This is a genomic window from Marinomonas profundimaris (assembly GCF_000508165.1).
Taxonomy (GTDB): domain Bacteria; phylum Pseudomonadota; class Gammaproteobacteria; order Pseudomonadales; family Marinomonadaceae; genus Marinomonas; species Marinomonas profundimaris.
On sequence record NZ_AYOZ01000045.1, the window covers coordinates 1 to 115,343 of the forward strand.

96 protein-coding genes (1 of these 96 running past the window's edge) are annotated in these 115,343 nt (G+C 45.0%); 36 read left to right on the forward strand and 60 right to left on the reverse strand.

Features of this window, described 5'->3' with window-relative positions:
• The 9 genes from D104_RS37245 to dctP form a co-directional block, all read right to left on the reverse strand.
• Nucleotides 1-170 (reverse strand): transposase (locus tag D104_RS37245; protein ID WP_031215209.1); only part of this gene is annotated, 170 nt, incomplete at its 3' end.
• Nucleotides 171-319: 149 nt separating this feature from the next.
• Nucleotides 320-481: a hypothetical protein gene (locus D104_RS37490; protein ID WP_024024789.1), complete on the reverse strand. Its 162-nt coding sequence runs from the start codon at nucleotides 479-481 to the stop codon at nucleotides 320-322.
• Nucleotides 482-744: 263 nt separating this feature from the next.
• A complete protein-coding gene (locus D104_RS32240; RefSeq protein ID WP_024024790.1) occupies nucleotides 745-1,227 on the reverse strand; it encodes a hypothetical protein in 483 nt (160 codons plus the stop codon).
• Nucleotides 1,227-1,934, reverse strand: coding sequence for a DUF3800 domain-containing protein (locus tag D104_RS32245; RefSeq protein WP_024024791.1), 708 nt, complete (start codon nucleotides 1,932-1,934; stop codon nucleotides 1,227-1,229). The genes D104_RS32240 and D104_RS32245 overlap by 1 nt, the downstream gene beginning before the upstream one ends.
• 15 nt (nucleotides 1,935-1,949) lie before the next feature.
• Nucleotides 1,950-3,677, reverse strand: a complete 1,728-nt coding sequence (locus tag D104_RS32250; RefSeq protein ID WP_024024792.1) for a restriction endonuclease subunit S — start codon at nucleotides 3,675-3,677, stop codon at nucleotides 1,950-1,952.
• Nucleotides 3,677-5,182 carry an N-6 DNA methylase gene (locus D104_RS32255; RefSeq protein WP_024024793.1) on the reverse strand — a complete coding sequence of 502 codons (1,506 nt, stop codon included), beginning with the start codon at nucleotides 5,180-5,182 and terminating at the stop codon, nucleotides 3,677-3,679. The genes D104_RS32250 and D104_RS32255 overlap by 1 nt, the downstream gene beginning before the upstream one ends.
• A gap of 120 nt (nucleotides 5,183-5,302) precedes the next feature.
• Nucleotides 5,303-7,777 carry an EcoAI/FtnUII family type I restriction enzme subunit R gene (gene hsdR / locus D104_RS32260; RefSeq protein ID WP_024024794.1) on the reverse strand — a complete coding sequence of 825 codons (2,475 nt, stop codon included), beginning with the start codon at nucleotides 7,775-7,777 and terminating at the stop codon, nucleotides 5,303-5,305.
• Nucleotides 7,778-7,844: 67 nt separating this feature from the next.
• Complete coding sequence (locus D104_RS32265; RefSeq protein WP_024024795.1) at nucleotides 7,845-8,423, reverse strand: TetR/AcrR family transcriptional regulator; 579 nt, start codon at nucleotides 8,421-8,423, stop codon at nucleotides 7,845-7,847.
• A 64-nt stretch (nucleotides 8,424-8,487) separates the two neighbouring features.
• Entirely contained in the window at nucleotides 8,488-9,489 is a 1,002-nt protein-coding gene (dctP, locus tag D104_RS32270) for a TRAP transporter substrate-binding protein DctP (RefSeq protein ID WP_024024796.1), read from the reverse strand.
• A 230-nt stretch (nucleotides 9,490-9,719) separates the two neighbouring features.
• Here dctP and trpB point away from each other — a divergent pair, with 230 nt between their 5' ends.
• The 4 genes from trpB to map all read left to right on the forward strand — a co-directional run bounded on the left by trpB (nucleotide 9,720) and on the right by map (nucleotide 12,870).
• Nucleotides 9,720-10,982: a tryptophan synthase subunit beta gene (gene trpB / locus D104_RS32275; RefSeq protein WP_024024797.1), complete on the forward strand. Its 1,263-nt coding sequence runs from the start codon at nucleotides 9,720-9,722 to the stop codon at nucleotides 10,980-10,982.
• Nucleotides 10,979-11,797: a tryptophan synthase subunit alpha gene (gene trpA, locus D104_RS32280; protein ID WP_024024798.1), complete on the forward strand. Its 819-nt coding sequence runs from the start codon at nucleotides 10,979-10,981 to the stop codon at nucleotides 11,795-11,797. The genes trpB and trpA overlap by 4 nt, the downstream gene beginning before the upstream one ends.
• 91 nt (nucleotides 11,798-11,888) lie before the next feature.
• Nucleotides 11,889-12,095: a ParD-like family protein gene (locus D104_RS32285; protein WP_024024799.1), complete on the forward strand. Its 207-nt coding sequence runs from the start codon at nucleotides 11,889-11,891 to the stop codon at nucleotides 12,093-12,095.
• Between the two features lies 1 nt (nucleotide 12,096).
• Complete coding sequence (gene map, locus D104_RS32290) at nucleotides 12,097-12,870, forward strand: type I methionyl aminopeptidase (RefSeq protein ID WP_024024800.1); 774 nt, start codon at nucleotides 12,097-12,099, stop codon at nucleotides 12,868-12,870.
• Nucleotides 12,871-12,873: 3 nt separating this feature from the next.
• Here map and D104_RS32295 read toward each other — a convergent pair whose 3' ends face one another.
• Nucleotides 12,874-13,791: a LysR family transcriptional regulator gene (locus tag D104_RS32295; RefSeq protein WP_024024801.1), complete on the reverse strand. Its 918-nt coding sequence runs from the start codon at nucleotides 13,789-13,791 to the stop codon at nucleotides 12,874-12,876.
• A 94-nt stretch (nucleotides 13,792-13,885) separates the two neighbouring features.
• Between D104_RS32295 and D104_RS32300 the strand changes: the two genes are divergently transcribed.
• On the forward strand, nucleotides 13,886-14,791 hold the full coding sequence (locus D104_RS32300; RefSeq protein ID WP_024024802.1) for a DMT family transporter: 906 nt from the start codon (nucleotides 13,886-13,888) through the stop codon (nucleotides 14,789-14,791).
• Between the two features lie 66 nt (nucleotides 14,792-14,857).
• On the opposite strand, the gene D104_RS32305 is transcribed toward D104_RS32300, so the two are convergent.
• Entirely contained in the window at nucleotides 14,858-15,067 is a 210-nt protein-coding gene (locus D104_RS32305) for a cold-shock protein (protein ID WP_024024803.1), read from the reverse strand.
• 302 nt (nucleotides 15,068-15,369) lie between these two features.
• On the opposite strand from D104_RS32305, the gene D104_RS32310 reads away from it, so the two are divergent.
• A complete protein-coding gene (locus D104_RS32310) occupies nucleotides 15,370-15,906 on the forward strand; it encodes a hypothetical protein (protein WP_152531168.1) in 537 nt (178 codons plus the stop codon).
• A 36-nt stretch (nucleotides 15,907-15,942) separates the two neighbouring features.
• Here D104_RS32310 and D104_RS32315 read toward each other — a convergent pair whose 3' ends face one another.
• Nucleotides 15,943-16,470 carry a lipocalin family protein gene (locus D104_RS32315; protein ID WP_024024805.1) on the reverse strand — a complete coding sequence of 176 codons (528 nt, stop codon included), beginning with the start codon at nucleotides 16,468-16,470 and terminating at the stop codon, nucleotides 15,943-15,945.
• Between the two features lie 96 nt (nucleotides 16,471-16,566).
• Between D104_RS32315 and D104_RS32320 the strand changes: the two genes are divergently transcribed.
• The 5 genes from D104_RS32320 (at nucleotide 16,567) to D104_RS32340 (ending at nucleotide 22,021) form a co-directional block, all read left to right on the forward strand.
• Complete coding sequence (locus tag D104_RS32320; protein WP_024024806.1) at nucleotides 16,567-18,048, forward strand: glycosyl hydrolase family 79 N-terminal domain-containing protein; 1,482 nt, start codon at nucleotides 16,567-16,569, stop codon at nucleotides 18,046-18,048.
• 107 nt (nucleotides 18,049-18,155) lie between these two features.
• Nucleotides 18,156-19,193 carry a Fe2+-enterobactin ABC transporter substrate-binding protein gene (gene fepB, locus D104_RS32325; protein WP_024024807.1) on the forward strand — a complete coding sequence of 346 codons (1,038 nt, stop codon included), beginning with the start codon at nucleotides 18,156-18,158 and terminating at the stop codon, nucleotides 19,191-19,193.
• Complete coding sequence (gene fepD / locus D104_RS32330) at nucleotides 19,183-20,178, forward strand: Fe(3+)-siderophore ABC transporter permease (RefSeq protein WP_024024808.1); 996 nt, start codon at nucleotides 19,183-19,185, stop codon at nucleotides 20,176-20,178. Before fepB ends, fepD begins: the two co-directional genes overlap by 11 nt.
• Nucleotides 20,175-21,188: a FecCD family ABC transporter permease gene (locus D104_RS32335; RefSeq protein ID WP_024024809.1), complete on the forward strand. Its 1,014-nt coding sequence runs from the start codon at nucleotides 20,175-20,177 to the stop codon at nucleotides 21,186-21,188. Before fepD ends, D104_RS32335 begins: the two co-directional genes overlap by 4 nt.
• The gene (locus tag D104_RS32340; RefSeq protein WP_024024810.1) at nucleotides 21,185-22,021 is read left to right on the forward strand and encodes an ABC transporter ATP-binding protein; all 837 of its coding nucleotides are present in this window, start codon (nucleotides 21,185-21,187) and stop codon (nucleotides 22,019-22,021) included. The genes D104_RS32335 and D104_RS32340 overlap by 4 nt, the downstream gene beginning before the upstream one ends.
• 97 nt (nucleotides 22,022-22,118) lie before the next feature.
• Here D104_RS32340 and entS read toward each other — a convergent pair whose 3' ends face one another.
• From entS to fes, 4 genes are all read right to left on the reverse strand, one after another.
• Nucleotides 22,119-23,414, reverse strand: coding sequence for an enterobactin transporter EntS (gene entS / locus D104_RS32345; protein ID WP_024024811.1), 1,296 nt, complete (start codon nucleotides 23,412-23,414; stop codon nucleotides 22,119-22,121).
• Nucleotides 23,415-23,470: 56 nt separating this feature from the next.
• The gene (locus D104_RS32350; protein ID WP_024024812.1) at nucleotides 23,471-32,050 is read right to left on the reverse strand and encodes a non-ribosomal peptide synthetase; all 8,580 of its coding nucleotides are present in this window, start codon (nucleotides 32,048-32,050) and stop codon (nucleotides 23,471-23,473) included.
• 11 nt (nucleotides 32,051-32,061) lie between these two features.
• Nucleotides 32,062-32,286: an MbtH family protein gene (locus D104_RS32355; protein ID WP_024024813.1), complete on the reverse strand. Its 225-nt coding sequence runs from the start codon at nucleotides 32,284-32,286 to the stop codon at nucleotides 32,062-32,064.
• An 88-nt stretch (nucleotides 32,287-32,374) separates the two neighbouring features.
• A complete protein-coding gene (gene fes / locus D104_RS32360) occupies nucleotides 32,375-33,694 on the reverse strand; it encodes an enterochelin esterase (protein ID WP_024024814.1) in 1,320 nt (439 codons plus the stop codon).
• 123 nt (nucleotides 33,695-33,817) lie between these two features.
• On the opposite strand from fes, the gene D104_RS32365 reads away from it, so the two are divergent.
• Nucleotides 33,818-35,869 (forward strand): TonB-dependent receptor, encoded by a 2,052-nt coding sequence (locus D104_RS32365; protein ID WP_024024815.1) that lies wholly within the window; start codon nucleotides 33,818-33,820, stop codon nucleotides 35,867-35,869.
• Nucleotides 35,870-35,960: 91 nt separating this feature from the next.
• Here the strand turns inward: D104_RS32365 and D104_RS32370 are convergent, their stop codons facing one another.
• From D104_RS32370 to D104_RS32390, 5 genes are all read right to left on the reverse strand, one after another.
• On the reverse strand, nucleotides 35,961-36,647 hold the full coding sequence (locus tag D104_RS32370; protein WP_024024816.1) for a 4'-phosphopantetheinyl transferase family protein: 687 nt from the start codon (nucleotides 36,645-36,647) through the stop codon (nucleotides 35,961-35,963).
• 92 nt (nucleotides 36,648-36,739) lie between these two features.
• Complete coding sequence (dhbA, locus tag D104_RS32375; protein ID WP_024024817.1) at nucleotides 36,740-37,498, reverse strand: 2,3-dihydro-2,3-dihydroxybenzoate dehydrogenase; 759 nt, start codon at nucleotides 37,496-37,498, stop codon at nucleotides 36,740-36,742.
• A complete protein-coding gene (locus D104_RS32380) occupies nucleotides 37,495-38,379 on the reverse strand; it encodes an isochorismatase (protein ID WP_024024818.1) in 885 nt (294 codons plus the stop codon). The genes dhbA and D104_RS32380 overlap by 4 nt, the downstream gene beginning before the upstream one ends.
• A 9-nt stretch (nucleotides 38,380-38,388) precedes the next feature.
• On the reverse strand, nucleotides 38,389-40,017 hold the full coding sequence (locus D104_RS32385) for a (2,3-dihydroxybenzoyl)adenylate synthase (RefSeq protein ID WP_024024819.1): 1,629 nt from the start codon (nucleotides 40,015-40,017) through the stop codon (nucleotides 38,389-38,391).
• The gene (locus D104_RS32390; protein ID WP_024024820.1) at nucleotides 40,014-41,189 is read right to left on the reverse strand and encodes an isochorismate synthase; all 1,176 of its coding nucleotides are present in this window, start codon (nucleotides 41,187-41,189) and stop codon (nucleotides 40,014-40,016) included. Before D104_RS32390 ends, D104_RS32385 begins: the two co-directional genes overlap by 4 nt.
• 190 nt (nucleotides 41,190-41,379) lie before the next feature.
• Here D104_RS32390 and D104_RS32395 point away from each other — a divergent pair, with 190 nt between their 5' ends.
• The 4 genes from D104_RS32395 to D104_RS32410 are packed head-to-tail and all read left to right on the forward strand — an operon-like array spanning nucleotide 41,380 to nucleotide 45,625.
• Nucleotides 41,380-42,477 (forward strand): ABC transporter substrate-binding protein, encoded by a 1,098-nt coding sequence (locus tag D104_RS32395; RefSeq protein WP_024024821.1) that lies wholly within the window; start codon nucleotides 41,380-41,382, stop codon nucleotides 42,475-42,477.
• Nucleotides 42,478-42,511: 34 nt separating this feature from the next.
• On the forward strand, nucleotides 42,512-43,564 hold the full coding sequence (locus tag D104_RS32400) for a FecCD family ABC transporter permease (RefSeq protein WP_024024822.1): 1,053 nt from the start codon (nucleotides 42,512-42,514) through the stop codon (nucleotides 43,562-43,564).
• A gap of 3 nt (nucleotides 43,565-43,567) precedes the next feature.
• On the forward strand, nucleotides 43,568-44,371 hold the full coding sequence (locus D104_RS32405) for an ABC transporter ATP-binding protein (protein WP_024024823.1): 804 nt from the start codon (nucleotides 43,568-43,570) through the stop codon (nucleotides 44,369-44,371).
• Nucleotides 44,372-44,407: 36 nt separating this feature from the next.
• Nucleotides 44,408-45,625 carry an MFS transporter gene (locus tag D104_RS32410; RefSeq protein ID WP_024024824.1) on the forward strand — a complete coding sequence of 406 codons (1,218 nt, stop codon included), beginning with the start codon at nucleotides 44,408-44,410 and terminating at the stop codon, nucleotides 45,623-45,625.
• A 42-nt stretch (nucleotides 45,626-45,667) separates the two neighbouring features.
• On the opposite strand, the gene D104_RS32415 is transcribed toward D104_RS32410, so the two are convergent.
• From D104_RS32415 to D104_RS32430, 4 genes are all read right to left on the reverse strand, one after another.
• Nucleotides 45,668-47,938, reverse strand: coding sequence for a zinc/cadmium/mercury/lead-transporting ATPase (locus D104_RS32415; protein ID WP_024024825.1), 2,271 nt, complete (start codon nucleotides 47,936-47,938; stop codon nucleotides 45,668-45,670).
• A 95-nt stretch (nucleotides 47,939-48,033) separates the two neighbouring features.
• Complete coding sequence (locus D104_RS32420; RefSeq protein WP_024024826.1) at nucleotides 48,034-48,318, reverse strand: hypothetical protein; 285 nt, start codon at nucleotides 48,316-48,318, stop codon at nucleotides 48,034-48,036.
• A 96-nt stretch (nucleotides 48,319-48,414) separates the two neighbouring features.
• Nucleotides 48,415-48,954 carry a hydrolase gene (locus tag D104_RS32425; RefSeq protein WP_024024827.1) on the reverse strand — a complete coding sequence of 180 codons (540 nt, stop codon included), beginning with the start codon at nucleotides 48,952-48,954 and terminating at the stop codon, nucleotides 48,415-48,417.
• Between the two features lie 37 nt (nucleotides 48,955-48,991).
• Nucleotides 48,992-49,591 carry a pentapeptide repeat-containing protein gene (locus D104_RS32430; RefSeq protein WP_024024828.1) on the reverse strand — a complete coding sequence of 200 codons (600 nt, stop codon included), beginning with the start codon at nucleotides 49,589-49,591 and terminating at the stop codon, nucleotides 48,992-48,994.
• A 198-nt stretch (nucleotides 49,592-49,789) separates the two neighbouring features.
• On the opposite strand from D104_RS32430, the gene D104_RS32435 reads away from it, so the two are divergent.
• Nucleotides 49,790-50,209: an acyl-CoA thioesterase gene (locus D104_RS32435; protein WP_024024829.1), complete on the forward strand. Its 420-nt coding sequence runs from the start codon at nucleotides 49,790-49,792 to the stop codon at nucleotides 50,207-50,209.
• Nucleotides 50,210-50,293: 84 nt separating this feature from the next.
• Here D104_RS32435 and iolG read toward each other — a convergent pair whose 3' ends face one another.
• From iolG to D104_RS32480, 9 genes are all read right to left on the reverse strand, one after another.
• Nucleotides 50,294-51,292 (reverse strand): inositol 2-dehydrogenase, encoded by a 999-nt coding sequence (gene iolG, locus D104_RS32440; RefSeq protein ID WP_024024830.1) that lies wholly within the window; start codon nucleotides 51,290-51,292, stop codon nucleotides 50,294-50,296.
• Nucleotides 51,293-51,470: 178 nt separating this feature from the next.
• Complete coding sequence (gene iolB / locus D104_RS32445; RefSeq protein WP_024024831.1) at nucleotides 51,471-52,295, reverse strand: 5-deoxy-glucuronate isomerase; 825 nt, start codon at nucleotides 52,293-52,295, stop codon at nucleotides 51,471-51,473.
• A 21-nt stretch (nucleotides 52,296-52,316) separates the two neighbouring features.
• Nucleotides 52,317-53,843, reverse strand: a complete 1,527-nt coding sequence (locus tag D104_RS32450; protein WP_024024832.1) for a CoA-acylating methylmalonate-semialdehyde dehydrogenase — start codon at nucleotides 53,841-53,843, stop codon at nucleotides 52,317-52,319.
• Nucleotides 53,844-53,900: 57 nt separating this feature from the next.
• The gene (gene iolE, locus D104_RS32455) at nucleotides 53,901-54,833 is read right to left on the reverse strand and encodes a myo-inosose-2 dehydratase (RefSeq protein ID WP_024024833.1); all 933 of its coding nucleotides are present in this window, start codon (nucleotides 54,831-54,833) and stop codon (nucleotides 53,901-53,903) included.
• Between the two features lie 31 nt (nucleotides 54,834-54,864).
• The gene (iolD, locus tag D104_RS32460; RefSeq protein WP_024024834.1) at nucleotides 54,865-56,730 is read right to left on the reverse strand and encodes a 3D-(3,5/4)-trihydroxycyclohexane-1,2-dione acylhydrolase (decyclizing); all 1,866 of its coding nucleotides are present in this window, start codon (nucleotides 56,728-56,730) and stop codon (nucleotides 54,865-54,867) included.
• A 4-nt stretch (nucleotides 56,731-56,734) separates the two neighbouring features.
• Nucleotides 56,735-58,705 (reverse strand): bifunctional 5-dehydro-2-deoxygluconokinase/5-dehydro-2-deoxyphosphogluconate aldolase, encoded by a 1,971-nt coding sequence (locus D104_RS32465; RefSeq protein WP_024024835.1) that lies wholly within the window; start codon nucleotides 58,703-58,705, stop codon nucleotides 56,735-56,737.
• Nucleotides 58,702-59,856: a Gfo/Idh/MocA family protein gene (locus D104_RS32470; RefSeq protein WP_024024836.1), complete on the reverse strand. Its 1,155-nt coding sequence runs from the start codon at nucleotides 59,854-59,856 to the stop codon at nucleotides 58,702-58,704. The genes D104_RS32465 and D104_RS32470 overlap by 4 nt, the downstream gene beginning before the upstream one ends.
• 11 nt (nucleotides 59,857-59,867) lie before the next feature.
• Nucleotides 59,868-60,665 (reverse strand): ATP-binding cassette domain-containing protein, encoded by a 798-nt coding sequence (locus D104_RS32475; RefSeq protein WP_024024837.1) that lies wholly within the window; start codon nucleotides 60,663-60,665, stop codon nucleotides 59,868-59,870.
• A 54-nt stretch (nucleotides 60,666-60,719) separates the two neighbouring features.
• Nucleotides 60,720-61,877 carry an ABC transporter permease gene (locus D104_RS32480; RefSeq protein WP_024024838.1) on the reverse strand — a complete coding sequence of 386 codons (1,158 nt, stop codon included), beginning with the start codon at nucleotides 61,875-61,877 and terminating at the stop codon, nucleotides 60,720-60,722.
• Nucleotides 61,878-62,296: 419 nt separating this feature from the next.
• Here D104_RS32480 and D104_RS32485 point away from each other — a divergent pair, with 419 nt between their 5' ends.
• Nucleotides 62,297-63,256, forward strand: a complete 960-nt coding sequence (locus D104_RS32485) for a sugar ABC transporter substrate-binding protein (RefSeq protein ID WP_024024839.1) — start codon at nucleotides 62,297-62,299, stop codon at nucleotides 63,254-63,256.
• Nucleotides 63,257-63,437: 181 nt separating this feature from the next.
• Nucleotides 63,438-64,298, forward strand: coding sequence for a MurR/RpiR family transcriptional regulator (locus tag D104_RS32490; RefSeq protein ID WP_024024840.1), 861 nt, complete (start codon nucleotides 63,438-63,440; stop codon nucleotides 64,296-64,298).
• Here D104_RS32490 and D104_RS32495 read toward each other — a convergent pair.
• The 3 genes from D104_RS32495 to katG all read right to left on the reverse strand — a co-directional run bounded on the left by D104_RS32495 (nucleotide 64,295) and on the right by katG (nucleotide 69,399).
• Entirely contained in the window at nucleotides 64,295-64,756 is a 462-nt protein-coding gene (locus tag D104_RS32495; protein WP_024024841.1) for a DUF2127 domain-containing protein, read from the reverse strand. The genes D104_RS32490 and D104_RS32495 overlap by 4 nt on opposite strands.
• Nucleotides 64,757-64,929: 173 nt before the next feature.
• The gene (locus tag D104_RS32500) at nucleotides 64,930-66,810 is read right to left on the reverse strand and encodes a methyl-accepting chemotaxis protein (protein ID WP_024024842.1); all 1,881 of its coding nucleotides are present in this window, start codon (nucleotides 66,808-66,810) and stop codon (nucleotides 64,930-64,932) included.
• A gap of 393 nt (nucleotides 66,811-67,203) precedes the next feature.
• Nucleotides 67,204-69,399, reverse strand: coding sequence for a catalase/peroxidase HPI (gene katG / locus D104_RS32505; RefSeq protein WP_024024843.1), 2,196 nt, complete (start codon nucleotides 69,397-69,399; stop codon nucleotides 67,204-67,206).
• Between the two features lie 369 nt (nucleotides 69,400-69,768).
• On the opposite strand from katG, the gene codB reads away from it, so the two are divergent.
• From codB to D104_RS32520, 3 genes are all read left to right on the forward strand, one after another.
• Nucleotides 69,769-71,025 carry a cytosine permease gene (gene codB / locus D104_RS32510; protein WP_024024844.1) on the forward strand — a complete coding sequence of 419 codons (1,257 nt, stop codon included), beginning with the start codon at nucleotides 69,769-69,771 and terminating at the stop codon, nucleotides 71,023-71,025.
• Between the two features lie 194 nt (nucleotides 71,026-71,219).
• The gene (gene codA / locus D104_RS32515) at nucleotides 71,220-72,473 is read left to right on the forward strand and encodes a cytosine deaminase (RefSeq protein WP_024024845.1); all 1,254 of its coding nucleotides are present in this window, start codon (nucleotides 71,220-71,222) and stop codon (nucleotides 72,471-72,473) included.
• Between the two features lie 198 nt (nucleotides 72,474-72,671).
• Entirely contained in the window at nucleotides 72,672-74,708 is a 2,037-nt protein-coding gene (locus D104_RS32520) for a methyl-accepting chemotaxis protein (RefSeq protein ID WP_024024846.1), read from the forward strand.
• A gap of 105 nt (nucleotides 74,709-74,813) precedes the next feature.
• On the opposite strand, the gene D104_RS32525 is transcribed toward D104_RS32520, so the two are convergent.
• The 13 genes from D104_RS32525 to D104_RS32585 form a co-directional block, all read right to left on the reverse strand.
• Nucleotides 74,814-75,779, reverse strand: a complete 966-nt coding sequence (locus D104_RS32525) for a D-2-hydroxyacid dehydrogenase family protein (RefSeq protein ID WP_024024847.1) — start codon at nucleotides 75,777-75,779, stop codon at nucleotides 74,814-74,816.
• 188 nt (nucleotides 75,780-75,967) lie between these two features.
• Nucleotides 75,968-77,143, reverse strand: a complete 1,176-nt coding sequence (gene fadA, locus D104_RS32530; RefSeq protein ID WP_024024848.1) for an acetyl-CoA C-acyltransferase FadA — start codon at nucleotides 77,141-77,143, stop codon at nucleotides 75,968-75,970.
• Nucleotides 77,144-77,170: 27 nt separating this feature from the next.
• Complete coding sequence (gene fadB, locus D104_RS32535; RefSeq protein WP_024024849.1) at nucleotides 77,171-79,321, reverse strand: fatty acid oxidation complex subunit alpha FadB; 2,151 nt, start codon at nucleotides 79,319-79,321, stop codon at nucleotides 77,171-77,173.
• A gap of 90 nt (nucleotides 79,322-79,411) precedes the next feature.
• On the reverse strand, nucleotides 79,412-80,341 hold the full coding sequence (locus D104_RS32540) for an electron transfer flavoprotein subunit alpha/FixB family protein (RefSeq protein ID WP_024024850.1): 930 nt from the start codon (nucleotides 80,339-80,341) through the stop codon (nucleotides 79,412-79,414).
• Nucleotides 80,338-81,090 carry an electron transfer flavoprotein subunit beta/FixA family protein gene (locus D104_RS32545; protein ID WP_024024851.1) on the reverse strand — a complete coding sequence of 251 codons (753 nt, stop codon included), beginning with the start codon at nucleotides 81,088-81,090 and terminating at the stop codon, nucleotides 80,338-80,340. The genes D104_RS32540 and D104_RS32545 overlap by 4 nt, the downstream gene beginning before the upstream one ends.
• Nucleotides 81,091-81,384: 294 nt before the next feature.
• The gene (locus D104_RS32550; protein WP_024024852.1) at nucleotides 81,385-82,137 is read right to left on the reverse strand and encodes an enoyl-CoA hydratase-related protein; all 753 of its coding nucleotides are present in this window, start codon (nucleotides 82,135-82,137) and stop codon (nucleotides 81,385-81,387) included.
• Nucleotides 82,137-82,697, reverse strand: coding sequence for a DUF2889 domain-containing protein (locus D104_RS32555; protein ID WP_024024853.1), 561 nt, complete (start codon nucleotides 82,695-82,697; stop codon nucleotides 82,137-82,139). The genes D104_RS32550 and D104_RS32555 overlap by 1 nt, the downstream gene beginning before the upstream one ends.
• A gap of 45 nt (nucleotides 82,698-82,742) precedes the next feature.
• Complete coding sequence (locus D104_RS32560) at nucleotides 82,743-84,437, reverse strand: AMP-binding protein (RefSeq protein ID WP_024024854.1); 1,695 nt, start codon at nucleotides 84,435-84,437, stop codon at nucleotides 82,743-82,745.
• Between the two features lie 109 nt (nucleotides 84,438-84,546).
• Complete coding sequence (locus D104_RS32565; RefSeq protein WP_024024855.1) at nucleotides 84,547-84,861, reverse strand: SCP2 sterol-binding domain-containing protein; 315 nt, start codon at nucleotides 84,859-84,861, stop codon at nucleotides 84,547-84,549.
• A gap of 79 nt (nucleotides 84,862-84,940) precedes the next feature.
• Entirely contained in the window at nucleotides 84,941-86,746 is a 1,806-nt protein-coding gene (locus D104_RS32570) for an acyl-CoA dehydrogenase C-terminal domain-containing protein (protein ID WP_024024856.1), read from the reverse strand.
• A 230-nt stretch (nucleotides 86,747-86,976) separates the two neighbouring features.
• On the reverse strand, nucleotides 86,977-87,990 hold the full coding sequence (locus D104_RS37065; RefSeq protein WP_024024857.1) for a CobW family GTP-binding protein: 1,014 nt from the start codon (nucleotides 87,988-87,990) through the stop codon (nucleotides 86,977-86,979).
• Nucleotides 87,991-88,006: 16 nt separating this feature from the next.
• Complete coding sequence (locus D104_RS32580; RefSeq protein ID WP_024024858.1) at nucleotides 88,007-88,762, reverse strand: DUF481 domain-containing protein; 756 nt, start codon at nucleotides 88,760-88,762, stop codon at nucleotides 88,007-88,009.
• A gap of 217 nt (nucleotides 88,763-88,979) precedes the next feature.
• On the reverse strand, nucleotides 88,980-89,504 hold the full coding sequence (locus D104_RS32585) for an RNA methyltransferase (RefSeq protein WP_024024859.1): 525 nt from the start codon (nucleotides 89,502-89,504) through the stop codon (nucleotides 88,980-88,982).
• Nucleotides 89,505-89,789: 285 nt separating this feature from the next.
• Here D104_RS32585 and D104_RS32590 point away from each other — a divergent pair, with 285 nt between their 5' ends.
• The 3 genes from D104_RS32590 to D104_RS32600 all read left to right on the forward strand — a co-directional run bounded on the left by D104_RS32590 (nucleotide 89,790) and on the right by D104_RS32600 (nucleotide 93,158).
• Nucleotides 89,790-90,650, forward strand: coding sequence for a TraB/GumN family protein (locus D104_RS32590; protein WP_024024861.1), 861 nt, complete (start codon nucleotides 89,790-89,792; stop codon nucleotides 90,648-90,650).
• Between the two features lie 274 nt (nucleotides 90,651-90,924).
• Complete coding sequence (locus D104_RS32595) at nucleotides 90,925-92,217, forward strand: NCS2 family permease (protein WP_024024862.1); 1,293 nt, start codon at nucleotides 90,925-90,927, stop codon at nucleotides 92,215-92,217.
• A 197-nt stretch (nucleotides 92,218-92,414) separates the two neighbouring features.
• Nucleotides 92,415-93,158 (forward strand): class I SAM-dependent DNA methyltransferase, encoded by a 744-nt coding sequence (locus D104_RS32600; RefSeq protein ID WP_031215159.1) that lies wholly within the window; start codon nucleotides 92,415-92,417, stop codon nucleotides 93,156-93,158.
• 545 nt (nucleotides 93,159-93,703) lie between these two features.
• Here the strand turns inward: D104_RS32600 and cpxA are convergent.
• A complete protein-coding gene (cpxA, locus tag D104_RS32610) occupies nucleotides 93,704-95,095 on the reverse strand; it encodes an envelope stress sensor histidine kinase CpxA (protein WP_024024865.1) in 1,392 nt (463 codons plus the stop codon).
• Nucleotides 95,092-95,778: a response regulator gene (locus D104_RS32615; protein ID WP_024024866.1), complete on the reverse strand. Its 687-nt coding sequence runs from the start codon at nucleotides 95,776-95,778 to the stop codon at nucleotides 95,092-95,094. The genes cpxA and D104_RS32615 overlap by 4 nt, the downstream gene beginning before the upstream one ends.
• A 197-nt stretch (nucleotides 95,779-95,975) precedes the next feature.
• Between D104_RS32615 and D104_RS32620 the strand changes: the two genes are divergently transcribed.
• Nucleotides 95,976-96,488 carry a CpxP family protein gene (locus tag D104_RS32620; RefSeq protein WP_024024867.1) on the forward strand — a complete coding sequence of 171 codons (513 nt, stop codon included), beginning with the start codon at nucleotides 95,976-95,978 and terminating at the stop codon, nucleotides 96,486-96,488.
• Nucleotides 96,489-96,557: 69 nt separating this feature from the next.
• Here D104_RS32620 and D104_RS32625 read toward each other — a convergent pair whose 3' ends face one another.
• The 7 genes from D104_RS32625 to D104_RS32655 form a co-directional block, all read right to left on the reverse strand.
• Nucleotides 96,558-96,836 carry a hypothetical protein gene (locus D104_RS32625; RefSeq protein WP_024024868.1) on the reverse strand — a complete coding sequence of 93 codons (279 nt, stop codon included), beginning with the start codon at nucleotides 96,834-96,836 and terminating at the stop codon, nucleotides 96,558-96,560.
• Nucleotides 96,837-97,128: 292 nt separating this feature from the next.
• Nucleotides 97,129-98,127: a branched-chain amino acid aminotransferase gene (locus D104_RS32630; protein WP_024024869.1), complete on the reverse strand. Its 999-nt coding sequence runs from the start codon at nucleotides 98,125-98,127 to the stop codon at nucleotides 97,129-97,131.
• Nucleotides 98,128-98,403: 276 nt separating this feature from the next.
• Entirely contained in the window at nucleotides 98,404-99,282 is an 879-nt protein-coding gene (locus D104_RS32635) for a sensor domain-containing diguanylate cyclase (protein WP_024024870.1), read from the reverse strand.
• 97 nt (nucleotides 99,283-99,379) lie between these two features.
• Nucleotides 99,380-99,655 (reverse strand): DUF1294 domain-containing protein, encoded by a 276-nt coding sequence (locus D104_RS32640; protein ID WP_024024871.1) that lies wholly within the window; start codon nucleotides 99,653-99,655, stop codon nucleotides 99,380-99,382.
• A 91-nt stretch (nucleotides 99,656-99,746) separates the two neighbouring features.
• Nucleotides 99,747-100,250 carry a GNAT family N-acetyltransferase gene (locus D104_RS32645; protein WP_024024872.1) on the reverse strand — a complete coding sequence of 168 codons (504 nt, stop codon included), beginning with the start codon at nucleotides 100,248-100,250 and terminating at the stop codon, nucleotides 99,747-99,749.
• A gap of 8 nt (nucleotides 100,251-100,258) precedes the next feature.
• Nucleotides 100,259-101,275, reverse strand: coding sequence for a DUF2333 family protein (locus tag D104_RS32650; protein ID WP_024024873.1), 1,017 nt, complete (start codon nucleotides 101,273-101,275; stop codon nucleotides 100,259-100,261).
• Nucleotides 101,276-101,287: 12 nt separating this feature from the next.
• Nucleotides 101,288-102,046: a hypothetical protein gene (locus tag D104_RS32655; RefSeq protein ID WP_235075940.1), complete on the reverse strand. Its 759-nt coding sequence runs from the start codon at nucleotides 102,044-102,046 to the stop codon at nucleotides 101,288-101,290.
• A 183-nt stretch (nucleotides 102,047-102,229) separates the two neighbouring features.
• Here D104_RS32655 and dsbD point away from each other — a divergent pair, with 183 nt between their 5' ends.
• The 9 genes from dsbD to purD all read left to right on the forward strand — a co-directional run bounded on the left by dsbD (nucleotide 102,230) and on the right by purD (nucleotide 112,944).
• A complete protein-coding gene (gene dsbD, locus D104_RS32660; RefSeq protein ID WP_024024875.1) occupies nucleotides 102,230-104,056 on the forward strand; it encodes a protein-disulfide reductase DsbD in 1,827 nt (608 codons plus the stop codon).
• Between the two features lie 232 nt (nucleotides 104,057-104,288).
• The gene (gene accB, locus D104_RS32665) at nucleotides 104,289-104,726 is read left to right on the forward strand and encodes an acetyl-CoA carboxylase biotin carboxyl carrier protein (RefSeq protein WP_024024876.1); all 438 of its coding nucleotides are present in this window, start codon (nucleotides 104,289-104,291) and stop codon (nucleotides 104,724-104,726) included.
• A 20-nt stretch (nucleotides 104,727-104,746) separates the two neighbouring features.
• The gene (gene accC / locus D104_RS32670; protein ID WP_024024877.1) at nucleotides 104,747-106,087 is read left to right on the forward strand and encodes an acetyl-CoA carboxylase biotin carboxylase subunit; all 1,341 of its coding nucleotides are present in this window, start codon (nucleotides 104,747-104,749) and stop codon (nucleotides 106,085-106,087) included.
• A gap of 118 nt (nucleotides 106,088-106,205) precedes the next feature.
• Entirely contained in the window at nucleotides 106,206-107,096 is an 891-nt protein-coding gene (gene prmA, locus D104_RS32675) for a 50S ribosomal protein L11 methyltransferase (protein ID WP_024024878.1), read from the forward strand.
• A gap of 45 nt (nucleotides 107,097-107,141) precedes the next feature.
• On the forward strand, nucleotides 107,142-108,422 hold the full coding sequence (locus D104_RS32680) for a zinc-ribbon and DUF3426 domain-containing protein (RefSeq protein WP_024024879.1): 1,281 nt from the start codon (nucleotides 107,142-107,144) through the stop codon (nucleotides 108,420-108,422).
• Nucleotides 108,423-108,578: 156 nt separating this feature from the next.
• Nucleotides 108,579-109,547 (forward strand): tRNA dihydrouridine synthase DusB, encoded by a 969-nt coding sequence (dusB, locus tag D104_RS32685; protein WP_024024881.1) that lies wholly within the window; start codon nucleotides 108,579-108,581, stop codon nucleotides 109,545-109,547.
• 118 nt (nucleotides 109,548-109,665) lie between these two features.
• Nucleotides 109,666-109,944 carry a DNA-binding transcriptional regulator Fis gene (gene fis / locus D104_RS32690; RefSeq protein WP_012070668.1) on the forward strand — a complete coding sequence of 93 codons (279 nt, stop codon included), beginning with the start codon at nucleotides 109,666-109,668 and terminating at the stop codon, nucleotides 109,942-109,944.
• 86 nt (nucleotides 109,945-110,030) lie between these two features.
• Nucleotides 110,031-111,608 (forward strand): bifunctional phosphoribosylaminoimidazolecarboxamide formyltransferase/IMP cyclohydrolase, encoded by a 1,578-nt coding sequence (purH, locus tag D104_RS32695; RefSeq protein WP_031215164.1) that lies wholly within the window; start codon nucleotides 110,031-110,033, stop codon nucleotides 111,606-111,608.
• A gap of 49 nt (nucleotides 111,609-111,657) precedes the next feature.
• The gene (purD, locus tag D104_RS32700) at nucleotides 111,658-112,944 is read left to right on the forward strand and encodes a phosphoribosylamine--glycine ligase (protein ID WP_024024884.1); all 1,287 of its coding nucleotides are present in this window, start codon (nucleotides 111,658-111,660) and stop codon (nucleotides 112,942-112,944) included.
• Nucleotides 112,945-113,037: 93 nt separating this feature from the next.
• Here the strand turns inward: purD and D104_RS32705 are convergent, their stop codons facing one another.
• Complete coding sequence (locus D104_RS32705; protein ID WP_024024885.1) at nucleotides 113,038-113,289, reverse strand: hypothetical protein; 252 nt, start codon at nucleotides 113,287-113,289, stop codon at nucleotides 113,038-113,040.
• A 58-nt stretch (nucleotides 113,290-113,347) separates the two neighbouring features.
• On the opposite strand from D104_RS32705, the gene D104_RS32710 reads away from it, so the two are divergent.
• Nucleotides 113,348-115,343, forward strand: partial view of a 7TMR-DISM family protein gene (locus D104_RS32710; RefSeq protein ID WP_024024886.1) — the 5' portion only. Its footprint extends 302 nt past the window's final position; 1,996 of the gene's 2,298 nt are visible here — the first part of the coding sequence; it begins with the start codon at nucleotides 113,348-113,350; its stop codon lies off the right edge, out of view.

Below are 115,343 nucleotides of genomic sequence, written 5' to 3' on the forward strand. Positions count from 1 at the left end.
TCTTCCGCTTTTCGACTTGCTTCAGGTTTGCAGTATCGAGCAATCCAATCATGAATACTTTTGTAACTAACGCCAAGTCGCTCAGCCACTTCAGCAATCTTATAACCACGCTCTGTTACTTGTTTAACGGCTTCAATTTTGAACTCTTCGGTATAACGTTTCCCACTCATAATTCACCTCATTTTTACCTATTATTATATAGCTATGAGATGTCTACGAAAGTGGGTCCACACCAGTGAAACCAAATAGACTTAGCGTAACCGATTTTACAGACTAAAAAGCCGCTATGAAGCGGCTCTGGTATAAACAATACAGTGTTTTATTGTGGCATGCTCTTCGCTTTTTCAAGCATTTTTTGCTGCTCTTTAATCGCTTCTCTTGCGATTCTATCAAAAAACTGGCGTTTTTCAGCAGACTTAGCATGTCGAAAAAAGACAGAAAAAGGCGTCGGTTTCACTTTTTCTTTTTTAGGAATTAGCATTTCGTATCTCCTTAACTACCGTAAACCTACAATAGCTTTTAATTGCTCACGATTGTACTTTTTGTGCAAAATATCGCTAGTAATGCATAAAGTTAGTCATGAAGAAATACAGCACTCCTCTGCTTAGAACGAGCAACTTAAAACGAATTACTTGCAAATATTGACTCATGTAGCTAAGATTCGCGCATCTCATCTACCATGTGTAGAAGGAGTTACGACACCGTCCTCGCAAGAGGGCGAGGTCAGCTTTTCTTAGTTATTTCCTATACATTATCTTTATTTCGTTCCCAACGTTTATTGTATTTTCTTCTTTCATGTTCACGCTCAACGTAAAATGCAGTCCAAGGCAAGATATAGTCACCTCTATCATCTAGCACAACTAAATACCCTTCTTGCTCATACCAAATATGAATGCGCTTATTTCTACCTTTAGGTTCAGCCCACATTTTTAAAGATAAATGTTGATCGTTTTCAATAATTGGCTTTGGCCAACGAATACGCTCACAACGACGAAAATCAGGCGTACGCTCGTTTTCATCATCCCCTGTACTGGTCATATGCCAAAAAGTAGCAGACTTTCCATCGTATTCAGGATATCGCTTTAACCCTAGTCTAACGCCACGAAAGGTCGGCTTTGATAAGACAAAATCTGCTTCAAAATAAGCATAGATAGCATTTAAATAACGATTCCAATCTCCGTCGTAATCATTAAATAACACCAAACTTGGCAGCCATGCCGATGTCATTAGGAATCTCCCTGTCCATTCCAAATTAAAAGATTAAACTTACTTTCTCTAATCAAAGTATTGCGCGTTAATTGATAACCACTGCGCTCTTTAATTCTTGATATTAAATCAAGCTTCGCTTGATTCGTGGTGAGACCTCGATGCAAATACGCTAATGCACCTATCAACAGATCGGCCACTTGAAGCTGTTCCGCTTCATGTGAATGAATGCGCTGCATTTTTTCTATCATATGTTGCGAAAAATCATAATGACTATTGCAAACGACATCGTGCAACTTGGTGATTTTTTCATGACCCAATGTGTCTTTAATATCAATGTAGACACGATATTTTGATTCTGGGTCAAAGATACTTTTCAACATAACAAAGTACATTTTGTAGTACCAATCATCATGAGTTTGACCAAAGTCATGATGATTAAGCACTGTTTTATCAGGTACGACCAAACCTCTAAAATGACAATCATCGTCATCAAAAAAGTAATCAATGACATCGAGATAAAAGTCCAGCCGCCCTTTGCTTACCTTCGTCCATTTGATTTCAAAATCTGCTGACAGTCCATGTTTTACCTTGATTTCTCGAAGCCGTTTGGAAATTTCAGCCCGCTTGGCCACAGGACACCAAAGCGCCCCCAACGTCATCACGTTAATGCCATCGTTTTCTAAGTGGCAAGATTCATCACAATACACATTATAAAGTTCGCTCATAGAAACCCTCCTTGGTTACAAAGCTTGCTCGACTAGGGCATCCGCAAGGTTCAGTTGCGTAGTTTGCGCTTCGCTGAGTTGGGCTTTCAGCTGGTCGCAGATAGCCATTAACTCATCGACTTTGGCAACGATGCGGTGTTGTTCTTTTAGCGGAGGCATGGGAAGTATGATGCTTCTACTTTTAGTTATTGATATATTGTCCTGCCCTGCAGTTCCAATTAGTTCAATATCATCTAAAAACCGAGCCGACTTCAAATATGTGTATATATAGTTATTCAGAATCTTTTCTATAGGTCTAAAAAAAACTATTGCTTGGTTACAGTTCCACTCTGGAAAACTGTCTGGAATAATCGCAATTTTACCTAATGGCGGCCCAACTATATTCATAACCACATCGCCTGGGTATAAAATTGATCTAGTAAGTTTTTTCCTATGGTGTTCTATATCAATAAATTGAGGACGGTAATCGAATGCAATTTTCTGTTCTTTAATATTATAAACTTTAAGGTATGGCACACCTTTCTTGTCATCAAACTTATCTTTAGGAGGGGTTGAACCTGACGTTACGCCAAAACAAATATCATCTAATCTAGTGACATCCCACCCTTCCGGCAGGTCGAACGGTTTTTCTTCACCGGTGATGTCTGGCAGTGGCTTTTGTTTTTTGATTTTGCCTTGTTTGATCAGGTCGGCTTTTTCGGCGGCGATACGTTCGAGTAGAACACACGCAGGTTCGTCGTTGGGGTTTTGCTCGACAAGCTTGCCCATGACGGCCAATTGTAAAATGGTTTGTTTTAGCTGGTCGATGCTGTGTTCTGTGGTAAATAAGGTGTCGAAGTGGCCGCTGATGCGCGTCCAGTTTTCTGCCAATTCTTCGACATTCTGGCTATTCACTAAAGTGTCTAGTAAGACAGTCACTAAGGTTTGGTTAGCATCAAGGCTGGATTCAGTTTGCGCTTCGAGTTGATCACACAACGCCATCAACTCATCGACTTTAGCGACGATGCGATGTTGTTCATCTATTGGTGGTAGAGCTACAATTATTGGATAAATTTTTCGACCAGAAATAACAGGTTGCGCAGTTGCGCTATCATTTTCATTTAAGTTAGCTGATTTTAAAAGCCATGATAAAAAGTCAATATAAATGCATCCACTATTAAAATTAGTAATAAAAGCATTATCTGTCACCCATGCTAACCTAGGTGTAATATGGATAGATCCGCAATAAAAACCAACTCGACCAATAACGAGAGTTCGTTTTGAAACATTACTCTTATCATGGTAACCAGTAATTCCATTACCTCCAAAAACAGGAACAGAACCATTTTGATTCATTACCTTTGAGGTAAGGTTTTTTCCTGATGATATATGAATAATGTCTTGTAATCTGACATAGCTCCATCCTTCAGGCAGTTCAAACGGTTTTTCGTCTTCGCTAATATCAGGCAGCGGTTTTTGCTTTTTGATTTTGCCTTCTTTGACTAGCTGGGCTTTTTCATGGGCGATGCGTTCTAGCAAAGCAGACGCAGGTTCGTCACTAGCGTCCTGCGCCACCAGCTTGCCACGCACGGCAAGCTCCAGAATCAGCTCACGCAGTTTCTTGATGCCGTAGAGTTCTATTTTTTTGCTTGAGCCACGACCAGAGCTGGATTTGCGTTTAATGGCGCTGCTCCAGATGTCGATGTGCTCGGTGATCAGATTTTCTATAGGGCTAGAGTTTGTTGTTTGAGATTCCACCGACATTACTTCTCTCCACCCGCACTAGAGCCAGACGAGCTTAACGCCGCGCCGAGTATGCCTTTTAGCTGATTACGTAACGCAGCGATGTCGTCTTGTTGCGCTTGATAAGTGACCAGTAATTCTTCTGGATCGTGGCTTTCTAGCGCTTCTTGATAAGGGTTTTTAATATCTAAATTGAAATTACGCGTGATGATCTCGTCGATAGAGACTTTCCAAGCGTTGTTGGTTTCGACTCGGCTGGCAAAGCCGTCCGCTTCGTCGCCCCACCAGTCGATTTCGGTTTGAAATTCTTCAAACTTCATTGGCTTGGTTTTGTTGTAGTTTTTCACACCATCTGGATACGGATGCTCATAAAACCACACGTCTTTCGTCGGCTGCCCTTTGGTGAAAAACAGGATATTGGTTTTAATGCCAGTGTAAGGGTTAAACACGCCATTCGGTAAACGCACGATAGTGTGCAGGTTACATTCTTCGGTGAGCATTTTTTTGATTTTGGTTTTTACGCCTTCGCCAAATAAAGTACCATCGGGCAAGACCACGCCCGCTCTACCGCCGTTCTTGCTATCGGTTGGCTTTGAAAGCACCTCGATAATCAATTGTAGAAATAAATCCGCTGTCTCGCGGGTTTGCATGTCCGCCGGAAAGTTCTTTTCGATGCCGTCTTCTTCTGTGCCACCGAACGGAGGGTTGGTAGCAATCACATCGATGTTGCTGTCCCAGTTCGATAGTGGTTTATTCAAGGTATTGCCATGGCGAATTTGCACGGGGACTTCGATGCCATGCAACATCATATTGGTGATACACAACAAATGCGGCAGCTGTTTTTTCTCAACACCGTGAATTTGCTTTTGCAGGGTTTGATGATCATCTGTGGTGTGCACGTAACGTTCTTTCACATGATCGAAAGAACAGGCCAAAAAGCCACCCGTTCCCGTAGCTGGGTCCATGATGGTTTCGCCCAGCTTTGGATCAAGACGATCAACAATAAAGCGCGTAACAGCACGAGGCGTATAGAATTCCCCTGCGTTACCGGCACTTTGTAAATCGCGCAGAATTTGCTCGTAAATATCGCCAAATAGATGACGTTCTTTGGAATCGGTAAAATCGATTTCGTTTAGCTTGTTTATCACTTGGCGCAGCAGCGTGCCGTTCTTCATGTAGTTGAAAGCATCGCTAAAGGCTTCTTTCACCACAAAACCACGTGGGTTTAGATCGATTGGCGCGGTGAGGTTTTTCAAATCGTAGAATAAATCGTCGTTAACAAAATCGAGTAACTCGTCGCCCGTTATGCCTTCGGGGTCCGCCGCCCAGTTGTGCCATAAATACTCTTCAGGAATCGGTGCTTTGTAAGCGCCTTCCAGTTCAAACGCGAGCTCTTCCTCTTGAGCATCGAATACTTTAAGAAACAGCAACCAAGACATTTGACCAAGGCGCTGAGCATCGCCATCGACACCGGCGTCTTTGCGCATGATGTCTTGAATGGATTTTATTGCAGAACTGATAGACATGGGTTTTCTCTTAATAAAACTTTTCGTAAAAAGTACGGGCGCTGAACGGTTAGCGCGCGAGGAATAGGATGTTGTTAATTATGTAATGCAAATCGAGCCACGTTAGATAGGAATGAACGTCTAAGCCGATTTTGGTTCGTCTGATTGGTAAATCTCACTTTCAAGCTCTCTGATCGCTTCGTCATATTGTGGTTTGCCACCAAAGCCTTTTTTCACAATTTCATTCGGGCGACCAATTTGGTCAAATGGCGTCACTTTGAGCACTTGAATGTTTTCGATTTCTTGTACGCCAATGTCGGCGTATTTGTCTAACAACTGACTCAGCACTTGCTGAGCCGTTTCGCCGTATTTAACAAAGTAATTGCGCTTTTTCACATTGTCGGCACGTTCGCGTCGCGTCAGCGGCGGCATATCATAAACCACATGACAGATCAGATCGAATGGATCTAGTCCTTTTCCGACTTCCTCTTCTAACGCTTCCCAAATAATGCCCTGCTCTGCCAATTCATCGATGATGACTTGCTTACGTTCTGAGTCTTGCCATTTTTTGGTAAACTCATCGAGGGAGGCAAATTGTTTCGCCATGGTTTTGCGGGTGTAATCTTTGAACGACTCAGTCACCAGCTTGCCGTCTGTATCGTAATATTGAATACGCTCAGCGATGGCTTTCACCTTGACGCCATTCACATAGAACTTGCGGACTTTGTCTTCGTCGTTCCAATCTGTGCTGTCGTCACTGTTATCAAAGGAACCAAAGTCATCACTCATGGTTGAGTTAGACGTCTCGTATGGCGCTTCTGGCTCTTGGATGGAATCAGGATCTATATCTTCTTCGCCAAAAGGATTTTCAATGTCATCCAAGCCATCGACGATATCGTCTAGCGCTTCTTCTGTCTCATAATCACTGGTATGTGTTTGCTTGATTTGCACGGGCTCGCCATCGAATCGCTCGTCGGCAAACAATTCGGTAGCCTTTTTAAAGTCCATAATAGTAAACCAGAGTTTGCCATATTTTTCATCGATACGAGTGCCACGGCCAATGATTTGCTTGAACTTGGTCATGGACTGAATGGATTGATCCAATACCACCAGCTTACAAGTTTTGGCATCCACACCTGTGGTCATTAACTCCGAGGTAACCGCTATGACTGGGTAGGCTTTTTTCGAGTTAATAAAATTATCCAGCTGGCCTTTGCCCAAATCCTCATCGCCCGTAATTCGCATTACGTACTTATCATTTTTCGCCATCTGCTCTGGGTTAAGATTCGCCAAAGCTCGACGCATACGCTCGGCGTGATCAATATCGTTACAAAATATGATGGTCTTCGACATTGAACCAATGCGCGTTAGGTAATTGGTCACGGTTTGCGCCACCAATTGGGTGCGCTCATCGATGACTAACGTTCGATCCATGTCTTTTTGGTTATAGATTCGATCCTCTATCACATTGCCTTTTTTATCTATTTGCTCTTTGTAAGGTCGCCAACCTTGTACATCGATATCAATGTCGACACGAACTACTTTGTAAGGCGCTAAGAAACCATCCTCAATACCTTGCTTTAACGAATAGGTGTAAATAGGGTCGCCAAAATATTCGATGTTAGAGACTTCATCGGTTTCTTTTGGCGTGGCGGTCAAACCCACTTGAGTCGCAGAGTTAAAGTATTCAAGGATTTCTCGCCAAGCGCTCTCTTCCGATGCGCTGCCACGATGACACTCGTCGATAATAATCAGATCGAAGAAATCAGGATCGACTTGTTTGTAGGCTTTTTGATCTTCTTCTGGTCCAGTTAAGGCTTGATATAAGGCAAGGTGAATTTCATATGCAGGATCGACTTTGCGGCCAGTGATTTTCGTCATGGCTGTGCCAAAAGGCTGAAAATCATTAATTCGGGTTTGGTCTACCAATATATTGCGGTCGGCTAAAAAGAGAATGCGCTTCTTGGCTCTTGCTTTCCACAAGCGCCAGATAATTTGAAATGCCGTATAGGTTTTGCCTGTTCCGGTTGCCATCACTAACAATAATCGATTTTGCCCTTCGGCAATGGCTTCGACCGTTTTATTAATGGCTTGCAGCTGATAATAACGCGGCGCTTTGCCTGTGCCATCATCATGATAATCTTGTGCGATAACAGGAAGGTTTTCGGTTTTGTAACCTTTCCATTGGCAGTATTTTTCCCAGAGTTGCTGTGGCGTAGGGAAATCTTCAAGGCGAATTTCGGTTTCTAATTGAGCAAGGTTGGTTTTATCATGAAAAATAAAACCATCGCCATTGGAAGCAAACACAAAAGGTACTTCAAGCAGACTAGCGTAACCTAAGGCTTGCTGCATGCCTTTGCCGACTTCGTGCTTGTTGGCTTTCGCTTCAATGACCGCGAGCGGCATACTTGGCTTATGATACAGAACGATGTCTGCCGACTTCACTCTCTTACGCGCCGCCATCTGGCCGCGAACAATGACCATACCCTCTTTGAGTTTTACCTCTTGACGTATCTGCGTCATATCATCCCAACCAACGTTTTTTACAGCGGGCAGAATAAACTTAGTGATGATGTCGGTTTCTGTTAATTTTGCTTTGTTAATGCCTGAGGCCATATCGCACATCCACTGCAAATCCGTTTAAGTGTTTAATATATCGAAGTTTTCTTCTAAAGCCGAGTATTTAGCAGTTTGAGGGCGAGACACTGGCCATCAAATTAGTAAGCTGATGTCCTAACTCACCTTTTTCCATCATGGTTTGATTCAACAAGGCAGGCATTAACAACGCTTCTTTACTTATGGCTTTTAACGCAAAGAAAGTCATTGGCGATACAGGAAATTCAGTAATCCACTCGCTCAATGCCGATTCAAGAACGGCTTCAAACTCGACAAACAAAGCAAACGTAGACGGCGCCATTTTATGCTGCTCGCCCATCAAAATACGATAACTCGCCAGCCGTTCTGTTTTTCCAACCCAAGCAGACCAAAGCGCAATCCATCCGGGGATAAAATTCGATTCTTTCGCCAAGTTCAGTTGCGACGACACGCTGTTCATTTCCTCTTGCGCCCTTTCGGTTAAAGAAGACAACGCCGTTTCCCACAACACCAACTTAGTTGGAAAATTGCTGTACACCGTCGGTTTAGACACCGCTGCGGCCGACACAACCTGATCAATACTGGTACTTTGATAACCCTGTTTGGTAAAAAGCTCACACGCCACTTCGACAATATGCGCCTTCTTACTCGGTCTTCCTCTTGCCATAAACTTCTCAATAACTTACTTGTCGTATTTCATTAATCCGCGCGCTTGCACGCAACTACAACGCTCATTTGATGCCTTTGGATCGGCGTTGAGCTTCTCGGTACGCACGGTAAATACCACCATTTTGCTTTGGATCTTGCTTAATCCATTCTTGCGTCATTCGTTGATTAATCTGCTCCAGCTCTCGCAATAACGCTTTGGATGGTGTGCTATAAATAATACCGCCGTCTTTTAATGACGCTAGATCTGTTTCAACACGCTCTTTGGTTTGTATCCAGCCATTTCGCTCTGCTTTTAGGGCCGCCTTTTCAATGGCGACTTTGGTTTTAGCATCTAATTTGTCGAAAACGCTTTTGTTCATCACCACGATTTCTTTGGGAATCCACACTCGTAAATCATTCATATACGGGGCGTATGTCCATATTTGAGTGTCCTCACCTACTGACAAAGAAGCAAAGCGTCCGTCTAACTTACCTTGTTCAAACGCCGATTTTACTTCCTTCAGTGGCACTTGAACGGGATTTGCTCCAAGACTCTGGATCAAAGTTGTCACCGTTTGGTTAAACGCACGAATGGATAACCCGTTAAAGTCTTCTATTGTTTCAATTTTCCGTGTCGAAAACGCACTGTAAGGCGTCCATGGCACAACATATAAATAGTGCAGACCCAGCTTGTGCAATTGTTTTTGTGTGTCCGCCTTAGAGGCCTGCCATAACAATTGAGCATCATCATAATTATTCGCAAGGAACGGAATCATATCGTGCTGAAAGATAGAATTTTTCTTATCCAACAACCCCAATAGAAACTCGCCAATCACCACTTTTCCAGACATTACCGCCCCCGGAATCGCGAGATGAGGCAAAGCCTTTCCATTTGGTTTCACTACGATATTGATGTCACCATTAGTTCGTAACTGCACGTCTTCTGCAAAGTCATAGGCAATTTGAGTTGGCTGATTTCGATCACTAAAAGGCGTCGGCATCACCCAATCTTGGGAAAGTGCAACAGATGAAAAAAATGTCATGCAAACCAAAGAAACAGAAGTCGATAAAAGATTGTTAACCATAAAATGCCTAATTCATTCCACTGTAAGTGGTAGCCAAAATACCATTAACTTGAATTAAATGCATGGAAATCAGCACGCTGACAATACCAGTGCCGGCTTGGCGATTCGCAGATATTCCATCCGAACTGACCACTAAAAAAATCAAACACTTGACGAGATACAAAAACACGATTAAATTAACTATACCGTTTAGTTAATAAATTAAATATTTATCCAAGAGGTACAACATCATGCAAAGCGAGAACGGTTTCTACGGGCAATACGGTGGCAGTTACATTCCTGAAATTCTTTATTCGAGCCAACAGCAAATTTTACATGCGTTCGAAGAAGCCAAAAATGACCCAACCTTTCTCGCTGAGCTACACAAACAATGGCAGCAATTTTCTGGCCGCCCTACGCCGCTAACCTATTGTGCAAACCTAACGGAACACTTTGGTGGCGCACAGATTTACCTAAAACGTGAAGACTTAAACCACAGTGGCGCGCACAAGATGAACAACGTGATTGGCCAAGGCTTATTGGTCAAACGCATGGGTAAAAAACGTGTGATTGCAGAAACAGGTGCCGGACAACACGGCATCGCTACAGCACTTGTTGCCGCGCGTTTAGGCCTAGAATGTACCATTTACATGGGCGCGAAAGACATAGAACGCCAATACCCCAATGTATTTTGGATGAAGCAGTTAGGCGCAACGGTTGTCCCAGTCACGACTGGTGCACAAACCCTACGCGATGCATTAGACGAAGCCTTGCGCGACTGGTCTTCCAGCCACGAAGACAGCCATTATTTGATTGGTACATCTTGTGGCTGCGCACCGTTTCCTGAAATGGTGGCGTTTTTCCAGTCTGTTATTGGTGACGAAGTACGCGAGCAAAGTGTGGCGCAATTTGGTCAGTTTCCAGATCGTTTATACGCTTGTGTTGGCGGTGGCTCGAACGCTTGCGGCTTGTTCCTACCTTTCCTAGATGACAAAGAAGTGGAAATGGTGGGCGTAGAAGCCGGCGGCAAAGGTTTAGAGCTTGGCGAGCACTCTATCCGCCTATCTCATAACCTCGGCCAACCAGGCATTGCACAAGGTTTTGCGACCATGTTCTTGCAAGACCAAGCCGGTCAATTGCAAGAAACACACTCTATCGCTGCTGGTTTGGACTACGTTGGCGTTTCGCCCATCATTGCGCACCTTGCCGAAACCGGTCGCATTAAAATGACCTATGCGATGGACGATGAGGTGATTGCTGCGTGTACGTTATTGCTGAAAAAAGAAGGCATTATTCCCGCGTTAGAATCGTCTCATGCGTTGGCAGGCGCGTTTAAAGACGCTCCGAATTTACCCAAAGATTCGAAGATTGTGATCAACCTTTCTGGCCGTGGCGACAAAGACATCTTCAACGTCGCGAAAGCCGTGCAAGACGAAACCTTTCCTCAGTTCTTAACCGATTACCTTGCGGCTTACTCAACCAGCCACGCAGATCATCAGGAGCAAAACGCATGAGCCAGTTAGCCGCTTTTATTGAAGAAAAAAAGAGTGTTAAAGTGAAGCGTCAACAAAAGCCAATTTTGTCTATGACGCACGTGGTTTATGGCTACCCAACGGTTCAAGACAGTCTGGATTGGATGAAACGCTTAATGCAAGAAGGCGTGGATTTCATCGAAGTGCAATTTCCTTTTTCTGACCCTGTGGCCGATGGCCCAAGTATTGTCGCGGCGTGTCATAAAGCATTAGAGCAAAAGCTGGACGTGGAAACCTGCTTATCTCAATTAGGCAAACTAGCGAAAGGCTTTCCTGAAAGCCGCATCGTATTGATGAGTTATCTCAATCCTATGTATCGTTTTGGATTAGACAAACTGGCCAAACGCGCGGCCGAAGAAAATATTCTAGGCTTGATCCTACCGGATCTACCCATTGAACAAGCGGCAACCTACCAAGCGGCGTGTAAAGCCCATAACATTGATCCAGTATGGTTGGTCACTCCCGTCACACCGCCAGAACGATTGGCCATGTTAGCAAGCCAAGCCAGCGGCTTCCTGTATTGTGTGGCTCGCTCTGGCGTAACGGGGCATTCTGTCCATGAAAACAAAAGCCATGAAAGCAAAGCCAAACAGACGTCACTGGATGATTATTTGGCACAAATAAAGCAACACGCCAGCGCACCAATGGGCGTCGGGTTCGGTTTACGAGAACGAGCGCAAATCGAACAATTAATTGGCAAAGCCGACATCGCCATTCTTGGTTCTGCACTATTGGATGCGTACAACAAAGGCGGACAAGAAGAAGGCATTAAACTGATCAAAGACTTATTTCACTAAGTTCATTATCAAAATCCACAGTAAATATGGCTTGAAACACCGCAGTACTGAATATATGATTCGTATATATTTCATATACGGATCATATATCATGGGTATTATCAAAATTTCCGACGACCTTCACGACGACATTCGCAAAAGCTGTCACGTTATGTCTCGCTCTATCAACGCTCAAGCCGAATTCTGGATGAAGATGGGACGCTTGGCGGAACTCCATCCTAACCTCACCTTTCCCGAACTAATCGCACAAGAACTGGCCAATGCGAACCACGAAGAACCATTAAAGGTCGTGAAATAGCATGCAAGTACAGATTAAAAGCGCAGATGAAATAGAATTAATGCGCACATCAGGGAAGCTGCTAGCCGAGGTCTTTCACATGTTAGACGGCTTCGTAAAAGAAGGCGTATCGACTTTAGAAATCAACGACAAAGTTGAAGACTTCATTCGCCATGAACTGAACGCAAGACCTGCAAGCCTAGGGCAATACGATTATGGATTTTCCCTAAACTCATCTATAAACGAAGTCGTCTGCCACGGCGTTCCAAGTGACAACCAAAGACTCAAAGCAAAAGACATTATTAACCTGGACATCACGCTTGAGAAAAATGGCTTTATTGCCGATTCAAGCAAAATGTATGTTATGAGCGCCGCCAACCCCATCGCCAAACGCTTAGTGAAAACCACTTATGAAGCCATGTGGGCAGGCATAAAGAAAGTAAAACCAGGCGCAACATTAGGCGACATTGGCGCCGCCATTCAAACGCTCGCCGAGGGCAAAGGCTATTCCGTCGTAAAAGAATATTGTGGCCACGGCATAGGTCGAGAAATGCACGAAGAGCCTCAAGTGTTGCATTATGGCAAAGCAGGAACGGGACTTGTTTTGAAAGAAGGTATGACGTTTACCATTGAGCCAATGATCAACCAAGGCAAAGCCAAGACCAAAACAAAGAAAGACGGCTGGACCGTTGTCACCGCTGACAAAAAACTCTCGGCTCAATGGGAACACACGATTTTGGTCACAAAAACAGGTTACGAAGTACTAACACTCAGGGAGGAAGAAACAACAAACTAATGCTTACACCACCGCAGCCCAGCGACTTTCCATAAAATCAATAAATACGCGCATTTTATTGGGCATAAAGCGCATTGCCAGAAACTGCATGTGAATACCGCCCTGAAAATCGCTGTTAAGCTGCCAATCATTTAATACTTGAACCACGTCCCCTTTCTCTAACGATTCTCGTACCACGAAGTCGGGAAAAGGGGCGATACCAAACCCTTGCCTCACCCCTCTTAAGCGCATTTCAGCATCGTTATTAATATAACGACCATCAACTGTGATCACCGACTTACGCTCACCTTGCGTAAAGGACCAAATGTTGTCGCCATCAAAAAAACCGAGCGGCAAACAAAGATGATCCAACAAGTCTTCTGGCGAATTCGGTGTGCCATGTTCCGCCACATATTCGGGGCTGGCGCAGAGTATGGAGCGAACCTTTCCCAGAGTTTTACAGACTAAATGTTCATGCGGCTTATCCGCCACATAAAACACCACATCGACATTCTGATAAGCCGGATCGACTCGCAAGTCGGTTACTTGGACTTGCAACGACACAGCAGGATACAAGGCCATAAATTCCAGTAACAAAGGCTCTAAAACCTGTTTAGCAAATGCGTCTGGTGCCGCAATCCGCAAGCGCCCTTTTGCTTCTGTTGCCTCACTTTCAGACGCGACGACAGCTTCTTTCGCGCTGTCTAGCATTTGGCGACATTGCTCGTAAACCGCGACTCCGACCAAGGTTGTGGTTTGGCGTCGTGTCGTGCGCTCGATTAACACCGCCGATAACGCGCTCTCAATTCTCGACACCTGTCGACTGACACCAGATGGTGTTACACCGAGCCTTTTGGCGGCTTTTGTAAAACTTCCTGTTTCCACCACAGCGACAAAGGCCGCCATGTCGGGCAATAAAGCGATCAATTCATTTGTGTTCATGGGTCATAAGTATTTTGATTTATGAAGCAATTATCATACATCAACGCATCAGTTAACCTAGCTTTTTATTCCACCCAAACACCTGCGAGAACACATGAAAGCACAAACATTTAACAACCCAACTCTTTTCAACCGACTTCCTGTCGCCGAAATATCGTTGCTTTTAACCGCCTTTTTTTGGGGAACCAGTTATGGCATCACAAAAGAAGCGTTGGTATATACCTCCGTCCTCGCCTTTATTGTGATTCGGTTCGGCTTAACATCACTTTTATTAATGCCTTTATATTGGCGAGAAACACGCAAAGGACAGACTAAAGACTGGAAGTACGCCCTGCCAACTGGCGCTATTTTACTCTGCATTTTTCTCGCTGAGACCTATGGCGTTTTCCACACAACCGCATCTAAAGCGGCATTCCTGATCAGCCTTTGTGTCTTAATGACACCTTTTGTAGAAGCGATCACAGCAAAACGATGGCCGAGCAAAAACATATTAGGGTGCGCATTATTGTCAGTGGTCGGCGTGCTGTTACTGACACAGAAAAACATTGGCTGGATGGTCTTTAATATTGGCGATTATTTCATTTTGTTGGCCGCATTTTTACGCGCTTGCATGGTCGTCACGACGAAGGTGTTATTGGATGGCAAGCGTCTGTCGCCGTTGAGCACGACCAGCCTGCAAGCTAATGTGGTCACGCTGGGTGCCTTGGTTATTTTCTTCGCGGGTGACATTCAGGTAACCGAATTGTTTCCAACGGAATCGTCTTTCTGGCTGGCGGCGTTTTATCTTGCTCTTTTTTGTACTGTCTTTGCACTCTTCGCGCAAAACTATGGCGTTAAACACACAACGCCATCGCGCGTTGCTTTACTTACTGGGTCAGAACCCGCCTTCGGCGCGCTATTTGCTTTTTATTGGTTGGGCGAGTCATTGAGCGAAGTGCAATTGATGGGTGGGGGTTGTATTTTGGTGGCGACGTTAATAGCTTCTATGTCGAGAAGATAAGAAACACAAAAAAAGGGTAAGTTCCAAAGAACTTACCCTTTTTTAAAATTCTTAGTATCTAACGAATTAGATAGCTTTGATGTTTTCTGCTTGTGGGCCTTTTTGGCCTGCAGTAACAACGAACTCAACTTGTTGGCCTTCAGCCAAAGTTTTGAATCCATCGCTTACGATCGCGCTGAAATGTGCGAAAACGTCTGGACCATTCTCTTGTTCGATGAAACCGAAACCTTTAGTTTCGTTGAACCACTTAACTGTACCTTTAACTGTATTAGACATAAATAATCACCTAGATTTTAACTAGCCTTTAATAGGCTGGAATTGCAAAAAAAATAGACTGGCACTTAGAAACTTCAGAACGACGATTTATGAATAAAGCAACGTATAGCAGAGTTTTTAATTAGAGACTTCTTTCTGGCTTGAAGCTCGCATATTATAGACATATCAACTGGATAGATAGTTTTATTTGAGTTAGTGATTAAAAGACGCCTTATCCGTTCACTTTCCCTTACTGAAATCGCCCTTTCCAGTCTCACGAGTATCCAAACACGACTAGGTGAAAATGTACTATGGTTACATTGATGATTCGATATGTTTTTTTACTATTTGTCAGCAGCACCATCAGCTTGGCGTATGCCAATGATCTAATCACCTACGGGAAAGCGTGTTTAGTAAAAGAAAATAGGCTCAACCAAGCCAAGATCAAACTAGAGAATTTATCGCGACGCACTAACGACGCTCAAATCGAATCCAATCAGGCATGGCAGACCATAAAACACTACAAAACCGCCAAAGCACAATTAGAGACATCGATGACAGAATGCACTCAAACCACACCAAACAGCGCCTATTGCCATCAAGTTCGCCTGCGCTATAACGAACTAACCTATCGTATTGAGAATGCAAAAGCGGACGCGCCAGAAGGACTTTATCATCCTGACGGTTCAAGCAACGATGTTGAAATAACAAAAGCAAACTTCAAACAACGACATGACACCTTTATCGCGTTATGCCGAGACTCCGACACGCATTACGCCTTGCTGCAAGACCCCAATGCGTATGCTGCCGTCTGTTCAAGTGACGCGGCAAGACAATCTGTCACCTGTTCTCTTTTCTAATCGGCGGTTTTGATCGACCAGTATTTAGATGAACGGCTATTTCGCTGCCATGCCGTCTTGCACAACAATGACCAGTTTGTCCATTTCAAACCCTAACCGCTCCGCTTCCGCTAACAAGCGTTTTTTCACATTACTTGGCATGGTCGGTGTTCGTGAAAGCAGCCAGAAGAAGTCTCGATTCGGCCCTGAAACCATGGCGTATTGATAGTTCTCTTTGTCCAATTCAAAAATGACATACGCGCCATAAAATGGGCCAAAAAACGACACTTTCAAATGCCCAACATCCGATGAGTTTACAAAATAAGCGCGCCCTTTGGCCTCGCGCCATTCTTTATCGTCCGCTGAATACCCACTGTTGATTACCGCGACACCGCCATCGTCACGCATCGAATAGGTTGCTGTCACATTCGACAAACCTTCTTCAAACGCATGATCTTGCCGCGCGATTTCATACCATGTGCCTAAATAGCGTTCTAATTGAAATTGTGTGACGGGATTAATGTTTTTAGGGGCGCTGGTACAACCCACTAAGAGTATCGACATAATCCAAACGAGGTATTTCATACCGTTCTCCTCAATGTTCGATTCGTTTTACCACTTAACACAACTGTCACACTCCTATTGCAGTCTATTAAGATCGTTTATCTGGGAACGCAAACTTTGTTTAGTAATAGATTAGTACACCCATGGCGTCATGAAAGAAACCTAAGAAAGCAGAACAAAACGGTGTCCGTCACACTAAACAGTATGACGCCAATAACAAAAGTTGACCCTAGATTTCTTTCTTTTTCCATCGACATCTCTGTATTGGCTGGCGGTTATTGGTGGGAAGGCAGTAAAGGCACACAACGAGGTCTAGGAACCGAGCGTGTTGAACCATTGGATTTGAATCAACCCAAACTGGATTTGCTAATCAGAGCACTGGGCCCAGCTTACGTGCGAGTTGGTGGGTCTGAAGCCGACAAAATCCATTATTTCACCAGCCTTAATCCTCCTTCAACCACGCCTTCAGACGTCCTGACGCTGACACAAGGCATGTGGAATAACCTGCACAATTTTTGCCAGCGTCTCGATTTGTCGCTTATGTTTACGATGAAGTACGGCTTATTTGAGCGAGGACAACACGGCATTTGGCAAGCTCACGAGGTGGAAGCGCTACTCAAATACTGCGATGCACATGGCCAGCGCATCGACATTATCGAACTTGGCAATGAACTCAACGCTTATTGGGCGTTTCACGGCTTCACTTCGCAACCCAGCGCAAAAAATCTCGCCAAAGACTATGACACCTTTATCCGCTGCATCCGACAACACAGCCCGACCAGTAGAATCGCCGGTCCGGGCAGTGCTTTTTGGCCACGAATTGGCGAAGCCATCAAACCACTTAGCAATATTTCATCCATTTTTTTGGCCAACTTAGAAGAGAAAATCGACATTGTGGATTGGCATTATTATCCCTTTCAAAGCAGTCGCTCACCGGTCAGAACCCGTGCGGCCACGATTGAAAACATCCTCTCTCCGAACTCGTTCAAAGATTTTGAAAAGTACTCAATGCAACTCGAAAAATGGCGCAACGACTACCAGCCAAATGCGCAACTCTGGACAGGCGAAACAGGCTCAGCCCAATGTGGCGGGCAAGCCAAATTATCCGACCGTTTTGTATCCTGCTTTTGGTGGGCAGATCAACTCGGACGAGGCGCCAAAATTGGCCAAAAAGTCATGGTGAGACAAAGCTTGATTGGTGGCGACTACGCGCTTATTCATCGACAAAGTTTGAAACCCAATCCAGATTATTGGGTCAGCTGGTTATGGGGGAAACTCATGGGAGAGTGTGTTTTTTCTGTACAAAGCAACGACCCGTTCGTTCAGGTCTACTGCCATAGCGCCAAAAAAGAAGGCAAATGCACCCTGCTCATTATTAACATGTCGCCCAAGCCAAAAATCATGCATTGTCATGGCTTTGGCTCTAAGAAAAAACGTTTTGAAATCACCGCCGATTCGCTCACCTCTAAGAAAATCCGCATTAATGGCATTAAGCCAAAATTCAAGAAAGGCGACGTCAGGCTAAAAGACTTTCCCAAACTGTCCAAGCTCAACCTCGTCAGCCCCTACAGTATAAATTTCTGGTGCTTCACGGTGTGAATGTAAACAACCTAGACAAAAGACAATGAAAATGATTATCAATAGTATGAAATTACCGTTCTCATCGATATAATAGCGCGTTCATATTGGTCTACAGGATTTCAGACATGGTTCGCCGCATTACGCATTTCAGACGAGTTTTCACATTGCTTTTGTTCAGCCTCATTCTTGCTAGTTGTGATCAATCCCCTTCTGCGTCGCCCGTTCAAAATACCTTAACCATCGACCAAGTCGAAAAAAATGATTCCGGCTGGCCAAGAAGCATTATGACGCGCGAAGGCCTATTAACACTGGAACATGAGCCAACTAGAATTGTTTCAACCAGTGTCACCTTGTCGGGCACATTGTTAGCGATCAACGCACCGCTTGTTGCATCTGGCGCCACCATGGCCAATACCAGTGTCGCGTCAGAACAAGGCTTTATGCGCCAATGGTCAGACATCGCAGAAGAACGCGGCGTGGTGTCTCTGTATCAAACCGAGCCAAATGCTGAAGCCATTATCAAAGCCAACCCAGATCTCATTATTATTTCCGCCACTGGCGGGGATTCTGTCATGAAACTGTATGACCAACTAAAAGACATCGCGCCCACGCTTGTCATCGGCTATGACGACAAAAGCTGGATGCAATTAGCACAGATTTTTGGTGATCTACTTGGCCTAGAAACGCAAGCCAATCACATTGTTCAAGACTTTGAAAAACAGCTCAGCCTCACCAAAGATACCATCACGTTGCCACCTCAGCCCACTACCGCCATGGTCTATTACCAAGACGATACGGGGGCGAACATTTGGACATCCGAATCCGCCCAAGGTCGACTACTCGAAGAACTTGGTTTCACCCTAGCGATTATTCCAGAAGACATTAAAGGCAATATTAGTATGGGATTGCGCAATGACATTGTGATTGCCACTGGAGAACGTTTTCCCGATGCGGTCACTGGCCATTCTGTCTTGCTCTTTGCCGCGTCACGAGACAGAGAAAATGCACTAAAAGACAATCATTATTTACAAACAACCAGTGCGATAAAAAACAATCAGGTTTACGCTGTTGGCGATGACACCTTTCGCTTGGATTATTACAGCGCCAGTCATTTACTCACACGCTTAAACACGTTATTTGGAAACAAAAAACATGTCGAATAGCGTCCGCTATGGCTGGTTATTAGGTTCAATCACGCTGTTACTGATCATCATGGTGGCGAGCTTAAGCATTGGCGCAAAACCACTGTCCATCGACGTGCTTTGGAGTGTGCTGCTTGGCAAGGAACACGGCCTTGCTGAAACCATCATTCTAGAAGGCCGATTACCAAGAACACTAAATGGATTGTTTGTCGGTATGGCGCTAGGAACGTCTGGCGCACTGATTCAAGCCATTACTCGAAACCCGCTGGCGGATCCTGGCATACTTGGCGTGAACCTAGGCGCGAGTTTGGCCATTGCCATTGCGATTGTGTTTTTAGGCGCAACCCAGTTAACCGAGTTCTTTTTCTATTCCGCCATTGGCGCGTTGTTGGCCAGCGTTTTAGTGTATTTTGTTGGCAGCATGGGCGCCGGAAAAGCCGACCCTTTAAAGTTAACCTTGGCTGGTGTCGCCATCGGCGCGGCGTTTGCTGGGTTCAGTTCCAGTCTGACTTTATTCAATCCTAATGCATTTGATCAAATTCGATTTTGGGCCGTTGGCAGTTTGGATGTACGAACCTTATCCGTGCCATTGTTTATTGCACCCGTCGTTATATTGGGTTGTTTTTTAGCGGTCATCATTTCTCCTGCGCTCAATGCGTTTAGTTTGGGCGACTCTCTCGCGGCCGCACTGGGAAGCAATCCCGCTCGTGTTCAATTAATAGGTTTGATCTCAATTACCCTTCTTTGTGGTGCCGCCACCGCTGCGGCCGGCCCCATTGGTTTTGTGAGTTTAATGATGCCGCACATTGCCCGTTGGATGGTTGGGCCAGATCAGCGCTGGATCATCCCTTTTAGTTTTATTTTGACGCCGACCTTGTTACTGATCGCCGACATTATTGGCCGCGTATTAATTGCGGGGGAACTGAGAGTGTCAATTGTGACCGCCTTTATTGGCGCGCCTATTTTGATCTATTTGGTGCGCAGAAAAGGAGCCAACGGACTATGAAACACTCTCAAAGTAACCTAGCCCGCTCATTTTTTGGCTTCAAGCCATCACGACTCATTGTTTTTTTTCTGACGATACTACTGATATTTGCCACGCTTTTTCTTGGCGAACACATTGCCAACAATCTGAACGATGTCTGGCAATTAATCATCGGAAAAGCCAGTCATTATCAGTCCATTGTAGTTTGGCAATGGCGAGCCTCGCGATTGTTTTCTGCCTTGGTGATTGGTGCCGCGTTAGGCGTCAGCGGCGCGGTGTTTCAGTCCCTCGTTCGCAATCCGCTTGGTAGCCCAGACATTACTGGCTTTAACGTCGGTGCTTTTACGGGTGTTTTGATCTCCATCGCTTTTTTTGGAAACCTGTATTGGATGAGTGTGTTAGGTGCCATTCTTGGAGGGCTCTTTTCGGCGCTGCTCGTGTATTTGTTTGCTTATCGAGACGGTCATTCTGGCTTTCGCTTGATCATCGTGGGCATTGCCATTAGTGCAACGCTAACCGCGTTTAACCAATGGTTATCACTCACCGTATCACTGGAAACCGCCATGACCGCCGCACTCTGGAGCGCGGGGTCATTAAACGGTATGACATGGGCTCGTGTGCTACCCGCTGCCGCGCTTATTTCGGCCTTCATGGTGTGCGCATTTTTACTCAATACGCGAATGAAACTGCTTGAAATGGGCGACGATACCGCCGCTGCGTTGGGTGTTTCGGTCAATAAAACACGCCTTATTCTCATGTTTGTTGGTGTCTCACTCACCGCCATCGCCACTGCAATAACCGGCCCAATCGCCTTTATTTCATTGGCCGCACCACAAATTGCCCGTCGATTGGAAAACCGTGCCAGCGTGTCGCTGGGTTCGTCTGCGTATGTGGGCGCGTTGTTGTTATTGTGTGCCGATTTTATTGCGCAACACGGTTGGGAAGGCTCCACCCTGCCTGTCGGTCTGGTCACGATCAGTTTGGGCGGTATTTACTTGGTCTACTTGATTACTCGTGAAGGAAAGTTATGACAGCGCCATCAGCAAAACCGCTTGCAACGGGGTTATCCCTTACAGAAATATCACTCGCAACAGAATCGATTACGTTATGCTACGACCAGAATGTCATCACGCAAGACTTGTCTGTTCATATTCCTGAGGGAAAATTTAGCGTCATTGTCGGCCCGAATGGCTGTGGCAAATCCACATTATTGCGCGCCATGAGTCGATTGCTTGAACCAAAATCGGGCCAAGTGCTACTGAACGGCCAAGACATTCATTCACTGGCAACACGAGACGTCGCCAAAATATTAGGCTTATTGCCGCAAAGTGCCATTGCGCCCGATGGCATAAAAGTCGTCGATTTAATTGCTCGTGGTCGCTTCCCTCACCAAAAGTGGTTTCAACCTTGGCGTGAAGAAGATCAAAACGCCGTTGACGCCGCCATGAAAGCCACCAGCATCACGGAGTTTGCGCAGCATAATGTTGACCAATTGTCCGGCGGACAACGCCAGCGTGTATGGGTCGCCATGGCATTGGCGCAAGAAACCCCATTACTCTTGCTCGATGAACCGACCACGTATTTGGACATTGCTCATCAGATTGAGCTCATGGATTTGTTTCAGGATTTAAATCGACTTCAAGGCCACACGTTAGTCGCCGTTCTGCACGACCTTAATCACGCTTGCCGTTACGCGGACAACCTTATTGCGATGAAAGCCGGCCAAATCATTGCCACTGGAGCACCAAAAGACATTGTGACGGAAACGCTCATAGAAGAAGTGTTTGGCTTACCTTGTATTATTTTGGACGACCCTATTTCTGGCACGCCATTGATCATTCCAAAAGGTCGACACGTTCCATAATCAAACTCAATAAAACAAACTCAACGAATCAGGCCAACGAAAAATGGCGATGTCACACGACATCGCCATTTATTTGATCTCGTCAATGAAAGTGTGATTACACCGTCGCTTCTTTTGTTTGGACGGTTTCTTCAGCCGCTTCTTCGGCAGGGAAAAGCGTCGTATCAATCAAGCTGACATCCCTTAATGAACGAACACCTGCACTTAAGAACACGGTCGCCGCCGCGCAGCCTAAGCCAAGCGCGACCAACCCCATAACAGGCGATAACACTTTCACAATAACACCAATACCGAGCGCACCCGCAGAATCACCAACCACATCTTGCGCTGTCCAGAAGCTGCCAATTCGACCCAACATATGATCTGGTGTGTGACCTTGAACAATCGTATATTGCAGCAAACCGCCAATAGAACCAAGATAGCCAAATACCGCCAGCGCAAACAACATCACCACCAAATGCCCCATAAACCCTAACGCAGCAACGCATAAAAATGATAAGAACGCCGTCACCAGCATCACCACACCCGGTCGTTTTGCATGACGAACCCAACCACTGGTTAGCGCACCTAACGTCGATCCAACCGGTACCGCGGCGTACATAAGGCCAACTTCAAACGCGCCACCACCAAATGCCGTTGCCGCCAGAGCAGGAAATAAAATACGAATGGATTTGGTTATCGCTTCCAATGTTCCCAACGCCACGACCGCTCGAATAATTTTATGGGTGAACACAAAACTAAAACCATCCAGTAACGATCTGATCGGATGCTCTTCAGGCCCACTTTTTTGCGGCTTCATATTCGGCAAAGTGACCAAGGTAATCAAGGTACAGAAGGTGCCAATCGCCGCTAAAGTGTAGTTCCATGTTACCCCAAACGACACGATCACAACCCCCGCCACGGCGGGCGAAATAACCGAACCAATCCGAACAATCAACATGCTCAATGCCCCCGCCGTCGGGAGGTTTTCACGCCCCACCAAATGCGGAATCGATGCCATCAATGCCGTCATACCAATCGCACTAAAAAAGCCATCCCAAAGTGAAATAGCATACACAGCCCAAAGGCTTGGTTCAGACAAATACGCATTCGCCGCAAGCAAGACAAAACCAACCCCACAAATTGAACGGGAGAATAAAATCAGCCACTTACGATCCATTCGGTCCGCTAGAACACCGCCCAACATAAGACCGATAAACATGCCTATTCCATCTAACGCCACCGCAAAACCGACTTGTAAACTGGACCCCGTTAACTCATAAATTTGTACAGGCACCGCAACATTGAGCATGCCAATGCCCAACACAGACATCAAACGAGCAATGAAAATAGCGCGGAAATTGGCATTGGTTTTTAGCAAACTAAAATCCAACATAATATTTGATTTTGACATAACGACTCTTTAAGTATGGCGCGGCAAAATGCCGCGCTCTGACTATTTCAAAACAACTATTCTGAAATCAATTGATTAAATAAAGGACCCAACACAACCAAGGCCTCTGGCGATAAAATATCTTCATGAGCAAAGTCAAAGTGGTGTTCTTCAAGAGCATCCAAATAAGGTGCCCACGTTGCTTGAATATCCATGCCTTCAGGCACTGTTTTATCCGCTACAAACAAGACCGCTTTGCCGTGATAACGCTGTGATTTCGCCTTAGAAAGCAACGACACCGAGTCGGCATAGTTCTTTACAATATCCGCAAACATCGCATCTCGCTCCACTTCCATTTGCTCGTCTAAGGTATCTTCTGAGGTTTCCATGAATTGCGCTTTTTCACGCTCCACCTCACCTTGCGCTTCAGTTTCCGTTGCTCCCGACCAGTCTTGTTCATCAGGTGGGTAAGTATCCAAAAGACCCAAGAAGCTGACTTCATCGCCCATTTCCTGCAATCGAATCGCAAGCCCATGTGCGATAGCTCCGCCAAGAGAGTAACCAATGAGTCGATATGGCCCTGTCGGTTGACGTTCTTTCAACAATTTCAAATGCTGATCAATCACCCCTGTCATGTCTTTTTGGGCCGCAATTGGGCCATCTGGCCGTGGTGACTGCAAACCAATCATAGGGCACGACTCAGAAAGGTAACGAGCAAATCCTGTGTATTGCCAAGCAAACCCTGACGCTGGATGAATACAGAAAATAGGTGTACCAACACCTTGTTTAATAGGAAGTACCGAACCAAAACCTGACAGCTCTCGACTGTTGGCAAGGTCCTGATTACCCAGAACATACGCCAATTTTTCAATGCTTGGGGACACCATGATTTGTCCTACAGTAACGTTAAGCTTCAATGCTCTACGCAGCTCAGAAACAAGACGGACAGCCAAAATAGAATGACCACCCAAGCTGAAAAAATCATCACTCGCGGTTAATCCCGTCACGCCTAACACTTTAGAAAAGGCATTGGCGATGTCAGTTTCAACCCCTAACTTGATCGCTCGGCCTTGTGTTGAATTAACGATATCAGACGGCAAGGGCAACGCTTTCCGATCCAATTTACCGTTAGCACTCAAAGGCATCGAGTCCAATTGCATGACAACCACTGGCACCATATGTGCGGGAAGTCGTTCACTCATCGATGTACGTATTTGAGCTGTGTCCAACGCACCTACGTGACTTGTGATATAAGCAACTAATTGACGAGCATCGGCGCCCATTGCACTGCTGTCTTGCCCCCACGCTTTTGCCACCACGACCGATTGATCAATACCGGGTTGTGATGCCAAGACCTGCTCGATCTCGCCCAACTCAATACGCTGACCTCGAATCTTTAGCTGGTCGTCACTGCGTCCAAGATACTCAACCGCACCACTTTCCAACCAACGAACCACGTCTCCTGTACGGTACATCCGCTCACCATCACCTAGTGGATCGGCGACAAATCGCGTGGCACACAATTCAGGTCGACGCCAATAACCATCCGCTAGCTGAACACCACATAAGTACAATTCTCCTGCCACACCGATTGGAACCGGTCGTAAGAAGTCGTCTAGTATTCTTAGTTGCGTATTCCAAACTGGGTAGCCAATCGGAACACCCGCACCGGTTACCTGAGCCAACTCATCGCCAAAGGCTGGGTAATACGTCACATCCACCGCTGCTTCGGTTGGCCCATATAAATTATGCAATTCACAACCAACCACCTTTTCGAACTGCCTAGACAATTCCACTGGCAACGCCTCTCCGCTGCAAAATACACGCTTTAATGCAAGACAAGCACTAGCGTCGCCATCACTTAAGGAGGAAACAAAGGCCGCTAACATAGAGGGGACAAAATGCAATGTCGTGACATTGTAATCTGCAATCAATTGCTGGAGCTGAACAGGGTCTCTATGCGCATCTGGCGGCGCCATGTGTAACTTCGCCCCCACCATCGCACTCCAGAAAAACTCCCAAACCGATACATCAAAGCTGCAAGGTGTTTTTTGTAAAATCACGTCACTACTCGTCAATGGGTATTGATTCTGCATCCACAAAATACGGTTAACAATCGCTTGATGCGACACCAATACGCCTTTTGGTCGGCCAGTTGAACCCGATGTATAGAGCAAGTACGCCGCACTATGAATGTTTAACGCAGGCGCCTGCCAGTCAGCTATCGCCTGCTTAGCCTGAGAGACATCCACTGGCGTAATATCAGTATCATAAAGATAGTGTTTTGTATGGTGGTCAAATCGTGACACTTCCCCTGCTAATGTAATCAAAGCTCTTGGTTTTGCATCTTCCAACATGTAATTGAGTCGATCATCAGGGTATCCCGTATCAAGCGGGAGATACGCCGCCCCCACTTCAATGATCGCCCACAACGCCAAACTCAACTTCACTGAACGAGGCAGCGCCACAGCGACAATATCGCCTGGCTGCACTCCTAATGATTGAAGCTGTTTCGCCAAAGTGATGACTTCATAACGCGCTTGTAAGTAGCTTAATTGACACGTTTCATCAGACAAACATACGCTTTCTGGCGATTTGGCAGCTTGCACTGTCAACGCTTCTCGAAGTGTCATTTCAGGCAAGACGTATGACGTCTCATTTAAACGTGCTATAACCGTTTTTTCTGAATCCAAACGAAGGTCTAACGCGTGCTGAGTTACCACATTGTCCTGTAATAAAGACTTCAATAGCGCATCAAATCGCGCCATTAACACTTCTATTTCTACACCACCTCGATATTCAAATAGCAAATTGAGCTGCTCACTTGGCAAAGCGAGCACCGTCAGTGGATAATGCGTAAACCCTCGATTATAGACTTCGCCTAGTGTCAATCCGTGATAGTTTGTATTGAATAAATCAGCCTGTTCTGGAAAGTTCTCAACCACGAACAAGGTATCAAATAGATTGTTGTGTCCACCTAATCGTTGAATCTCAGCCAAACCTAACCCGTCGTATTCCAACAAAGAAACTTGTTCATTTTGTACTTGTTGCATCTGTTGCCACAACGTCAGCTCTGGTTGTAATTGCACACGCACTGGCACAGTATTACTGAATAAACCAATGTGCTCTTCGATTCCTGCAACATCGCCAAAGCGGCCAGATATTGGCGTACCAAACACCACATCAGAACGCCCCGTCATACCAAACAATAGGTTTGCCCAGAGCGTCTGCAACACACTGTTCAATGTTAGCCCTTTACTCTGAAATGCATTTTTCAGCTGACTAAAGTCAGCAGTATTTAGTGTTAACGTGTGTGTTGTTACCAATTCCGAAGGGGGGGTATCCGCAAATAATAACGTAGGCACGGCACCGTCTATGGCGTCTTTCCACGCATCTCGCATCGCTTGTTTATCTCGAGCCATTAATTGCTCGACTACCCACGTATATGGCACCGGTGGCGACGCAAGCACTATGTCATCACTGCCGTACGCGGTGACCAAATCACGCAACATAATCGGTGTTGACCAACCATCCACAACCAAGTGATGGGCATTCAAAAACAAGTAATGCAGCTGATCTGACATCGTCACCAACACCGCATTTAACAGAGGAATACCAGCAGATTGAAACGCCATAAAGTCTCGGCTTAACTCACCTTTCTCTATTGTTTTCAAATGCGCCTGTTGAGACTCAACATCTTGATCACGCAAATCCACCACTTGCATTGGCCACCAGTTTTTTCGCTCACTACTGCGTCGCCAAGGTAAAATTTGCAACGCGGTATCACCGTGAGAAAAATCAAACAAAGCACCAAGCTGCGGGTGTTTTTCAATCACCGCACCCAACGACTCTTTTAAGCGCTCTACCGCCATATCTCCAGAAAGACACAGTCGCGCTAGCGAACTGTAGCCTGCATCGGCAGCCTGCGATTCCTGTTCAAGTTGAGCATGGAACAGAAGCCCTTCCTGCAAAGGCAGTGCAGGTAAAACCGCTTTCAAAGCGCCATATTGGCTTCGTAAACTATCGAGGTTTTGCTCTGTCAGCTCAAGGCCCTTCAAGTCTTCCGCCACCATGCTATCCGCTGCAATCGCTTGATGCGTCTCGGCAAAACAGGTCATCGACTTTGTCGTATTAGATAAAGAACTTAATAGTGTTTCTATGTCTTTTGATCCTATCCGATTTGCATCATGCCCAATGTGAAGTGCCAATATCGGCATATCTTGACTGTCATCAATAAAGACATTCAATTCCAATGCATACGTTGACGTTAAACAATCTGATTGATGCACTTCAAACGTGTCTTTAAAGTAGGTATCTCCTTGCAATAACGAAAGATCATTTTGCTGAAAGCGACCAAGATAATTGAACAAAATTTGCGGGCATGTATCGCTTTCCTGTTGAGCGAAAGTTTGACGAAAATGATCGTCTAAATAACGCAATACACCATATCCAACCCCATCATCAGGCACATTAATCAAAGCACGACGCACTAACTGAATAACCGCTTCGAAAGGCACATCGTCATCATTGGAAGCGTTCAATTTGGTCAGCAGCGCTTTTTTACCGGTCATACGCACTGGGTATTCAGCGGTAAACCAACCTAATGTACGGGTTAGATCGAGGTCACTCACCTCCGCCCGACCATGAGATTCCATCATAATTGGGATATCAGTGGTTTGATATTGACGAGCAAGCGCAAGATACAAAACGCCTAACAAAGCTTCTTGAGGCTGACACTGATATTGCTTAGGCAAGGTTTCTAACAACAAGGTAGACGTGCTTTCATCAAGCAGGACCCGCTGATGCTCACGAACATGAGACATATCACGAGAAAATAATGGCTTTCCTTGTAGCTGCGTCAACCAATATTGGCTTTGAGACTGCCATCGTGATGCTTGCGCCTGAAGAACCGCTTGCCAATCCAATAAACTATTGGGAGACGGCGGAATTTCAACGTCTGGGTTGTTTAATAAATGAGACAAATCAGAAAAAACAATTCGCCACGAGACACCATCAACAACAGCATGATGCAGCGCAATCACCGCCGCTTTTTTATCGTCAGCTTGTAAGTACGCCACTCGCATGGCTGAAAAAGGTAGGTCCAACACGGTCGAGGAAGAACTCTGAACCAGTTGCTCAAAAGCACGATCGACTAACTGAGGTAATGACCCATCATCAGAAAAAGACTGAATGGATAGACCATCTTCTACTACACCTACCTCAAGATAAGACGACTGAATCTGAGACGTCAAAACACGATGGGCGGCCACCAGTTTGGCCATAACGCGTTCAAATATTGGCTGTGTCATTGAAACGGGCAAAGCAACGCAAACCGCTTGGAAATACGCTAAATCTAACCCACCTGCATTTTTCATCCAGTGGTAAATCGGCAAGTCGGCCAGTTGCCCTGTTTGAATGCTAGGAGATCGCGTTACGTTACCTAATGGTAAAAGTCGTGTTGCCATCACACTGATCATTCGACTTTCGAACACATCCTTCGCCCTTAACGCATAGCCATTCTTGCGGGCAAGGCTACCCAAAGACATTGCGACAATACTGTCGCCACCTAAGGCAAAAAAATCGTCGTCAGCAAACACAGCGTCTAAGTTTAAAACCTGCTGAACCAACTGACATAACAAGACTTCTCTTTCACCCTTCGGCGCTAAACCATCATTACGTCCAATGGCGACTGGATCAGGCAATGCCTTACGATCCACTTTACCATTGGTATTTAACGGCAATCGATCTAGCAAAGTCAGCGTTGACGGGACCATATACGCTGGAAGCTGACTAGATAAAGACAACACTAATGCGTGCACCAAGGCTTTTTCAGATGGATCAGCCAGCTGAAAACGCTGAGCATCCACCACAGCATAGGCGTCTAAACGATGCGTACTGCCTTGTTTTTTTGCTATAACAATACTGTTTTTGACGCCATCCACTGCATTCAGGGCCGCTTCTACTTCACCCGGCTCAACACGATGACCTCGAATTTGCACCTGATGGTCTGTACGCCCAATGTACTCAACCAAACCACCTTCCAGCCATTTTGCCAAATCCCCCGTTCGATACATTCTTTCGCCAGCAATAAATGGATTGGCAATAAATCGAGTCGACGTCAATGACAGTTGATTCAAATAACCATGAGCCAAGCCTGGCCCCGCAACATACAGCTCACCAGGAACCCCAATCGCGACAGGCGATAAACCAGAATCCAGAATATACGCTTGCGTATTCGCAATGGGACGCCCAATGATAACTTTTTCTGAATCGTTAACTGACGCGCCCAAGCTGTCTACGGTATTTTCTGTTGGTCCATAATAATTTCTCACCTTCAATTCTGGGTGATTTCGCGCCTGCTCCCAAACAGTCGAAGACGCCGCTTCACCCCCTACATACACCAAATCAGGAAAATGTTTTCCTGATTCCGTTGCACCAATATCAAACAGTTGAGCCAAAACAGAAGGAGGAAGATCGGTGGCGTGTATTTTATGCAGATCACAATACTGCTGAATCAATTCAGGGTCTTTACATACGTCTTCTTCTACAATATGTAACGTGTGACCAAAGCAAAGCCAATACAATATGTCCCAACTCGTATCGAATGAAAAAGACGCGGTGAGCATCACATTTACTTGAGTTAACTGCTCAGCCAAGGCTTTCCCATCACGCAACCAATGCGCAAGCGCTAAGTTAACCAAACCTTTGTGGGAAATCACGACACCCTTGGCTCTGCCTGTCGAGCCAGAAGTGTACATAATATAGGCCAGATCATCCGACGCAGGAAGGTCAAACACCGCCAATGAAGGGTCTTTTTGGCTTACCGATTCAATAAAACACTCATCGTCAACCGACACAATAAATGTGGTATCAGGCACATTAAAATCATGGCCGTCACTGGTGATCAATAATTGCGGCGCCGAATCTTCTAGCATCCAATTAATCCGTTCTTGCGGATACGTAGGATCGATCGGCAAATAATGGGCACCAAGTCCCATTGCGGCAAACATGGCATAAACCATGCGCTCATCTCTAGGCAATGCCAGCCCAACACAGGATCCTTTGACAACACCGTAGTCAGCCAGTATTTGCATCCATTTCGCAATATTACGATGCAACTCATCAAAGCGGATTTCTCGCCCTTGCACAACCAGTGCAAGTGAAGACGCCAATGACGTCGTTCTATTATCATAAAAGCGCGCAATCAAACTGGCATAATCGTGTCCCAATGCTTTCTCTGCAGAAACAACAGCGCCACGCTGCCATGTTTGAATATTGGCTTGTTCCAGAGCAAGCAATGCAGGAACATCCGCGAGCCGCCCGTTCGGCGTTGACAGTAAGGTGGTAGCAAATTGCTCAAACCTATTCACATGCTCTTGCAGTGATGCAACATCGTACTTTTGATCGTTTCCAACCCATTCGATATACAGGTCACCTTTTTCAAAGTGCATACCAAAGTCCAGATCTTCTACTGGACCCGCCGCAAGGTGCTCAATCTTGGCAACGGTATCACCAAACGACAAATCATAGTCAAACAAACGGAGATTCAAAGTAGGCCCATACAAGGCTTCCCCTACTCGGCTTAAGTCACGAGCAATTTGTTCACCGTTGTATTTTTGGTGCTTTCGTATTTTTTTCAAATCTTGTTTGATACGCAGTGTGAGGTCAAAAATCGTATCGTCCAAACGTCCATCAACGATCATAGGGAGGACATTAACAACCGGACCAAGCGAATTCAAAGACACACTGCCAACACGGCCCATAAACGGAAAGCCAACCGGTATCCGCCATTGTCCGCTGATGCGAATCAAGTAAGCAGAGATCAAACCCACCGCCAAATCGGCGGAGGTTAACTTCGAAGAAGGAAACATGCTTAAACAAGATTGCAATGCATCGGCGCGTACACACGCATTTAGTCTAATTAAACGCTGTGACGCTAAACCACCACCCTCAACACGGATGGACGCGGCCTTGTTCGATAAACTCATCACATGAGGTAAATCTGAGCAATAGGTCTGCCAAAACGCATTATCTCGAGTGTATTTTTCCGAAGTTTTATACTGTTGCTCTTCGCTCACAACATCATAAAAAGAACGATAAGGCGTACTGGGTACACCGCGCTGTTCGACAAGCGACTGATAAATACTCGCGACTCTTGCTGTAAACATATTGAAGCTAAAACCATCCAGCATGATATGGTGAAAGCGCTGATACCAAACAAACCGCTGACCAGAGAGTTTTATGAGTATTTGTCGCACCAGTGGCACTGTAGAACTTAGCGTTAACTCAGCGTCTAAATCCTGCTGAATAAGCAGATCCATTGCTTCTTTTCCATTCCCATCATTCGATAAATCCATCCATTCTGGCGCAATCTGGACATGACACTCGTTCAGTTTTTGTGTTGGGACACCCTCTTTTTCACGATAAACAGCATTGATTGTGTCCGCTTCTTGCAACCCCATTTCAATGGCATTCAGCAAAGAGTGCTCGTCAAGGTTCCCATTTATATGAACCTTATGAGCGATGGTAAACGTGTTGCGTTGCGATGAAATATGATCAGCAAGCCAAATGCCCATTTGCACATCAGTAAGAGGAACGGTATTGCGCCCCTCCAATACAGTGGGGATTGGAAAAGATGTTGCAGTATTATTTTCCATAGAAGACTTCTTTAAGCACCGAGAGAAAGGGAAGTACGTGTTTGAGGGCGAATATCTGTCCAATGTGTTTCGACATATTCAAGGCAGTGGAAACGAGAAGCGGGCCCAAATATCAACTTCCATCCTTGAGGAACTGTCTTGAAAACTGGCCATAAACTGTGTTGTTGCAGTGCATTCACTAAGACAACAAACTCTAATGAATCATTGTCAAATGGGTTAATTGTTTCATTACTCATTTTATATCCCTTGTTCAATTCAATGGCCTATGGCCTAACTAGATAAATTAATTAAATGGTCAAATTCGGTTATTCATCCAAAGAAAGTTTAAGAGTTGGCCGGCAACAAATACGACAACCCATTGACCAAATTTGAACGCCATGACAGCCAATCATGGCCTCCATATACCTTGTCGTAGTAAACAGTCCCTCCCTTATTTTTAATAACTTCATGGGTGACGTCGTTAAAACAATGCATGTCTTCTTCTCCTGTTCCGACGGTCATATAGACATCTAAATGCGCAACGCTGACGCGATCATGTAAAATCTGATCCGCTAAACTATTGCTTGGTATATTATCCAGAGTGGTATCGTCATCGGACTCAAGTAACTTAGGAGAACGCATTCTATTTTCCTCTGGCCACCAAAAAGACCCAGAAAGACTAATGATTTTTGAAAAATACTCGGGGAAAACCAGACCCGCATACAAAGCGGAAAGCCCACCTAAACTTTGACCTGCAACCACGTAGTCAGAAATAGACCGTTGGGAATGTGACAGTTGAATTTGAACGATAGGCAATAGGTTGCTGATCAACGACTGCCAAAAGGGAAAGTAGCAACCAAGCTCTTTCCAGCGAGTTTTTCCATCAATAGAAGGGATTAACAGATAATGTGCTGGCGCTATTTTCTTTGTGTCTGTCAAATACTGGAGCACAGATAACGTACCACTAGAAGCATTCCATTTTTGCCCATCTAGCAATACAACCAGCGGAGCCTCACCAGCAGCGGTCGAGAAAAGCCAGCAATGACGCTGATTGCCAAGCACGGCATCATCCCAATGAATGGTTTGAATCTGATCTACTGGAATTGCACTTAGCAATTCTTGCTCCCATTCTCTCCAACCGGCCTCTTTTACGGCATCCGGAAGGTGCAACGGCGAGCTCATCCCCCAACCTGACACAAGTACAGGTAATGCATTCAAATCATCAGATATTTGATTTTCAGCAACACTCATCCACCAAGCACGTTGAGATTCACGAGAACCTGAATAAGACTTCCGTGCAAGCTCCGGTAACTGATGCTGCTCAATGGGAATAAAGGAATAACTTCCTCGCCATCGAGAATCTACTTCCAGTTGACCTAGCCAAACATCGGTTTCAGGCACTCGATGAAGACATTTTGGCTGCCAGCTGTGGTGATCCGTTAAGGAGTTAACGTCTAGCAACACACTGGCTGTCGTGGAATTTTTCTCATTACCTTGAGGATCTTGCCAGATAAACAGCACAAGACTGGTCGAATTATTTATTGGTTTAACAAAAGGGCCACCCGAATGGCGAATCGCTTCCCACCACGCCTGACTACCCACTTGATGATGTGCGACGCCAAAGCCTTCCAGCAATGCGCGCAACTCTAATTGTTCGAACAACACACCCTTCCTATCTTCGTAAAGCAAAGAAATATTAAATATATTTCACAATAGTATTGCGAAGCATTCTCATTATCAATAACATTAACAAGATCTTTACTTAATTGATTCAAAATAAGGAAAACCATGTCTCTCTCTAAGAATTCATCCACCCGCTTACCAAGCCGGTTATCTACTGTTGCTGTCGCCGTCATCAGTATTAACGCCGCTTTCATCTCTGCCAACACGTTCGCTGAAGACACAACACACCTAACGACTCTAGTGGTTACGGGTGAAAAAATTGATAAAGACATCAAGGACACAACAACTGCTGTTACAGTTATTACAGAAGATGAGTTAGCCAACAATAAAGTAAATGATGTCAATGACATTGTTGTACAGGCCCCCAATGTGACAACGGGTGGATATGGAACTATAAATATTCGAGGCGTAAACGGATCTGGACCTGCTATAGGTTCCAATTCATTTATGACAGGTGGTAGTCCTCGAGTATCAACAAGTGTTGATGGGGTAACAGAGGCTTGGGGTGGATATAACTTCAACCCAGCGGATATATGGGATGCACAACAAGTAGAAGTACTTCGCGGCCCCCAATCAACAGTACAAGGTGATAACGCCATAGGCGGCGCGGTTGTTATTAAAACTAATGACCCTAGTTTCGAATGGGAAAGTGCCGTTCGTGCCGGGATAGAAACTTATGACAACAACAACCTTAAGAAAAATATTTCTGCGATGGTATCCGGACCACTTATAGAAGACGAGTTAGCATTTCGCCTTGCAATTGACGATAGCCAAGGTGAAGGCTGGATTGACTATAAAGGCACAGACTCCAATTCACCTGACGTTGATGACTCAGAGTCTCTAAATGTTCGTGGTAAATTGCTATGGGAACCAAAAAATATTGATGGCCTTAGCTCTAAATTAACAGTCAACCACCGGAAGAATGATGGAGAATATTTGAACTGGATAGACAACTCAAGTAGCTCAATATCAGATCATCGCCTCACTCTATCTGACAATAATACCCGCGTACAAGATTCTGAAGTAAATAACATTGCTTTAGATATCAACTACGACATTGATCAAAGTGTCAGCAACAGCCTACAAATAAGCTATAACGACTACACCGCTTCATTTGATGAATATCCGGGCAACACACTACTCGATATCACTGAAGAGCGCTTTAGTTTAGAAGATCGCGTTACTTTCAACTCTACTGATTCAAAGCTATCAGGCTTTGTAGGTATTTATACAGCGACTTCAGACTCAACCTTAGATGTAAACTTTGGCACATCTGACGGCTATGATTCTGCAGGAACAAAAACCAACCTTGCAGCCTTTGGTGAAGCTACCTACGTACTAACGGAGAAAATCAGAGTTAGTACTGGCGCTAGACTTGAAAAAGAAGAGCAAGATAGAGACCTAGTCGCATGGGGCAACGTACTTGATCAGGACACATCTGATACTATTTTCTTACCAAAAGTTAGTGCATCTTACGATATAACATCTAGCACTACTCTTGGAGCATCTCTAAGTAAAGGATATAATTCTGGCGGTGCAGCTTTAGCGTGGGGAACATGGGAATACTATACTTTTGACCCAGAAGAAGTAATGACATTTGAACTAAGCAGCAAAACACGGTTCAACAATGGCACTATGGTAAATGCTAGCATTTTTTATAACGAGTATTCAGATTATCAAGCCTATACCAGTACGAAATTAGAAAATCTTTCTTCTGCCCACACTTATGGAGCTGAAGTAGAAGTAACAGCATTTGCAACAGATAATCTAGAGTTACGCGGATCAATCGGAACATTAAGTACTGCCGTTGATACCACTGATGCAGATACATCTAGCTGGCAAGATAAAGAATTGACCTTTGCTCCCGATCTAAATGTAGGAGTTGGCTTTACTCAATATATTGGTAACCAATGGTCAATTAGCGCTGATGCTACTTATGTAAGTGAATACTACTCTAGTATGGATAATACTGCAGCGTCGAAAGCTGGTGACTACATAACAGCGGATACTCGCATTCAATACACTCATGGCGATTTCACTGTAGAAGGTTATATTAAAAATATCACTAATGAAGATGTAATATTTCAAACTACAGACGACACTGTTGCAATGGGAGCGTCTCGCACTATCGGTCTAAGCGCTACTTACCGCATGTAATTACGGTAAACGCTATAAACAAAAAAGGCGAATCACTCACGATTCGCCTTTTTTTGTTTTGCTGATGTTAACTTCTAAAAAGTCACTTCAATTAGCAGTATGCCCATGTCATAACATGGCCACCGAGCATCTTATAGCGCCCTTTTACAAGATAACCCGATTCAATACGCCTGCTTAATGTACGCCTTACTTGAAAAACAAAAACGTCAGTTTGCTCAATAGAAACCAACGCCACATCCAAAAAATCAAAGTATTCACCGACTGCTGGATACAGCGCTTTATAAACACTCTCTTTGAGTGAGAATAATAACAACGCCCTTTGCGCTTTTTCTATTCCTGCTGATTTTAATTTCACAAATTCGTCTTCACACCCAATCAAATCCGCCGCATCAAGTTTATCGGCATTATCAAGTCGCTCTAAATCTATGCCTATGTATTGAATATCCCTTTCTGATCGTGGCAATAACACCGCAACCGCTTGATTGTCTGTATGGGAAATACTGCCCGCGTATTCGTTTGGCCATACTGGCGAACCGTCTTCAGACTTAGGGATGTCTTTCGCTGCCTCATTCAAACACGCTTGCGCATGACGAACGGCAAGTCGCCCAGCTAAGAAAGTCTCTTTGCGTTTGCTTCGCCATTTCTCATAATCCAAAGGTTTCGTTATGTCAGATCCACAATCAGCGCCAATTAAAGAACTCTCTTTAAAGCAAAAATGACTGACGTTTAAACAGTCGGACTCAAAAAGACGTATTTGTGTTTGATAGAATCGGTTCACTCTCTTTCATCCCTATAAAAAAGCTCGGTATGATGACCATACCGAGCAATTTGATTTGCCTATAAAGGACTATTATTTCAGTGAAAATTTCACTAAGCGTTTAGTGTCGCACCACCGTCTGCCACCACGTCTTGCATAGTAATGTGATTCGACATTGATGACGCAAAAAACAACACGGTTTGAGCGATATCACTTGGCTGAGCAATTTTACCAAGTGGAATACCAAGCTTATATTGCTCTGGAAAACCTTTTATTGTGTTTGCTTCCGCGTCGTCAGTACTCCACAACATTCTCTGCATTGGAGTATCGGTCGAACCAGGACACACCACATTACAACGTACGCCATAAGGCGCTAACTCCAATCCCGCAGTATGACTGAGCGCAGATAACGCCGCTTTTGAGGCACAATAGGCGGCCATATTTTGGCGTGGCACTTTGGCCGCATTCGAGCTAATTGTTACGATCGCACCCTGTCTCTGACGTTTGAATGTCGCCATAGTATGTTTGATCATCAAAAAAGGCCCGCCTGCATTCACATTGAAACAATGCTGAAAATCCTCCAGCGTCGTGGTTTCTAGGCTACCTAAACGAAGAATGCCAGCACCATTCACCAACACATCCAATACTGGATCCTTAGTAATGACACGCTCTACCACTTGCTTGACCGCACGATCATCACTGATGTCTAGCACGATACAATCAAAACCATAATGTCCGCCATCAAAAGCCAAATCAAAGCCAATCACTTTTGCGCCCTGCTCTGCAAATTGATTAGCAACCTCTAAACCTATACCTCTTCCAGCTCCCGTCACCCAAACCGTTTTATTCGAAAAATCAAGTGGGTTCATCATGCTGCTAGCTCTTTTTTACTCTGTATTAAATCCCACCAGCCGTTCAGTGTCGCTGCGCTTGCCAATTCTTGAAAAGACACATTAATGCCTTGTTCTTTCCATTTTGATACCAGTGACATGATTTGAATAGAGTCTAGACCATAGTCAATCAGCTCTTCATTGGCATCAAATTCCTGAATGTCTTCATCGTCCAGAAAGGCTAACACTTGCGCTTTCAACTGATCGTAATGAAACCCGACCGCTGGAATATCCGTAGCAAGTAACACGTCGTTCGTTGAAATCACTCGCCCTGTTCTTCCACCGGTATACACCAACGCTTGTCGATGCTCTTCCTCACTAAAATCGGCTAAGGCATCGCCAATCATAAAGGGCTGTATATCACGCATAAAAGCATCGGCAGCGGTTATCATGCAGCCAATATGAGCGTATACACCACCAATAAGCAATTGATCACGACCCCATGTTTTCATCAATTCCTCAAGTTCAGATCGATGAAAGGCGCTGTAACGCCACTTAACCAATACTGTGTCCTGCTCATCCGGCGTTAACTCTTCAACCACCTTTTGTAACTCAGGGAAATCGTTAAGACCACTGCCCCACATGTCATTAAGCAAGGCTCTGTCTTCTGGTTTCTGGTCTTTTGGCTGCGCGGTATACACCACAGGAATACCGTTGGCATGACAATAAGCCTTGATCGCAGCAAGGTGTTGCTTAAGGCTTTTTATCAGATCCGATTCAGCATCGTAGAACCGTAAAAAATACGCCTGCATATCGTGAATCAAAAACACTGCACGCTTAGGTTCCAACACCCAATTCACTTTCTGATCGGGGAAAGTGTCTGATGTTGGCATAGAATAAGAAGGGATAGTCGGAATACTCATGATCGTCCTTTATAGTTTTTTGTCTTGCAGCAAACGCTGGCGAATTACTTCACGCAACGCAACTTTGTTTGGCTTGCCTACGGGCGTTAAAGGTAAAGAGTCGATAAATTCGAAACGGTCTGGCACCTTGTAATCCGCCACACCAAACCCACGTAAATACTTACGAAGCGTGATACTTTTCATGCCATGCGACGCCATTTTTGGAACCACAAAAGCACAACTCTTCTCCCCCATCATGTCATCAGGCATAGACACAAGCGCACTGTGCATAACCAACTCATGTTTCAATAGAAGATTTTCGATTTCTTCTGCAGCAATTTTTTCGCCACCCCGGTTGATTTGGTCTTTGTCTCGACCGACAACCGTTAAGTAGCCGTTTTCGTCACGACGAACAAGGTCACCAGAGTGATAAAAACCCTCATGGTCGAACACCTTTGCGTTGTGTTCTGGCGCCTTGAAATAACCACGAACCGTATAAGGACCTCGGGTTACGAGCTCGCCTTCCACATTCGCCCCAACCTCGTTACCCGCTTCATCAATGACTTTTACCTCATCAAGCGAACACATTGGTCGACCCTGCGTGGTTACTATGGTGTCAATATCGTCATCTAGTCTGGTGTAATTCACCAAACCTTCCGCCATGCCGAGTATTTGCTGTAATTGACAGCCCAGTACATCAGGCACTTGTCGAGCAAGACTTTCACTTAATTTTGCACCACCAACCTGCATCAAAACTAACGACGTCAACGCGTCTTTATACGTCGGCGCGGCTTGCAGCCATAACGCCAACGCCGGCGGCACCAATGCCGCCACGGTGACTTGATGGCGCTTAATTAGTTCAAAACACGTCGTTGCATCCGGACTCGACGCCATCACCACACAACCACCCACATGAAAAGCACCAAAAGCCCCAGGCGAACTCATGGGGAAGTTATGCGCACAAGGCAGCGCACATAAATAATGGGTTGACGAAGTAAATTGGCAAATCTCAGCACTTCGACGCACGCTGAAAAAGTAATCGTTATGTGTTCTTGGAATTAGTTTTGGCGTTCCCGTGCTACCACCAGACAGCTGAAAGAAAGCCACGTCATCCGCTCGACTCGGTTGCGCACTTAACGACACATCTGTAGACAATCTAAGCACACTATCAAGAGAATCCGCCCAACCCGCACTGCCCACAATAAGCGCATGCTTTAATCCCTCAGAGGATTCACTTAGCGTCTTGAAAAAAGCATCGTTTCGAAATAAAGCGTGACCATCGCTGGCAATAAGCAACGTCGGTTCTATTTGTTTAACGTACGCCTTAAGCTCGCTTTCATTATGACTAAATAAGGCATTTACAGGCGCAACACCAATGCGCATCAGAGCAAAAAATACGACATAAAATTCAGCAATATTAGGGAGTTGAACAACGGCCGTATCACCTGATTTCAAACCAAGCCGTTGAAGGTAAGCCGCCAATTTTTTTGATTGAGAACACAAGTCACGATACGTCAATGAGCGCTCCCCACACAAAACAGCCACATTGTCTTGTGGTGCATGATCTATCAGGTCAACCAATGGACGATCGGTCCAATACCCCTTTTCACGGTACGTTTTCGCAAACGACTCAGGCCATGGTGTAAAAGCAATACTCATATCACGTCTTCCTTTATTCCAAATGCATTGATCATTGTGCGCATCTTGGCACTGGTCTCTAACCATTCACTTTCTGGACTTGAACCAGACACAACACCCGCACCAGCAAACAAGGCCACTTTATTACCTGTCACTTCTGCGCAGCGTATAGCAATCGCCCACTCACCATTTCCTTGCGCGTCACACCAGCCGACTAAACCACTAAAAAATCCACGTGGATGAGGCTCTAAGATGTCAATATGACGCTTGGCAAGTTGAGTTGGTGTTCCACACATAGCCGGTGTTGGGTGCATACTTTTGATGATGTCAAAGATCGAGGTAGTGCTTTCGCCTCGTAAAGTGGCTTCAATCTCCGTAGAAAGGTGCCACATGGTTGGTGTTGAAATGACACTTGGCTCATCTGGGACATTTAGATTGTCAACCAAACCCACCAATGATGAGCGGATCGATTCCACCACCAAACGATGTTCATATTGATCTTTAATCGACTTAGATAAAGTTTCTGCGGCACGCTGATCCGCTTCCGCATTTTGCAAACGCTTTGCAGAGCCCGCTAAGGGATTAGAAAACATCTTCGTGCCCTGCTTTCTAATCAGAAGCTCTGGGCTGGCGCCAATCAATATACTGTTCTCGAGAGGCACACTAAAATGATAGGCGTTGGGGTTTTGTCCCATTATATTGGCCAACAATCGGGGAATATCCACCACTTTATCGAGTTCAATATTGAGTATTTTCGACAGCACCACTTTCTTCAGCTGGCCTTGTTCAAAAGTAGACAATGCCTGATCAATCATCGTTAAAAAGTCAGCATGATTAGGAGAAAAAGCATGATCCGACACATGATGAGAAAAGTCCTTATCCAAAAAAGGAGACAAGCCACTGGTCAATGACGTTACTCGCTCTGACCACGTTGGGGCCACCAGCTGTGTTGGCTGAGACATATCAAAAGGAATTGCGCCAACCAGCATAGGGTTTACAACACCCTTCGCTATCTCACGCTCAAATAACGCATTCACTTCTTGATTAAAACTCGGAGAAATAATGGGGGTTGAAAGACGCTGACTAACACCACTTGCTCGGACCAAATTAATGCGTGAATTAAATAGGAATAAATCATCTTGTGATTGATCTAATGCCAAAGCGCCAGCATAGTCAGGGAAAGTAACGTCCATAACAACTCCTGTAATGATAACCATTATCAACAATATTTTCGGCTAATGATAATCAGTTGCAATAGTCATGGCCAGTCATTTATTTGTAAATTAAGCGAAATGACACAAAAGCAATAAAACCTTGATAAATATATTTCACACAGTAATATGCGGAACGAAAATCATTACTAATTAAAAATGGACCTTTCTAATGAAGTTATCAGTACTTTTTGCCCTATTTGGATTCTTATTTTTTGCAGGAGCAACACAGGCAAAAGTAGAAGTCATCAACGATGTATTAGGACGGCAAGTTGAGGTAGATGTGCCCGCAAAACGTGTCATTTTAGGTTTCTATGCCGAAGACTATATGGCCATTGGCACAGAACAAGCGTTTGACAATGTGGTTGGCTTATCGGTGGATACTTGGAAAGGTTGGCGCCCGTCAAGTTGGGATCTTTACACCAACTACCGCCCGTCATTAAAAGACATTCCAGACGTTGGCGAAGTAGAGGCTCAAACCTTTTCTATCGAAAAAGTACTGAGCCTTAAGCCAAGCGTTATTCTATTAGCGGATTGGCAGTATAAAGGTCTTGGGGGAGATATTGATCGAATTGAAGAGGCAGGCATCCCAATTGTTGTAGTCGACTACAACGCACAAACATTAGAGCGCCACCTCAAAAGTACGCTTATTATTGGCGAGCTGACAGGTCAACAAAAGCGCGCCCAAAAAATTGCGAAAGAATACAAACACACAATTGAATCCACCTTAACGCGAATTAAAGCCGCTCATTTACCAAAACCACGGACCTACGTTGAATTTGGTAACAAAGGCCCGAGCCAGTACAGTTTTACTTACGGGAAAAACATGTGGGGCGCGATGATCACCATGTTAGAAGGCGATAACATTGCCACGCCGTTTGTTGAATGGTGGGGCCCCATGAATCCAGAACAAGTATTAGCGTCTAAACCAGAAGTGGTTTTTCTTGCGGGTACGGAATCTGGCATCAAAGGCGATGCCATTGCGATGGGCCAAGGCGTTGACCGTAAGCTCGCCGTTTCTCGTTTGCTAGCATACAAAAAGCGCGCTGGTTGGGAACAAATGCCAGCCGGTCAAAACAATCGTATCTATGGTTTATATCAAGGCGCCTCTCGTACTATTTTGGACGCGTCTATGGCTCAATTTATGGCAAAAGCCATGTATCCGAATTTATTTAAAGATGTTAATCCAGAACAAGAATACATTAATTTCTATAAAACCTATTTGCCAGTAACGCCAACCGGCACTTTCACCGCGACCATTACTGAGTAATGGTCGTCCGTTGAATCTTAATGATCCCACACTTATGCATTCAGACTTAATTTCTGATGCGATTTCGACACAGCGGCGCAGTGAAAAGCGCCGCTGGTCTGTTATCTGCATCTTATTGACCGTTCTGATACTTTCTTTTGTATTAGATGTCGCTACTGGCCCTTCTCTTTTAAACATAAAAGAGGTGGCAAATGCGCTACTCAGTTTACTGGGGGCGCCGGTTCAAGTGGACCCGACCACCCAAGTCATCGTTTCCAGCCTGCGTTTGCCCATTGCCATTATGGCGGTTGTGGTTGGCGGGGTGTTAGGCGTTGGTGGCGCAGAAATGCAAACCTTACTCAATAACCCAATGGCCAGTCCTTATACGCTTGGCATGGCCGCGGCGGCAGGTTTTGGCGCGGCGTTGGTACTCTATTTTGGTTCGTTGGGCATAGACACAAACCTAGCGGTGCCATTAGGCGCATTTGTTTGTTGCATGCTGGCAGCAACATTTCTGTTCGCCCTTGCGACCATGCGCCATATTAGTTCTGGTCAACTCATTCTGGCGGGTATTGCGTTACTGTTCCTTTTTCAATCTTTATTGTCTTTGGTGCAATTCGTGTCTTCGCCTGAGTTAAGCCAACAGATTCTATTTTGGTTGTTTGGCAGCCTATCCAAAGCATCATGGTCTAATCTCGCTATTATTGTGAGCGTCACGGTTGTTTGTATGGTCTTCCTTGTGCGCGACGCGTGGAAGCTAACCGCATTAAGACTCGGCGAAGAAAGAGCCAAGAGCTTAGGCGTCAATATTACTCAGCTTCGATTGCGGACGTTATTGATTGTCGCGGTCATGACCGCCACGGTAACAAGCTTCGTCGGTATTATCGGCTTTGTCGGTATTGTCGCGCCTAATATCGCAAAGATTTTAGTCGGTGAAGATCAGCGTTTTTTCTTACCCTTGTCTTTTATTATTGGCGCCTTTTTGCTGTCCAGTGCATCCGTGCTGTCAAAAGTCATTGTACCCGGCGCACTTTTCCCTATTGGTATTGTCACCGCCATTATTGGCGTGCCGTTCTTTTTCTGGCTAATTCTAGGCAAGAGGCGCTAATTCATGTTGGAAGTAAACAATCTTAACGTGTCTTTAGACGACCTTATCCTTGCCAAGGACATGTCGTTTACCCTAGAACCGGGCAAGGTCAATGTCATCATAGGACCAAACGGCACAGGAAAAAGCACCTTACTCAAAACCTTGTTTGGCGACATCAAAGCCAATTCAGGGGAAATTAAATTTTCCGATGAGGTGCTAGCACGTAAACAACTGGCTCAATGGCGTAAGCAGTTTGGTTACATGCCACAAGACATTCGACTTGATGTAGAACTGAGTGTGCTAGAAGTCGTGTTACTGGGGCAATTAAATACCTTAGGATTTCGTTTAGAAGACCACGTTATTAAAGAAGCCTTAACCGCGCTCGACAAAATCGGCCTGCTGCATCTTGCCAATCGAGAGGTGAATAAATTGAGTGGTGGCCAATGCCAAATGATCTTGTTCGCTCAAGCGCTCATGCGTAAACCAAAAATACTCATGCTCGATGAACCCGTCAGCGCACTCGATTTGCATTTCCAACATGTTTTACTAGACCATTTAGACACTCAAACCAAAGAGCAAAGCTGGGTTACCTTAATGGTTCTGCATGATTTGAACCTTGCTGCTCAATACGCTGATAACTTATTGGTTCTTAAGGACGGAAAACTGGTGGCCAGCGGACACCCAAGTAATGTGCTAACCCCTCAACTCGTCAAAGACGTTTATAACGTCGATGCGCATGTCACAAAAGACATGTCGGGGACACCGTTTATTCGCACTGTCAGAAGTAAAACCGAGCTTTTAACCGACAACCACCAGCAATCGGCTTAACATAATGATTCTGCAAAGGCGTTAACCTTCCTCATCATGTTTTCAAAACACGCTATTCAAGATTGGAAAATACTCTCCCCTGCTGGCCGAGTCTTAGTCATTAATGGTTTTACCTTTAATCTCGGCTTTTATATGTTGTTGCCGTATTTGGCGGATCATTTACAGCATAATCTAGGGATTAGCGGTTGGTATGTGGGCTTAATCATTGGGCTTCGTGTATTAAGCCAACAAGGTTTATTTTTAGTCGGTGGCACGCTGGGCGATCACCTAGGGTACAAGCGTTTAATATTGTTAGGGTGCGCGGTTCGAATCGCTGGGTTTATTTTATTGGGTGTGGGGTACAACATTCCAGTCTTGATGGTCGGGGCATTTTTATCGGGCTTTGCTGGGGCGTTATTTACGCCCAGTAGCCAAGCTTATTTAGCATCGGAATACCCAGAAGCAAAAGCCAGAAACACCGTCTTTGCGTTACAAAATCTTATGTCAGAAGCAGGCATGCTGCTAGGTCCACTGTTGGGGTTATCGCTCCTTTACGTCGATTTTGCCTTGGTAGGTTTAGTCTCTGCCGGACTTTTTACCTTACTTCTTATTATTCAATGGCGGTATTTGCCTGAACTTGCTTCGCAACAAACGCTTCCTGCAATTCAGAAAACACCCTTTTGGTGTCAATGGGTGCAGATGCTGACGCACAAAGTCTTTATGCAATTTGTCCTTTGTTCGTCGGTCTATCATTTGTTATTCCACCAACTGTACATAGCCGTACCTTATGAGGTTCGTGTCGTCACACAAGATGTCAGTGTCATCACGTGGGTCTTTGCAACGTCCTCGATTACTGGCGTATTAATGCAAATGCCCGTCAGTCGATGGGTTGAAAAACACTTAGGCATTGCACGTGGAATGGGCATCGGCATGAGTGTGATGGGCTCGAGCTATTTGTGGCTGAATTTGGCTTTCCCGAGTTTTCCTGCGCTGCCTTTTCTCCTTTGCGCCCTCTTTTTCAGTATTGGCTCCATGTTGGTTTTTCCATTACTTGGCGCTTACGTCCCTAGATTCTGCTCTCCTAAAGAACTAGGAAGCCATTATGGTTTGTATTCCTGCATTGGCGGGCTTTATGCTTTTATTGGGAACATCTCAACGGGCTGGTTGTTATCTTCAAGCGGCATCAGCCACGCTTGGATTTGGGCAGGGTTGGCAAGCATTGCGCTTCTTTCTGGCATCTTGTTGTTTAAGCTAACCAACACAACCTCGCATTGAGCGAGTCGTGTTGGCTTAGCATTAGCGCCAAATAATTATGTTTTAACGCTTTCTGAGCAACCGCAATGCGTTCGCGGTAACCAATGCCGTAGCCCCAGAATCCGCCAAGACTGCCAACCATAATCCGGTCAAGCCTAATAACGTCGTCACTAAAAATACCGCCTTTAGCCCTAAAGCAATGGTGATGTTTTGACGTATATTGGCATTGGTCGCACGGGACAAGCGAATCATATCCGCCAAACCTTGCAACCGGTTATGCGTCAACGCCGCATCGGCGGTTTCTAGGGCGACGTCTGTTCCGCTGCCCATCGCAATCCCAATTGTTGCCGATTTCATCGCTGGCGCATCGTTGATTCCGTCACCCACCATGGCCGTGGCGTACTGCTGATTCAATGCCATAATGGCCGCCACTTTGTCTTCCGGTAATAAATTGGCTTGAAAGTCCATGTTCAACTCAGCCGCAATTAATGCCGCCGCGCGAGTATTATCACCCGTTAACATCACGCCATTAATGCCCAATGATTTCAGATCCGCCAGCGCCGCTTTCGCGTCTGCTCGTAACGTATCTTGCAAGGCAATAACCCCAAGTAATTGGTCATTTTCCAACACGACAACCGCGGTTTTTCCTTCATGCTCTAACGCGGTTATTTGCGCTTGGACACGCGCTGTCAAAACGGATGCCACCTTGCTGGGCGCACTAACACTGATCCGCTTACCCAACAATTCGCCTTCCACACCGATACCCGCCAACGTTCGGCGATTATCGGCGTGGATCACTTCGATACCTAGCCGCTCTGCGTATTGGACGATGGCTTTGGCCAATGGGTGATGTGAGCCAACTTCTATGGACGCGGCGGCCACGATCAAATCATGGTCCGCCCCATTTACGCTTAACACCTCTGTCACCCTTGGCTTACCTTCGGTGAGCGTTCCGGTTTTATCAAAGGCGATGGTTTGTATTCGACCAAGCTGCTCTAACGCCAAGCCGCCTTTTATTAACGCACCTCGACGCGTTGCGGCGGCCAAACCAGAAGTGATGGCCGCTGGCGTAGAAATCACCAGCGCACAAGGACAGCCAATCAACAACAACGCCAAGCCCCGATAAATCCATGTTTCCCACAATTGATCAAACGCCAATGGCGGAATCACAATCACCAGTACCGCAACCAACATAATCGCAGGCGTGTAAATACGACTGAATTTATCCAAAAAACGCTCAAGTGGCGCTCGACGCTCTTCGGCTTCTTCGATCAAATGCAATATTCGGTCAATGGCATTTTTACCAGGTTGAGACACGACCTTTAGCCGCACAACACGATCCACTAACAAACTACCCGCAGGCATTTTTTCCGCTTTCAATCGTTCAACCGGAACCGACTCACCCGTCAAAGCACTTTCATCGAAGCTAGCCATGTCCGACAGCAGTTCAGCGTCTGCGGGTAAACGTTGGCCCGGCGACACTTCGATTTCATCCCCTGGGCGTAAACTAGAAATCGCCACTTTTTGACGAACGCCATTTTTAATGATTAACGCGTCTTCTGGCAATAAGGCCATCAAAGCACTGACGCCTTTACGCGCTCTATTGGCCGCGAACGATTCCAAACACTCACCAAGCATAAAAAGCAGCAATACCATCGCGGCTTCTGCGGTCGCACCTATAAACAGCGCTCCGATTGCCGCAATGCTCATTAGCGTTTCAATCGCAAAAGGAGAACCTGCACGAATCAGCCGCCATGATTTTTTCATAATGGGCACTAAGCCCACTAAGGTCGTCACGATAAACGCCATTTCACCCAATACGGGATTAAATTGTGTTATTCCCCAGCTCATCAGCATCAGTACTGCCAACGCGACAATTGGACCGTATTCCCGCAAAACATGCGATGAGAACAGCGGGCTACTGCTTTGAGGCGTACTGCTTTGAGGCCTGCTTTTTTGAGGCATACCGTTTTGATGCATTTTGGCGCTATCGCCAAACGGCGTTAAATCAAAGCCAATGCTTTTTACGGCTTTTTGTATGTCATCAGAAAGGTCTGAATTCGATTCAACCACCAGCTTTTCCGTCGAAAAAACCACATTCGCGCTAACAACGCCATCGAGAGATGAAACCGCTCGCTCAATCGAGCGAGCGCAACTGCCACAATCCATACCACTCACACGCCAGCTATATGGTGACTGAGTGGAGAATTCATTCAAATGGTGGTCATTAGTTTTTTCCGGATGCTTGTCATTGTGTGAGCAACAGGATGACATGTCGCTTGATGTAGAACAGCGATCTTGAGGTAAATCTTGATGTGAGTTGGGGTTATTCATAGAACCTCCTGTATAAATGTATATCAGGAGTGTAGACCTTGGAGCACAGTCCAAGGTCAAGCAGAAAAAGGTATTAACGTTATTTACAGCAGGAATTACTTAAGAAGAGTAACGCCTTCTATTTCTTGAACGGTTTTTGCGTCAGTGCGTTCCATGATTTTCACCAAGGCAGATTGAATAATCTCGTCTTCACGAACATCACTTTGACCGGCAAAACGTTGCTCTTGTGGCTCAGCGCCCTCTTCTGCCGTGAAAGTCACAATCACTTCCGTTGCAATTTCTTCGGTCTCACCAAAATAGGAAAAAGAGACTTGTGGATAGCCTTTAAAGCCCATTTTTACTTTCTTTGCGATACGTTTTTTAGATTTATCTAAGTTCATGCGGCCTGCCTAAAGGAAAGAATGTCATTACAAAATACAGTGTGAATGAATTAAACCACAAAGCAGACTAATCAAGATAAATTAAATCTACGTAAATCACTTAATTAAACTCAACGCACTTCTAAACTCATCCGCTCGACAGTCACCAATCAATTCAAATAAGCACATTTCAAGACAGGTTATTTCTGCGCCCTTGCGAGCAAGTTTTTCAAGCGCTAAGACTTTATTGCTTAAAGCACGAGACGAAACGCAATCACTGACAAGCTCAACCTCATAACCTAAATCCAACAAACCTAACGTGGTTTGGTACACACAAATATGCGTTTCAATACCACTGAGCAACCAGGTTTTTACCTTGGTTTTTTTAACCGCTTCCACAAAAGCAGGCTCGCCGCAGGCACTAAAGGAAAATTTTGAAATGGGCGTAACCGAACCCAAAACCTCTTGTAATTCCGGTACGGTTTTCCCCAATTTTTCAGGGTTTTGTTCTAACCAAAAAATCGGCATATCCAGTAATTTTGCGGCCTTGATCAATGTGACAAGATTCGCAACAAACCGCTCACTGTCGTGAACCACGGTTGACAGTTTCCCTTGCACATCAATAACGACCAAGCCCGTTTTGCCTTTTGTTAACATGACATTCTCCGATTCTTTTTATTTGTGTAGGATCAAATTAAACCAGTTTTATTCCCAATGACGTCAACAAACTCACCGCCTCATAGCGACAGAATATCGCATTTTTAATGGTGTTTTTCTTCACATCAATATCGTAATGGGTCGCGCCATTAAAATCCGCGCCTGTCAAATTGGTATTCACAAACAAACTGTTGGTTAAATCCGTTCCTGAAAATTTGGCGCGAGATAAAGTGGCTTCTCGAAAATCCACATCGTGAGCACGACAATCTTCAAACGTAATTCCAGGTTGTTTTAAACCATAAAAGGAAGACGCATTGACCAAGCACGCTTTGAAATAAAGCGATGACCCTAAATCCAAACCGCGCCAATAGGCTTTTGTCCAATCGACGCCCAACACTTTAGAGTCATAAAATTGAACATCCGAAAACTTACTGTTTCGCACATTAATGGCCGTCAATTTGCATTTAACAAACCGGCAATCCTTGAAAGTACAGGCGTCAAAAAACGCTTCTGTGAAATCACACGACTCAAACACACAAGACTCAAATACTTTGCGAGAAATAGTGTCCTGTATATTAGACAAATCTGTAAAGGTTATCCCGTCGAATGACTCGCCATTCAATATCGTGTTGCTCATCTAACATCCCCATTTATAGTCAAACTAAAGTAACAAGAGAAGCATTGCGTCTCAATCAAAAACGCCCAGAACAGCCAATCAATTCCATTTATTTAGAGTCCAAAGTTACTGTCATGAAAGTCGAGCGATTTTGTCATTTTTTTCTCCCCTCAAGACTCGTACCCTTTTTACTTCACGTTTTTTCGATAGGGAAACCACATGCTCAATACCGTTCAAATTAAAGTCCGCGGGTACCATCTAGATATTTTCCAACACGTTAACAACGCCCGTTACTTAGAATTTCTAGAAGAAGGTCGCTGGGCATTTTTTGACGACTTTGGAATGGGTTCGGATACGGCATTAATGGACGAAGGCATTGCGTGGGCCGTGGTAAATATCAACATCAACTTTAGAGCCGAAGCCAGTTTCGGTGACGTTCTCGAGGTACAAACCCGATACGCAAAGCTGGGCAATCGCAGCATTACGATGAAGCAAACCATCATCAATGCTGAAACCAAAGACACCGTGGTTGAGGCCGATGTTACCTATGTCTGCTTCTCTAAAGCGCTAAAAGCCGCCATTGCATTACCAGACGATTTAAGGCAAAAAATTGAACTCGCCATTGGTGTATCGGAATAAAATTCAGATAAAACACATTCACGCCATCCAATAATAAAAAAGGGCTTTCGCCCTTTTTCATTTCATCCAATCAATCAAAATACATTACCAACTCAATGTCACTTTCTGCCCTGTTTCTAACGATTGTTGCGCGGCATCGGCCAACATTTGCGCGCGACGGCCATCTTCAAAACTCGGTGTGACTGGCTTTTTCGCCAAGACATTTTCAATGAAGGACGTCAGTTGCAAATTATAAGCGTCCACATATCGATCGATGAAGAAGTTATAAAGCGGATCCTGTACCTGAGTCGTTTCTTTGGTGAATCGCGTCACGGACGTCGGTGTTTGGTTGTTAGAAATTACCATGCCTTCAGAACCAAACGCTTCGACGCGCTGATCGTATCCGTAAATTGCACGACGAGAGCCGTTAATGTGAATTAAGCGACCAGATTGGCTTTTCATGATCAGCATCACGCTGTCTACGTCACCGATTTCGGTGATCTTTTCATCCACCATAGCACCACCGAAGGCTTGTAGTTCAACAATTTCTTCATTAAGGACAAAACGCGCCATGTCGAAGTCATGAATGATCATGTCACGAAAAATACCGCCAGACGATTTAAGGTATTCCACTGGCGCCATGCCAGGGTCACGACTGGTAATGATCACTTGTTCAAGTTTGCCAATGCTGCCGTCTTGCGCCGCTTTGGCGATGGCGGCATGGCTTGGATCATAACGGCGATTAAAACCGATCTGAATGGGCACGGGGCAGTCTTTAATTTGTTCTAAGCACGCATTGACGGTCGCAGTATTCAAATCGATTGGTTTTTCGCATAAAATGGCTTTGCCCGCTTTGGCGGCTTTCACAATCAGATCAACGTGCGTGTCAGTGCTGGTCGCAATTAAAACTGCGTGCACGTCTGGATCGGCCAAGGCTTCGTCCACGCTAGAAACGACTTTCGCGCCTGTACTTTTCGCCACAGCTTCTGCCGCTGGTGCATAAACATCAAAAACATATTTCAAGTTCGATTGAGCAAACGCCTGAATATTTTGGGCGTGCATTTTTCCGATTCGACCGGCACCAAATAACGCAAAATTAAGCATTCTATTATTCCTTCAATGTTATTTTCACTGTTCTTTAAAACAGTATTGGCATCATCAAACACCCCCTCCCAACCTCCCCCTTAGCAGGGGGAGGAGCTTAGTGCTTTTGTCACCTCCCCTTATATTCAAGGGGAGGGTTAGGGTGGGGTTATTTTTATTAATAAAAACATCTGATTTTTTAAGCTTTTTTATCTCGTTCAATAATCCAAGCGTGATCCGGATCATTATGAAAAATCCAATTCCGACTTGGTCCCGCCATGACGTTTAAATAATAAGACTGATACCCGTGCGGGACACCAACCGGATGATAGCCTTCTGGCACCATGACTAAATCACCGTCTTCCACGGCCATGGTTTCGTCAATACGGCGATCGTCCGTATAAACACGTTGGAAAACAAACCCTTGAGGCGGATCAATTTTGTGGTAGTAGGTTTCTTCCAATTGCGTTTCAGCAGGTGCCGCATCTGTATCGTGCTTATGTGGCGGATAACTCGACCAACCACCACTCGGCGTAATCACTTCACACACTAATAAACTGTCAGCGGGCTCATTTCCAAACAAGATATTGCATACGTGCCGAGTGTTACTCGCCACACCGCGAGTTTCGTATTGGCATTGCTCCGGTGTAATCAGTTTTGCAGCAAAACCGCCTTTTCCTGGCGCCTTGCAGAAGGCCACTTCTACATCCGTAATGGCTTCAATACGAATTTCATCTTGCGCAGGAGAATACACAGAGTACGGCGCTTTTTGATCAAACACACTCATGCGATCACCAATGTTTTGCCACGCGTCAAGCTTGGTACTGGCATTGGCTTTGCCAGACAAAATCACCGCACACACTTCATCGGTTGCGGTTTCTACCGTGATCGATTCACCGGCTTTTAGCTGATGCGCTTCAAAACCGACATAACGCCAATTGGCACTTTTAGGTGTCACAAGCTGAGTTTGCCCTGCTTGCTGGCTGCTTTTGTTTAGTCTATTTTTTCTTAGTAAATGTGACATACTTTAAAACCCCGAAACAAATTACTTCATGGTCGGCATAGAGAACTCAGGGCCCGCACGTAATCCGGTAGGCCATCGCGCCGTGATGGTTTTCATGCGAGTGTAGAAACGCACGCCATCTGGCCCATGCATGTGCAAAGGTCCAAATAAAGAACGCTTCCAACCACCAAAACTGTGAAACGCCATTGGCACAGGAATTGGCACGTTTACGCCCACCATGCCCACTTGCACTTTTTCAGTGAATTGACGTGCCGTATCACCGTCACGCGTAAAGATAGCGGTGCCATTGCCATATTCGTGCTGGTTAATGAGCGCCAACCCTTCTTCGTAAGAGTCCACTCGAACCACACACAATACCGGGCCAAAAATTTCTTCGTCGTAGATGCGCATTCCCACTTTCACGTGGTCGAAAAGCGTTGGACCAACAAAGTAACCTTGTTCATGATTTTTACGCACAAAATCACGCCCATCGACCACTAATGCTGCGCCTTGCTCCACGCCAGAGGTAATGTAATCACGTACTTTTTGCGCGTGTTCTTTGCTCACTAATGGCCCCATGTGCGGTTCATTTTCAATGTCATATTGTTTGTACAAACCTGGTCCAACTGTCATGGTTGAAATTTCAGTTTGCAGCTTGGCAATCAAATTATCAGCCACTTCATCACCCACACATACGGCAACCGAAATCGCCATACAACGCTCCCCCGCCGAACCATACGCTGCGCCCATCAAGGAGTTCACTACTTGATTTGGGTCTGCGTCTGGCATCACCAACATGTGATTTTTCGCGCCACCCAATGCCTGTACTCGTTTGCCATGTGCACTGGCGGTGGCATAAATGTATTCTGCAATTGGTGTTGAGCCGACAAAACTCACTGCTTGAATGCGCTCGTCTGTCAGCAAAACATCCACCGATGTTTTATCGCCGTTAACAACGTTAAACACACCCTCTGGCAAACCGGCTTCTTTCAATAATTCTGCAAGGCGCATGATGGTGCTAGGGTCTTTTTCCGACGGTTTCATTACGAACGTATTCCCGCAAGCAATGGACACAGGGAACATCCACATTGGCACCATGGCAGGGAAATTGAACGGGCTAATGCCGGCACAAACGCCAAGCGGTTGCATCAAGCTATAGCTGTCTACACCGCGGCCAACGTTTAAACTGTGTTCGCCTTTTTGAAGGTGCGGAATACCACAAGCAAATTCCACCACTTCCAAGCCGCGCGTCAATTCCCCCATCGCGTCGGAATACACCTTGCCGTGTTCACTGGCAATCAGCTCAGCCAATTCATGACTGTGAGCCTCGACCAAGGCTTTAAATTTAAACAAGACCCGCGCTCGGTTTAATGGCGTGATTTGCGACCAGCTTTCAAACGCGGTTTGCGCTGACGCTATGGCCGCTTGTGTTTCTTCGATCGTACTCAAGCTAACCGACAGGGAAACTTCACCAGTCGCGGGGTTAAAGACGTTTGCTTGACGAGACGAGGCACTGACGACACATTGGTTGTCGATGAAGTTACCCATTACTTTGTTCAAATTAGACATTTATTTCTCTCTTTAATGGCATGAAGACCAAAATACATGAAGACCAAGGAAGCTTGCTCAGAACGCAAACCCAGCTTTTTCTAAATTCGAGGACAAGTAGTCGTAGCCTTTTGTCGCGTACGTCAATGGGTGTGCAATCGCTGGATCCTGTTCCGCTTCCACGACAATCCAACCTTGGTAGCCCGCCGACTTGAGCACTTCAAAGATAGGAAAATAATCAATACTGCCATCACCTGGAACGGTATAAACCCCCTCTAACACGGCGTTTAAAAACGCACTATCGCGGTTAAGGTTGTCTTTTAATACGCTAGGACGAATGTCTTTGCAGTGCACATGCACAATGCGTTTCGCGTGTTTTTTTGCCATTGTTAGCGCATCGCCACCTGCAAATGTGATATGACCAGTATCGAGTAACAAACCGACATTGTTCCCCGTCATTTCCATAAGCTTGTCGACTTCTTCTGCGGTTTCAATCACGGTGCCCATATGATGGTGATAAGCCATTTTTACGCCTTGTTCCGCCATATAATCGGCCACGGCTGTCATGCGTTTTGCATATTCTTCCCATTGGCTGGCCGTCATTCGCGGACGTTGTGACAAAGGCGCAGCTTGATCACCATGAATACAGCCACTGACTTCGGCAAAGACCATGACATTCGAACCTAACGCCTTGAGCAAATTCAGATGATCCTGCATCGCGGTAATTTCGTCTGCAACGCTTCGTTCTAATAAGCGTGCGCTATACCAACCGGAAACAAGAGACAAGTCATGCGCTTTTAGTATTGGCCCCAAGACAGACGCATCACGAGGAAATTTATTGCCTAATTCAACCCCGCTGTAACCCGCTTGACGCGCTTCGCTTAAGCACACTTCAAGCGGTGTATCCGCTCCTAAAGAAGGCAAATCGTCATTGGTCCACGTTAATGGGTTAATGCCAATTCGGATATTAGATTGGGTTGTTGCGCTGTTATTTTTATTGTTGCTGTTCATAGGATTGCTCCAAGCTCTGATCTAAAAATGGTTAATAAGGCTGCATTTGTTTGGCTATTTTGTATTGACGTTCGGCGTTTTTGACTTCGTCACGGCTCGACACTTCTGGCACCGCCACATCCCACCACGCACCACCTTCTTGGGTGCTCGGCATCGGATCGGTATCAATCGCAATCACATAGGTTTTATCGCTGGCTTTCGCCCGCACTAACGCGGCTTCTAAATCGGCTAGACAAGCCACCTGCTCTGATGCCGCACCTAAGGCTTTGGCGTGTGCCGCAAAGTCGGTCTTTGGTGCGCCTGAGTCGACGGTATGGCAGTTCTGTAATAAGTTATTAAATGGTTCGCCACCACACGCTTGCTGCAAACGATTAATGCAAGCGTAACCTCGGTTGTCTAACACCACGATGGTGAGTTTTAAGCCCAACATCACGGACGTGGCGATTTCTGAGTTCAGCATCAAATAGCTGCCGTCCCCGACCATCACAATCACATCGCGCTCTGGCGTTGCCATCTTCACGCCAAGACCGCCAGCCAATTCGTAACCCATACACGAAAAGCCGTATTCCACGTGATAACCAAGGTCCGACGAAGTACGCCAAAGTTTATGTAATTCACCCGGTAAGCCACCCGCAGCTTGCACGATTGTGCTGTTGGTTGATGCAAATCGATTGATCACACCAATGACATTGGCGTCCGTAGGTAAATAATGCTTATTGCTCGCTTGCGCAGGTAACGCAGTAACTTCATCAACAGTCGATAACCATGCTTGATTCAAAGCCTGAACCTGATTACTCCATGACGTTGGTGCTTTCCAACCCGAAGTAAGCTGAGCCCGTAATTCTTCGAGCGTCGACTTTGCATCACCGACCAATGGCAAAGCGTTGTGCTTCTCGGCATCGAACGGCGTAATATTTATGCTCAATAACGTGTGATTCGGGTTGGCAAATAAAGTACGAGACGCTGACGTAAAATCTTGCAAACGCGTGCCAATGGCGATGATCAAATCCGCTTCTTGTGCCGCTTTGTTGGCGGCACTGGAACCTGTCACGCCAACCGACCCTAGATTTAATGGGTGATCCCACGCTAATGCACCTTTGCCCGCTTGCGTTTCACAAGCAGGAATCTGATATTGCTCAACAAAGGCTTTCGCTTCTTCCACCGCCAAACTGTAATGCACGCCACCGCCCAGTAGAATCAACGGTTTTCTCGCCGCCTTGATGGCGTCAACCGCCGCCGTAAGTTGATCCAGATCCGTTCGGTTACGTCGCAGTGTATGGACTTTCTTAGTAAAAAATCTGGTTGGAAAATCAAACGCCATGGTTTGCACATCTTGCGGCAACGCCAAGGTGGCAGGACCACAAGTAACGGGATCCAGCATGGTATTAATGGCCGCCGGTAAGCTGGTAATCAGCTGTTCTGGGCGATTTATACGATCAAAATAACGCGACACAGGACGAAAACAATCATTCACCGACAAAGTCGGATCATTAAAATGCTCCACTTGTTGTAACACAGGGTCTGGCGTTCGAGTCGCGAAGACATCACCCGGCAAAAACAACACGGGCAAACGGTTCGCCATCGCCAATCCTGCGGCCGTAATCATGTTGGTCGCACCAGGGCCGATCGACGATGTACAAGCCATAATGCGCTGACGTCGATGCTGTTTGGCGTAAGCACACGCGGCCAACGCCATGCCTTGTTCGTTGTGCGCTCGAAAAGTCGTAAATTGATCTTTCACTTGCGCCAACGCTTCCCCCATTCCCGCCACATTTCCGTGTCCGAAAATCGCCCAAGCACCTCCGAATAACGGCACTTCGACGCCATTCATCACGATAAACTGGGCTTGAAGATGCTTCACCAAAGCCTGCGCCATGGTTAACCGTAAAGTCTCCATTTTTCTACCCCTCCATCCGCTTAGCGATGTTCTCACTAAGGCTCGCATTATTACGTTGTTGCCACAAATCACTCATTTCTAAATAGTTCTTTTTCACACTGGCAATGAATTCGGCATCGTTGATGTTTTTTCTTAGCCACGCTTTGGTTGGCTCAGAAAATATCGTTCGACCAATGGCAAAGCCTTTGCAAATATCTTGTCCTGCCGCCGCACTAAAGCCAGCTTTTAGCGCTTCAACTGGCGCATCCAAGCCCAGTAATACCACACCTCGACAATAAGGCGCTCGCGCTTTAATCAGGTCACCGATCTTTTGCCAAGCCGCTTTGCTCGGCGATGGCAACTTCCACCAATCTGGGAAAACCCCTAAGTTGTAAAAGCGCTCAATTGAACGAGACAAGGTATCGTCTTGCACGTCTGAGTCCGCAGGCGGAATGATTTCCACCAGTAATTCATGCCCTGTCGTACAGCAAGCACGATAAAGGTCCATGATTTTTTGCTCTTGCTCATTGCGCAAACGGCTTTCATCGTCTGGATGATAAAACACCAAACATTTCACGATGTGGTTTGCCGGCCAAGTCGCAATGGCTTGCCCAACGTTATTGCCTAACTCAAAACGCAGCGGTCGACTACTTGGTAATTCCACTGGGCGAGCAATCCAATGGTCTTTGCCCGTAATGTCATTCAAAACGTCCTGAGCAAAGGTGCCATCGGCTAAAATACCTGTGCCTCCGACTTTTTCATCTAATGACGCTGCACCTTGGTAAGCGGCTTCTAAAATCAATTTTTTGGCTTTCGGAATTTGTGATAACGGCGCGCCTGCTTCTCGGCACATATCGACAAATTGACGTCTGTGATCGAAGGCCAAAATACACATGTCTTGCCATTGTTTGGCATGATCGTCACGAACCGTGCGCTGTGTTGTCACGCGATGAAGATAATTTAAGACCGGATCAAGATCCGGTCTTGGGATGTTATTTCTATGTATCAGATAATAATCCAACTCTTCTCGGCTTGGCATGGCGGGCGAACAACCGTGACGAGACACCACAATCGCGCCACATGCATTTGCGTAATCGCAAGATTTTTCAGTGGCTTCACCTTGAATCCAGCCGCGCAAATAACCACTTAAAAACGCATCGCCTGCGCCCAATACATTAAGAACATCAACGGTTACGCCATAACGAGTAATGCCTTCATCTAGAGTAGAAGGAATCGCGCCTTTAAACACAGAGCACCCCAATGCACCGCGCTTTACGACGAATTCGGCTGATGAGACCTTTCGAATCCGTTTTAGGCATTCGATGGTGTCTTCGCAACCCCCCGCAATATGAAACTCTTCTTCGGTGCCAACCACCAAATCGCATAACGGCATAATGGATAAAAGGTGCTGAGTAACGGATTCATTGGAGACAAATCGATTTTCGCCTTCACCACGGCCTGTTAAGCCCCACAAAACTGGACGGTAATCGATATCGACCACAACGTTGGTGTTGTTGGCTTTCGCGTATTCAATGGCTTTTCGGGCCGCTTTGTCCGTGCCTTTGGTCGAAAAATGCGTGCCGGTAATTAACAAGGCTTTTGCTGAAGCAATGTACGCTTCGTCAAAGTCGTTTTCACTGATCGCCATATCGGCACAATTCTCACGATAGAAAATCAACGGAAAAGTGTCTTTGTCCTTGATACCTAATAGCACCAAACCGGTTAAGCGCTCTTCATCAGTAACAACGTGAGAAACATCCACACCCGCGCGCGCTAACTCTTTGCGAACAAATCGCCCCATGTGCTCGTCACCCACTCGCGTTAACATCGCGGATTTCAACCCCATACGAGATGTACCAAACGCGATATTACAAGACGAGCCACCCAGGTATTTTTTAAAGCTGCTCACGTCTTCTAATGGCGCACCAATCTGTTCCGAATACAGGTCAACCGCGGCACGACCTAAGCAAATAACATCCAATTTTTTATTATTCATTTTCGTTCCCCATCGTACTGTTCAACCTCGACCCACGCTCTTTTATCAACCGATTCCACCACGTGATCGAGAATGATATTGACCTGCGTAGCGGCTCGGAAATCCGGCCATAAAGGTGTGTTGTTGACTATGCCTTGGAATAAGTCTCGGATTTCAACGGCCTTCATGTCATTGAACCCCAAACCATGACCCGCGGAGACACAAAATGCCCGATAATCAGGGTGCTCAGGGCCGACTAAAATACGCTTAAAGCCTTGGGTTTGCGGATTACCTTCATTGATATACAAAGCCAATTCTGACAAGGTTTCCTGATCAAAAACCAAGCTCCCTTTCGTGCCCGTAATTTCAAATGACAAACCATTTTTTCGCCCCCAAGCAATGCGAGACGCTTCCAATGTGCCTTGCGCACCATTGGTAAACCGCACCATCATATGCGCCTGATCGTCGTTTTCGACCTCGCCTACACCATCTTCGGCCTGTGCACATGGACGCTGCTTATGAACCACTTTCAAATCCGCGCATAACGAGCAAATAGGCGCTACCAAATGCGTGGCTAACTGAACAAGATGAGACGCTAAATCGTTGAGCGCACCAGTGCCCGCAAACTGCTTTTGCAAACGCCAACTAAAAGGCAAATTGGCGTCGGCCAAATAATCTTCATTAAATACGCCACGAAAATGCACCACGTCACCAATATCGCCACGTTCAATCAATTGCTTGGCAAATTGCACGGTGGGATTTTTGATGTAATTGAAACCCACTAGAGTTTTTACGCCCGCTGATTCTGCCGCTTCCGTCATTTCTTTGGCATCGTCGGCGTTAAGCGCTAAGGGTTTTTCGCTGTAAACATGCTTGCCTGCCGCAATGGCTGCCAGAGCAATCTCTTTATGAAGAAAGTTCGGTGCGCAAATGTCCACGACATCAATGTGAGGATCACTAACAAGTTGCTTCCAATCCCCCGTTGAACGGTTGAAACCCAATTCTTGAGCCTTTATTTCCGCCAGTTCTGGCGTCGCATCGGCCAACATCTCACACTGCAGTTGTTCTTGTGAAATGGCAAAAGCAGCCATCGCATTGCGATAAGCAATGGCGTGTGCTTTTCCCATATAACCTGAACCGACCAAACCAACGCGCATTTTGTTAGTCGTCATAATGGCTTTCCTTATGCGGTAGCATCCAATCGGCTAAACTCTTCTAATTCGGCCGTCAATTCGTCCAACTCTTGACCACCCGCCATCATTTCCAAAACGTCTTCGCGGCTCACTTCTGACTTCAAAAAAGAACCCAAGCTCTGACCACGATTTAATAAGGTAAATCGATCGGCAATTGGATAAGCATGATGAACGTTATGAGTAATCAGGATCACCGCCAAACCACGCGCTTTGGCTTTCGCGACCACTTTTAGAACATTGGCGGACTGTTTAACGCCCAACGCCGCCGTTGGCTCATCGAGAATCAATACTTTGGCGCCAAAATGAATCGCTCGGGCGATGGCCAAACATTGCTTTTCACCACCAGACATGGTGCCAATTGCCTGAGAAGGGTCGCGTACATTGATGCCCATTTCAGCCATACCAGCTTGAGCAATTCTATTGGCTTTTTCCAAATCGAAACGTTTGAAAATGCCTCGTCCTGTTGTTAGCTCACGTCCCATGAAAAAGTTACGCGTTACACTCATTAAAGGCACCAGAGCAAGATCCTGATACACGGTGGCAATGCCAGCGTCGAGGGCTTCAACGGGGGATTTAAAAACAACCGGTTTGCCGTCTAAATAGTATTCTCCTTCACTCGGTGCATGCACTCCCGCCAGTGTTTTGATTAGGGTCGACTTTCCTGCGCCGTTGTCGCCTAACAAACAATGAACCTCACCCAATTTCACCTGCATGTTAATGTCTTTCAGGGCTATTACGGATCCGAAAAAGCGGCTCACGTTCTTCAATTCAATTATAAATTCGCTCATTTTTGTTCTCCTAAATTCTTCATCCAAAAAGTAAACTCAAAAGCAAAAACATGACTAATGTCGGGCTTCTGTCACTTTTTTACGAATGTAGTTGTTGAACAAAACAGCAATTAACAGCATGCCACCTAAGAAAACTCGGAACCAATCAGAATCAATACCGGTAAAGAAAATCCCCATTTGCACTACACCAAAGATCAATGCGCCAAAGCAGGCACCAATCACAGAACCATAACCACCAGTGAGTAACGCTCCACCAATAACAACGGCAATAATCGCTTCGAATTCTTTTAATACACCTCGGTCCGCGGCGGCAGAACCAAATTCGAACACCTGGCAAGCGGCATAAACCGTGGCTGTGAATGCGGTAAACATGAACAAAGAGATTTTTACTTTATCAACGGGAACCCCTACATTACGAGCGGCTTTATCGTCACCGCCTGTGGCAAAAATCCAGTTACCAAAAGAAGTGCGAAGCAATACCCAGCTCGCCACAATGGCCAATCCGATACACCAAATGATCACCATAGGAATACCATCAACGATTGGGTAGCCATCTTTATACGTGCTGATCAGCCCCATATCAGCCAACCAGATGAAGAATCCATGCCCTATCGTGCCGCCAAATACCACGGCTAACCAATCACCTTCGGCGTATTTATCGATGCCACCGATGATAGTGCGATTAGTAAATAGAATAGACAACGCGATGGTTAAGCCGCGCAGAATGAAAAGAAACGCTAAGCTCACAATAAAGGAAGGTAAGCCCGTTTTAACGACAATATAGCCATTAATAAAGCCAATCATCATGGCGCCGACAAACGCAAAAAGAATCGCACCCCAAATTGGCCAACCCCAATACACGGCGGGAATAGTCATCATCATGCCGGCAAAACCGATCATCGAACCGATGGATAAATCAAACTCACCCGCAATCATTAACAAGCACGCGCTGATGGCGATGAGCCCTAATTGAGCGGACACCGTTGCCCAGTTCATAATGCCGTCTGAAGCAAACATGCCAGAGTCACCCGCGGTAATAAAAAAGAACACAAACACCAAAACCGCACCTGAAATCGCACCGAATTCTGGGCGATGTAACAGACGCTTCCATGCAGGCACCTTTCGGACTCGCTCATCTACTGCCGTATCGCTTTCGGCTGACTTATCTCGTCCCATTTCAGATACATCCACCGAGTGAATTTGATCAGTCATAACATCTCACCTATTTTTTATATTTAATTTTTTATATTTATTTTTTTGTGATTTCTAATCGCGTTCTAGCGATCTACTCTAGTACGCGATAGAGCTCATGTCTTTTGTTTCAACAATGGCATCATAATAGAATATTTGTTTCATTTTTTTCAATAGGCAAAATAAATATTTTTATTAAATTTGCAAAATACGCCCATAAATGACTCTAAAAGCCGTCTTTTTAAAATAATTAATACTTATAAAACAATAATATAAACAAATTAAAATCAAATAAAATCAAAAATTCTATATTATTGCAATTATGAAATATTCATTCTACTATCAGCTCGACTCTGATCAAAAACGAATCAGTATCGGTATTTACTAAATCCAAAAATGCGTAATAACAACAATAAATAAACAAAACGGAGATAGTTGGAATGAAGAATTTTCTCAAGAAAAGTACAGCCATATTGGTAGCCAGTGCGGCAACGCTGGGCGTGATGTCCATGTCGTCAGCCGTCCACGCAGAAGGTGAACGTTATGTGTTCATTTCTCATGCACCCGATTCTGATTCTTGGTGGAACGTCATTAAGAATGCGGTGAAACACGCGGCGTCGGATATGGATGTCACGGTAGAGTATCGTAACCCGCCAACAGGTGATCTCGCGGATATGGCACGCATTGTTGAACAAGCTGTCGCGACTAACCCAGACGGCATTGTGCTTTCCATTGCGGACTTCGATACATTGGAAGGCCCTTTAGCAAAAGCCACCCGTAAAGGCATTCCTTTTATTACCATGAACTCTGGCACTCAGGCCCAATCCAAAGCGCTAGGCGCGCTATTACACGTTGGTCAACCTGAATTTGCGGCGGGTTTAGGCGCGGGCGAGCGCGCGAAGAAACAAGGCGTGAAATCCTTCTTATGTGTGAACCATTATATTACCAACCCGGCCTCTGTTGAACGCTGCATGGGCTTCGCGAAAGGGCTCGGTATAGAATTAGGCAGCCAGATGATTGACTCTGGGTCCGATCCGACCAACGTAGAAACCAAAGTGTCAGCGTATTTGCGCAAGCACCCTGATACTCAAGCCATTCTCACATTAGGGCCAACCTCGGCGCACCCAACATTGCGTGCATTGTCTAAAAACAGAAATCTTAAAGACATTTATTTTGGGACATTCGATTTAAGTGGCGAAATTTCTGACGCGATTAAAGATGGTCGAATCGACTTTGCGATTGACCAACAACCGTATTTACAAGGTTATCTACCAATCAGCTTCCTAACACTTTACTCACGCTACGGCTTGATCCCTAGTAACGATGTAAATTCAGGGCCTGGATTTATCACCAAAGACAACATTGCCTTGGTAGAGAAATACGCAGGAGAATTCCGTTAATTCGAGCTAAAAATACGAACGGAGGTTACGGATAACCTCGCTATGATTGATACTTCCAGCGGCAGAGCTTCGCCCAGTCTGCTGCTTTAATCACAGAAAAACCAACAAGTATTTCAGCTAAAACACCGCTATAATACTTGCCATAATATGGGCATTACATCACTACATTTAGGAGTCATTTTTGGCTGCACCAACGTCTTTGGAACAACTACAACAAGCCATTAGTCGAAACTACGACGACTTAAGTAAACGACTACAACAAGTGGCGCGCTTTTTATTAGAACACCCCAACACTGTCGCGCTTGAAACCGTCGCCAGTCTGGCCGTTCAATGTGATGTACCACCTTCTACCTTGGTTCGTTTTGCCGCCGCTTTTGAATACAATGGCTTTAGCGAAATGCAAAATTTATTTCGCCAATCGTTAGTCGAGCAAACATCCAGCTACAGTGAACGTGTCAAGCTGAGTAAAAGCACGTCTAGTACTAAAACTGATGCCTCTCATATTTTAGAAGAGTTCAGCAGCAGTAATGCCTTTTCAATGAATCACATGAACCATCATTTCTCTCAAGAAATGTTAAGTAAAGCGGTGGATTTACTAGAAAACGCTCAGAATATTTATTTAATTGGTTTACGCCGCGCCTTCCCTATTTCCAGCTATTTTGCCTACAGTTTAAGACACTTAAACAAAACCACCCATCTTATTGATGGCGGCGGCGGAATGCTCATTGAACAAGCCAGTAACATCCGTGAAAACGATGTTATTATTGCCACAACATTCAGCCCGTACGCCAAAGAAACCGTCAATGTGAGTGAGTTTGCCTTCAAAGCCGGCGCAAAAGTGATTGCGATTACCGACAGTAAAATCAGCCCATTGGCCGCATTGTCTGATGTGTGCTTCGATATAAAAGAAGCCGAAGTCATGGGGTTTCGCTCTCTCACGTCTTCTATGACATTGGCACAAACGTTACTGGTTGCGTTAGCGTATCGACTCGACAGCGATAGGAAAATTGGCGATTCGAAACAAATAGAATGGGAACATTAGCCATCAAGAGTATGATCACTGTCTCGTTTCAGCACCCAATACAAATAGCCAATAATAAGCAGGTTAAACAGCAATATGGACACGCTAACAACACTTATATTTTGATAGATAGCGTGAAGTTCAAATGGAATATAGAGTGAACCGCTGATAAAGGCGAACCATTCTGTCCAGCGTAATTTTCGCCACAGTCCGTACGCCATGATAAAACGGAAGCTCGCGTACAAAATCGCAATCAGTGTGATTAAAGTAACGCTTTGATGTGTGATGGTGTCAATGAACCGAAGCAATAAACCAAGATAATGATTGTCTGTAGAAAGTGACCAGGTTTGCATCAAACGTTCTGTCAATTGATAAAGGTCTTGCCCCGCCACGACATTAATCCCAACCGCCACCAGCAACGCCAACAGGCCTTTCACCCCTTCAAATAAAGCGATGGCATTTAACGCCTCAAACTTCATACACCCCGTTACTCCTTTTAAAAAAACAGCTTAACCATACAAGATGACAATTAAATGATGGTTTATTGTTATTTTGACGACTACGGTATTGTACGACGAACAGAAAAACAGCCATAAAAAAAGCAAGCCAGATACGATTATCTGACTTGCTTTTTATGACCCTAAAGCGTGAATTACACTTTAAATTTATCCAAGGATGTCGCTTGCTGTGTCGTAATCTCGACCATGGTTTTACACAGTGAAGATTGCTCATTCGCCGCATCAGAAACCGACTGACTAATATCACGTATGTTCGTCGTATTACGATTGATCTCGTTCGACGTAGCGCTTTGTTCTTCTGCTGCTGCCGCAATTTGCACGGTCATATCATTGATTTCATTGATGCTGGAACGAATAACATGCAATGAATCTTTTGCTTGGTTTGCAATAAGCTGCGTTGAATTCGCATTTTCTCGGCTTTCAAGAATGACTTTTTCAGCGCTTCTCACACCAGTTTGAAGCTGCTGGATCATTTTCTGAATTTGTTCCGTGGATTCCTGAGTTTTCGACGCAAGCGTTCGAACTTCATCGGCTACTACCGCAAAACCTCGGCCTTGCTCACCTGCACGAGCCGCTTCGATCGCCGCGTTCAATGCCAACAAGTTCGTCTGATCGGCGATATCTGTAATAACCGTCAAGATAGATTCTATGTTGTCGCTGTAAACCACAAGATCATTAATGGTTTTAACAACGTCACCCATCTGATCGGTTAATTGCGCAATCGATTTAGTTGTCCGTTCAACAACCGCTTCACCTTCTTTCGCAGCCACATCGGCCTGATTCGCTCGGCTCGCCGCGCTTTGTGCGTTATCGGCAACATTGTGTGCCGTTGAAGACATTTCTTGCATTGCCGTCGCAAGTTGATCCAATTCGTTTAGCTGAGTATGCAACTCAGCAGAAGAGCGGGCAGACGATGCCGCGGTTTTGTCTGTATTGCTACGAACATTCAATGAACGCCCTTTCACTTCGCTGATCAAGTGCTGCAAGTAATCAACGAACTGGTTAAACTCCTCGGACACGGCGCCAAATTCATCATTGGTAGTCACTTCAAGGCGCTTGGTTAAGTCGCCACCACCGCCATTAATCTCTTGCAATGACTCATGCAATGCGCGCAATGGTTGCAGTAAACGCGTGATCACGAAGAATAAGATCACGGATACGATGAGTGTCGCGATCAAGGTACCTAAGAATGCGATCCAACCAAATTCACGTACGTTGGCAAACAACTTACCTTCATCCAATACCACACCGACATACCAGTCTGCACCATATAAGTTTGGCAATGGGCTAAAAGTCACATAAACAGACGTGCCATCTACGAGTGTGTTTTCAACCAATTCGGTTTTTAAAACAGAAATTCTGTCTTTGAGTAAATTCGATACCTCTTTGCCATTTAACTCGGCATTTGGATGGCTGATAATTTTGCCCGTTTTATTCAATAAAAAAGCATAGCCAGTGTTATTGAAGTTCAGAGAATTAACGGCATCGGAAACAGTTTTAAGACTTAAATCACCACCAAAAGAGCCTTTAAATTGGCCTTTGTCCGAAATGTCAGCGATCACAGAAATAAGCACATCACCATCCGTAGAAAGGTAAGGTTCAGTCAAAACCGCTTGTTTATGGTTTTTCCCCATGTCGTACCAAGGACGCTTACGCGCATCCCAGCCTGTTGGGTTCCAAGATCGATCGTTAGTAATAAGTGTACCATTGGTGTCTAAGCCACCAAACAACAGTATAAATTCGTCTTGATAAAGTGGCACATCGAACGCTTTTTGAATGGTCTCCGCACTGTAATCAACATCAATGGTTTGAGAAATAACCTCAATCAAATCCATTTTGCCTTTCAGCCAGTTATTCACTTGTAGTGCGAGTGCTTTACTACTTTCTTGAGTACTGATCGTTGTTTTTTCAAACAGTTCGGCTCTTAGGTTACTGTATTGCAACCATGAATACGCTGTAAATGCTAAAGCAACCACAATGGAAGCACAGACGACTACTTTATGAGATACCTTCATTCTTTCACTATCCTATTTATAAATCTTGAGAATATGACATCGCTCATTAATGTTAGTTCGATTTCTCAGGACTACCACTTTTTTTGATATGACGATTTTTTTCAAAATTTATAACACGACGTTGTTAAGATCTATCTTTAAAAAGTTTTTTTTTGTAGGTGATTGAAATAACTAAGAATAAGTCCGTGTGACAAAGCCGCTCTAGGTCAGCGTGAGCAGTTTTCGACGTGCCATTGAGTTGGAAAGAAAAGGCGTATTTTCATGAAGTTATCCTGATTATACATGATGGCTAATACAGCGATTTCACAAGAGCAAACACACGGTTTTACGTAGACATAAAAAAACCCGCGAACCTTTCGGGTCGCGGGTTTACGTGTTGGTAACACTAGGAGATTAAGCGAGATCGAAACGATCCAGCTCCATTACTTTCGTCCACGCTGCCACAAAATCCGTCACAAAACGGTCTTGTGAATCGGAGCAAGCATAGACTTCAGCAATTGCGCGAAGTTGCGAGTTCGAGCCAAAGACCAAATCAGAACGCGTTGCGGTCCATTTGATCTTACCGGTTTTACGATCTCGCCCTTCAAACTCATCGTCATCATTTGAAACTGAATTCCACTTCGTACTCATGTCCAACAAGTTGACGAAAAAATCATTCGTTAATGTTTCAGGCTGCGTCGTTAGTACGCCTTGTTTTGACTGACCAAAGTTCGTACCCAAGACACGCATTCCGCCTAAGAGCACGGTCATTTCAGGCGCTGACAAGGTCAATAGTTGAGCTCGATCCAGCAAAATTTCTTCTGCACTGATCGTGTATTTGCCTTTCTGATAATTTCGAAAACCATCAGCGATAGGCTCAAGCACATCAAACGATTCCACATCGGTTTGTTCCTGAGACGCATCCGTACGACCTGGCGTGAATGGTACGGTTAGCTCTCTGCCTGCGGCTTTGGCCGCTTTTTCAATACCAACGGAACCCGCTAATACAATCAGATCCGCGATAGACACCTGCTTATCAGAACCGCGGTTAAACTCGGCCTGAATCGCGTCTAACGAACTCAACACACTCGCCAACTGTTTCGGTTGGTTCACTTCCCAATCTTTTTGTGGCGCAAGACGAAGACGAGCACCATTTGCACCGCCGCGCATATCAGAACCACGGTACGTCGACGCGGATGCCCACGCGGTGGTTACAAGCTGTGACACGGACAAACCAGAAGCCGATATGCTCGCTTTCAACGCAGCTACATCTTGATCATCAATCATCGCATACGATGCAGCGGGAATAGGATCCTGCCAAATTAGAGATTCTTGAGGAATCAATGGCCCTAAGTAACGCGCCACTGGCCCCATGTCTCGGTGCGTCAACTTGAACCAAGCTCGAGCAAACGCATCCGCTAATTGGTCTGGGTTTTCATGAAAACGCTTAGAAATAGGCCCGTAAATAGGGTCATCCCGCAATGCCAAATCCGATGTAAACATGATTGGAGCATGGCGTTTCGCGTCATCATGCGCATCAGGCACACTGTTAGAACCAGCCGTGCCTTTTGGTGTCCATTGCCAAGCACCCGCTGGGCTTTTAGTCAGTTCCCATTCGTAGTCAAATAGGTTATCAAAAAAACCGTTGTCCCATTTGATTGGGTTTTTCGTCCAAGCGCCTTCCAAGCCACTAGAAATCGTGTCTACACCATTTCCTGTTCCTTGAGTATTGCTCCAACCAAACCCTTGTTCTGCCAAACCTGCAGCTTCAGGATCGGCTCCCACTTGTGCCGCATCACCAGCACCGTGCGCTTTACCGAAGGTATGACCGCCTGCAATCAACGCCACAGTTTCTTCATCGTTCATGGCCATTCGGCCAAAGGTGTCACGAATATCTCGCGCGGATGCCAAAGTATCCGGCTTACCATCTGGACCTTCTGGGTTAACGTAGATCAAACCCATTTGTACTGCTGCTAGTGGATTTTCAAGATTTCGATCCCCTTGGTAGCGATTGTCATCCAACCACGTTTTTTCAGCGCCCCAGTAAACATCATTTTCTGGTTCCCACACATCCACACGGCCACCAGCAAAACCAAAGGTTTTGAATCCCATGGATTCAAGCGCGCAGTTACCGGCAAGAATCATCAAATCGGCCCAAGAAATTTTACGCCCGTACTTTTGCTTAATAGGCCAAAGCAAACGACGCGCCTTGTCTAAATTCACGTTATCTGGCCAGCTGTTTAACGGCGCAAAGCGCTGCGTTCCTGATGTCGCACCACCACGACCATCAGCAGTACGGTAAGTCCCTGCACTGTGCCAAGCCATACGAATCATAAAAGGGCCGTAATGACCGTAGTCGGCTGGCCACCAGTCTTGAGAATCGGTCATCAATGCATAAAGATCGCTTTGCAATGCGGCTAGATCCAAGCTTTTAAATTCTTCTGCATAATCAAACGCCTCGCCCATTGGGTTCGATTTAGCGGAATGCTGATGAAGCACACTCAAATCCAATTGGTTTGGCCACCAATCTTTATTTGTTGTACCACGACCTGCGGACTGACTTGATCCTGCGGCGCCGTGGTTAAAAGGACACTTGCTTTCATTTGACATAACTTTCTCTCCTGCTTAGTACGTAGATCATCTTATTCTTAAGTAACTATAGTTATAGACTTATAATTTAAGACAAACCAATAAATAAAAACTAACAAGATGATAGCGATACTCCACTCCTCTTAAATCGCCACCAAATGGTGCGTTTCAACAATGAAACACGCATTCCAACCAATAAAAACCAGCGTTGCATTAGAAAACACAAACAGACCTATCAATACTTTTCACTATTTCACCCTAGAACACGTCGTACATTAGACGAATACAAACGCATCCCATGAGACCAAACGTACACTTTTCTCACTTTTGGTTCATTAGTTGCTTATAAAATAAACAAGCTATGTTGGCTTATTCATCATGGAGACGATTATGACGCACTCAGATTATCCATTAATGGAAGTTCCTCAGAACAAACGCCGTGGTTTATTACCCATGGCATTTATTCTGCTTGGGTTTACCTTCTTCACGGCGACCATGTGGGCTGGCGGGACATTAGGCACCGCTTTTTCTTTTTCCGAATTACTCTTAGTTATCTTAGTCGGCAATTTTCTACTTGGCTCGTACGCGTCGTGTTTGGCGTTAATCGCTTATAAAAGCGGTTTAAACAGCGCATTAATGGGTCGGTTTTGCTTTGGGGAGGTGGGTAGCAAACTGTCTGACGTCATTCTCGGCTTCACTCAGATTGGCTGGTATGCGTGGGGAACCGCAACATTGGCCATTGTTTTGGTCAAGGTCACGGGTATTCCAGATGCGTGGCAAACACCGTTAATGGTTCTGTTCGGCATGGCGTTTTGCATTACCGCCATGGTTGGCTTTCGTGGCATGGATCTTTTATCTCGTGTGGCCGTCCCTGTGATGTTGATCTTTATTTTAATCAGCCTTTATACAGGCTTTGTGGATGTGGGTGGTGTGTCTGTTTTATTTGGCATCGAACCGACCCAAAGCCTAAGTTTTACCGCCGCCATTACTATTGTTATTGGTACCTTTGTAAGTGGGGCAACACAAGCCACCAATTGGAGCCGCTTTGCCAACAGTGGAAAAGTTGCCATCTGGGCCACCATGGCGGCGTTTTTTGTAGGCAATGGCTTGATGGTTTTAACCGGTGCGCTTGGCACCTTAATCTACCAACAGGCCGACATTGTGGATGTGATGCTGGCGCAAGGTTTTTTGGTATTGGCGGTACTCATGCTGTTTCTTAATATTTGGACGACGCAAGACAATACAATTTATAACTTTGCCGTTGCCGGTTGTAATTTACTTCGTACAGACAAACGTCGAACGGTGACTGTCATTGGCGCAGCCATCGGCACTGTGATGGCGGTTTTTGGTATGTACAACTTTTTGATTCCCTTTCTGGTTCTATTAGGAACGTTTATTCCGCCCATTGGCGGTGTGATCATGGCCGACTTTTGGTTGCGTCATAAAGGCCAATACCCCTTATTGGAAAATACACAGCTGCCCGCTTTCAACTGGATTGGACTTGGCTCGTACGCCGTCGCGTCTGCGGCCGCTTTTATTTCCCCCATTGCGCCGCCGATTGTCGGGGTATTGGTCGCCTTTGTGATGTATGGCATTTTATTGTCGCAGTTAAAAACGAAACCGAGTCGGACACTCCACCAAAGCTAATCCACTCACACGCTGTTATTTGGTCTTTTAGCCATCAACCAAATAACAGCGTCATTGCATATTTTGAGTATTACATCTCATAAACTAAAATACGTTATTTAAGATATTGGACAAACGATCAACGAATCAGACAAACTCTCTTTAATGCAACACGATGCAACAACACCATACTTTCCATAACGACCGAGAATTTTATGCGACTAATTAACGCCCGTTTACGTCAGCGACCTGAGTTATTCACCTTAACCATTGAAAACGGTCGCTTTGCTCAAATAGAAGCACAAGACGGCACGTTAGCCCTGACAAAAGGAGCACTGGATACTGCAGGTAACCTTGTGTGCGCACCATTCATCGAGCCCCATATTCACCTAGATGCCGCGTTAACGGCAGGCGAGCCAGAATGGAACCAGAGCGGCACTCTCTTCGAAGGCATAGAGCGCTGGAGCCAGCGAAAGCCCATGTTGAACGAAGCCGACATTCGCAAGCGCGCACTCTCAACTATTGAATTGTTGGTACAAAACGGTGTGCAAGCTATTCGGACTCATGCAGACACAACAGACCCCACATTAATCGGCGTTCGCACTTTGTGTGCATTGCGAGACGAGCTAAAAGACAAAATAGACCTTCAAGTGGTCGCCTTCCCTCAAGACGGCATGCTGTCCTACCCAAACGGCTTAGCCCTGATGGAAGAAGCGCTGGAAATTGGCGCCGACGTGGTCGGAGGTATTCCTCATTTTGAATACACCCGAGAATTGGGTGAAAAATCGATCAAACTCATTATAGAATTGGCAAAAAAGTACGATCGATTGGTCGACGTACATTGTGACGAAATAGACGATCCAAACTCTCGCTTTCTTGAATTTCTTGCTTGCGAGGCACTGTTCCAAGACATGGGCTCCAACGTCACCGCCAGCCACACCACCGCCATGCATTCCTACGACAACGCCTATTGTTCAAAACTGTTTCGCTTACTGAAGAATTCTGGCATTAATTTTATCTCTTGCCCCACCGAAAGCATTCATCTACAAGGTCGATTCGACACTTACCCAAAACGCCGTGGAGTGACTCGGGTTAAAGAACTGCGCGAAGCCAATATCAACGTCTGCTTAGGGCAAGATTCTATCTTCGACCCTTGGTATTCGCTTGGAAACGGCAAACTGTTACGCACCTTAGATTTTGCTTTGCACATTTGCCAAATGATGGGCTATCAAGACTACGCCAGCGCACTGGACATGATCACCGATAACAGTGCAAAAACAATGCGCCTAGAAAATTATGGCATCGAAGTCGGCAACCCTGCCAATTTCATACTGCTAGATGGTCACGATGATTACAGCGTGTTGCGAAAACAGGGTGACGTGTTGATGTCCGTTCGTCATGGCAACATCATCATGCAAAGAGAACCCGCTCGCATTATTTGGGAAGATCCGTCATTTCAACTGGGATGAACAATGCATCGCACCCGACTCATATAAATCAAAATTCGCTGCCAATTCTGGCAGCGAATTTCAAAAACACATCAAAATAACGCCTTACCTCTTCTTCTGAATACATTTTATTACCTTAATGTGTACGATATTTTTTGCGGTTACAAACATCCTTTCCTAGACTTTCATTAATCTGACTTAGGTAAAAAAGGACTGTGTATGCGTATCCATTCAATTCGAATCAAGATGATGTTGCCGATTGTATTCCTTTCCATCATTCTCGTTGGCCTATTTACCTTTATGATGTTCATGAGCAGCGTGCAAAAAAGCGCCATGAAAGTACAAGCCGAACACTACTTCGAAGCCATTTCGGAAGTCCTGAATGCTGACAGAGACATTTATCAAGCGCGACTAGCACAAGAAAAAATCCTCACAGGCGAAGGCACGCTAGAAGGCAATGAAGCCGATTTCAGGGACAATGCCCAACAAGTGTTTGATCGCTTCCAGCTCTACAGAAAATTTCTTAAAGACGAGCCAGAAGAGCTGTTAAGCCCATTCGAAAACTTTGACTCGCTTTACAGTGAATGGGTGGCCGTCAGTGAAAAACTGCTGGATTCATCTAAAAAAGGCATTCAGTTTTCTCAAAACGTGAACAACATGGATGAGGAGTTTCAAGTCATCCGAAATATGCTGGATGAAGCGGGAGAAAACCTACGGACACACACCAAGAATATTAAAGCAGATCTAAGCTCCTCGTCAGAATTCAACAATTACATTGAAGCCATATCAGAAGTCCTAAATGCCGATAGAGACATTTACCAGGCACGTTTAGCGCAGCAGAAAATTATTAATGGCGTCGGAGACTTTGAAGAAAATAAAGAAAGCTTCAAGCTCAATTCTGCGCAAGCATTAAACAGATTCCAAACCTATCGAGCTCTGCTTCTTAATAACCCAGAACTCACCGAAAATTACGCCAATTTTGACGTACTATTCAACAAGTGGCTGCAAGAAAGCCTAAAACAACTGGACTCGCCAGATGCTAAAAACCATGCAAAATTACCGCAAGAGTTTATTATTGCGGATCTTAAATTTTCAGAAATAAGAGACATACTTGATGTCGCTGGTGAAACCGTACGTGACCACTCTCGTTTAATGGAAGCGAAAACAGAAAGCGACCTATTATTAAACCAAGAGATTGCCATGGTTATTATTGCCATCGCATTTGTGGTTGCGTTATTACTTGGCTACTTCATTCCACTGACCATCACGAAAAATGTAGAAAGTATGGCGCTACGAATTCGTGAAATAGCCGATGGCGATGGTGATTTAACGCAACGAATTAATTCAAAAACAAAAGATGAGTTAGGGGATCTTGCTCATGAATTTGACCACTTTGTAGAGCAACTGCGTAAAATCATTGGCAATATTCACACTCAATCTACCGCATTAGGCGGCATGACGGCGGGATTGAAAAGCGCATCAGAAAACACCAATAATATTTCTCATGCGTTAGGAGAGGCATCGGCCTCTATGATCAGCGCGGGCCATGAAATGAATTCCTCGAATCAAAAAATGGCAATAGTCGCCACAGACACCGCCACGGAAGCGGAAACGTCCAGCGAATTAACAGCGCAAGGCATCCAAGCGGTAAACTCATCCCATAAAGCCATATCTAGCTTAATCAAAGACATTGAAGAATCACTAAGTCGAGCGGCCGATTTGGAAAAAAGTTCAGAAGCCATCAGCTCTGTATTAGAAGTCATTCGTAATATCGCAGAACAAACCAATTTGTTGGCGCTAAACGCCGCGATTGAAGCCGCCAGAGCGGGTGAACAAGGCCGAGGATTTGCCGTCGTTGCGGACGAAGTCAGAACACTCGCTACGCGAACGCAGAGCAGTACGGATGAAATTGAAACCATCATCGAACAGCTGAAAATCAATGTTCGTGAATCTTCGACATCCACACAAAACAGCCGTGAAAACGCGGACAATACCGCATCAAATTTCAACAGTGTTATTAGTATCTTTGACTCGCTGAATACCTCCTTTGGCAAGGTTCAATCCATGGCTTCTCAAACAGCAGAAGCCACACATGAACAAGCCACATTGGCCAATGACATCAACCAAAATCTAAGCTCGCTAAAAGCGCAAACAGACGGCGTTAAAGACGTTTCCAGCGTGATTAACAAACAATCAACGCAGATCACCGAGCTGTATAACACGCTCAATAAAGAAGTGGGTCGATTTAAAGTTTAACCAAATATCTACTACGTGCTAAACAAACCAAAACGCCGAAAGAAAAGCGCATTTTCTTTCGGCGTTTTGATAATTACCGCCTGCATTAGTCCGCCAATTATCGATTTAAAACGCGATCACGTTTTGCGGTGTACCATCTAAGAATGCGGCGACATTTTCAAACGCTATTTTAAAATAAAGCTCGTAGCTGTTTTTCTCAACATACCCTATGTGAGGTGAGCAAAGTACATTCGGCAACGACAATAAAGGCTCGCTCTCCAGATTAGCAGGCTCAGATTCAAACACATCAACCGCCGCACATTTTGTAGGATTCGATGACATTTGACGAAACAAAGCGCCCGTTTCCACCAACTCCGCACGGCTGATATTCACAAACAATGAATCTGGTTTCATTAATGCTAAATCGTTTTCCGTCACACACGCGGTTGTCGCCGGGTGCAGCCTTAAATGCAAAGAAATAATATCGGCGGTTTGGAAAAATTCAGCCTTAGTTGCCGCTACTGAGAAACCATGCTCTTGAGCAAGCGCTCGTGATGATTCACTTCCCCAAACAAGCACCTTCATTCCAAAGGTTTTCGCGTATTGTGCAATGCGCTGACCAATTTTCCCGTACCCCCAAATCCCGAGAACAGAGCCATTCAATACGCGCCCCAGTCCTAACGCACCCGATTGCTGCCATCGCCCATTGGAAAAATGAGACGCGTACGCTGGAATATGGCGTCTCGCGGCCATAATCAGCCCCCAACACAACTCGGAAGGTGCAACAGGAGACCCCACACCTTCCGCCACAGCAACCCCATACTGGTGACACAATTTAGCGTCAATATGATTGCTGATTTTTCCAGTTTGGCTGATCAATTTTAAATTTGGCAATCGAGACAGAAGTGCTTCCGTTATCACTGTACGTTCACGAATTAATACGCAGACGTCAAAATCAATTAAATTGGCGACTAAATCATCCACCGTTGTAAACGTCTCGTTAAAAACATGAATGTCATGACCTTCTAGAATACGAAAACAGTCAAGATCTTTTACGCAGTTTTGATAGTCATCTAATACGGCAATTTTCAAAGGGAGATCTCCTGAAGGGACGCTTGTTATGATCAAAAATTCATTTCATCATCCAATAAGATGAGAAACATTACCAGCACCATAGACACCCCCTTATCAAAATCAAAAAAAAGCCCCACTCAAGGCGGGGCAAAGACAGAAGTTAAAACGTTCAGCTTACCGAGATAAGGCTCGGTAAGTGATCAGTATCACACTCGCTCGAACACGGTTGCGATACCCTGCCCCATGCCGATGCACATGGTAGCAAGCCCGAGTGTTGCGTCTTTTTCACGCATCACATTAAGCAATGTGGTGGAAATACGCGTGCCAGAACAACCTAACGGGTGCCCAAGCGCGATCGCGCCACCATTTAAATTTACTTTCTGATCAACCAAATCAATCAATTTCAAGTCTTTCAGAACTGGAATAGATTGCGCTGCGAAGGCTTCGTTCAACTCAACAATGTCGATGTCACTGATGGTTAAACCTGCACGTTTAAGCGCTTTCTTCGTTGCTGGAACAGGGCCGTAACCCATGATCGCTGGATCACAACCTGCCACAGCCATGCTACGTACTTTTGCAATTGGCGTTAAACCAAGCTCTTCCGCTTTCTTCGCGGACATCATTAGCATGGCAGACGCACCATCAGACAAAGCGGAAGAAGTACCCGCTGTGACCGTGCCGACTTTTGGCATAAAAACAGGTTTTAGAGCCGCCAAGGATTCCATAGATGTTTCTGGACGAATCACTTCATCCACTTCCACTAGGATTTTATTTCCTTCAGAATCATGGCCTTCAATAGACACAATCTCATTGGCAAAACGACCTTGAAGTGTCGCTTCATACGCTAGACGATGCGAACGTACGGCAAACTCGTCTTGAGCTTCACGGCTGACACCGTGCATCTTCCCTAGCATTTCCGCGGTAACACCCATCATCATGGAGGCTTTCGCCATGTGTTTTGACAACGCTGGGTTTACATCAACGCCGTGCATCATGCCAACATGGCCCATGTGCTCAACGCCACCCACAACAAACATATCGCCTTGGCCTGTCATAATCGCTTGCGCTGCTGTATGAATCGCTGACATAGACGAACCACACAAACGGTTCACGGTTTGTGCTGCCGTTGTGATTGGCAAGCCAGCTAATAAGGACACGGCACGCGCCATGTTAAAACCTTGCTCTAGGGTTTGGTTAACACAACCCCAGATCAAGTCTTCAACGTCTTTTGGGTCCACGTCTGGGTTACGTTTGAACAAAGCTTTAACCAGCCCTGCTGATAAGTTCTCCGCTCGAACATTGCGAAAAACACCGTTTTTCGTTTTACCCATTGGTGAACGAACTGCGTCGATAATCACGACATCATTTGGATTCAGTTTCATGGAAATTCTCCTCTAGCCTCTGGGAAATTAAACGCCGTAATAGGTTTCATTGTTTTTCGCCATTTCACGCATTTTCGCGGTCGGCTCATACAATTTTCCTAAGTGGCTGTATTTGTCTGCAAGGTCACAAAATGCCTGCAGTCCCATTTGGTCTAGGTAATGCAACGCACCACCAAGGTATGGAGGGAAACCAATACCGTAGATCAATCCCATGTCCGCTTCTGCCGCCGACGCAACAATGTTTTCTTCAACACATCGAACGGTTTCAACACAAAGCGGAATCATCATACGGGCAATGATGTCTTCTTCAGTCAATTCAGACTGAGAGGTGACAACCGGAGCCAGCAAAGTATTAATTTCTTCATTAAATATTTTCTTCGGCTTGCCCTTACGATCTGGTTCGTAAGTATAAAACCCCTTGCCATTTTTCTGACCAAAACGCTCAAGTTCAAATAAGCGATCGACAGCGTTTGTTCCTTCGTGTTTCATGCGATCAGGGAAGCCTTCAGCCATCACTTGGTCAGCATGAAATGCCGTATCGACACCGACGACGTCCAACAAGTAAGCTGGGCCCATTGGCCAGCCGAATTTTTCCATGGTTTTATCCACGACTTGGAAATCTGCGCCTTCTTGCATCATCAAGGAAAAGCCTGCGAAGTAAGGGAATAGCACGCGGTTCACAAGGAAACCGGGGCAATCATTAACAACAACAGGCGTTTTACCCATGGCTTGTGCATAAGCAACCGTTTTTGCAATGGCCGCGTCGCTCGTTTTCTCACCACGAATGACTTCGACCAACGGCATACGATGCACTGGGTTGAAGAAATGCATACCACAGAAATTTTCTGGGCGTTTTAGATCTTTTGCCAACTCAGTAATGGAGATCGTTGACGTGTTAGACGTCAGAATTGCATCATCGGCAATCTTCGTTTCGACTTCAGCCAAAACAGACTTCTTGATTTTGACGTTTTCAACAACGGCTTCAACCACCAAATCAACATGCTCAAATTCGCCGTATGTTAGCGCAGGAATAATCGCACTCATGGCTTTAAGGGCTTTTTCTGTGGTTAAACGTCCGCGTTCTACTTGGCCATTAAACAGCTTATTCGCTTCATTCAACCCAAGCTCTAACGCTTCGGTTCGAATGTCTTTCATGATGATTGGCGTGCCTTTAGAAGAGGACTGGTAAGCAACACCACCACCCATAATACCCGCACCCAATACGGCGGCCTGTTTCACTGGTGTCGCGTTTTTCGCGTATTTACTGGCTGTTTTCTTAATCTGCTGATCATTCAGGAACAGATTTACCAAGGATTTCGCAACAGGACCTTTGGCAAGTTTAATAAAGCCTTGAATTTCTGTTTCAAGCGCTTTGCTCATTTCTTGGCTAATGCCTTTTTCTACTGTCTTGATTGCAGCCATTGGTGCAGGGTAATGTTTGCCTGCTTTTGCGCCCACCACACCACGAACAGATTCAAAGATCATCATTTTTTCGATAGGAGAAAAGACCATTGGTGCACGTAGTTCATCGCGGCGCGCATGGTAATCCAACTTACCGTCAAGCACTTGCTGAATTAAGTGACGAGCAGAATCGTTGACTTTCGCAACAGGAACAACCGCATCCACCGCGCCATCTTTCAATGCGTCAGCGCTGCGTTTTTGTGCGCCACCGCAAATCCATTCACAGGCATTATCAGGTCCGATAAGACGAGGTAAACGAACGCTGCCGCCCCAACCTGGATAAATGCCCAATTGCGTTTCAGGAAGACCAATTTTTGCTGAATCCGCCATCACACGATAATCACACGCTAGGCACAACTCCATACCACCGCCCAAGGCGATGCCATTAATCGCTGCCACGGTTGGACAAGGTAAGTTAGAAATATCATTAAAAATATTATGGGCGTCACGTAACTTATCCGCCAAATCTTCGTCATCCATTTTGAACCATGACGTAAATTCTGTGATATCTGCCCCAACGACAAAAACGTCTTTCGCACTAACGAACACAACACCTTTTAAATCGTCTAAGTGTTTTAATGCATCCACGGCTTTCGCTAAGTCATTCAAAGTAAGGCTATTGAACTTATTAACCGATTCACCGACCAAATCCAGAGTGACCGTTGCCACGCCTGCATTATCGACTGCAACTTTGACTGCTTGTCCTTCGAATATCATGCTGGTCTCCAATTATTTTTATTATGATGACGGTGGTTATTAGGCACCGTCACCCGGTATTTGAATGTTTTACTTTTTATCACTGTGTGATTAAAGGCTCTTTTCTAACTCTGGTACGGCATCGAATAAATCCGCCACCAAGCCATAGTCCGCCACCTGGAAAATAGGCGCTTCTTCGTCTTTGTTGATAGCAACAATGATTTTAGAGTCTTTCATGCCCGCCAAATGCTGAATTGCACCTGAAATACCCACGGCAATATACAAATCTGGCGCAACCGTTTTACCCGTTTGTCCGACTTGCAAATCGTTTGGTACAAAACCCGCATCTACAGCAGCACGAGAAGCACCAATCGCAGCGCCTAACTTATCAGCAACCCCTTCGAGTAGTTTGAAGTTCTCACCGTTGCCCATTCCTCGCCCACCAGAAATAATCACACTGGCAGCGGTTAATTCTGGACGATCTGATTCCGCTAGTTGTTCTTTCACAAAACGACTACGATCAGATGCAATGGCTTGTGAAAGCACTTCACGCTCTGCATTGCCACCGTCACTTGCCACAGGATCAAACCCTGTAGAGCGAATCGTTAAGACTTTGACCGTGTCTGTCGTTTTAAACGTCGCAATCGCATTGCCTGCATAGATTGGACGTACAAAAGTATCTGGAGATACCACTTTAATCACATCCGACAATTGCGCCACATCTAATAACGCAGCGACTCGCGGCAAGGTATTTTTACCCGTTGTCGTTGCTGGCGCTAAAATATGGCTGTAACCGCTCGCAATTTCGACAATCAGTTTTGAAACATTTTCGGCCAGTTGATGCTCGTAAACCGCATTGTCAGCCACCAACACTTTGGTGACGCCGGCTACTTGACTTGCTTGTTCAACAACGGTCTGACATTCAGAGCCGACGACCAACAAATGAACGTCCGCATCGATTTGAGTCGCGGCTGCCACTGTGTTCAAGGTTGCTGGCTTTAAAGACTTATTATCATGTTCTGCAATAATTAATACGCTCATGACACCACCTTCGCTTCATTCTTAAGTTTGTCTACCAACTCAGCAACAGAGCCTACTTTAATACCACCCGCACGTTGCGGCGGCGGCGTAACAGAAACAATGCTGACATTAGAGCCAATTTCAACACCAAGATCCGCCGGTGTTTTCACATCCAATGGCTTTCTTTTGGCTTTCATAATATTCGGCAAAGACGCAAAACGGGGTTCATTCAAACGCAAATCCGTTGTTACAACGGCTGGCAATGTAATCGCCAATGTTTGCAAACCACCATCAATTTCACGCGTTACTTGTGCTTCGCCGTTTTCAATAACGACTTCCGATGCAAAGGTTGCTTGTGGGTAGTCTAATAGCGCGGCCACCATTTGACCGGTCTGATTGTTATCAGAATCGATCGCTTGCTTGCCCATGATCACCAAATCAGCCGCTTCTTCTTTCGCCACTTTTGCTAATAACTTAGCAACCGAAAGAGAATCTAAACCGTCTTCAGTTTCCACTTGGATAGCACGATCTGCACCAAGCGCCAGAGCAGTTCGCAAGGTTTCTTGACAGCTTTTAGACCCAACCGAAACCACAACCACTTCCGACGCGACGCCTTTTTCTTTTAGACGAATAGCTTCTTCCACTGCGATTTCACAGAAAGGGTTCATGGACATTTTGACGTTGGTTAGATCAACCGCAGTGTGATCTGTTTTGACACGAACTTTGACGTTGTAGTCAATCACTCGTTTTACGGATACTAGGATTTTCATAAGTCCCTCATTTATTATTTTCTTGCTATCTATAGTAGTTTGAGAAGGATTTTCATCAATAACAAAAAAGCGCCAGTTAACTGACAAAAATATTCACTCATTCGTTAAAAAACGCTCAATACCTTGATAATTAAAGAACCTCAAGGAAAAACATCCCCCTGATTCTAGTACGAATCCATTAAAATAAGTAACGCATTCGTGCATAAAAAAAAGATGTATTGTCTCGACTTTGATAAGACGCACAAACAAAAAAGCCTCACACGAGGGCGAGGCTTTTTAAAGAAAGGTGTAACATTATTTATTGCGTGACAAAAAGGTCGTAAACGCTTTATGAGCTTCTTTAGATTTAAGACGATCTTTAAATATTCTACCTTCTCGCATCAATGCCATTTGTACGTCATCCTGACCTCGATGTTTCAGCAAATCTTTGCTCAACGCCACCGCCTCTACAGGCAAGGCCGCCACTTTATCCGCATAAAAAAGCGCCACTTTAAACGCTTCGCCTTCTTCGCATAAATGATTGACTAAACCTATTTCGTACGCCATTTCAGCGTCTACAAACTCTCCAAGCACCAATATTTCAAAGGCCTTTTGATGACCCACCAATTGAGGCAATAAATGACTTGATGCCGCTTCAGGCACTAATCCAAGCTGCACAAAGGGAAATTGCAATCGAGCATTCCGAGACGCCAACACCAGATCACAATGCAGCAACATGGTCGCACCTACACCCACGGCTCGCCCTTCCACACCAGCAATAAGCGGCTTCTTATAAGCGGTTAATGCTTGTAAAAACGCCATAATAGCTTCCATTTTCTCTGGTGTTTGAGCGATTTGTACAAACTCATTTATGTCATTTCCGGAAGAAAAGTCCCCGCCGAGTCCATACACTAATGTCACCTTAACCTCTGCATTTTTCTCTGCATTATGCAGTGCATTCGTTAAAGCTTGGTACATATCTAACGTAATGGCGTTTTTCTTATCCACCCTGTCTAGATATATGATTTGCACACCAGATTCGATTTTTTCAGTAACAAATTCACTCATTACTGACTCTCCTTTACGGGTATATGAAGTATTTTTTCATCGACCAATTTACGAACCATTGGGCCTTCATCAGACCACCCGTGACAACTATTAATCAATTTCATCAGTGCCCCAGGAACCTGCTTAGGGTATTTTTCACCCAACGGCTGCCACATGGTTTGAAAGGCCGTTGTTGCGACCACGGGAAAAAGCTCCAAAACATGAGTACAACCAACTTTGCCACTAAAGGTTTCTTTCAACCAGCGATTCCAACCCGCGCCAATTCTAGTCCCCTTCAATACGTCAAAGCTGGGAACGGCGCCACCACAACTCGGAAAAGGAAACGCGTCCATAGAGACAGAAACGTCCTTAATCAAGAAGGTGTCATCCAACGTTAACGTGACGGAAATGTCATGAAAAGGACTGCCTTCCGGCACGATGCTGTGATCAAATTCGCGATTCACATCATAGGCTTTAAGGTCTTGCATGTTGGCTTCGATATCCCACAAGCCATCGTCCCGCAAGAACCCAAAGGACTCTATGCGGCGCCGATGCATTAGCTTACGTTTAACCTGCGTCATAGTAACGCTCCTGCTATTAGCGACAAGGCGCTATAAACACGAAAATTAAGCTTGCTCTTCTTCTCGCAAAGCTCGACGCAGTACTTTACCAACGTTTGTTTTTGGTAATTCCATTCGAATTTCGAAGTACTTAGGCACTTTGTAAGCCGCTAAATTTTCTTTGCAGTACGCTCTTAATGCTTTAACGTCTGGCTTCTCAGCATTCGCTTTTAGTACGACAAAGGCTTTGACTGCTTCACCCGCTTTGTCATCAGGAACACCAATCGCCGCCGACTCTAAAATGGCAGGATGAGAAGACAAGCAGTCTTCCACTTCTGTTGGATACACATTAAATCCAGACACGATGATCATGTCTTTTGCACGATCCACAATTTGCAAATAGCCATCTGGGTGCTGCATGGCAATATCACCCGTGATTAAGAAACCATCGTCTGTCATGACTTCTCGAGTGGCTTCTTCACGGTTCCAGTAACCTTTCATTACTTGAGGTCCTCGCACGCATAACATACCAGATTCGCCTTGCGGCAACGTAGAACCATCTCTCCCTTGAATCTTAATGTCTGTTTCTGCGACAGGAAGACCAATCGTACCAATACGTTCTTTACCAATCGGATTAAATGAGACAACCGGCGATGTTTCTGTCAGTCCGTAACCTTCTACCACTTGGCAGCCAGTGACTTTTTTCCATTCTTCAGCCGCAGCATGCGTCAATGGCATACCACCAGAACACGTCAATTTAAGCGTCGAAAAATCTAAGGCTCTGAAATCGGCGTTATTACACAAGCCAACAAACAGCGTATTGAGACCAACAAAGCCTGTAAAAGGCCATTTTTTCAATTCTTTCACAAAACCTGGCAAATCCCTTGGGTTAGGAATCAGCACACTGTGCGCGCCGCGCTCTAACAAGGTTAAACCATGAATCAAAAAGGCGTAGATGTGGTAAAGAGGCAAAGGGGCAATATACACCTCTTCTCTATCCGCAATAATAGAGCTCAATCGTGAACTCAATTGGTACATGTTTGAAATTAAGTTCGCATGCGTCAACATCGCGCCTTTTGCGACACCCGTTGTACCACCTGTGTATTGCAATACCGCAATCTGTTCTGGTGAACCAGTAACCTTTTGCACCTTCTTATCTTGCCCTTTCGCCAGCGCTTCATTAAGCGTTAGTGCGCTAGGAATGTGATAAGCAGGCACCATTTTCTTCACGTACTTCACCACAGAGTTCACCAATAGGCGCTTAATCGGCGGATGGAAGTCTGCAATTTCTGTGATAATAAGGTGCTTGATAGAGGTTTTTGCAAGAATTTTTTCTACGTTATGCGCCATATTGGCAAACACAACCAAGGCCTTAACACCCGCATCATTAAACTGATGCTCAAGTTCTTTTGGGGTATATAAAGGGTTGGTATTAACGACAACTAAGCCGGCTTTCATGGCGCCAAAAAGCACAACGGGATACTGAATAATATTGGGCAATTGGACCGCGATTCGGTCGCCCGGCGTTAAATCAGTTTCGTTCTGAAGATAGGCCGCAAATTGATCTGATTTTTCATTCAATTCACGGTATGTCAGTGTACGACCAACACTGGTAAAAGCAGGAAGATCCGCATGTGTTTCAACTGCTACCGCCAAAATATCCGTGACGGATTGATAACCATGAGGATTAAGTGACTCTGGTAAAAAAGTACCAGGGGCTTTTCCCGCATGTAAATTATTAGGAGTAGTATCCATTGACATAAAAAGCTCCATTTGTTTTTTTTATTTAGGAGAATTGGTTAACGCAAAAGCTCAACTACGAAATTGGCAGTTGAGCTTTAGAGCGATACAAGTTGTATAATATCAAACCTTATAAAGGAAAGATTTGAGTCAACTTAGTGGCCAGCATAATGTCTCCATCCGCTCGGATTTTACCCTGCATGAAAGCCGCCATGCCATCTAATTCACCACTCATTACTTCTTTCAGTGTATCCAAGTCCATACTAAGCGTGACGGTAGGATCATCATGCTGACCTTCTCCCATGTCACATTTCCCATCGGAGATACTTAAGTGATAGTTGTCTGCATCATCTAAGTCAAATTGAAACACGGCTTCCATATCATCGGCTTCATCCGCGTCGAAACGACCTAACATAGATTCAAATACCGCTTTTGCTTCGCTCATAATTCTGACCTCTTTAATCTGTTTAAAATACCATGTCTATTTCACATGCTTAATTTTGTTATCGCTTGTTTCTTAATAACTAAGCGTTAAGAAACAAAAAGTTATCTTCGTCCATTGACAATAAGTTGTCTGCGCCAGACAGCATGGCTTCGGCATGTGCTTTAGTACGAGGCAATAAGCGCTCATAATAGAAAGTCGCCGTTTGCAATTTAGCCGTATAAAAACCGACTTCGTCTGTGCCTTCATCCAGTTTCTTTTGAGCTGTTACGGCCATACGCGCCCAGAAATACGCCAATACAACGTAGCCAGAGAACATCAAATAATCAACCGAAGCCGCGCCCACTTCGTCTTTGTTACGCATGGCTTTCATGCCAATTTTCATCGTAACATCGCCCCATTCGCTGTTCACTTTATCCAACGCTGAGATGTAAGACTTAAGACGTTTTTCGCCTTTGTGCTCTTTACAGAACTTATGAATAATCTTAGTAAAACGACGTAGTGTCGCGCCTTGCGTCATCAATACTTTACGACCCAATAGATCCAACGCCTGAATACCCGTCGTGCCTTCATACAGCATCGAAATACGACAATCGCGTACGTTTTGCTCCATGCCCCACTCAGCAATGTAACCGTGACCGCCAAACACCTGCAAACCTTGGTTTGCTGATTCAAAACCCGTTTCTGTTAAGAAGGCTTTCGCAATTGGCGTTAATAAAGACATCAACTCATCCGCTTCGGCTTTTTCGTCAGCAGAACCTTTCTTCATCGTATCCACAAGCATAGAGCAATAATGGATCAGAGCACGACCGCCTTCTGAAAACGCTTTTTGCGTTAGCAACATACGACGAACATCTGGGTGAACAATGATAGGATCCGCGGCTTTCTCTGGGGCTTTTGGACCAGACAAAGAACGCATCTGTAAACGATCTTTTGCGTAAGCAACCGAGTTTTGCAATGCCCACTCAGAATGAGCCAAACCCTGTAATGCTGTGCCAAGGCGCGCGGTATTCATAAAGGTAAACATGCAGTTTAAACCGCGGTTTGGTTCACCAATTAGGTAGCCTTTCGCGCCATCAAAGTTCATCACGCACGTGGCATTACCATGTATGCCCATTTTGTGTTCAATCGAACCACAAGACACTTGATTACGATCAGCGATTTCGCCATTCGCGTCAGCGTTGTGTTTTGGGACGATAAACAACGATATACCTTTTGTACCGGCAGGCGCATCTGGGAGACGAGCCAACACGATATGGACAATATTGTCAGCCATATCATGCTCACCAGCCGAAATGAAAATCTTCGTACCGGTGATCGCGTAACTGCCATCAGCTTGTGGCTCAGCCTTGGTTTTCAACATACCAAGGTCAGTACCACAATGAGGCTCAGTCAAACACATGGTGCCTGTCCATTCGCCTGAAACCAATTTTGTTAGATAGGTTTGTTTTTGCTCGTCAGTGCCATGCAATTCGATGGTGTTCATGGCACCGTGGCTGAGCCCTGGGTACATGCCCCACGACCAGTTTGACGTGGCGATCATTTCCGTCACCATCATACCAAGTGAATCAGGTAAACCTTGTCCGCCTACGTTTTCGGGATGAGAAAGAGATGGCCAGCCGCCCTCCACGTATTGTTGGTAGGCTTCTTTAAACCCGTCAGGGGTTGTAACAACACCGTCTTTAAACTGGCAACCCTGCTGGTCGCCAACGCGGTTTAGAGGAGAAAGAACACGCTCTGCAAATTTTGCACCTTCTTCAAGGATGGCAGACACCATATCTGGCGTTGCTTCTTCCGCGCCTGGCAATTTAGCGTAGTGGCCATGAAAATCGAGAACTTCTTCAGTGACAAATTTGATGTCGCGCAAGGGCGCTTTATATTCAGGCATGACTTATGACCTCTTATTGTTTTTATTCAATCTGTTCCAATAGGAACCTCTTATGCTAGAAAGGTTCCTCTATAAGCGCTTTTCTCTCAATAACAAAAGATGCCAAAGTTAATGACAAAATACACCAAGGGAATCGTTTTAAACACTCAACCACTCTAATTCACAGGAAGTAAAAGGACACAAAAATGGAAAACAGCCCGCTCATTGGTGACGAAAAACGCATAAATACATTAGGTGAAATCGTTTTCGCATCGCTGTCTAATAACTGTAGGCCAATTGCCTTCCATTCCTCCAATCACCTCCACACGGCTACCACCTTGCCATGAAGCCACATTTAAACAGACCTCACCACGCGCCATATTAACCAAAAGCGCCTCGCTAGCGTTCATCGCAAACACGCCTTTAATGCGATAAATGCCTTCCAGTTCAGCCATCCAATGAACCATTGAGGTGATGTTTTCTTTATCAAAATACATATGAGGCCAACGCCAACCCAATACCTGCATCGCATCTTGCTGCTTTTGATAAAATTGAGGCTCGTTAACAAGCGCTCGATTTTCATGGCTATGTTGGTGTCTATGAATCTCATGTGAATGACGCCCTTTCACTGGCTCCATTAACACAGACGTAATCGCCTTCAACCCTATATCTAATTCGCTAATCGGCAACATCATAGGGTCTGTTCTAAATACCGTCTGAGTCGATATCGAGGAAGACAAAGTACTGAAACGCGCGTCAACTAAATCCATATCGCTTTGCTGATAACGATCGACATGACTCAACACAATGCCACCCGCCACGTCTATTTGATCATTAAATGTAGCGTGATTTGTGTAGCGCTCATCACCCAAATGACGCGCGTCGAGAACACAAAAAACGCCACTTAGAAGCAACACATCTTGATAAGCATCGCTGCGTAGTTTTTGAATGATTTGCTTAGGATGACCAAGGCCTGACGGCTCAATAAAAATTCGATCTGGATTGTATTGCCGTATCAGTTGATTCAAACCTTGTTGAAACGCAGCAGACGTCGTGCAGCAGACACAACCACCCGGAACTTCCCGAATGGCGACGCCCAAATCTGCGTAGAAAACGCTGTCCAAGCCAATGTCACCAAACTCATTAACCAAAACAGCCCAGCGCTCATTCGACGGCGCTTGAGCCAATATCTGACGAATCAATGTGGTTTTTCCTGCCCCTAAAAACCCCGTCACTACGGTGACTTTGATGCCCTGATAACGCATAAGAAAATCCAATTATTTAAAAAGAATATGCCAACGTCATGCTGGTTGTGGAGTCCGTCTTTTCTCTGTTGTCTAGCACTACACTATTGTGAGTAATACTGTAAGCCGCCTTCATGCTCAAATTATCCCTCAGTCTGGCAGAAATCGCCGTTTCCGATTTGGACAACGTGTTTTTATGACCTTCCAACGCAAGATCACTTCCTAACGTCTGGGTGAATTTCACCTCAGAACTAAAGCGGTATTCGTATTCTGCTTCCAGGTGCACAATGATGGAATCTTCTTTATTGCCTTCATCCGTCCGATTAAAAGAATAACCGGGGCCAATGTTGTAATCCAAAAATGCGTTAGAATGGGAAAATAATCGTCGAGAATAGCCAATAGCGATGGTATTTTGGTAATCGTAGCCACTAAAGCGATCGTCGGTATAAGAACCAAAAACGAAAATCGACGTATTCTCAGCGCTTAATTTATAATCACTTTGCGCCGACAAAAACACTTTTTGCGCCGTTGTCTCACTTATACCTTCGTATCGATCTCGTTTGTATAGCGTATCCATTTCATATTTATTCTTCCATGCTCGAAAGTCTTGCTTGATTGTCGCCTTTCCTTTCAATGCCGAGCTGTCTGTATTCCCTGTCGTTGCGATAACCCCAAACTCAACTTCCATGCTTAACGGCGCTAAAGGCATTCTCATAGGAAAACGTTCTGACGCATGAATTGAAGGTATCGCAAAAAACAAACCCACCAATACGGCTCGCCTTAACGGTCTCATCGCAATGCATTCCTTTTATTTCATCAATAAATACCCGTTAGCTATTAAAGAGGTACCGCGCCCAAACACCATAAAAAGTGGTCTAAGCCTGACGCATTTCCCTTCTTAAATTACCTTAAAGGCTGGAATACATTCTTTCATTGATACTGCAATATCACAGTCAAATTACTGTTAGCTATATGAAAAATAATCGATAAGAAACCAAGAGAACCTTACATTAAGCTCGGACTTTTACGTTGTTATTCCCATCCTTACTTTGACGAATTAACGCATCGCCAGCGACCGCTCTAGCAGACTTCGCCAATCGATCGTAAAGCAAAACATTGACTGACGCCGCTAAATTCATACAACCAACCGTTGGCACAAACACCACAAAATCCGCTCGATCTACAACTTTTTGGTCAATCGTTCCGTCCTCTGGACCAAAAATATACAAGGCTTTTTCAGGGTGATTAAAAGCAGGAAGTGGTGTTGCGCCCTGAATCAAATCCACGCAAACTATTTTGGTTTCAGAATCCACTGAATCAACTAAACTTTCCACACCCAGAGTGTCTATATTGATCAGGGGAATAGACGCGCTGGCTTTTTGTGTGTCGGTCGACATTTTGATTGCTCGGTCGTAACGTGTTCCTGAATACAACACCTGATTAGCTTCATAGCATCCTGCCGCTCGCATTACAGAGCCTACATTTGACGTATCTTTAGGATTGGTTAAACCAATAGAGACAAATTCTTTTTTCATTGATAATTCACTACACAGACATTTAAAAACGACGCTCATAATATCACTATTACATCGTATTTATCGCCATACGGATGTCGCTTAACCGATCAAAGACGCGCCTATGATTTGCTTAAATAATAAGAAAAAAACAAACACAACCCTCGATGACACTTTCGCTATTACTTTAAATGCGTACACTGACGTCAAACAATCGACGGTTCGTTTTTCATATTTGGCCGTCGCAAAAAATAATAACGTCACTACTGACATCCTATTTAATGAACAAAATCATTCAGGAAAATCATGAATATTTTAAAAAAATTTGGCCTTACCTTATTAGCGGCCGCCACTTTTCAAACCCAAGCCGCATCTGTTTGGAAAGTCACCTCAGGGTCAAACACACTTTACATCGGCGGTACGATCCATTTATTGACACCACACGATTACCCGCTCCCAAGTGCTTACGAAACAGCCTACCAAGCGGCGGATAAAGTCATCTTTGAAACCAACATGGAAACCCTGACCGATCCTGATTTTCAACAACACATGCAAGCAGAACTGTCCTTTACTGATAACACCACCATCGACCAAGTGGTCACGCCAGAAACCTATCAATCACTAAAAATATATTTAGCCGCTCGACAAATTCCTATCACCGCCGTTCACAACTTAAAACCCAGTGCTTTGGCCATTTCACTTAGCATGATTGAACTGAAACATTTAGGATTTACCAGCGCAGGAGTGGATCAGTACTATGCGCAAAGAGCCAAAAATGACAATAAGCCAAAAGGCTGGTTAGAAGAGCCCGAAGCACAAATAGCCACCCTAGGTGAAATGAACCACCAAGACAGCGACGCCATCATCAATTACACACTAGAAGACATTAAAGACATGCCAAAAAGCATGAAAGACCTTCGGAACAGTTGGCGCAAAGGCGACGTTGAAGCAATGGCAGACCTAGAACTAAAAGATTTTAAAAACGATTACCCAGATATTTATCAATCTCTTTTAGTGAAACGAAATAACCTGTGGATGCCACAAATTGAGCGAATGCTAAACGACTCAGAAGTTGAATTTATAATGGTTGGCGCGATGCACCTTGCCGGTACTGACAGCATTTTAAAAAAGCTCAAAGCCCTCGGTTATCACGTTAAAAACTTATAACAAGGTCACCAATCGAGCAAAATTCACGCAGGCTATTCAAAGGTAAAGCGCACCAAAAGGTGAGTTTTACCACTTTTACCTGTTAAGTTGATTATTTGTTTCAATTTTCCTCCCCAAACCCCCCAGAATTTTTTATACTTGCCGCCGAAATTATTTACTGACCAACTGATCAGTTATCAAACTTATCTCGGCGTATTTTTTGTGAGTTTTTTCCCCGAACGCTTGGACTCACAATGCAATAGATACCGTCGCCCTACTAGCAAAAGGTTTCCCTATGCTCGAACGTTATTTCCAACTTAAAGCCCACAACACTTCGATTCGTAACGAAGTCGTCGGAGGTATCACTACCTTCTTGACGATGGCTTACATCATCTTTGTTAACCCATCTATTCTTGCCCAAGCCGGTATGGACCAAGGTGCAGTTTTTGTCGCAACCTGTCTTGCCGCAGCCATTGGTTGTTTGATTATGGGTCTGTATGCAAACTACCCAATCGCATTAGCGCCAGGCATGGGACTGAACGCTTTCTTCACGTACGGCGTCGTTCTTGGCATGGGTTACTCTTGGGAACAAGCGTTAGGTGCTGTGTTCTTATCAGGTATTCTTTTCATCTTTATCAGTATCTTTCGAATTCGCGAATGGGTTATCAATGCCATTCCTTCTTCATTAAAACTTGGTATTGCCGCTGGTATTGGCCTTTTCCTAGCCATGATTGCTCTGCAAAACTCTGGCATCATCGTGAAAAATCCAGCGACCATGGTGTCATTGGGTGATTTGTCTTCGCCATCGGCTATTTACGGTTTACTTGGCTTTTTTGTTATTTGTGCATTGGCTTACTTGAACATTACTGGCGCTGTCATGATCGGCATTCTTTTCGTCACGGTTTTGTCGATTCTATTTGGTCAAAATGAGTTTGGCGGACTGGTTTCCATGCCGCCATCGGTTGTTCCAACGTTTCTCGCAATGGACATAGAAGGCGCATTTCAAATCAGCATGTTAAGTGTGATTTTTGCCTTTTTCTTTGTGGATTTATTTGACACATCTGGCACGCTAATCGGTGTAGGTCAACGTGGCGGATTGCTAGATAAAGAAGGCAAACTGCCTCGTCTTAAAAAAGCCCTTCTCGCCGATTCAAGCGCGACGGTTGTTGGTGCTGCTTTAGGTACGTCATCGACGACAAGTTATATTGAAAGTGCTTCTGGTGTCGCTGCTGGCGGACGCACTGGCTTAACAGCGGTTGTTGTTGCTCTGTTATTTTTGCTTAGCCTTTTCTTTGCGCCACTTGCCGGCTCTATTCCTGCGTACGCAACGGCAGGCGCGCTTATGTACGTGGCGGTATTAATGACAAGCAGCTTGGCTCATGTAGATTGGGATGACATTTCAGAAGCCGCTCCCGTTCTGATTGCCGCCTTCACCATGCCGCTAACATATTCCATCGCAGATGGTATTGCTCTGTCTTTTATCAGCTACGCGGTTATCAAACTGCTATCTGGTCAAGGTAAGCAAGTCAGTCCTGCTGTGTATATTCTAGCGGCCCTATTCATCGCTAAATTCTTTATTTTTGTGTGATTTTTCAAGGGGCTTTTTACAGCACCCAATCAAAAAACACGTAACAAATAGTAGCGATAGATAGACACAAAAAACAGGCCCAGAGAGTATTCTCTGGGCCTGTTTTTTTATAATTTATCGTATTTTTCAGCTTCGCAAAAAGTCCATATTACTATATGATTCGCCATCGATTTTCACCCTTCCAAGCGATCAAAAACATGTCTTACAATGCGCTCTATACGGACTTATCAGGTTATTACGACTTGATGTGTGCCGACATCAATTACCAAGCCCAAAGCAACAGCGCACATCGACTTCAACAGATTTTCGGCAATGGTGGACAACGGCATTTGGATTTAGCTTGTGGCACTGGGCCACACATTCACCATCTTCTGCAATATGGTTATCAGTGTAAGGGCCTCGATATTAACCAGCCCATGCTCGATATCGCTCAGCAACGCTGTCCAAGTGCGCAATTTGAACTGGGTAATATGTGCGATTTTGTCACGGACGAAGCTTACGATTTCATCACCTGCTTTTTGTATTCTATTCACTACAGTGGTGACACCCAAAATTTAAACAACTGCATTAAAAGTGTCCATAGCGCACTCAATAAAGGCGGTGTATTTTGCTTCAACTCCGTCGATAAGAACCAGATAGACAATGGCTTGTTTGCAAAACACAGCGTGATACACGAAAACAGTAAATTTTCCTTTGGATCATCTTGGTACTACAGCGGTGAAGGCGACAAGCAAACGCTGAAACTGAGTATTGAAAAAAGTACGATGGAAGAAACACAGTGCTGGACAGATGAACACCCAATGGTGGCATTGAGCTTTTATGCGCTAAGCGCATTATTAGCGCCGTATTTTGATGTTCATATTTTTGAACACGATCACGACAAACTTCTTCCTTGGGATAAGAAATCTGGTAACGCTATTTTTCTGTGTATAAAACGATAAAAAAGACTTAAGCCCGTATAACAACTAAGCCATAGAACGATATTTCAAAATCAAAGCAACAATTTCATGGTCGCTCACGGTAGAAGAAAGAGACTCATTCATAGAACGTCTTTGCGGTAAGCGTATGTTAAATTTACTTTTCAATACACCAACAACTTGTGAATCAGAATTAGGGTCAAACGCCTGGCTTGCAAACGTACAAATCCTTTGTAATACGAACTCTTTAGCGGTATTTATCATATATTTCCTGTGATTTTAGAGAAAAACGGCAAAGCGCTTCCCTTTCTTGTTTTTAAAATGCGCCTAAAAAATAGGCAATAAAACGTATTAGCAAACATGTTATTCAAATAAAACGTGGAAAAGACAAGATGAACCGAAGATTGGCGCCTCGGCATAACTCTGTGCTTTTGGGATGGATCGATAAACTGAATGCATAATAAGAACGATGAAGCTCTAATATGAGCCGAATCATTCTCGTTGTCTACTAATCCTTTTCTAAAAACACAGAGTTGAACCTCTTTTTCTAAATATAAACAGCGAATCGGTTAGACGTTACCCAATAAGGGCAATGTTACCTCCACCAGCAACCCACCCAAATCACTGCGAGCAGCTCGAAGCGATCCATTGTGCTGTCGTACTGCATTTTCCGCGATGGCCAACCCTAATCCAGCGCCGCCACTGTGTCGATCTCGTGCCGTAGACACTCGATAAAATGGTCGGAAAATGGACTCTAATTCGTCTTCCGGCACCCCTTCGCCATTATCTTCTACACGAATACGCACGGTATCGTATTGCTCTTCTAACGTAACCCGTATGTGATCTTTGCCATAATGAATCGCATTTCGAATAATGTTCTCTAACGCACTCATTAATAGCTGCGGATGACAATGAATAGATCGATTGGGTATCTCAGAGACAAATAAGGTTTTCCCCACTTGCTCTGCTTCAAATTGACTGTCCGTCAGTAAGGCTTCACAGATACTCGATAATGGCTGAACTTCTCGATTTAAATGACTGTCTACTTGCACTCTAGACAACTCTAGAAGCTTACCAATCATCTGTTCAAGTCGTTGAGCTTCAATATCTATGCGCGTGAGCTCTGAGCTTTCACCCTGCTTCCTCATCGCTAAGGCTTGCGCCATTTTTAAGCGAGTCAAGGGCGAACGAAGTTCATGAGAAATATCCGATAAAAGCCGCTGCTGTCGCGTAATCATCAGGTTGACGGCTTCCACCATTTGATTAAAACTTTTTCCCGCTTGACGAAATTCCGTTGTGCCTTTTTCCAATTCTGGGTCTATTTCAAACACGCCTTGCGCCACACGTTGAGCGGCCATTTCTAAACGACGAGCCGGTTGACTTAATGCCCACGCTAACCAGAGCAGTAACGGGGTGCTCACCATCATGACAACCAAAAGCAAACGAAACGGATGATCAAATAATTGCAGTAAAAAATTAGGGGGTTGATTCCATTTTGTACCGACGTATAAATAATAATCCTTCTTTGCAAGATGAATGGGCAACGGCCCAGATAACATAAACTTGCCATACAATTTTTGCTGCGGACGAGAAGCGTCATCGATGCTGGTTACAAAATTACGCAGCGATTTCATAATAAAGTCAGGACGGCGGCTGACTGACTGAATATTGCCATCAAGGTCGGTGATAAATAATCTAAAATTATTATCTTCTGGTCCTCGACGTGATCTTGACTCTAAACTGTCTAATACTGGAGCAAGATCTCTAGCAGAAGCAAAAATTTGCTCAACTCGATCTCTGACCTCTAACATACGTTCGTAGTGAGGTGGGGAAATGTCTCTTGTCTTACGTGGGTCAAAATGAGGTAACGCCAATACCGCCATGATGACCAAAAACATGGTAAACCAAAAAATCGCAAATATTCGCCCATACAAACTGGCGATGCTTGGCAAACGTATCATTCTCCCTCCACCAACAAATAACCACGGCCTCGCAACGTCTTGATCCGGGGTTTTCCATTCGGCCAATCGGGTAGTTTTTTCCGTAAGTTCGACACGTGCATATCCACCGCTCGATCAAACGCCGCCAAGCGCTTACCCAATACATCTAGGCTCAACACTTCTTTTGTTAAGACAACACCAGGATGAAGTAAAAAATAGTGTAACAAAGCGAACTCGGTGCTGGTCACATCCAACAATTCGCCATTGCAGTAAACTTCTAGCCGACCAGGATAAAGTTTAATATCTCGATAAATCACAAAATCGTTTTGCGTGCTACCTTTGGTGCTTTGTGTTCGTCTAAGAATTGCGCGGATTCTGGCCAACAATTCACGCTCACTGAACGGCTTTGGCAAATAATCGTCCGCGCCGAGCTCCAGTCCAACCACTCGGTCAATCTCTTCACCTTTGGCCGTTAACATTAAAACAGGCACGTCCCACTTTTCACGTAACTGCTTTAATGTCTCAAAACCATTCAGCTTTGGCATCATGACATCCAGCAAGACCAGATCCACACTGTCGTCCATTGCCTCTAAACCTGCCAAACCGTCGTATGCAGCTGAGACGACACAATTTTCAAAAGACAACACCTCTTTAAGTAGATCACTCAATTCAATATCGTCATCGATTATTAATATATGTGGCATCAACAACTCCTAGAACAATTAGATTAAACAAAACGATGAATCGTATTTTACGTTGAAATCTGATCGTCAGCGCCTCCTTTACGATACTTTACCTTGGCAATACGCCACTTTACTTAACAAACTCTATTCTACTCATATGCGCTGATAGTGCAGCTTTTACAAACATGATCCCCTAAATAGTAAAGAAGGAAAGCATTATGAAAATGACTAAAAAACTGATTATAGCATCCGTTGTTTTACCTCTAACGTTAAGCGCTGCAGGTGCTTTTGCTTTTGGTGGAAAGCATCATGAAGACCGTCACGATGAATGCCGCCCAGGTTCAGGTCTTGACCGCGGCATGATTAGAGAACTGAACTTAACAGACAGCCAAAAAGAACAATTTAAAACGCTCCGTCAAGCAAACCGAGACGAAATGAGAGAACGCTTCCAAGGCGAGCCTGAACAACGCGGCGAGATCAGAGAAGCACGCGCCGAGAAGTTAAACGACCTATTGCTGGCAGACAAATTCGATGCGGCTAAAGCCACAAAAATGGCTCAAGAAATGTCAAATAAGCAAGTTGAACGCCAAGTAGAAATGCTAAGCAAACAACACAAAATGTTGAGCATCTTAACACCGGAGCAAAAACAACAATTCGTTGAGCTGCAAAAAGAGCGTCTAGAAGATTGTGGTGATGACATGCCTCGCCATAAAGGAAAAGACCGTAAATAAATAAACACTACTCTCAATATAAGGCGGCCATTGAGCCGCCTTTTTTATTCATTTGCTGAAAGCACTCGATCAACTTCGTTTCCAAATCCTTGCAACAGCCCTATCGTTACCCAACCAGCCCACAACCTCACACACTACTCCGGTCAAAAAAAACAATAAAATAGGAATAACGCCTGCGAACTGCCCCGTCATGAAAGTCATGATGAAAGAAATCAACGAGATAACAAGGCACAACAGCCCTAACACAATCAATATAGTTCGATACGATGGCTTGTAATCGTATTCACCTTCTCCCGACTCAAACATTCCTAAAAGTGGAGAGCAGAGCTTTCTCATAACCTCTTTCATAGACACCTTCTTTATTATAATGGCTGGCCCCTCCACGATTTTGGCATCAAAATGCGTGAAAAAATGAGAACGTCTTTTATATCATCAAGTTAGAAAAAATATGGCGAATCAGAAAAATATTTATGACAATTGATTAAACTTCGAACAAAAATAACTAATTAGGTTCGGATAAAACACAACATTAGAATTTGATGCGTGTTTTTACTTATCGAATAAGTTAAAAATAAAAAAGGGTTGAAGCATGACGCTTCAACCCTTTTTCATTATTCAAACACAGCGTGCTAAAAAGCATTTAGCACACTTTGGTTAACCAATTGTGTTTGTCTTCTGCTTTACCCCACTGAATGTCATTCAATGCTTGGCGTAGTTTCTGCGCAGTTGGCCCAGGCTCACCAGAACCCACTTGGTATTCTTTATCGTTATGGATAAACGTACCTACCGATGTCAATACCGCCGCCGTTCCCGACAATACCGCTTCCACTTCTGGTTTTGCAGCGCGCTCCAACAATTCAGCAACGGTTAAATCGCGTTCCGTTACTGTCATACCCAGATCGGCCGCCAGTGTCAAAATAGATGAACGTGTTACACCGTGTAGGAAAGACGTATCCAAACCTTTCGTGATGATTTCATTACCGTCGATCAATAAGAAATTTGCCGCACCAGTTTCTTGTACATCACCATTTGGGCAAAACAGAATTTGATCCGCCTGAACCTCTTCTTTCGCTTTAGAAATTGGCCCCAATGCACTCGCGTAATTACCGCCACTTTTAATCATGCCCATGTGTGGCGCACAACGCATACCAGTTTCATCCAACAAAAGACGCAACGCTTTTGCACCACCAGTAAAATAATCCCCTACTGGTGACAACAATACATACAACATCGATGTCGCGGTTGGTGCCGCCGCTTTACCAACCGCCGCTTCTGTACCTATATGCGTAGGACGAATATACAAAGACCCTGGTGGCTCAGGTACGTCGCTCGCAAACTCAGCAACCACATCAACAATCATTTTCGATACTTGCGTTTCATCAATCGTTGGTAGAGACAATAAACGGCTACTTTGCGCTAAACGCTTAATATTTTGGTCCATACGAAACACGTGCACGCTGCCATCTGCATGACGAAAGGCTTTTAAACCCTCAAAACAAGTGCTTGAATAATGCAAAACGTGCGCACCAGGATGCATTTGAATGCTGTCCGACGCCACAATACTTGCTTCACTCCAATTGTTATTCTCGAATGTCGCCAATGCCATTTTAGGCATAAACACGCTACCAAAAGCCGCCATTATTAATTCCTATATAGTTAAATGATTACGTGCATCACCCGTTTTACAACGCGTGTATTCAGAATTCTAGATTTTTGCTTGCTGCACAATGACCTGATATTAAAACGGAAATTGACTTGAAGAAAGTAAATCGTAAACCATGGATCAAACAGAACGTGTATTTCCAGTATTCTTGCGAACTTGGACTGAAAAATAGACCAACAGAAGAGTGATGGAACGAAGAAAGATACTACCTTACTTGGACGGAAGGGCTCAATAACCCAATAGAAAAAACCACTAACCTGAGGCCAAAATGACTTGATCACCACGAATTTTTTTCGCTTGATACATCGCTTGATCCGCCGATTGCAAAAGTTCTAAAGGCACCTTTCCATTTTCTGGATAACATGAAACACCAATACTGGACGAGACTTGGAACGCACAATCGGCAATGTTAAAAACGCGCGATAATTCGTAACAAATTTTCTTTGCCACCACTGCCGCACTTTCTATTGTTTCTGTCTTATTCAAAACCACTATAAATTCATCACCACCCAAACGCCCGACGGTATCCGATTTCCGAACACTCGCACTCAGACGCTCCGCAATGCTCTGCAACAATTGATCTCCTACTGCATGCCCATAACCATCATTAATGCCTTTAAAGCCATCAATGTCGATAAACAGTACCGAAACACGGAATTTTTCACGCTCCGCCAGATTGATAGACGCCTGTAATCGGTCTAAAAGCAGCGTGCGATTTACCAATCCCGTCAAATCATCATGGCCCGCGGCGTACTCCAACAGTACCTCCATGCGTTTGCGCTCAGTAATGTCATGCGCGACGGCAATTCTCACTTGATGTGCTTCCGACCAGCGAGCAGACCAAAGCACATTAACCACCTCGCCATTTTTACATACCCAGCGATTTTCAAAACGAGGCTGAGCTTGCCCAGCAATAATCGACTCCACCGCTCCCAAAGTCAGTGACCTGTCTTCTGGGTACACCATATCCACCATAGACTTACCAATTACCTCACTTGGCGCATAACCAAACATATTCTCAAACGCCGCACTAACAAAGACAAATACGCCATCCCGGTCTACAACACAAACGGCATCTAACATCAGCTCCAAGACTTCCGCTAGATCTATTGCTAGCTCGTTGTTTTTCATAAAATTCTTCACCTAAATTTCAGAGGTATTTATGGATTGTAGAAGACAACACAAGAAAGCGCCGCTGAATAAACGTTATTTTTCAGTGAAGTTTGCATTAAATAGCGACAAATAAATGAAGAAAATAACCAAAAAGAATAAGGTTGATCATCAAGGTGATCCAAAACGTCACCCGAAAACTCAGCTTCTTTGTTTTATGGCGAAATACCTTTTGCCCCAGTATTGCTCCAGGCCAACCACCAAACAAAGACAACAAATGTAATGTCGACTCTTTTACGCGCCATTGGTCACGCCTTGCGGCGGATTTATCCAGACCGTAAAGACAGAACGTCATTAGACTTAACACGCCATAGTAAAAAAATAAGTACATCATGTGAATTCAGTTACGCATCTAAAAAAACAGACAATATCTTCTTTTGGGAGTCCGTCAATCTAAACACCATAGTAAAAGCAACCGTCACTCTCTAAAACGCTCGCCCTAAAAGATTAACATCTTCTGTGATACTTGCATTCTGAGCAATGTTTGGTAACCGCCCCCATTGCTCAAAACCCAATTTGGTAAAGAAGTTTTGACTATTCAGGTTACTAGAATAAATGTAGGCAATAAGATGAGTAAAACCAAAGGTATTTCGATGGGCTTCAAGGTAACGATAAAACTGTGTTCCAATGCCTTTTCCTTGCCAATTTGGCATGACATAAAGACTAATCTCACACGCTGATTCAAACGCAGGCAAGCCGTAGAAAGCTTCAATGGAACACCAAGCAACCACGTTCCCTTCGTTTTCAAACACCAACATCGGACGCTTGTCCGTGGCGCTTTCTAACCAATCCATTACATCAATCAAGCTTATACCGTCTTGCCGGCTTCCTGTTTTGGCAAAATGATCGCTGTGCTGGAAGATATCAAAGACAGCAGGGACATCGTCCAGCTCTGCTTGACGAATGACCCCACTATCGTTGTGCATCATAAAGGCAACTAACCTTGTTCTAGCAAACGGCGTAGATCGATAATCGCCGTATTTGCACGAGAAATATAAGACGCCATCACCAATGAATGATTTGCCAACACCCCAAAACCGCTTCCATTTAATATCATAGGAGCCCAAATGGTTTCTTGAGTCGCCTCTAGCTCTCGTATGATTTGACGCAAACTTACTAATGCATTTTTATCTTGTAGTGTATAGAAAAAATCTACCTCTACAGCACGAAGCATGTGAACCAAGGCCCAGCTTGACCCCCGTGCTTCATAAAAAACGTCGTCCACTTTTGACCATGGCGTTCGCACATAGCGGGTGTTTTCACCGGTCTCTGCTTCCAGACCATCTTCTATTACGCTAGCAGACAAACGCTGAGACAAACTTCCCAAGCGAGTACTAACATCAGACAACCAATCCGCAAGGTTATCTGCGCGTGCATAAAACTGCGCCTTATCATTAGACGCGCCCGCCAAACGATCTAAGTATTCCATCAGTTCTTTGTTACCACGGCGATATTCACTTTCACTCGACGGTAACGCCCAACTCTTCGTGTCAAAGTTAAACTGTGGTTCGGCAATTTTTAAATTCACATCCTCTGTGGATTGAGATTGTGAACGGCTAAATTCCTTACGGAAGGCTCTGGCCAAGTCACGGGATTGCACCAATGCACCAAATTCCCATGCAGGCATGTTGTCCATAAAAAGACCGGGGGGCATCACATCGTTGGTAATAAAACCACCCGGTTTGTCCAACAAGGTTTCGATGATGGTATGTAGCGTGCTTGCTGTTGTGTAGCCAGCAACCAGTTTTTTACTGTTGCTTAAGTACCCTTGCGCCGCGGCTTTTTCTTTCGCGGTGGAAACAACGTCAAACTGATCTGGCTCACTGCTCCAATACATGCCCAAAAAGCTCAATAAAACAGCGATAACCAGTACGACAGATACGGCTATTTTTCCCATGCTGGAAAAATCAATACTTGGCGTTAAGCCCTGCAACTTATTTGTTATCCACGACATTCTTGACCTACCTTAATCTTGTTGTAATTCCACCATGTAATCAGCGCGATGATACGTCATCGCACGCACACGAAATGCTGTAACCCGACTATTAATTATTTGATAAATCAAACGCGCTTCTTTGTCATCTGGCCAATAAATTTCAATCGCCTGCTCGGTTTTTCTGACCTCGTCTATAATAGGCTGAATTTCGGCAATTATCTCATCTTCGCTCAAACTAAAAAGACTTTCTGGCAATAAATACTGCCCTTCTTTTGGTTCTTTTCGCTCAGGCTGCTTATAAACCGCTTTGGGTGTGTGGGCGCGCTTATTCATTAGATCATTCACTCGAGAAGACATTTCAACAATCATAGGATCTTCTGGATTCACAGAGTGTGCGGACTCTAAGTAACGATCAGATTTATTGTAATCATGGCTAAGCGCCGCTTCCCACGCCCATTGCGTGTAAACATCGACAATCGCAGCAATGCCCAGAGTTGCCTTAAAGTTACCAGGGTCTCGCCCCAGTGCCGCTTGAAAATACAAGTTGGCGTTGTCATCTTCAGGCGTTAAAAGTCGTTCTGCAGACAACGCAGCTTCACCTTGCTCAATTAAACTCAACGTTAAGCGCTCGGCGGCGGTAAGTTGTTTTTCTGGTTTAACAATTGGCGCTTCTTCTTCAACGCCTAAAGTATCTTGCTCGTCCATTGGCTGTGTTGCTTCTAATGTCACCCGCTCCGTTTCAATGACTGGCTCCGCTTCTCGCTCTAACGAAACACTCTTTGAAGGCACAACGTTTCCCTGACAGCCTGTCAGGAACAACACAAAAAATAGTAAAGAAACTCTGTTTTTGCTCAATTTGTCCCCTTGCGATTGGCAACTTTAAGGTGGATTGGTAGTCTACACTCTTCATCGAATAGGATGAAACATTGATACCCTATTTAAACAGCGGGTTATACTGGATTGAAGATATTTATGCGCCTACTTGCTTTTTTGTTGTTATTTACCTTCCACAGCGTTTCACAGGCTTTCACTTTTGCACCAACCACGTCACTCTCTCAGCCTGATTTTTTACCCGTTGAGCAAGCATTCCAACTCTCCATTTCCGCCCCAAAAGATGGCAAGCTCTTCGCCACTTGGCAGATAAGCGAGGGTTACTATTTATATCAGAAACAATTCGGCCTATCTGAGCAAAACGTGAAAAACCTGCATATTGCGGTGTTCCCTGCTGGAGAAAAAAAACAAGACGCCTATTACGGCGACGTGACGGTTTATCGCCACCAATTTGTTTTGCCAATCTATTACGACATTAAACTGCCTGAAGGCACTCAGGTAAACGCCATCCTCTCTTATCAAGGCTGTGCTGACAAAGGCCTATGTTATGCACCACAAAAAATACCCATACAGTTTACAGTGCCCGCCTTATCGCAAGCAGCCCCAAAAAGCCTATTAGATAAGCCGACGAATAGTGATTCACGTCATTTTGACAGCAAAAAAACGCTGCCTTCCGACGCACGCTCTGTCAGTCAACTCGTACAAACCACCCCTTTATGGTTCACACTGACAATTTTGTTCGCACTGGGCTTGTTGCTGTCCTTTACTCCCTGCGTTCTGCCTATGGTCCCTATTGTTAGCGCAATTGTGGTTGGGACTCGCCATTCAAAATTAGGCGCCTTTTATTACAGCGGTGTTTATGTATTCGCTATGGCTCTCACTTACGCCGCCATTGGTGCATTAGTTGGCATTTTTGGTACTCAACTCAATTTACAAGCTCAGCTTCAGAACCCGATGCTGCTAACGTTCAGCGCTATTCTCTTTATCGTTCTTGCTTTAGCGATGTTTGGTGTTTACGAGCTATCACTGCCTACAACGTGGCAACAACGATTAAACGTATCCAACCAATCGAAGATCAGTACATGGCGAACAACAATCAGTGTTTTTATGGCGGGTGTGTTTTCCACACTCATTGTGTCCCCTTGCGTTTCTGCACCGCTCGCAGGTGTTCTTCTTTATATAAGTGGACAAGGTGATGTCTGGTACGGCGCTATGATGTTGTTCATTATGGCTATAGGCATGGGTGTTCCACTGTTATTGGTCGGCCTTTTTGGCCCTAAAATATTACCTAGAAATGGTGAATGGCTTCATGACATTAAGGTATTAATGGGGTTTGGGTTGCTCGCCATGTCCATTTGGCTTGTCACTCGCTGGCTACCTGCTAACAGTCATTTGTATTTATGGGGAATGCTCGCCCTCGCTATGAGTGGCTATTTTATTCATCGTGCACTTCATGTTTCTTCTCACCCTGTGCGTTGGTTTTTCGCCCTAACGCTTTTGTGCATTGGGTTTGCGGAACTTATCGGCGCTATGACAGATAGCAGCAAGCCATTGCAGCCGTTGGAAAAACTCACCACGATGTCAGCACACTCAACTCAAGAAGTAAGGCTATTTGATGCCAGCATCACCAGCTTAAAAGAACTCAATCGCATAATAGAAAATCAAGACCCTCGCCCTATCGTGCTAGATCTCTATGCGGATTGGTGTATCAGCTGCAAAATAGTAGAAGACCTGTTTGCATCACCAGAAATTCTGCCGATACTTAGCAAAATACAACTGATTCGAGTAGACGTGACAGATAACTCAATCGAGAACCAGGCACTAATGAAGCACTTCAATCTATTTGGACCTCCTTCATTGGTCTTTTTAGACGCTAATGGCAAAGAAAGAAACGAATTAACCTTAATGGGCGAACCAACGGCATCCTTATTACTAGAACGCCTAGAAATTATAAGCGCTCAAAAATAACTCAAAAGAACGAGAGGTTTACAACAGTACAAAAACGAACCAAGACAAACATTTTTAGGTTTTTTTGCCGCATAACTGGACAATATCCTGCTTTTTATCGATAATTTCCCGTTACAAGCTTTTACAAATTACATTTTTATAAAAGCCCTGTTACAGAATAACGTACACAGAATTATAATAGTCAGTGACGAATACATCACTGAGCCACAAATACAGACAGAAGAGAGTAATCATGGACATTCGTAAAATCAAAAAACTAATCGAGCTTCTAGAAGAATCAAACGTCTACGAGATTGAGATCAAAGAAGGCGAAGAAGCCGTTCGCATTAGTCGTGGTGGTGCCCCTGTTATGGCACAAATGCCTGCTCCAATGATGGCCGCTCCTGTTGCTGCACCCGTTGCTGCAGCAACATCTGAAGCACCAGCCGCTATCGCTGGACACACTGTTAACTCTCCAATGGTCGGTACTTACTACAAATCTTCAGCTCCAGGCGCTAAAGCGTTCATTGAAGTAGGCCAAAAAGTCAATGCTGGCGATACAATCTGTATCGTTGAAGCGATGAAAATGATGAACCAAATTGAAGCCGATAAATCTGGCACAATTGGCGCGATTCTTGTTGAAGACGGCGAACCAGTTGAATTCGACCAGCCACTTATTACTATCATTTAATCCAACGCAAAGGTTTCATCATGCTCGATAAGGTATTGATTGCTAACCGAGGCGAAATCGCGCTACGTATTTTACGTGCGTGTAAAGAACTCGGTATTAAAACCGTTGCGGTCCATTCTAAAATTGACCGCGACTTACTACACGTGCGCCTTGCAGACGAATCTATCTGTATAGGGCCAAACCCATCCGCGCAAAGTTACCTAAACATTCCTGCGATCATTAGCGCGGCTGAATTGACAGACACATCTGCCATTCACCCAGGCTATGGTTTTCTAGCAGAAAATGCAGACTTTGCAGAACAAGTTGAGCGTTCTGGCTTTACTTTCATCGGACCTAAAGCGGAAACCATTCGCTTAATGGGCGATAAAGTATCTGCCATCAAAGCAATGAAAGCCGCTGGCGTTCCAACGGTGCCTGGTTCAAACGGCCCAGTGCCGACGGATCCTGAAGAATGCCTACGTGTCGCCAATGAAATTGGCTTCCCTGTCATCGTCAAAGCAGCAGCAGGCGGCGGTGGTCGTGGTATGCGTGTTGTTCATAATGAAGGCAGCCTTCTAAAATCGATCAGTATCACGCAATCTGAAGCGGGTTCATACTTTGGTGACAGCACGGTTTATATGGAAAAATTCCTACAAAACCCACGCCACGTTGAAGTACAAGTATTGGCTGACGGTCAAGGTAACGCGGTTCATTTGTATGACCGTGACTGTTCTTTGCAACGCCGCCATCAAAAAGTATTGGAAGAAGCACCAGCACCTATGTTGGATGAAGCCTCTCGCCAAGCGTGCCTAAAATCGTGTGTTGATGCATGCATCAAGATCAACTATCGCGGTGCTGGTACGTTTGAATTCCTATACGAAGACGGCCATTTTTACTTTATCGAAATGAACACACGTGTTCAGGTTGAGCATCCAGTTACAGAAATGGTAACGGGCGTAGATATTGTAAAAGAGCAACTTCGCATCGCCAGCGGTCTACCGTTGTCTTTAAAACAAGAAGACATCAAACTTAACGGCCACGCGGTTGAAGCTCGCATCAACGCAGAAGACTCTAAAACTTTCATGCCTTGCCCAGGTAAAGTGGAATATTTCCACGCACCAGGCGGCATGGGTGTTCGTGTTGATTCTCACCTATACAGCGGTTACTCAGTACCTCCGACGTATGACTCTATGATTGCTAAAATCATCTGTCACGCGCCAGACCGTACCGCCGCTCTAAAACGCCTTTCTGGCGCTTTAGATGAAACCTTTATTGATGGCATTAAAACCAACATCGAGCTACAAAAAGAGCTAGCGAATGACGCTAACTTCATTGCTGGTGGTGTTAATATCCATTATTTAGAGAAAAAACTCGGTCTGTAAAGACGGTAGCTTTGCCCTTAGTGATGATACAAATCGCTAAGGGCAATCATTTTCCTCTCGCCTCTCGCACCAAGCTTCGCTATTCTATTCCTGTTTGTTTATTGTTGGACTCCACTTTATGCCTTGGCTTCAAATACGTATCCATACCACTCCAGATCACGTTCCTGCTTTCGAAGACACACTTCTTGATTGCGGCGCGATGGTCGTCACGTTTGAAGACGTGCATGACGATCCAGTATACGAACCAGAGCTGAATACAACACCATTATGGAAGAACACCAAAATCACGGGCTTATTCGAAGCCGATGCAGACATCGATCACATCCGTCCGGTCCTTGAACACAAAGCCACTGCGCTTGGCGAAACCGATATCGATATGAAAATAGAGATACTCGAAGACAAAGACTGGGAAAGAGAATGGATGGACAGCTACCACCCTATTCAGTTTGGCGAACGTCTTTGGGTTTGCCCAAGCTGGCGCGAAGTACCAGACCCTAAAGCCGTCACCTTGATGCTTGACCCTGGTTTGGCCTTTGGCACAGGAACTCACCCAACCACAGCACTTTGCCTACAATGGCTTGATAGTATCGACTGCCAAGACAAAACCATCATAGATTACGGCTGCGGATCCGGCATTCTTGGCATTGCAGGTTTACTACTTGGTGCTAACAACATGGTTGGCATCGACATTGACCCTCAGGCCGTGCAAGCAACCGAAGCCAATGCAGAACGCAACAAGATCGACCCGAGCCGTATCGAAGTGAAACTGCCACCTTACGAGTCTGACTTACAAGCAGACATTGTGGTCGCCAACATTCTTGCTGGCCCACTTGCTCATCTTGCACCAACGATTTCCGCACTGGTTAAACATGGCGGCCAATTAGCCTTGTCCGGCATACTTGCCAATCAAGCTGAGGAAGTCATTCAAGCGTACCAAGAATGGTTTACGATTGAGTCAATTACAGAAAGGGAAGAATGGGTTCGCATTGTAGGCACAAAAAACGCATAACGCTTCATTCATTTTACACCGTTTAAAACAGGAAGATGTATCTCAATGGCCAATAGCTTAATCACACGTTGCCCAAAATGTTCAACCGCATTTCGTGTAAGCGATGAAGTATTAAGCATGGCCAAAGGGAAAGTCCGATGCGGTCAGTGCTTTCACATCTTTGACGCAAGCAAACTAACTGACAGCAAGACAGCCTCTGGCAAATCTTCTATTGAAACGGTATCGCAACAAGACATCCCTGCTACAAAAGAAGCCGCACAACCTGCAACTCAATCTAAAACAACAGACAAACTTAGCGACGTAAAACTCACGCCACCAGAAGAAATCGTCAACCCAGACTGGCTTCAGACACTGTTTGACGATGAAGACCTGAGCCCACCAAGCGAAGACGCCCTTGAAAAACTCACCAGCAATAATGAGCAATCCACCAAGAGCAAATCAAGCCACGACGCTTACCAAGAAACGCCGCAACAACAACCTAACTTAGTAACCAAAACCACTAAACGCGCCACGACTGCCACGGAACAAAACGAACCAGCACCGTGGGAGGTTGAGCTTGCCGAAGTGGAAGCGGCGCTCAAAGCAACATCAAGCACACCAACACCATCAACCAAAAAACCCATTGAAAAACCACCTTTAACAGAAGCAAGCACACTTTCAGCGCCTACTACCGAACCCGACTATATGGTTGCCTTACACTCTTTAGCGCAAAGCGCTTCGGAGCAAACTCGACCATCGGATGCAAAAAACCAGCATAGCATTCTTGAGCAACTGTCCGCACAACAAAGTCTCGCGCCACTTTTAGAAGAAAATGAACCCGCTGCTCGCAAAAAAAACACTCACCCTTGGTTGTGGTTTTTTGCCTCACTATTAGGTGCGGCACTATTATTCGCGCAAGTTGCGACACATTTTTTTGTAGAAGGCAGTAGCTCATCCAATTTTCGATCTTTTTACCGAACAATCTGCTCTTATTCAGGCTGCGTTCTACCAAGGTTTGAAGATGTCAGCGCGATCACGATTCAACATGTGCGCATTCAAAGTCATCCATCCATTCCAAACACACTATTGGTCAACGCCATCATCACCAATACCAGCAATTTTTCCCAACCCATGCCTAAAATTGCACTGGAGTTTTTCGACTTAAATGGTTTACCCGTTGCAGCAAGACTCTTTGCACCGAGCGATTATTTGCATAAAGACTTTCTCGACATCACCTATATGCCGCCAAACACCCCCATTCACTTAGTCATTCCAATACAAGACCCAGGCGCTCGAGCCGTCACTCATCAGCTCAGATCCTTCCCAACAGACACTCGTTCTTACTAGTTTTTTGAGTTTTTCGCACTAAGCTGAAAAAAGAACAAAAAATAGTCAACTTTTTAGCCTGTCAAGACTTCAAAAATGGCAATTGCATAGGTATTATTCACGCCCGCTCGACACTGTCGACGATCTTTAACAATCAATCCAGTATTCAGGAACATCATGGCATTTGCTATTGGCCCGTATTGCGTTGACAAACCCGTTATTCTAGCTCCGATGGCTGGTGTAACAGATTTGCCTTTTCGCCGCCTTTGTCATGATCAAGGCGCAGGACTAGTAGTATCAGAAATGGTCACTTCTGATGTTCGCCTGTGGAACTCGACAAAAAGCCGCCATCGTTTAATTCACGATGCGGAAGTCTCGCCGAGGTCCGTTCAAATCGCTGGTGGCGATCCAAAAATGATGGCAGAAGCCGCACAACAAAATGTTGAGTTAGGCGCGCAAATCATTGATATCAACATGGGTTGCCCCGCAAAAAAAGTATGCAACAAAGCCGCAGGCTCTGCGCTACTTAAAGATGAAGCCCTCGTTCGTGAAATACTGGAATCGGTAGTAAATAGTGTTTCTGTTCCCGTCACGCTAAAAATCCGCACTGGATGGAGCCTAGACCAGAAAAACGGTCTTGCTATTGCTAAAATGGCGGAAGACATTGGCATTCAAGCCTTGGCTGTTCACGGACGTACTCGTGAATGCAAATTCCAAGGACAAGTTGAATACGACACAATTGCTGAGATTAAACATCATTTGACCATTCCCGTTTTTGCCAATGGGGATATCAAAGACGTGCACTCTGCTAAATTTGTGAAAGATTACACTAAGGCGGATGGCATCATGATTGGGCGAGCTGCCCAAGGAAGACCATGGATTTTTCGTGAAATAAATCACTATTTACAAACCAATGAATTGTTAGCACCTCCATCTTTATCTGAGGTGAGACAGCTTGTTATTAACCATGTCAGCGCCTTACACCAATTTTATGGTGATTATTTAGGCGTGCGAATTGCTCGCAAGCATGTTGGTTGGTACTTGCAGACGTTAGCGGATAAAACACAATTTCGCAGCCTGTTTAATCGTATTGATAATACGCAAGAACAGCTTGATAAATTGGAAGAGTTCTTTGTTTGCCAATAGGCAAACGAACCTTACACTTAATGTACTGATTATCAAAAAAGAAGTCCTAGATCGCTCTTCTCGATGATACTCAATGCACATTAAAAAATGGTTAGCTTTAAAAATAGAAGGTCATTCTGTGGTAGAACAAACTCATACTCATACGTTTCAAGCCGCTTCTTCAGAGCAGTCACAAACCCTACGTGACAACGTTGAAAAAGCATTGCAAAACTATTTCGCTCATCTTGATGGGCAGCCAATAACAGACTTATATCAGTTAGTCTTAGCAGAGGTTGAGGCGCCTTTGTTAGAGTCTGTCATGAGCTACACAAAGGATAACCAAACAAAAGCATCCACCATCCTCGGTTTAAACCGAGGCACACTTCGCAAGAAGTTGAAGCAATACGGCATGCTATAAGCACAAAGAAAAAAGGGCGAATTCGCCCTTTTTTTCGTATTACCCTCCCCATGTTTATTTAGTGTTAATTAATTGTGAGAACCATGATGGCAAATCAAAAAACAGTTACTCCAATCAAACGCGCGTTAATCAGCGTTTCCGACAAAACAGGCATTGTCGAATTCGCACGTGAACTAACCGCTCAAGGCGTTGAGATCCTTTCTACTGGTGGCACTTACCGTCTACTATTGGACAACAACGTTAAAGCAACGGAAGTATCTGACTACACAGGCTTCCCAGAAATGATGGATGGCCGTGTTAAAACACTTCACCCGAAAGTGCACGGTGGCATACTTGGTCGTCGTGATATCGACGGCGCCATCATGAAAGAACACGGCATCGACGAAATCGACATGGTTGTGGTTAACCTTTACCCATTCGAAGCAACCATTGAGCGCCCAGATTGCGACCTACCAATGGCGATTGAAAACATCGACATCGGCGGCCCAACCATGGTTCGCTCTGCGGCAAAAAATCACAAAGACGTTGCGATCGTCGTTTCTCCATCGAGTTATGACAGCCTATTAGCGTCACTGAAAGCAGATGGCGGTCTAACTTACGACCAACGCTTTGATCTTGCTGTACAGGCCTTCGAACACACATCTCATTACGACGGCGCAATTGCTAACTTCCTAGGCAAAAAAGTAGAAGGCGGTAGCGAAGATTTCGCTCGCACCTTCAACCTACAATTCCACAAACAAGAAGAAATGCGCTACGGTGAAAATCCTCATCAGAAAGCCGCTTTCTATGTGGAATCCAATCCCAAAGAAGCGTCCATCAGCACAGCAAAACAAATTCAAGGCAAAGCACTCTCTTACAACAACATCGCCGATACTGACGCCGCACTTGAATGCGTAAAAAGCTTCGATAAGCCAGCGTGCGTGATCGTTAAACACGCTAACCCATGCGGTGTTGCAACGGCCACGTCTCAGCTTGAAGCCTACGATCTTGCTTTCCAAACAGACCCAACGTCTGCCTTTGGCGGCATCATTGCCTTCAACCAGGAATTGGATGCAAAAACAGCGCAAGCCATTGTTGATCGTCAATTCGTTGAAGTCATCATTGCGCCAAGCGTGAGCAAAGAGGCCGCAGACATCGTGGCCGCGAAACAAAACGTACGCCTACTTGAGTGCGGCCAATGGTCTGCAAACAAGCCAACTGCGCTGGATTACAAGCGTGTTAATGGTGGTTTGTTGGTTCAAGACCGTGACGACGGCGTGATTACTCTAGACGATCTTAAAATTGTCTCTAAACGCCAGCCTAGCGAAGAAGAACTTAAAGATCTTCTGTTCGCTTGGAAAGTCGCTAAATTCGTTAAATCCAATGCGATTGTTTACGCCAAAGCTGAGCAAACTATCGGCGTTGGCGCAGGCCAAATGAGCCGTGTTTACAGTGCAAAAATCGCAGGTATTAAAGCCGCGGACGAGAACCTAGAAGTGGTTGGCTCTGTGATGGCCTCTGATGCATTCTTCCCATTCCGCGACGGCATCGACGCGGCGGCAGCAGCCGGTATTACGGCTGTTATCCAGCCTGGTGGCTCTATGCGTGACGCTGAAGTTATTGCTGCCGCTGACGAAGCAGGCATGGCGATGGTCTTCACTGGCATGCGTCATTTCCGTCACTAATCGTCGTTATTGATAACGTCTAAAATATTGACAATAAAGGATGAACAGAATGAAAGTTCTTATTATTGGTAATGGCGGTCGTGAACATGCTTTAGCATGGAAGACGGCAGAATCAAGCCAAGTAGAAAAGATTTTTGTTGCGCCAGGCAATGCCGGCTCAGCAATGGAAAACAAAGTAGAGAACGTCAATATTGGTGTGACCGACATTAATGCGCTCGTGGCATTTGCTAAAAAAGAAGCCATCGATCTCACCATCGTTGGCCCTGAAGCACCGCTAGTAATCGGTGTTGTTGATGCATTTGAAAAAGAAGGTTTGGCTATCTTTGGCCCAACCGCTGCCGCAGCACAATTGGAAGGCTCTAAAGCCTTTACGAAAGATTTTTTAGCGCGTCATAACATCCCAACAGCGGCGTATGGCAACTTCACTGAAATTGCACCTGCTGTGGCTTACATCAAACAGCAAGGCGCGCCAATCGTTGTTAAAGCCGATGGCCTAGCCGCCGGTAAAGGCGTAATTTTGGCGCAAACAGAAGCCGAAGCGATCGAAGCCGTTGAAGACATGCTACAAGGCAATGCCTTTGGCGATGCGGGCAGCCGCGTGGTTATCGAAGAATTTTTAACGGGCGAAGAAGCCAGCTTCATTTGCATGGTGGATGGCGAAACCGTGCTACCAATGGCCACCAGCCAAGACCATAAAGCGCGCGATAATGGCGATTTAGGACCAAACACGGGCGGCATGGGTGCTTATTCACCTGCTCCGGTTGTGACACCAGAAATTCATGATCGCATCATGAACGAAGTGATTATGCCAACGGTAAAAGGCATGAACGCGGAAGGCAACCGCTACCGTGGATTCTTATACGCTGGCGTAATGATTGCGGCCGACGGCACACCAAAGACATTGGAATACAACTGTCGTTTTGGTGATCCAGAAACACAGCCTATCATGATGCGTTTGCGTTCTGATTTGGCTCAAATGTGTTTGGCGGCGATCAATGGCAAGCTAGACTCCGTCGAAGCCGATTGGGACCCTCGTGCAAGCTTAGGCGTCGTTCTTGCTGCTGGGGGCTACCCAGCTGATTACCCAAAAGGCGACGTCATCACAGGTTATGATGCTGCGCTACCGGCCCATCAGAAAGTGTTTCAAGCAGGTACAGCTATGAAAGACGGCAAGGTCGTAACAAATGGCGGCCGTGTACTTTGCGCTGTTTCACTTGGCGACACCGTTGCAGAAGCGCAAGCGGGTGCATACGACGTTGTTAACAAGATTTCTTGGGACAAGGTGTATTTCCGCACCGACATTGGCCACCGCGCCATTGCTCGTGAGCAGAAATAATTCAGACTCAGGTTACTGCTGTCTGACATAAAAAAGGCCTCTATTGAGGCCTTTTTTCATCTAACGCTGTTATTTCTAATGCTTTTATTCGAGTTATTTTTTCAATTGGGATTCTTTTTTGTCCAGCCACGCCTTAAACACGCGTCCTGCCTCTAACACTATCAATCCAAAAATAATGCCCGCAACCCAATCTAACCCTAATAAAAAGCCCAGCACCGCAACCATTCCATAGCCATACATAAGATTCGTACGAGTCGTCGGCTTCGCTTGTCTTGCAAACCAAGTGATCCCTAAAAGCAGCAAGCCAAACCAAACATAATATTCCACCAAAATTGGATATAGCATTCGATCCCCTATCTAGTTAATAATGATAGCCTTTATAAAATAAGCTTGGGCTAGTGTTTTGTTTTATCGATTAATTTTACTATTTTTACTCAGCATCTCCAATACAGTATGGAGCGCAAGCACCATTGCTATCATTGATGACAGCAATAATGCATTCAATATTGGTGAGAGTGGCTCCTATTTTATCGATGTGGATCAAACGCTTTCATTTGATAATATAGCGTCTGACAAGTACGCAAAGCGCTTTCGCCCACTGAATCGAGATTACCTGCAATTTGGCATGGTAAAAGGCAATGTTTGGATTCGTACCGATGTTGCCATACGAACCACCAGAAAAACACCCATTTTGCTGGAAATTCATTATCCTCGCCTGCAATATCTAGACATTTATTTGCCCAATTTGTATGAAAATCAAGTTCAAGCCGAACTGGGTGGTGCCCGCCCTTATAGCAATAGAAAAATCCAAACACCAAACTATGTCTTTTCCATTCCAACAAACACGCCTCCCGTGTTTACGCTGTATTTAAGACTGTCATCCCATTTGCCGATCAATGCCGAAATCGAACTCAAAACACTCTCTAAAATGAGCATTGATGCGCAGAAAGACCTGACGTTTACGGGTATTTTGATTGGAATTTTACTGACGCTGTTTGTTTGCAATGTGTTCTTTTTTATAAAAACATCACACCCAATGTATTTAATATACGGCGCCCTGTTAATTGGTATCGCAATTTTACACCTCACCCTTCATGACCAAGTGTCGCAACTGTTCCCCAATCAAACCAACATTCAAGAACGCATATACAACCTAGCGGCTCTATCCTGTTTATGTGCGATTGTGTTCTTTTCTAGACTTTATTTAGACACCAAAGAACATATGCCCAGAATGGACAAGGTGCTTATTGCCATTGGCACTATCGATGCGCTACTGGCCATTGTTTTTGTCATTGCCCCGGAGCAAGTAAACATTCTCGCCCTATCTTTTATGGTCGTTTTCACTCTTATTTTATTAACCGTGCATGCCATCATCGCCTTCATTAACAGCGTCCCTTTTTCCGGATATTATTTGGTCGCACGGCTCACCCTGTTCTGCGGTCACTTCGCCTGGCTCATGTCAATCTACGGCATTATACCCAGCGCTACCTTATTTGAATGGGGACTAACGGTCACCATTATTATTGAAGCCATGATTCATTTCACCGGCATGATGGCGCAAACAACCCCGCTATTACAGAGACGATCAGAGAAATCCAAGCTACCTCAAAATGATATGACCGACCTTTTATCCGATCTGTCCAGTCGATTGCGTCGTCAAATTAACATCATTGGCGGTGGGCTCTCTCATTTAGAGCAAGCCGCCACCTCGAATGACACAAAGCTTTTCATTACGAGCAGCATGACGGCAAACAACAACCTAAAAAATCTAATTGAACGCATTGAGCTATTAAACGATATAAAAGAAAACTCGCTAACGGAGCAAGCCCATCCCCTGACGTTAGATCAGCTAATAGACACCGCTTACAGTAATGCCCAACGCCTAGATCAAGACAACACCCTGATCGAGCTAAACACCTACAAAACCCATCAAGTGGAAATTTTACAAAATGCCGCCATTTTGCAGCATCTTATTGAAAGCCTTGCTCAAGAGTTCAAACATTTCACGGATCAGCCCCTTACACTTAACATTACGCGTCATGACACAAACCGAGATGGCATCACGATCTTAGAGCTCACTTGCTACCCGCTTCCTACACGAATTCATGAGAACAACGCCAATTTTGACCTTGGCATGCATTACATCACACACCTCATACAATATTTGAAAGGGGAATGGCACCTCTCCGAAAATGGTCACACTCGCAGCATGAACATCCAATTGCCCATTCGAGTACACATTCGTCCACTCAATAACGACCTTATTCCGCCAAACCCTCTTGATATCATTCTCTTCGGACAAGAAGACAACGACCTTCAAAAAGCCCTCTCAGTTCTTCAGGCTCGAGCCAATAAAATAGAGCATTTCACGACACTAGAAAGCCTATTGGATTATTTAG

Excerpts from the sequence above, each read along its gene's own strand:
- D104_RS32680 (WP_024024879.1), top strand. The coding sequence starts at position 107,142 with ATGGCCAATAGCTTAATCACACGTTGCCCAAAATGTTCAACCGCATTT.
- accB (WP_024024876.1), top strand. The coding sequence starts at position 104,289 with ATGGACATTCGTAAAATCAAAAAACTAATCGAGCTTCTAGAAGAATCA.
- D104_RS32295 (WP_024024801.1), bottom strand. The coding sequence starts at position 13,791 with ATGAACACAAATGAATTGATCGCTTTATTGCCCGACATGGCGGCCTTT.
- D104_RS32555 (WP_024024853.1), bottom strand. The coding sequence starts at position 82,697 with ATGACGCAGGTTAAACGTAAGCTAATGCATCGGCGCCGCATAGAGTCC.
- D104_RS32480 (WP_024024838.1), bottom strand. The coding sequence starts at position 61,877 with ATGACTGATCAAATTCACTCGGTGGATGTATCTGAAATGGGACGAGAT.
- D104_RS32365 (WP_024024815.1), top strand. The coding sequence starts at position 33,818 with ATGTCTCTCTCTAAGAATTCATCCACCCGCTTACCAAGCCGGTTATCT.
- fadA (WP_024024848.1), bottom strand. The coding sequence starts at position 77,143 with ATGAAACTGAATCCAAATGATGTCGTGATTATCGACGCAGTTCGTTCA.
- codA (WP_024024845.1), top strand. The coding sequence starts at position 71,220 with ATGCGACTAATTAACGCCCGTTTACGTCAGCGACCTGAGTTATTCACC.
- D104_RS32430 (WP_024024828.1), bottom strand. The coding sequence starts at position 49,591 with ATGAGCAACACGATATTGAATGGCGAGTCATTCGACGGGATAACCTTT.
- D104_RS32285 (WP_024024799.1), top strand. The coding sequence starts at position 11,889 with ATGGGTATTATCAAAATTTCCGACGACCTTCACGACGACATTCGCAAA.
- iolB (WP_024024831.1), bottom strand. The coding sequence starts at position 52,295 with ATGTCACATTTACTAAGAAAAAATAGACTAAACAAAAGCAGCCAGCAA.
- D104_RS32595 (WP_024024862.1), top strand. The coding sequence starts at position 90,925 with ATGCTCGAACGTTATTTCCAACTTAAAGCCCACAACACTTCGATTCGT.
- D104_RS32590 (WP_024024861.1), top strand. The coding sequence starts at position 89,790 with ATGAATATTTTAAAAAAATTTGGCCTTACCTTATTAGCGGCCGCCACT.
- accC (WP_024024877.1), top strand. The coding sequence starts at position 104,747 with ATGCTCGATAAGGTATTGATTGCTAACCGAGGCGAAATCGCGCTACGT.
- D104_RS32650 (WP_024024873.1), bottom strand. The coding sequence starts at position 101,275 with ATGTCGTGGATAACAAATAAGTTGCAGGGCTTAACGCCAAGTATTGAT.
- D104_RS37490 (WP_024024789.1), bottom strand. The coding sequence starts at position 481 with ATGCTAATTCCTAAAAAAGAAAAAGTGAAACCGACGCCTTTTTCTGTC.
- D104_RS32420 (WP_024024826.1), bottom strand. The coding sequence starts at position 48,318 with ATGAACTTAGATAAATCTAAAAAACGTATCGCAAAGAAAGTAAAAATG.
- cpxA (WP_024024865.1), bottom strand. The coding sequence starts at position 95,095 with ATGATACGTTTGCCAAGCATCGCCAGTTTGTATGGGCGAATATTTGCG.
- D104_RS32565 (WP_024024855.1), bottom strand. The coding sequence starts at position 84,861 with ATGAGCGAAGCAAAAGCGGTATTTGAATCTATGTTAGGTCGTTTCGAC.
- D104_RS32540 (WP_024024850.1), bottom strand. The coding sequence starts at position 80,341 with ATGAGCGTATTAATTATTGCAGAACATGATAATAAGTCTTTAAAGCCA.
- iolG (WP_024024830.1), bottom strand. The coding sequence starts at position 51,292 with ATGCTTAATTTTGCGTTATTTGGTGCCGGTCGAATCGGAAAAATGCAC.
- D104_RS32550 (WP_024024852.1), bottom strand. The coding sequence starts at position 82,137 with ATGAGTGAATTTGTTACTGAAAAAATCGAATCTGGTGTGCAAATCATA.
- D104_RS32545 (WP_024024851.1), bottom strand. The coding sequence starts at position 81,090 with ATGAAAATCCTAGTATCCGTAAAACGAGTGATTGACTACAACGTCAAA.
- D104_RS32615 (WP_024024866.1), bottom strand. The coding sequence starts at position 95,778 with ATGCCACATATATTAATAATCGATGACGATATTGAATTGAGTGATCTA.
- D104_RS32390 (WP_024024820.1), bottom strand. The coding sequence starts at position 41,189 with ATGGACGTTACTTTCCCTGACTATGCTGGCGCTTTGGCATTAGATCAA.
- D104_RS32395 (WP_024024821.1), top strand. The coding sequence starts at position 41,380 with ATGAAGTTATCAGTACTTTTTGCCCTATTTGGATTCTTATTTTTTGCA.
- D104_RS32705 (WP_024024885.1), bottom strand. The coding sequence starts at position 113,289 with ATGCTATATCCAATTTTGGTGGAATATTATGTTTGGTTTGGCTTGCTG.
- dsbD (WP_024024875.1), top strand. The coding sequence starts at position 102,230 with ATGCGCCTACTTGCTTTTTTGTTGTTATTTACCTTCCACAGCGTTTCA.
- iolE (WP_024024833.1), bottom strand. The coding sequence starts at position 54,833 with ATGAACAGCAACAATAAAAATAACAGCGCAACAACCCAATCTAATATC.
- purH (WP_031215164.1), top strand. The coding sequence starts at position 110,031 with ATGGCAAATCAAAAAACAGTTACTCCAATCAAACGCGCGTTAATCAGC.
- D104_RS32500 (WP_024024842.1), bottom strand. The coding sequence starts at position 66,810 with ATGAAGGTATCTCATAAAGTAGTCGTCTGTGCTTCCATTGTGGTTGCT.
- katG (WP_024024843.1), bottom strand. The coding sequence starts at position 69,399 with ATGTCAAATGAAAGCAAGTGTCCTTTTAACCACGGCGCCGCAGGATCA.
- D104_RS32415 (WP_024024825.1), bottom strand. The coding sequence starts at position 47,938 with ATGAATAACCCCAACTCACATCAAGATTTACCTCAAGATCGCTGTTCT.
- D104_RS32470 (WP_024024836.1), bottom strand. The coding sequence starts at position 59,856 with ATGACGACTAACAAAATGCGCGTTGGTTTGGTCGGTTCAGGTTATATG.
- D104_RS32585 (WP_024024859.1), bottom strand. The coding sequence starts at position 89,504 with ATGAAAAAAGAATTTGTCTCTATTGGTTTAACCAATCCTAAAGATACG.
- fadB (WP_024024849.1), bottom strand. The coding sequence starts at position 79,321 with ATGATATTCGAAGGACAAGCAGTCAAAGTTGCAGTCGATAATGCAGGC.
- D104_RS32640 (WP_024024871.1), bottom strand. The coding sequence starts at position 99,655 with ATGATGTACTTATTTTTTTACTATGGCGTGTTAAGTCTAATGACGTTC.
- fepB (WP_024024807.1), top strand. The coding sequence starts at position 18,156 with ATGGTTCGCCGCATTACGCATTTCAGACGAGTTTTCACATTGCTTTTG.
- dusB (WP_024024881.1), top strand. The coding sequence starts at position 108,579 with ATGGCATTTGCTATTGGCCCGTATTGCGTTGACAAACCCGTTATTCTA.
- D104_RS32570 (WP_024024856.1), bottom strand. The coding sequence starts at position 86,746 with ATGCCTGAATATAAAGCGCCCTTGCGCGACATCAAATTTGTCACTGAA.
- D104_RS32465 (WP_024024835.1), bottom strand. The coding sequence starts at position 58,705 with ATGAATAATAAAAAATTGGATGTTATTTGCTTAGGTCGTGCCGCGGTT.
- D104_RS32475 (WP_024024837.1), bottom strand. The coding sequence starts at position 60,665 with ATGAGCGAATTTATAATTGAATTGAAGAACGTGAGCCGCTTTTTCGGA.
- trpB (WP_024024797.1), top strand. The coding sequence starts at position 9,720 with ATGCAAAGCGAGAACGGTTTCTACGGGCAATACGGTGGCAGTTACATT.
- D104_RS32520 (WP_024024846.1), top strand. The coding sequence starts at position 72,672 with ATGCGTATCCATTCAATTCGAATCAAGATGATGTTGCCGATTGTATTC.
- D104_RS37065 (WP_024024857.1), bottom strand. The coding sequence starts at position 87,990 with ATGCGTTATCAGGGCATCAAAGTCACCGTAGTGACGGGGTTTTTAGGG.
- D104_RS32310 (WP_152531168.1), top strand. The coding sequence starts at position 15,370 with ATGATTCGATATGTTTTTTTACTATTTGTCAGCAGCACCATCAGCTTG.
- D104_RS32425 (WP_024024827.1), bottom strand. The coding sequence starts at position 48,954 with ATGTTAACAAAAGGCAAAACGGGCTTGGTCGTTATTGATGTGCAAGGG.
- D104_RS32485 (WP_024024839.1), top strand. The coding sequence starts at position 62,297 with ATGAAGAATTTTCTCAAGAAAAGTACAGCCATATTGGTAGCCAGTGCG.
- D104_RS32405 (WP_024024823.1), top strand. The coding sequence starts at position 43,568 with ATGTTGGAAGTAAACAATCTTAACGTGTCTTTAGACGACCTTATCCTT.
- D104_RS32255 (WP_024024793.1), bottom strand. The coding sequence starts at position 5,182 with ATGTCTATCAGTTCTGCAATAAAATCCATTCAAGACATCATGCGCAAA.
- purD (WP_024024884.1), top strand. The coding sequence starts at position 111,658 with ATGAAAGTTCTTATTATTGGTAATGGCGGTCGTGAACATGCTTTAGCA.
- D104_RS32355 (WP_024024813.1), bottom strand. The coding sequence starts at position 32,286 with ATGAGTAATGAAACAATTAACCCATTTGACAATGATTCATTAGAGTTT.
- D104_RS32625 (WP_024024868.1), bottom strand. The coding sequence starts at position 96,836 with ATGAAAGAGGTTATGAGAAAGCTCTGCTCTCCACTTTTAGGAATGTTT.
- D104_RS32450 (WP_024024832.1), bottom strand. The coding sequence starts at position 53,843 with ATGTCTAATTTGAACAAAGTAATGGGTAACTTCATCGACAACCAATGT.
- D104_RS32580 (WP_024024858.1), bottom strand. The coding sequence starts at position 88,762 with ATGAGACCGTTAAGGCGAGCCGTATTGGTGGGTTTGTTTTTTGCGATA.
- prmA (WP_024024878.1), top strand. The coding sequence starts at position 106,206 with ATGCCTTGGCTTCAAATACGTATCCATACCACTCCAGATCACGTTCCT.
- D104_RS32315 (WP_024024805.1), bottom strand. The coding sequence starts at position 16,470 with ATGAAATACCTCGTTTGGATTATGTCGATACTCTTAGTGGGTTGTACC.
- codB (WP_024024844.1), top strand. The coding sequence starts at position 69,769 with ATGACGCACTCAGATTATCCATTAATGGAAGTTCCTCAGAACAAACGC.
- D104_RS32340 (WP_024024810.1), top strand. The coding sequence starts at position 21,185 with ATGACAGCGCCATCAGCAAAACCGCTTGCAACGGGGTTATCCCTTACA.
- hsdR (WP_024024794.1), bottom strand. The coding sequence starts at position 7,777 with ATGGCCTCAGGCATTAACAAAGCAAAATTAACAGAAACCGACATCATC.
- D104_RS32335 (WP_024024809.1), top strand. The coding sequence starts at position 20,175 with ATGAAACACTCTCAAAGTAACCTAGCCCGCTCATTTTTTGGCTTCAAG.
- D104_RS32620 (WP_024024867.1), top strand. The coding sequence starts at position 95,976 with ATGAAAATGACTAAAAAACTGATTATAGCATCCGTTGTTTTACCTCTA.
- D104_RS32305 (WP_024024803.1), bottom strand. The coding sequence starts at position 15,067 with ATGTCTAATACAGTTAAAGGTACAGTTAAGTGGTTCAACGAAACTAAA.
- D104_RS32630 (WP_024024869.1), bottom strand. The coding sequence starts at position 98,127 with ATGGCGGCTTTTGGTAGCGTGTTTATGCCTAAAATGGCATTGGCGACA.
- fepD (WP_024024808.1), top strand. The coding sequence starts at position 19,183 with ATGTCGAATAGCGTCCGCTATGGCTGGTTATTAGGTTCAATCACGCTG.
- D104_RS32600 (WP_031215159.1), top strand. The coding sequence starts at position 92,415 with ATGTCTTACAATGCGCTCTATACGGACTTATCAGGTTATTACGACTTG.
- D104_RS32245 (WP_024024791.1), bottom strand. The coding sequence starts at position 1,934 with ATGAGCGAACTTTATAATGTGTATTGTGATGAATCTTGCCACTTAGAA.
- D104_RS32240 (WP_024024790.1), bottom strand. The coding sequence starts at position 1,227 with ATGACATCGGCATGGCTGCCAAGTTTGGTGTTATTTAATGATTACGAC.
- entS (WP_024024811.1), bottom strand. The coding sequence starts at position 23,414 with ATGTCAAAATCAAATATTATGTTGGATTTTAGTTTGCTAAAAACCAAT.
- D104_RS32380 (WP_024024818.1), bottom strand. The coding sequence starts at position 38,379 with ATGAGTATTCCGACTATCCCTTCTTATTCTATGCCAACATCAGACACT.
- D104_RS32350 (WP_024024812.1), bottom strand. The coding sequence starts at position 32,050 with ATGGAAAATAATACTGCAACATCTTTTCCAATCCCCACTGTATTGGAG.
- D104_RS32400 (WP_024024822.1), top strand. The coding sequence starts at position 42,512 with ATGCATTCAGACTTAATTTCTGATGCGATTTCGACACAGCGGCGCAGT.
- D104_RS32435 (WP_024024829.1), top strand. The coding sequence starts at position 49,790 with ATGCTCAATACCGTTCAAATTAAAGTCCGCGGGTACCATCTAGATATT.
- dctP (WP_024024796.1), bottom strand. The coding sequence starts at position 9,489 with ATGGTTAACAATCTTTTATCGACTTCTGTTTCTTTGGTTTGCATGACA.
- dhbA (WP_024024817.1), bottom strand. The coding sequence starts at position 37,498 with ATGATGAACCCACTTGATTTTTCGAATAAAACGGTTTGGGTGACGGGA.
- D104_RS32385 (WP_024024819.1), bottom strand. The coding sequence starts at position 40,017 with ATGAGTATTGCTTTTACACCATGGCCTGAGTCGTTTGCGAAAACGTAC.
- D104_RS32495 (WP_024024841.1), bottom strand. The coding sequence starts at position 64,756 with ATGAAGTTTGAGGCGTTAAATGCCATCGCTTTATTTGAAGGGGTGAAA.
- D104_RS32560 (WP_024024854.1), bottom strand. The coding sequence starts at position 84,437 with ATGTCAATGGATACTACTCCTAATAATTTACATGCGGGAAAAGCCCCT.
- D104_RS32635 (WP_024024870.1), bottom strand. The coding sequence starts at position 99,282 with ATGAAAAACAACGAGCTAGCAATAGATCTAGCGGAAGTCTTGGAGCTG.
- map (WP_024024800.1), top strand. The coding sequence starts at position 12,097 with ATGCAAGTACAGATTAAAAGCGCAGATGAAATAGAATTAATGCGCACA.
- D104_RS32300 (WP_024024802.1), top strand. The coding sequence starts at position 13,886 with ATGAAAGCACAAACATTTAACAACCCAACTCTTTTCAACCGACTTCCT.
- iolD (WP_024024834.1), bottom strand. The coding sequence starts at position 56,730 with ATGGAGACTTTACGGTTAACCATGGCGCAGGCTTTGGTGAAGCATCTT.
- D104_RS32250 (WP_024024792.1), bottom strand. The coding sequence starts at position 3,677 with ATGTCGGTGGAATCTCAAACAACAAACTCTAGCCCTATAGAAAATCTG.
- D104_RS32645 (WP_024024872.1), bottom strand. The coding sequence starts at position 100,250 with ATGATGCACAACGATAGTGGGGTCATTCGTCAAGCAGAGCTGGACGAT.
- trpA (WP_024024798.1), top strand. The coding sequence starts at position 10,979 with ATGAGCCAGTTAGCCGCTTTTATTGAAGAAAAAAAGAGTGTTAAAGTG.
- D104_RS32265 (WP_024024795.1), bottom strand. The coding sequence starts at position 8,423 with ATGGCAAGAGGAAGACCGAGTAAGAAGGCGCATATTGTCGAAGTGGCG.
- D104_RS32410 (WP_024024824.1), top strand. The coding sequence starts at position 44,408 with ATGTTTTCAAAACACGCTATTCAAGATTGGAAAATACTCTCCCCTGCT.